Here is an 89,406-nt window from a genome sequence, read left to right on the forward strand (position 1 = left end):
GTTGCTCCTTTCAAATGTTGCAAAAGGCTCTGCTGCATCCCGATGCAACACACAGGGATGCACAATGATCATAGCACTCTAGCACGGCACAAAACTTCTCCTCGCTTGCTGTTGCAAGAGAGGTGCGTGAGCCTCCACGCTTCAATCTGCTATTGTGAAGTCTCTGCATTCCTCTCGAGAAGGCTCTATCTTTTTCCAAATTAACCATTAAGCTGTACAAACTGACCAGGTTATAGAAAGGAGGATATTGCTGAGTTTTCTCAAAAGCCGTGTCAAAATCAAGGTCTCAAAGAAATGCCTCGCAGGTAAGTAAATCAGACAAACAGATGAGTTTATTGAAAGATTGGATTTGTGACACAATCAAATCTTCTTCCTTCGGGAGAACACAGTAGGCCACCAGTGGAAGAGAGTGATACGATGAATACCGATTCGATCGTTCTGAAGAGTGATACAACCTTGTGTTTGTACCTCTTGCAACTCATCTAGCGTCTTGAAGTGGCGATTGGCGATGCGCATCGGACGATCATCGAGGTGATTTTGGACCTCTACACCCGTCGTGAACCGGCAGACCATATTACGATCTGTAACAGTCTGGAGCGCAGGAAGCAACTGGTAAATAGCGCGAATGTTGGTTCTTACACACTCTCGGTGAAGCCAGTTCGGTCAGAGAGCATGAAGAACTCTCTGGCGCAGCAACTTGAAACTGGCGCGGCCGTATCCCATCCTTTTGAGAAGCTTCAGCTTGTTCACATGACCCTCAACTAATCCATTGTTTTGGGGAAGGGTCAATCCTGCGAGTACGGCTGCTTTGTCCCGCTCAACACTCTTGACAAACCCTTGCAGTTCACGGACCTGGCTCCCTCTCGCGCTCTCAAGCCAAGCATCAAGCTGTTCTCCTCCAGTCCGCATGTGTAGCATCAGGGCAAACTGCCGAACAAAGTTGTAGGCCAGTTCGATCTCTAGATCAAGCTGTTTGAGGGTGATGAGTGTTTGTTGCTCATCGGTCGAAAGGGCTTCAGGCTGACGAAGGAAGAGGAAAGCTGCAGATCTGGAGGAGAGAGGAGCCGCAGAAAGGTTGCATGGTATTGTCGCGTTCTTCGTTCCTCCGGGAAGCAGGCGAAACACCTGATCATAGACTGACTGATATGACCCCTTGTAGCCACGCTCCAGCAATTCCCGATACACCTGCATGATGTTATGGCAACCCGCTTCCCAGCGTTCGCGTAGAAAGGAAAGGTAAGCATCAACACCAGTCTTGCGCAAAGGCGGTTGTCGTTCAGGAAACGTATCACACCTCAACCAGCGTGAGACGGTGGAGTGAGCGATCCCTATCCGATTGGCAATAGCCGTCTGCGAGAAGCCTTGTTTGCGTAAAGCCACGACTTGCTCGTATTGAGCCAAGCGCTCTTCTCGCTTTGCCTGGCTCAGCTCGGCTGCCTTTGGATGAGATCGATGATATCTCGGCGGCTGTTTCCCTTGCACATCAGAGAGAGGGGTAGCCGAGGATGTTTCTGCTTGGCCTCTGCGATGAGCAGCGAGGTGGCGGGCCAGAAGGCCCTCCAGAGCCTCGCCAAGGTTTTTGAGAACGTGAAACCTGTCTGCACACTGGATAGCTTGAGGAGCAGCAGTCTTGGCTGCTGATGCATAGTCCCCTCCTCGATCTCGACTTATCAGCTCAATTTCTGAGTGGGCTGCTATCCAGGCAGCAGCAGTTTCTGCTGACCGATCAGGCAAAATATCGATGACCTTGTGACTTTGCATATCGACAAGAATCGTACCCCATTTCCGTCCACGTTTCCAAGCGAAGTCGTCTATCCCAAGCTCTTGCACTGGCTCAACTGGCTCAAATGGCAATGCCATGATGCGGCGAAGAACCGTCATCCAGGAGGTCTTGATCCCTATCCGCTCAGCTAGACGCGCTCCAAGCATGCCACCAGTAGCAAGGCCGAGAGCTTGAACCACCTGAAACAGACGAGTCGTGACTCGTGCCAGCGGTTCCGCAAAAGGAGCCAAACGCTCGGCGAAGATTTTGCGCACACAGGTGTTGACATCACAAAAGCATTTGCGCACCAGAACCTGCAAACACACGCGCATTCCACCAGAGGGCAGATCCGTGATTCGGCGGAAGTAATGGCTATGGAACCGTTGTGCTGGTGTACCGCAGAGGGGACAGCAGGGGTATTTCCGCGTGCAATGAGCGGTAAGGGTGAAGATCTCATCATTCATCTCGATCTCTGTAATCTCCAGTTCCTCTGGCAAGGCAAGCGGTGTGAGCACTTCTCTCTTCTTCATACGATCCTTCTACAGTCTCTTTATTTATGTAGAACGATCTATTCGTGTGACAGGCGCAAATAAGCTTCACCGAGAGTGTGTAAGAACCGAATGTTCGACGGTTTTTAAGCCGAAATATGGGAAATCGGCGCGAATGTTGGAAATCACTCATTCAAAGCTGTAGCAATCCGCTTCTGAAGCGGATTGCTACACATCGTTGCTGTAAATTCGGCACGCTGATACGAGGCAAGCCCAGGCTTGACAAGTTAACGATATATCGTTAAAGTAATAATAACGATATATCGTTAACTTGTCAGAAGAGGAAAAATGATATTGGAACACCCCATTACTATTATCGGTGCGGGCCTCGGCGGCCTCACTCTCGCACGCGTCCTCCACGTCTACGGTATCCCTGCAACGATCTACGAGGCGGACCCCTCGGCGCAGGCCCGTCCGCAGGGCGGCCAACTCGACATCCACGAACACAACGGGCAACGCGCGCTCGAAGCGGCTGGCCTCACCGACGAGTTTCGCGCGATCATCCGCGAGGGCGGCGAGGCTTTGCGGATGCTTGACCAGCATGGTACGGTCCTGTATGAAGAGTTCGATGACGGAACTGGCACACGCCCCGAGGTGCTGCGAGGCGATTTGCGGCGAATTCTCCTGGCATCTCTGCCCGCTGGGACGGTCCAGTGGGGGAAGAAGCTCACCGGCGTCGTGGCTCTCGGCGCGGGTCGGCACGAACTGACCTTCGCGGACGGATCGCGTGTTCCCACCGAACTCCTCGTGGGTGCCGATGGAGCCTGGTCAAAGGTCAGGCCGCTACTGTCGGACGCGCAGCCCATGTATGTTGGCGCGACCTTCATCGAGACTTACCTGTGCAACGTCGACGAGCGTCACCCTGCAACTGCCGAAGCGGTCGGCAGCAGCGCGATGTCCGCGCTTACTCCGGGAAAAGGGATCGTCGTGCACCGCGAGGCAGGAAACGTTCTTCACACATATGTCGAACTGACCCGCCCCGCAGAGTGGATCGCCAGCATCGACTTCACCGATGTCACCGCCGCGACTCGCACTATCGCTGCCGAGTTCGATGGATGGGCACCTGCGCTTACCGCGCTGATCACTGATGCCGACACCCCACCGGTTCCGCGCATGATCTACACACTCCCGAAAAGCCATCGCTGGGACCGCGTACCAGGGGTGACGCTCCTGGGTGATGCCGCCCACCTGATGCCGCCCTCTGGCGAGGGAGCGAACCTGGCGATGTTCGATGGCTTCGAACTCGGCAAAGCAATCGCCGCGCATCCCGACAACCTCGAAGCGGCACTCACCGCCTATGAAGAAGCGCTGTTCCCCCGCAGCGAGTCGGAAGCTGCGGACGCATATGTACTCCTCGATCTTTGCCTCGGCGACCGCGCACCCTTCGGACTCATCGACTTCTTCAACGGCGCGCCCAAAGAGGAGCGCGAATCACACCGGCAGCCTTGATCCACCCCCCGACAGTCCTGATACAGTGCTCATGGTCGTCGTGTTCCTCGACCATGAGCACTGTATCGGTGAGGTATCGAGAAAGCGCTGCACTCAAGCAGCGCCTGCTGAGAGATCCCCTTGCGGACACGGCATCGGACAGCACATCCAGCTGCCGACCCTGCGATGCATTTCTTGAAAGCATTCCTGGTCCCCGGCCCAGTCGAGTAGGATGCAGAAAGTCTCAAGGAACTGGCTACTCCTAATCACACGTCATATCCTACCGTCAATTTGGCACTGAATGGCCATTTCAGCACTGTTCTGTTAGAGTGTAACCACAATTTCCAGAATGGTAATGGAAGAAGCCTGAGAAGGAGCGGTTTCTCTGGCTTCTTCCTGACCGATTCCCAAGTTTCGCGCTGATTTCCCAGGTTTCATCCTAAAAATCGTCGAACATTCACGCTAAGGGTTCTAACATCTGAACATCAAGCTCAGCAAAAGAAGAGACCGTTTGGACGCACTCTAGAGCAAAGAGGGATGCAGTTTCAAGCCTCTCATTTTGCTCCATTGGAAAAAGGGCTGGTATTCAATGCTACCGTGTCTCCTGCGCCCGAAAGCGGATCAAAAGCCCACTGAGAAAGGCGATGGCGACCCCTTCCAGCACCACAAGACCCATGCTCTCTTGGGTGGACCCTCCACCCTGGAGGAGAGCGATGAGAGGGTTGACAAGAAGGAGGCTAGAAGCCAGGGCTAGAGCGTGAAGATAGTTCCAGTTGTGGGCAGCCGTCCAATACGAGAGCCTCCAACCGATGAGGAGAATCACCGCCAACGCACTCGAGATGGGAATGAGGACGAGGGCACCGTGTGTCATAATTGGGATGACACGTCCGGGAAAGATGAGCAAGGCAAGAAAGGTAAAACTGCCTAGAGCACTGATGAGCAGCACGATCCACGGGGACGGGGCGCGGGGAGGTTCCGGCCTGGCGGCAGTCTTCGGCAGAACCAGGAGTGCCAGGACGGCAAGGACGACAACGAGACAGACGGTAGCGCCAAGTAAGATTGGAGATGCGAAGGGACCAGGTGCGATTCTAGTGTGGACGAGAGAGCCGACGATGAGCACACCGAGCATGTAGCAGATGGCGGTCGCGATCAGGCCCCCTCGTCCGAGATAGGGTTGGTTCCATTGGGTCGGAAAAAGCAACTCGGTGAGCAGAATGGGCAAGGCAATGCTCCAGATCGCGTGATAGCTGATCACGGCCAGTGCAAAGACACCATAGATGCCCAAGAGGTATCCTCCGGCTTGCGCCCCCCAACTTGCGGCCTGCACGGCGGTGGGATTGAAAATGGCTTGCACGACCAAACCTTCTTCGACCAGACCATAGGCTAGGCCAAGCAAGAGAATACTAAGCCATCCGCGCCTGTTCCGCCAGACCAGTTCTCGAACAAGCAACGCGCCTGCACCATACATCGGCAGGAAAAAGAGCAAGGAGACAACATCGGCCAGAGGGGTCGAAGCGGAAAACAGCTCTGCAACTACAGGAGCCATGACGACTAAGGTGATGACTGGTAAGGCTTGCTTCATCAAGTTTCCTCTCCTCAGAGACAGTTTCTTGCAGCCTACCATACTCCTTCTTCCATGGCAAAACGCTCATACTTGATTTCTGGTAATGTATCAAGGACGAGATGGATCTCATTTTTGGCAATTCTCGGATGTTGGATGTATTTACTAGCAACTCGAAAACGTCGGTGGGCCAAGCTATATTACCTCCCTGACCAATTACGTGCCGACCTCTGGCAATGCATCCTTCTATGGTCGGATCGTAGAACGAACCGCCATGTTGCGCCGGTTGATCCATGCAGCAGGCGTCGTCGCGGCAGAAGCCTATCAAGCTTCTGACGAGCAAGCTGGCGCGTTGGTGGAGCGGGCCGGGCAACTGATGTTTGAGGTCGGGCAGCGGGCCACGCAGCAGGGAGATGACCTGAGTATCTCAGCGGTGATGACTGCGTATATGGCGAAACTGGAAGAACTCTCTGCACATCGTGGCACCATCGTAGGGGTGCCGAGCGGGTTCACGGACCTGGACCGATTAACTGGGGGATTTCGCAAGTCGGATGTGATTGTGCTGGCGGCCAGACCGCTGTAGGAAAAACGAGTTGTGCGCTTTCCATCATCCACCAGGCAGCGATGCGCTATCAAAAACGCATTGGCATCTTTAGCCTGGAAATGAGTGCCGAGCAACTGGGAGAGCGGTTGTTGGCGATAGAAACGGGCATCAACTTGCAGCGCTTGAGCACAGGTGACATCGAAGATGATGAGTGGGAGCAGGTAATCGCTGGCCTGGGGCGGATTTCCGCGTTGCCGATCCGCTTGGATGGCACTTCGGTCATGTCCCCGATCCAAATGCGTAGCCGGGCACGCAAGTGGATGGTCGAGTATGACCTGGATATGATTGTGATCGACTATTTGCAGTTGATGCAAGAGTCCGGTGCAGGCAACCGCAAGCAGGCGAACTGCGTTCAAATCATCGATGAGATTAGCCGCAATCTGAAACTGCTCGCTCGCGAGTTGAATATTCCAATCCTGGTTCTGGCCCAGCTGTCGCGTGCTCTTGAACAGCGCATGTCTAAAGTACCGCAATTGTCTGATCTACGCGAATTGGGTGCGATAGAACAGAACGCAGATATTGTTATTTTTATTTACAGGGAGGAAGTTTACAATTCTGAGACGGAGCGTAAGGGGTTCGCCGATTTGATCGTCGCCAAGCATCGCAACGGACCCACTGGGCAGGTGGTACTCAAGTTTGATGCGCACACTACCCGCTTTCTTGACCCTGATCCGCTTATTCCATCGGTGACACCTGTCTCGCTCACCCCGGAAGGGGAGATCAATCCAGAGAATCTGGAGCCGGACGAGGAGTAAGAGCGATAAGCGAGCACGGACGATTCTGAAACTCAGCATTTTGCTGAGTTTGCAACAGAAAACAGCCAATACTCACTCATATTTTGTCAGCAAGGGCAAGGCAAATTTCTCGTAAAATTTCGGCCTTTCTTGTTCAAACCAGTGCAGAGGAGTAAGTAATGTTGGTGGGAGTCCGAAATCGAGGGCTTTTTCTACTGATGGAATGGCTTCTTCATCTTGTTCCAAAAATGCCGAGGCTATTCCTTTCCAGAAGTAGACCTCCCATCTGTCTTGTTTGATCAGAAGGGCCTTCTCCAGTTCCACAAGAGCCTCCTTAAAGTTCCTATGGAGCAAGAGAGCTACTCCCTGACATATGTGTGCTATATAATTCTGTGAATCAACAGTTGCAATTGTTTTCAATCTCTCTAATATAGGTAGAGAGGTTGCCTCTAGGCACAATCTTGTCCACTCCGCCATCAAGGCAGAGGCAATTCGGGTGGGCTCTAGCTCATAGCTTTGGGTAAAATCGGCTCGGGCTTGCTCAAGGTCTTTTAAGCAGAGATAAGCAAGGCCTCTCTGGAAATATGCCTGGCTGCCCTTTGAAGCTAGCTCAATTGCCTCATTACAATCTTGGATAGATCGTTGATACTCTTGGAGAGCCTGATAGCAACGGCTTCGGTCTGTGAAAGCATTAGGATAAGGGACTTTCAGCTCAATGCGACGATCAAACAGAGTGAGTGCTTGTGAGTACTCTTTGAGTTGATAATACGTTAGACCTAGCCCACGAATAGCCGCTGTATAAGCAGGTTTCAATTGGAGCAGATGATTAAAGGCTTCAATAGCTTGTTGATGTTCTCCAACATAGTAGTAAGCCCATCCCCGACCATTATAAGCTTCGCTCCATCTCGGATCCAGTTCAAGGATGTGATCAAAGTCAGCTAAACCTAACTGATATTCTCTTAGATGGACACGAGCGAATCCACGCTCATAATATGCGTAGATATTGCTTGGATCCAGTTCGAGTGCATAAGTACAGGCTTCAATGCAGCATTGGTAGTTTCCCAAAGCGAAGTAACAACTGCCTCGGAATGCGTAGGGGGAAGACTCTCTAGGATGTTCTTCAATATAATGGTCATTGGCAGAAAGTGCTGGTTGGTATTTTCCTGCATCATAGTAAGCTTGTCGCAAGCCGTTATAGAGCCCACCTGGATTTTGATAACTTGGAGCCAGTTCAAGAACATGCTCAAAGTCGTCAACGGCCCGTTGATACTCTTGTAGTCTCAGATACGCCCATCCCCGACCGAAATAAGCATCTGCGTCTTGTGGGTTGTCTTCAAGCGCTTGCTCATATATAGCGAGTGCTTCTCGGTAGTTTCCGCTGTAGAAATAGGCAAATCCTCGATCAAAGTAATTCTTTTCTTCAAAAAGTGTGAGTGCTTGCTGGAAATCATCGATAGCAAGCTTCTTATCGAAAAATTTATTATCCATATTATTATATGCTCTCCCGCGTTTGTAGTACATTTTCGCAAGAACTGTTGAAGGAAAAGCTGGCGCATGTATGACTTTCTTGAGCAAAGCATTACCGGCCTCTAGCCATTCGTAACTTCCGTGATCAGCGTTGATATAGCACAGCAAATATATGATGATCTCATGGGCAACGGGACTCAGAGGATAAGGAGTAGACTTTTGAGAAAGATCAGAAAGCGCTCTCACGATTTCTCGGTTTTGCTCTTTGTCCGTGTGTTCATAGCTAGCATGTAAAATACGCTCAAGAGCTTTGATGTGGCAGGCTTGGTCGGGCAACAACAGCAATTGGGAGATGACTGCTACCAATTGCTCTAACCATTCTTCCGAACGATATGCCTCTTTTCCTCTTTCCTCTTCGGTTTTCTCAAGCAGTCCCTGATAATGGATTGCCAGTGCTCCTCGAATCCCTTCGTAGTGTTTCTGGGAGCGTTGACACAGATAACGACTAAAGAGGTTACGTACCACATCGTGATAAAGATATCGTCCATCCTGCAATCTGCTTCGCACAAAGGGCTGCTTTGTGAGCCATTGGTAAAGAGAAGGTCGATCAGACTCCGACACATACGTAAAGACCTGAAGGTCGTCCTGATTAAAGGGCCTAGAGAGCAACGCTGCATCGAGAGCCAGCTGTCGTTTGGCCGACTCCTGCTGAGGAATGCCATGCAGGAAGTTAGTGACCACATCACTGGTCGGATCAACATTATCCTGAGGTCGGAAGGTCAGCAAACTTAGGAAGAGCGGTATTCCTTCAGAGGCTTGCCAGATAGCTGTCATCTGGTCAGCGTCAGTGATCCCCTTGTTGAATAAGTACATCCGGCTTTCTTCTTCCGTGAAGCTCTTGAGAGAGATCCAGTAGATCGTGCCATCGTCACAGTAAGGGAGCCAGCGCTTGGGGTCATCAAGACAGGTACGCTCAATGGGATCACGACCCGCTATAACCAGCACCACATTACTGCTCACCTGAGTTTGGAGGAAGCAATCCAGGAGCCAGGGAGTGATTTCTGAAGCTAGTTGCTCAAAGGTATCAAAGAAGAGTACGATACGCCGCTCGCGCTTAGTCTGAGCCGAGTCGAGTGGGACTCTCGCATCAGCCAAGCGATTAAGTTCAGTGACAAAAGCTTTAGTGAGATCCTCGATGGGAGTTTCTAAAGGCTCGCTCTCTTTCCAGAGCTGAGATGTATGGCTCTTTTTGAGAAGATGTACCGCTGCGACCTTGGCTCCCTCTCGTAAGAGGGGACCCGCCACTGGCACTCCTTCGACTACAGCTCCTGCCAAATCAGGAACGCTGTTGACAAACGTCTGATGGAGCGTCTCCTGTTCTGCTTGCTCCCGACGTAAAGCCTCTCTGTACTGGTTGAGCTTCTTGGCGAATGCCCCTGTCAGATGCAGTTGCTGGGACAATTTCTCCATGATGCTAATAGGAGCTACTTGGCGCTCATCAACGATGGCTGTCAGGCAATAATCATTGAAGGGAGGCTTCCGAGCTTCCTCCATAAAGCGAGTCAGCAGAGTTGATTTGCCTAGGCCTCCCTGTCCAAATATAGAGAGAATATTGTGAGTGGGAGATGAGGGAGTGAGGATATTATGAATAAAAAAGAGTAATTCACCAGTGCGACCAATGAAAAGTGAAGAAGGTTGAGTATTTTGAGCCTGATTTTTCTTGATGAAAGGCATAAATATACACTTCTTTCGACGCCTGAACCAAATGAAAATCTTTCTGCAGAAGACTCATCCACAACTATGCAATAAGCGATTTGTTATAGCGTTGGCATGAAATGATTGCTGCCGATATAAGAAATCAAACTCCTCACGATAGGTAGCTGCTCCTTGGCTGACCAGCGTTACAAGTATCAGAACGAGATGCTTGATGATGTGGCGAACACGATCATAACTAGGGGGAGGCCATCCCTGCGGCTGGGCAATAGACGTGATTTGACGGCGAATAGCGACCATCAAGCGCGGACGGGTTTGTAGGACCTGCCCCTCAATCAATTGGATCGCTGTGCCTTCCAGTTTGCGAGATTTTCCTTTATTAGCGTACGAGACGTCGTTGACCAGTCCAGAGAGACCCATCTCTTGATAGCGCTTAATCCAGAGTCGGATCCTACTGGGAGCTTTCTTGGAGGCACTCGCCACCTGTGCCTGGGAGATTCCATCTTCGAGAGCCGTACGGATAATGATAAACCGTTCTAAAGCTTTTGCTCTTTGAGCATTAGGGCGTGTTGTGAGTGGGAATAACAGTTCTGTCATGATACGTTTCTGCCCGCGCGAAAAAAGTCAACAACACTATCTTCTCTAGTAGTATATCCAATTAGCAGAATAATTGCCAACAAATCAACAACTTAATGGATCTGGCACACTCCCGGTGATTCCGCTTGTTTGCTTGATTCAACCTATCGATTGACATATGCTTCTCTGGAAAGAGCCGTGTTTCAGAGAAGGATCAGACCTGCGATGAGGGACGCCAAGCCAGTCCTGGCCCTACCCGAAGGATTCCAGTTCGTGGGATTCGAGAAACGAAATGATATGCTGACAATGACCCTTGTATCTACGCAGGTATCTCCCTGTTGTCCACTGTGTGGAAGCGCCGCTAGGCGGGTGCATAGCTGCTACACGCGTCGCGTGGCCGATCAACCCTGCGGCGGGCAATCTCTTCGTTTGCTCATCCAGGTCCGCAAATACTTTTGCGAGGAGAGTACCTGCCCACGAAAAATCTTTGCAGAGCGTCTCGTCCCGTTCGTTGACCCGTTCGCGCGTGTGATCAAGCGGCTCTGTCAGATCGTGCAAATCATTGGTCTGGCAACCGGCGGTCGGCTCGGGGTGCGTGTTACGGATCGCTTAGGCATCCAGACCAGTCGTCAGACCATTCTGCGACGCGTCATGGACCTGGCCACAAAACCAGCTGGCCAGGTCCCACGGATTGGCATTGACGACTTTTCCTTTAGGCGGGGACATACATTTGGAACGATCATTTTGAAACTCAAAACGCATAAGATGCTCGAAGTGCTGCCAGACAGAACCGCAGAAATAACTGCTGCCTGGATGGCGACGCACCCGGAAATTGAGCTGATGAGCCGGGATTGCGGGAGAGACTACACTTCTGCTGCGGCGACTGGTGCTCCCCAGGCGGTTCAGTGTGCCGATCGGTTCCATATCCTCAAGAATTTAGGGGAGGCAGTAGAAGGATGCGTCGCACGCCATCTGGCAGCGAAGCGCAAAACCCAAACCTAGGACATCTTTGAGGAACATCAACCCCTCGAATAAGCTTCCCGAGCAGTCAGACGTTCTCCTAAAGTTGAGCACCTGCAACAAGCATACTGGGAGGAGCGTCTTGCCCGGTATGAGCAGGTAATTGCGTTGCGTAAGCTTGGGATGAGCCAAGCCGCAATTGCTGAGCGTGTGGGCGTCAGTTCGAGCACAGTCAGCAACTGGCTTGCTGTTGGCGCATATTCTGAAACCACGCGCGGCTCCTATGTCAGCCGCATCGACCCCTATCTGCCGTCTCTGTTTCAGCGGTGGGAGTCGGGATGCCACGCTATGGTTCGCCTTCATCAAGAGATCGTGGCGCGAGGCTACAAGGGATCGTATGCGAGTGTGCAGGATCACCTGATTCGTCGGCTTCCCGGAGGCAAAAAGAACACATGTAAAGGAGCCAAGCTCTCCCCAGCTCCTCTTCCAGTGCGGCAGGTGATGCTTCTTTTCCTGCGCCGACCTGAAGACTTGGATCAAGAGGAGCGAGGGGCCATTCTTCAACTCCGCCAAAGCCATCCCGAATTGGACTTGGCGTATACTCTTGTGCAGGAGTTTGCCAAAATGCTGCGCACGCACACCGGAGAAAACCTTGATGCTTGGCTGGCCAAAAGCGTTGCCAGTCAGATCCCCGAATTCCAGAACTTCGTTCTGGGGATTGGACGAGATAAAGCTGCGGTGCAAGCGGGCCTGACGCGGCCCGAAAGTAATGGGATCGTCGAGGGCAAAGTCAATAAGCTGAAGCTGATCAAGCGTATGAGCTATGGCCAGGCAGGCTTCCCTACGGCTCGCACCAACGCGTCCTCCATGCCTTGTAGGAGGCCAGAAAGAATCTTCCCCACCTCATCATAGTCCGATTGGTTGAGGTGATTCCTCCCCATTGGACGCGCAACCCAACCCTTGCCTAGTCCATGTCTGTAGAAAATCAAGCATCAGGGCTGTGACTGCATCAGTTGAAGCAAGGTCGCCATGACCTCTTCAAGAGGGGCACTGGTATCGATCTCGTATCCCGCAGCGCGTCTGAGCCTTGGTTCGATGCTTTCCACCAAACTCAGCACGCGAGCGACCTCCTCGGGCCGCTTGCCGTACTGATTGGTGGTTCTGATACGCAATCGTTCTACGATGACCGAAGCTGGTGCGCTCAGCAGAACGATGAGATCGAACTGGGGAAAGAACTTCGGCATATTCTCCGCACATCCGCTGACAAACAGCACATCGGTGTCCTCCGTGGACAAGAGCTCTTGTATGCAGTCCTCTCGCCATACCCAATCCCTGTTCCCGTCCACCGGCGTGACTTCGGCAGAGGCGTCGCCTTCGACCTCCACCCACTGGGAGAACTCGTCACCATCCGCATCCACCGCCTTGTATCCACGAGCAGCAAGCACGCGAGTGACCGTGGACTTGCCGGCTCCAGACATTCCCGTCAAAAGAATTCGCTTCATGACACCATCCTCTTGCTGTAACAGTAAGGCCGACCAGCCTGATCAAACAGGGGAGCATAGGGAGTTCTATGGTTGGTGGAAATGATCATATCACAGGAAGCAAGCGAGTGGAATCACCGAGAGTGTGCCAGATCCTTATTCAAAATTTACAGTATCGGGTAGGAAGGAAAAGTGGACTCAGCGTGCAATTTTACCATAAAGTGGAACTCCACCGTTTTCAGTGATGCTGCTGACGTTAAGTACACAAAATCATTGAAGAGGGTCGAAAGAATGTTCGCTCACAAAATCCCATGATGGACGGCGTTCATAGCAGTGAATCCCTCTCGATTCTGAGAGAGCGATGGCATCACAAGCTGGCTGCGGAGCCAGACGCTCAAGGACGCGAGAGACCAGCAGATCTTCTGAGGAGAAAGTCCATGGAGGAAACTTCACAGCTCATCTTTCGGATCAGCCTTTGGCGGCCATGGTTGCTAGCCATAATACTGTTAGCACCTCTTCCAGCTTTGGGCGTGATCGTCTCCGTTGTTGCAGGCTCGCTCGCTGTAGCGGCTTCTGTCCTGCTCGGCTTTGCTGCCATTGCAGTGGCCTTGCTCCTGCTAATCGGCTTGAGCATTAGAGCGAGTCGCTGGCACGTCTCCGCAGCAGGGATTGGCGGCAGAAACAACGCGTTGGTTTACCATCATCTTTCTTGGTCGGAAATCGAGTCCGTCGAGCCGTGGTTGATTCCTGGGTATCAGTACTTGCAGGTCAACGGGAGAGACAAACGGCACGCGTTCTGGTTGCCCTTGTTTTTGACCGATATGCCCGGCTTTCGCTCCGCTGTAGCGACGTTAGCTCCGCCGAGTAACCCATTACGACGATACCTGGAAACTCACTAGAGATAGCCCGGAACTTCTGCTAACGACGCATAGCACTTTGTTAAAGGGGCATTCGACATAATGGGGAGCGGCAGAAGTTTCGGCTGTATGCAGAGCGACTCCGTGAGCGCCGCAACTATGCGATGCATTACAAGGATGCTGATGAAGATGAACTCTGGTTCACCTATGATGAAACGGGGCATCTTCTCCTGGAAGCAACCACCTATTTTAACCAGTTCGCTGAACTACTTACTGCTCTTCATACGCATCCTTAATAGATTCAATCTTTGCTCTTTGAGAGACGTCTGCTGAAATAATTCGTCAGATCGCAGTTCCCTAGAATTACTGAAGGGAGAAAGCCGTGGCACCTCCAAACTACTTATGTGTGTTTATCGCCGATCCAACAATCCAAGATGATGTACAAGATGTGGGCCTCGGCCCTGACTTCAGCCCGCCAAAGTGGACCATTTGGGAATGCCACCTAGGGATTATTTCCTGCCAAAAACAGAGGAGTGGCCTTTACTAAGGTGGCCAAAAACAAGAGGGAGAGACTATAGTGAAACTCATCTCATGGAATGTGAATGCTCGTGTGAAAGATGGACGAAAGCAAGTGAACGTTTTGAGCCAACAAAAACCGCATGTGGTGGCTTTCCAGGATGTCAGAGCGACCTCTGTAAGACAGTACGAACAAGCTTTTGCGGAAATTGGCCTGCGCTATATCCTCCATACATTCCAAGATCCCTCTGATGAAGCAACTCCTACTGGAGTTCTCATAGCGAGTTGCTTTGAGCTTGAACGGCTTCCTCACCTCCCATCATCAGCGCTTTGGCCAGAAGGGATGCTGTCACCCCATCCAGAGAAAGTGATGAAGCATTGGGCGAAGCGAATGTTGTTTGCTACGTTGCAAAGCCCCTGGGGGAAGATAGATCTCTACAACGCTTATGTCACTCCAGGTTTACATAAGGAGGGCACTTCTGCAGGTCGGAAAATATACTCGTCGATTAAACTGGATTTGCTCACTGGCATTTATCATACGCTTGCCACACCTTCTGACCGGCTTCGTATCCTGTGTGGCGACTTTAATACACCACAAAAAGAAACAATCACAGGGGAAACTATTACCTGGGGACAGAGCTACAGCAAGAGCAAGGGCTGCTACTATGTGAGAAGGAAAGAAGTAGAGCGACACAAGGCTGAATTCCGTGTCCTGCGGGGGCTTGCTGATTATGATTTGTCTGATGCTTATCGGCGAGTTCATGGGTACAGATCGGAAAAAGTATACAGTTGGAGAACGTATCGCTATGATCATATTTTTGCCTCACAAGCACTTGTTCCTCTGAGCATCTCCTACCTAAATTTGCTCCAAGAGCATCAATTGAGCGACCATGTACCTATTGAAGCGATTTTTGTTCCTAAAACGGTTCCTCAAGTGGCCGAAATTGTCTAACGGTATGTCCGAGAATCTCGCACGCAGTCGGACAAGGTGAGAGGAGGCAGGGAATTGTGAGTTGTAGAGTGCTTCGCATGTGTCTTGCTAGGAGTGCATAGATTCCTTTCAGAGCCAGACGTTCTACGAATGGTAGGAGAAGATCGTTCTACCGCCGGGCTCGCTCTCATCTCACAGGATGGGGCGTGTTCTATCAAGCCTGCAAGTTGGCGCTCTCGGGGACCAGGAGCGACATCATTCGATCTCCTCTGAATCGTGCTTTTTGAGAATTCTGTCGAATTCAATCGTGCCTCCGTTTGGGGAAGGAATGTGCCAGTAGTGCAGGCGCCAGCCAGCTCCCTTTGGCACAAGCTCTAGCCTCCAGGCCTTTGCCCCATCACGTTTTCTGATGCGTGGAGGGGAAGGAGGATCGGCTTCATAGAGGGGGTGCAGGTGACAGTTGAGATCTTTGATGGCGTTGGCCGCGATGGCAGCGGCAAAATAGATAAATTTCGTCAGGACGATCCGGTTAGTTTCGAGTCGGTGCTGCTGGATCGAGGCAAAAAAATGTGGGCCAAAGGTGAAGGAGAGCAACGTACGCTCTGACCAATATTTGCTCCCTTGCGCTGCTATGGCCTGACGTACTCCAGTTTCGCCCAACTTCCAGAGGGCAATAATGGGAAGCGGTTCCATCTCCTCGGGGGTAAAGAGCAGGGGAAAGGCTTCCCCAAAGCGCTGCTCATACAACTCCTCCCTCGGAGAGAGGAAGGAAGCCTCCCCAAAAACCTCCAGTGTTTTTGTTGGCGAGGGGAGCATCGCAGTTGCAATGGCGAGGGTGCAGGCAAGCGGGATCTGTTTGGATTTGCTGGCTGCTGCCAGAGCCAAAAGCCCGGCAAGATCCCCTTGGAGAGGAGTGGGTTCACGCGTAATCGCTTGGGAAGGGACAATGTTGTTACACGTGGCCTCGATAAGCGAACCAGCCGCAAGGATCTCTCGTTCGAGCGCCTCCTTGAGGGAACGAGAGTCCTGGAGGGAAAAGGTGGTGAACACGTGGATGATGGCGTGAATATCGATGTCCAGGTGATAGCGCCGCTGCCACAGGCGCAAGGTCTGAAGATTGGGCAGATGAGTGTAAGGGAGATGCTTGAGGATGAGCGCGGCACAATGATACCACTGGAACGGAGATGTGTCCACCTCGCGTAACCAGCGTTGCAGGTGTGAAATCCACTGCGTAATCTCTTGCTCACCAGCAGAAGGGGGAGGGACAAGAAGGATGATGGGATCAACGAGGATCGCTTTCATGCTGTTCTGCCTCCTTGCGTAACACGGCTTCTGTGATCTGTTCTTGTTGTAGGAGCGTTTCATCGAAGAAGCCCTCCGGCCAATTAAGGATGTTGTCTCGTGGCGAAATCTGCACTGGCTCAAAGGTGGTCGTCCCCTGCTCGTCCTGTGTGGCAAAGTAGATGGCACATCGGCTTTGCTTCTGTTCACTAGTTTGCACCATGTGATAGCGGAGTTGGTTGACGAGGTTTTCGCTATGCGTTTCGATCACACATTGTTTGCCGCAGTGGGCAAGGCCGAGAAAGAAATCACCCAGCCGTGACTGAATGCGTGGGTGCAGGTGCAACTCGGGCTGCTCAATGACGAGCAAACTTCCTTCAGGGGATAGCAAGCCCATCACGAGCAGAGGTAGGATCTGGCTGGTGCCGACCCCTACGTGAGGAAGGGTGCGAGGTGGCTGGCTTGCTGTCAAGTGAACCTTCCAGGGGTATTGTCAACTTGGTAATGTAGCTGAACACTCTGCTACAATAGCTGCATGAAAACAAACACTCCTCCTCCCGATTACAAAGGCTACCGCTTTCCGCCTGAAATTATCAGCCACGCAGTGTGGCTCTATTTCCGTTTCTCACTCAGCTTTCGCGATGTGGAAGAGCTTCTGGCGCAACGTCGGATCGTCGTGACCTATGAAACGGTGCGGCAATGGTGCTTCAAGTTTGGGCAAACCTACGCCAATACATTGCGCCGTCGTCGTCCTCGTTGCGGTGACAAGTGGCACCTAGATGAAATGTATCTAAAGATCAACGGGAAAACTCATTCCCTCTGGCGGGCTGTAGACCAGGATGGAAATGTGCTGGATATCCTGGTCCAAAGCCGACGGAACAAACACGCAGCCAAACGCTTTTTTCGGAAACTCCTCAAAGGACTCCAGTACATCCCACGCGTGCTCATTACTGATAAACTGAAAAGCTATGGCGCGGCCAAACGCGAGATCCTGCCTGGAGTGGAACATCGGCAGCACAAAGGACTCAACAATCGAGCAGAAAATTCACATCAACCCACGCGATTGCGAGAAAAGAAGATGCGGCGCTTCAAATCAGCCAAACATGCACAACGCTTTCTTTCGGCCTTTGGCCCCATCGCTGGACAGTTTCAACCGCGACGACACCGTTTGAGTGCTAGGGAATACCGTGCCATTTTACGGGGCCGATTTCTGGTATGGGACGAGATCACCGCAGTAAAGCTCATCGCATAACAGTCAATCCTCCCCACTATTTCACCGCCTTCAGTCTCTCTTCTCTTTATACCTCAGTAATACACTGCATTCCTACAAACAAGTTGACAATACCCTGTTTCCTCATCAGCAGGTAGGGCCGAACCCTTATCTTGATCAAGCTCAACTCCTGACCATCGTTGGGCCGGTGGGATACCAGTTGGCAAGCAACTAAACAACCTTCTCACGCATCAAGTGCCTGGGTCATAGCTTGTTCGAGTGTCATCTCGCGTCCTTCTGTCCAGGCAGCCTGGAACGTTGCCTCATCGAGATGAGCGCGGATAGTGGCGATCATGCCAGCTATTTCTGATGCATCGCTCGGGATCGGAACGGTGACAGCTCCCAGTCTCTCTAAGGCTCTTTCCGATGTGCCAAACAACTTTGTCGCGAGCTTGGGCTGGCCCAACGCACCCAATGCCCCTGCAAGAATTACCAGCGCTTTTGCCTGGTCAAGTTGATGGTTCATTGTACGAGCTACCTGCAGCCCCTGGCGTCCCAGATCTCTGGCACGTTCAGCATCCCCTTCATGCAAGGCAAGGAAGGTGAGGTTCTTGTACATCAAGCCGATCCGGCGGATTTCTCCTGTCTGCTGGCAGAGGGCGAGACATGCTTCATACGCTTGCCTGGCTTGATCGTCATCGTTATTATAACGAGCGATTTCCCCCACGATATTGAGTGCCTGGGCTATCCCCGGCGGATTCGCCAGTTCGCGGAACAGGGTCAGGCTTTCCTCAACCAGCGGCATGGCTACCGTACGATCACGAAAGAGCGTGTAGCCCAGGAAAAGGAGCGCCCAGGCCACCTGAAGCCGATCCCCTAACGCGCTCGCAACTTCAAGTACTCTTCTGAACAGGGAGGCTGCCGCATCGAGATCGTAGAGAAAGGCAAAGTGTCCGGCGCTGAGCAGGAGCTTGGGATGGTACACCAGAGGGACTTCATTAAGTCGAGTGAAGAGCTGTTGAGTCCAACGGCGGCCTTCCATGTGATGTCCATTACCGTACCAGAACAGGCACAGAGCCCCCGCTAATCGTATCCCCAACTCCACATTTCCCCCGCTTAATGACCAGGAAAGGACCGTGCGTAGGTTTTCCAGATCCTGTGTAAGCCGTCCAGACCACCGCTCGAAGCCTGCCAGTCGTAACTCGGATTCAGCACGTTCGGCCAGTTCGACGAAATAGGAGGCATGCCGTCTGCGCATAGGTTCCTCTTCACCGCTGGTTTGCAGGCGCTCACGAGCATACTCCTGGATCATTTCCAGCATGAAAAAACGCGGTTCACCGTTTGGCATCTCTTTCTGCTGCACCAGATGTTTATCCACCAGAGACGAAAGGGCGTCTATCACATCAAGAGAGAGACCTTCAGAGCAGATGCTCTCGATGGCCTTGAGTGTACTGCCGCCACGAAAGACGGTCAGACGTGCCAACAAGCGTTGCTCCTGCTCATTCAACAGAGTATAACTCCATGCCACGGAGCTATACAGAGTTTGCTGACGCGAGGGGACGTTGCGTGAACGAGCGGTGAGCAGACGCAAAGGGGAGACCTCCCTCGTCCCTTCCAGCCGTTCCAACAAGGCGTGTGGGGTGAACAATTTACAGCGTGCCGCAGCCAATTCAAGAGCCAGGGGAATCCCGTCAAGGCGCGTACAGATGCGTCCAATCACCGGAGCGGTCACCTCACTCACCTCAAAGTGGGGTGAGACCAATTGCGCGCAGCGCACAAAGAACAACCCGGCCTCCGATTGTATGAGGTTCTGGGCGGAAGGTGTCTCAACTTCTGGAAGAGAGAGTGGGGGGACGAGGTATTCCTGCTCTCCGACAAGGCGTAACGGCTCTCGACTGGTGACGAGGACTTTGAGACGCGAAGTGGTCGAGAGCAACTCGGAGACCAGTGGAGCCTCCTTGAGTACATGCTCGAAGTTATCAAGCAGTAGCAGCACCTCTCGCCGCGCCAGCGCTCGTTTCAGCGTCTCCGACAGTGCTTCTGTCGGATGTTCCATTACCCCAAGCGCGGAGGCGATGGCGTTGGCAACCAACCTCGGATCTGAGAGGGGGGCAAGATCCACGAAGCAGGCACCATCAGCGAAGGTGGGAGCCATCTCCTCAGCCACCCGCAACGCCAGCCGCGTCTTGCCCACGCCTCCGATGCCAGTCAGGGTCAACAGCCGCGAGGCATGCAGCAAGCGCTGCACTTCCGCCAGTTCACGACTGCGTCCGAGAAAGAAGCGTATCTGGACGGGAAGAGGGGGCATGGAAACGAGTGGAGGCGGTTGTGAGACCGTCCTCTGCGATGATGGGTTTCTAGCGAGCAGGCCCAGTTCCTCGGCACTTTTGCCAAAGAGGGCGCAAAGTTTCACCCGGAAATAGGCGCTGGGCTGTTGGATGCCTCGTTCCCAGCGTGTGACACTCACAATTGTAGTTCCTAGTTGCTCCGCCAGATCACGTTGCCGCCAGTTCCGCGCGATGCGCTCTTGCCGGAGTCGGTTGGTGGTATGAGACCGATCAGAGGGTGGCATCTTGCTGCTCCTTGTTCTTCATCCATAAGAGAAAAGCGAAAGGGGATAGCGTGTTCAAGAAGATAGACGGGCAAGCCGACCATTTTTAACGCCAAAAGATCACTCGCCGATTATTGACGATCTTTCCTGGCGGTACAGCTTGTGAGTACAATCAAGGCAAGGAGGTTGAGAGCCACAGAAGACTGGAATTCTCGCAAGAGTAAAAAGGCATTGGGCGTTTTTACTCCCTCCGCAACTATTGTGATTGCTAAAGAAATGAAATACCAGGAGGAACATATGGTTCAAGTAAGAAGGAAGGAAGAGACACTTTCTCAGGAACACCTGACCGGGCGGCAGATGGCATTTGATCAGAGTCATGCTTACGTTGTCGAAACACGGGCGCGGCAGGTCCGCCTTACAACTATTGAGGTTGTTGACAAGACATCATCGGCTCAAAACGCCTTTTTTGGTGTCCCTGGAACATTAACCGTCTTCATTGCCAGGAAAGGTTCTGATGCCCTTCACGAGCTTCGCCAGGCTCTCAACTCAGGCGGGAAAGATTTGTTACAGGTATATCACAAGATCGTTGAGCAGACGGTAGCGAAGATCGGAGGCTGGACCCCGGAAGAAACCGTTCAGGCTACCATCCAGCAATCCGTCTTTGCTGATCTGCGCTATGGCGAGACCACTCTGGCTCAAGGACTCAGTGTCCTGCAAGGGCTTGATATGAGGATGCTCTTCCTTCCCTACAATGGTGGACGCTTAGCGCCGGAGGGCCTCATCCTGGCTGAACGGTTCACCAAAGGTTCCGACGTTGCTTTGGAGGCACTGGTGGTACGAGTCGATCCACCGCTCACGCCAGCTGAAAAGTTTGCTCTCCAACTTGTTCCAGCAGATCTAGCTATTAACAACTCAGAACCAATTCAAACTGTTGTAGCGGCGGATGTGGCGGCAATTGCGCTCACGGTGGCAGCAGTAGCAGCTACTCCGATCGGAGTCGCAGCCGTAACTGTTGATGAGGTAGTAGTAGGACTGATAGCTCTCGTGGGGAGAACACCGTATGATCTGGAGTTCCATATTACTGAAGAGACGCTCAAACAAGTAGGGCCTACGGCATCCGTTCACAAACTGCTCGCAATGCGTCGTGACTTCCTTTCTAACCCGAGGAGAGAGGCTGGGCTATCAGGAGCAGCAACCTCTGTCAGAGAACTGCTCAACACGCGGCGGTAAATACTTTCGCTAACACGATTGAGCCTGGTACTGTTGGAATTTACAGACACCTTGAAAAGGCATGTAATCACTTACCTGGAGGAACACATGATTCAATTGAGAAGCCGTGAAGTCACTCCCTCGCAGGGAATCACCCCGGCAGAAATGGCGGCCCTCCAACTGGTTTCGGTTGATCAAGCTATGAGCAGCGTGAGCGCTAACAAAAGGGGTGATACTACCCGGGTAGCAGCAACAACTGTTTCCAACACAAAAGAAGGTCGTATAGAAGAACTAATAACAGCATGTTATTGTGCCTACATGACGATATGTGAATGCATAGAAGCTGAGCGTGTTGATATTCCTGAAGAGGCGCTCGAACAATTAGGGCCTGCGGCATCTGTACGCAAACTGCTTGCAATGCGCCATGATCTCCTTGCTAATCCGAGGAGAGAGGTCAAACCATTAGAGGCAGCAACCTCTGTCAACGAACTGCTCAAGACGCGGCGGTAAATACTTTCAACGGACTTTCTCGATAACCGAGGAACACGTTGACTCAATGCATAGGATACGTGTGGTTGCTAGCGTCGATGGTGGAGAATAAAGAGTGAAAAGGGCATTCTACGCTCATATGGTTGCCCTCTCTACTCGACGTACTCACGTGCGATTACAACACATTGGCGTATCCTATGCCCTGATCACCTTAAAATGAGGAGCTTATACATATGAGTGAGGGTTTGGTTAGCGGATTTTTCGGCATCTGGGCACTGCTTTGTGTCCTCGTCTATATCCCGAGATTCAAAAAGGCCATCCGTCAACGGGATTGGTTTAAGTTAGTCCCTGAATGGCGCTTCTTCGCACCCAGGCCAGCACAGGGAGACTTTCATCTTCTCTATCAGGACACGCTTCACGATGGAAGTTGTACGAACTGGACAGAAGCCAGGCCGATGCTTGAGCGCTCCTGGTGGAACATCGTCTGGAATCCAGGTAAAAGGGAGCGGAAAGCGTTATTCGATGTTGTGAATATGCTCAATATGCGTCTCTCTGTCTCTGACAAAGCACTGCAAGGCTCGATTGCCTACCTGATGTTACTCAATTACATCTCATCTCTTCCACGATCATTGTCGCCTGCATTCACGCGCTTTCTTCTGATGAAATCTCATGGAGCTTTTCCAGAGAAGGAGCCTGATATTCTGTTCATTTCGGGAGTTCATGAGCTATGACTCTTTTCTCTGTGATCAACCAGCAACTGGCAATCCTTCTGGTTGCAAAGTTCGCAGCGCTGGCAATTGTAGTTGCTTGCGCCGAATACTTGGTATTCCCTCACCCCTTGCAAAATGGTGGACTCATGAGCTGGGAGGTGGGGAGGCTTCGCCAGCCTCTGATGGTGAAAGGGGCAACAGGAAGAGTTCTGGACTGGCTCTTCTCCTATCCTCGCATCTCAGGTCTAATCGCCCTGCGAGCAGTGATTGCTCTGCTTATTCTCTTTGGTCCGTTGACCATCGTTCTCAATCCCTGGCTTCTTTGTGTGTTTGTTCTTGTCTCCATGTTACTCACTTTCCGTAATACTTTTGGAACGGATGGTGCTGATCAGATGGGAGACCTCTTGTTTGTTGGCTTAGCCGTGGTGGGCATTGTGACGACGCATCTTACCATGAATGTCTACCTCTGGTTTCTCACTTTTCAGGCATGCCTTGCCTATGCAATGGCAGGCTTTGCGAAGGCGGTTGCACCGGGCTGGCGTGATGGAACGTATCTGGTCGGAATCTGTGGCACCAGCACGTATGGAAATGCCAGGCTGAGAGATCTCCTTCTGGTAAGACCGACACTCTCCAAATGGCTCTCACGCGGAGTCATTATCTGGGAGTGTTTCTTTCCTCTTGTGCTTCTTCTCCCACTGCCGCTGGCGCTTGTACCGCTTATTGGTGGAATCGTCTTCCACCTGATGATGGCGTATATTATGGGCCTCAATGACTTTGTGTGGTCCTTTCTGGCGACATACCCTGCTGTCCTGTACTGTCTGCAAGTACGGGGGTGGTAGGAAAGAAGGCATGGGAACAGAGAGTTCAACATGCCAGCGGTATTGCTGGATGGTGCCACAAGGCAATGAGTGTCGAGAAATGAAACTAGCAAATAAACATGTAAGAAGGATGTTGTGAGATCATGGTTACACATCACAAATATGATGCTATCGTGATCGGTGCAGGGCCAAATGGGTTGGCGGCTGCTATTGCGCTGGCACAGGCGGGCCGCTCTGTCGTGGTTTTCGAGGCAAAGGAAACCATTGGCGGTGGTTCCCGTTCGCTGGAATTAACCCTGCCGGGCTTTGTCCATGATCTCTGTTCGGCTATTCATCCCCTCGCTTTCAACTCACCTTTTTTGCGGACATTGCCATTGGCACACTATGGTCTGGAGTGGATTCATCCACCTGTCCCTCTTGCACATCCTCTTGATGATGGCAGTGCTGTACTCCTGGAACGATCTCTTGACACAACAGGTGACACGTTGGAAAGTGATGGTGCGAACTACCATCGGTTGATGGCTCCACTTGTCGCACGCTGGTCTCTAATCGAGCAGGCGTTTCTGGGGCCATTACGTGTTTCTCCGCTCCTTCGTCATCCTTTTGCACTTGGTCGTTTTGGACTCTTGGCATTGCGGTCGGCGCAAGGTCTCGCCAGGCAACGCTTTACAGGTGAACGTGCCCGCGCACTTTTCGCCGGGATATCCGCACACTCGATGCTCTCTCTTGACCAGCCTAGCAGTGCTGCTGCTGGAATAGTGTTGGGAGTGATTGGTCATGTTGTCGGCTGGCCATTTCCTCGTGGCGGTTCACAAAAGATTGTGGATGCACTTGCGGCCTATTTTCAGGCTCTTGGGGGCGAGATTGTGACTGGTGTAGAGGTCAAAACACTTGCTTCTTTGCCCCCCGCTCGTGCATTGTTGTTTGATGTTACTCCCCGCCAGTTGCTGCGTATTGCTGGTGACCATTTGTCATATGGATACAGCCGTGCATTGCAACGCTATCGCTATGGTCCCGGGGTTTTCAAGATCGATTATGCTCTCGATAGTCCTATTCCCTGGAAGGCTGAGTCGTGCCTTCGCGCCGCTTCGGTCCACCTGGGGGGGACGCTGTCAGAGATTGCGGCTGCTGAATATCAGGTCACGCATAACCAGCATCCTGAGAAGCCTTTTGTGCTGTTGGCTCAGCAAAGTCTTTTTGATGAGACGCGTACTCCAACCGGCAAGCATACCGCCTGGGCATATTGTCATGTTCCTCATGGCTCGACCTTCGATATGACGGAGCGCATTGAAGCTCAGATCGAACGTTTCGCTCCCGGCTTTCGTAACCGTATTCTGGCGCGCCATAGCAGCGATTCGGCAGCGATGGAGCGCTACAATGCGAATTATATCGGTGGGGATATCAGTGGCGGTGTCCAGGATATCTGGCAGCTTTTTACGCGTCCAGCTATCCGTCCTGTGCCCTACACGACTTCGGCGAAACATATCTTCCTGTGTTCTTCATCGACTCCGCCAGGTGGTGGAGTGCATGGGATGTGCGGCTATTTCGCAGCTCAAACGGCCCTGCGTTCGGTTCTGCGATGACAGCCATTTCCATACCCGCAAAATCACATTTCAGGAGCCTCCTATGGCATTTCATAGCATGACTGCGTATGCGGAAGAACAAAAAAGACGTGGGCGTATAACAGACGTCCGCACAGTTGGACGTATCATACAAGCCTTCAGCCCTTACAAATTTCAGGTTGTGCTGGTCCTGATAGCGATCTTACTCACCACGCTCCTGGGGCTAGTGAATCCTCTCTTGATTCAACGCATCTTTGATGACGCCATCCAGAAAGGCAACACAACCTTACTCATCATGTACGTCATCCTTATGGCTATCACTCCTATTGTTTCAGGGATTATTGGTGTTGGGCAGACCTATCTCAACAATGTGATCGGGCAGAACATCATGCGCGACTTCCGCAACAGGTTGTATGCACACATGCAAAGCATGGCGCTACGTTTCTTTATCTCAACGCGTACAGGCGAGATCCAGTCGCGCCTCTCGAACGATGTGGGTGGCGTGCAGGGTGTCGTCACCTCCACCGCTACCACCATTGTCACCAATGTCTCAACAGTAGTGAGTACCATCATTGCGATGACGTACCTTAGTCCTCTTCTTACCCTTGTCTCGCTTGGTTTGCTGCCGCTCTTCCTCTGGATTACGAAGCAGATAGGTGATGTACGTCGTGCTACCAGCAAAGAGACGCAGAAGAGTATGGCATCTCTGACTGCGATGATGCAAGAGACGCTGTCAGTCAGTGGTATCCTTCTGATAAAGACCTTCGGGCGACAAAAATATGCCCAGGAGCAGTTTGAAACGGAAAATCAGAAGTTTACGGATCTAGAAGTACGCCAACAGATGATCGGGCGCTGGTTCGTCATGTTTATCGGCACCTTTTTTTCAGTGACACCTGCCATCGTCTATTTGATTGCAGGTTGGCAGATCATTCATACGCCGGGTGCAGGTGTGACCTTCGGTACGATTGTGGCCTTCATAACGCTCCAGAGCCGACTGTTCTTCCCAGTTGGACAATTGCTGACGATCCAAATAGAGATCCAGGGAGCGCTAGCGCTGTTCGATAGAATTTTCGAATACCTGGATCTGCCGCTTGAGATTCAGGATAAACATGGAGCACTGCGCCTCAAAGCTGAAGAGCTACGTGGCGAGGTTGCATTCAAGAACGTTTCTTTTACCTACAAGCATGACGAGAGGGTGTTGAGAGGGCTGTTCGGCACAGAGAGCAGTGGTCGTGACAAAGTGAAAGATTCAGTCTTACCAGAGCCAGTGACTTCGACTAGCGAGGATGAAACACCACATATCACGCTCAAGAATATTTCGTTTACGATTGAACCGGGGCAATTGGTTGCCCTGGTTGGTCCAAGTGGTGCGGGCAAGACGACTATAGCATATCTGGTGTCCCGGCTCTACGATGTGGACAGCGGAGTAGTAGAGATCGATGGACACGACGTCAAAGACATCGCGCTCTCTTCGCTCGGCGAGGTGATTGGTGTTGTCACGCAGGAAACATACCTCTTGCACACTTCAGTCAGGGAAAATCTGCTCTACGCACGGAGAGATGCAACTGAGGAGGAGATGATGGCAGCTGCGAAGGCAGTTGCCATCCATGATCGCATTACAGAACTCGACGAGGGCTATGATACGATTGTAGGGGAACGCGGCTATAAGCTCTCTGGTGGTGAGATGCAGCGCATTGCCCTCGCCCGTGTCATGCTCAAAAATCCACGCATCTTGATATTGGACGAGGCCACCAGCGCGCTTGATACCCATTCCGAGCGTCTGATCCGGACGGCGTTGGAGCCGCTGATGAAGGGCCGCACAACGTTGGCAATCGCACACCGTCTCTCAACCATCCGGGCGGCGGATGTCATCCTGGTAGTAGACAAGGGTGAGATAGTGGAACGTGGAACACACCACGAGCTGTTGGAATTGTGTGGGTTATACGCCCAGTTGTACAACGAGCAAATCTCGCAACTGAAAGATGAAGAAGAGACTGTAGTAGAGATGTAATCTTGACGGGTATTGTCAACCTGGTAGTGTGGTTAGATCCGGTTCCTTCGAAAATCACCTTACCCCAGGTTTCTAAGCAACTTCCTTAGGAGCAAGAATGACCCGATAGCCAAGTTGCTCGAGTTGATGGACATGGTGACGTTCTGTGCGGGCGGTATCCAACTTGGCGAAGTAGTCAGCTCCCAGGTCGTGGTAAGGTTGCTTGTTTCGCAGCACATGGTAGAGAATAACAAGCACGCTGTGGGAGACGGCCACAATGGCTTTCTGTTTCCCCCGACGTCGAGCGATGCGATGATACTGTGCCGAGAGATAATTATCCCTAGTATGAGCAATGGCCCAGGCCACCTCTCCTAAGACTGCTCGCAGATGAGCATTCCCTAGTGTCGTTGCTCCATTGTGCCGTTTGCCTCCACTCTGTTTGTTGCCTGGACACACGCCAGCCCATGAGGCAAGATGCGAGGCTGTGGGAAAGCGACTCATGTCCGTTCCTATCTCAGCTAAGATCGCAGCGGCAGCAGTTTCTTGAATGCCGATCACACTCTGTGCCAGTGTCATTGCCTCTTCAAAAGGGGCAAGTTGTTGCTCAATCTCTTTGTTCACCTGCTCAAGAGACTCTTCAAGAAAATCAATATGAGCCAGCATGCGCGTGAGCAAAAAGCGATGCTGAGGCTGGACCCGTCCATCTAAGGCTTTACGCAACTCCGGCAGCTTCGCTCGCAAACGACCTCGCGCCAATGCTGAGAGGGCCTCAGCATCCTGTACGCCATCAATCAATGCCTCCAGCATCTGCCTCCCGCTTTTACCCAACACATCAGTTGCCACCGCCGCCAACTTTACATTGGCTCCCTCCAACACTTTTTGCAGACGATTGACCTCTTGCGCCCGCTCCTGAACTAACGTTTTCCGGTAGCGAGTGAGTTCTCGTAATTCTCGGATCGGTTTGGGTGGGATAAAACTCGCCTTGAGCAGCCCATGCCGGTGCAGGTCTGCCAACCACTCACTGTCCTTGACATCGGTCTTGCGCCCGGGAACGGCCCTCATATGTTGCGGATTCACCAGCAGGATGCTGCGCCCCTCTTCCAGAATATTAAAAACCGGATGCCAATATACCCCCGTGCTTTCGAGGGCCAGATGGATCACTTGTAACCCACGGAGCCACTCATCAAGGGTCAGCAAGTCAGCGGTCATTGTTGAGAAGGTCCGGGTCAATTTCTGCACGGTTCCCTTGCTCTGAGTGATCAAGACGGTGACGACAACCGTCTTTTTATGCACATCCAGTCCAGCACAACGTTCATAGAGTACTTGCATGTGTCCCTGTCTCCTCTGCGGCTTTGGTCCTCTTTCTGGGAGAAATGAGCAGGGGGTGTGGATCAACAACAAAGTTCCTTCGCGTGCTCAGGTCTTCCGACGTGGCGACAATCATCCATTCTGGGCACACCCGGGTCAGCTTCTCTCACGGGCACAAGGCACCAAACCGATAACGACCTCTCCATGCTCACTCCTCTGCTAGTGTATCTCATTTTCATCCCCATCTGTGTCACCATGTGACATTGTGCTTCTCTCGTAAATCGCCCCAAACCAGCGAGCCATTACGCAACTTGGGGCGTCAAGGTGACGGTGTAACCCAATTGCTCGAGGCGTCGAACATGATGATGTTCTAAGCGAGGAGCCTCCAGCTGCTCGAAATAGTGCTCTCCCAGGTCTTGATAAGGCCGCTTGCTCTGCAGGATATGATAGATAATGACGATGATGCTGTGTGCTACTGCCCAGGCGGCTTTCTGCTTGCCTCGGCGACGGGCAATCCGGTGATATTGGGCATGCAAATAGGTTCCACGAGAACGGCCAATGCTCACGGCGACTTCCCCGAGAACCGCACGCAGCCATACATCCCCTTTTGTGGCCGTTCCACTGAGTCGCTTCCCTCCGCTCTGTCGGTTGCCTGGACAGTCGGGTAGCCAGCCGACGAGGTGGTTTTGCAACTCCTTTTCCGTCTGGCCCCCGCCGAACGGAGCGTGCGACTTTCACTGCACTCCGCTCTCCAGTGATGCTTTTCGTGACTGTGGTTTTCTTTCCCCTCGATGAATGCTGTCATGACAGCAGGCACAAACCACCAGCGTTTTGCGCCTTCTTTGAGCCATTTTCTGGACCCATCGAGGCTTCTCTTTCCGTCCTTTCTCTTTCAGGTCGGCGAGCTTGCGGATATGATGCACTTCTATGTTTGTCTTTGACCCACAGAGTTCGCATGTCTCCGCGAGCAGTCGTTTGACGAGGTCATTGGGTTCATGACCTCGCTTTTGAGAGAAGTCTGGGTCAAGATCGGCGAGAATTGCTCTTTCTTGTCTTCTCAGCGGAATGCCTCCGAACTGCGCTACCAGTGGTTTCTTTCCGTTTGCTCGCTCGACAACCACCTGTAGGCAAGACAATGTTCCGTAGGGCGTCTCCGTTGTCGCCCGATATTTCTCAGACATGGCTTTCAGGCTACTCCGATGTTTGCGTGCCAGCGTCCTCAACAGTGAGGCTTGCATAGCCCAATGTAGCTTGTGAAGCCAGCAGACATTGATTGCCAACAGGTAATACTCTACGAGGCCACGATATTCAGCATGATAGCGATTGATGATGGTGAATTCATCATCTTGGATCAGCTCATTACGATGTGCAGGCACTCCTTTGTGCATGTATTTGGCACACCGCGAGGTGATGACATCAGCAGGAACTCGTAATCCCATTTTGCCATTGACAGTCCGATGTCCCGATTTCGGGTGGTGTTTGTCGTTGGCGCGTTGGGCGACAATTTCATAGCCAAGGAAGCGAGCTGCGTCTGAGCTAGCATTGGTAATCAGCGTCTTTTCGATAGAGAGGGTGAGCTTGAGATTATCCCTGAGCCAATTCGCTATCTTTTCCCTGATTTCCTCGGCTTCTGCCCGGTTGCCAATGAACCCGAAAAGCGTATCATCGGCGTAACGAACGTACTTCAGACGCCGAAAGTCAGGATCTTGTGGGTCTCTTGAGGGGAGGCGCTGAACTTGTGTCCAGAGCTTTCGTGCCTCTTTTCGTTTCCCCGCACGTTTCCTGCGTTTGGCTTGTGCCCGAAGTCGCTCGTATTCTGGGTTGAAACGTCTTTCGGTTCCGCGTGTGTATTCTGGGATGAGCATTTGCTCGACATACCTATCAAACTTGTCCAGATAGATATTTGAAAGAATTGGAGAAACCACCCCACCCTGTGGGCTTCCAGAGAGGGTTCGATGAAATTTCCACTCTTCCAGATATCCGGCTTTGAGTAGGTTGGATATCAATCTCAGAAAACGATTGTCCTTGAGTTTCTCTCCCAGTATGGCGACTAACACCGTATGATCGATGGTGTCGAAATATTGGGAGATATCGCCCTCGATAAACCATTTCGTTCCGCTCCAGTCGTCTCGTATGGCCGTGAGAGCTGTATGACATCCTCGCCCAGATCGGAAGCCGTGTGAATGGGGGCTGAACTGCGGTTCGTAATATGCCTCTAGTATGAGGCGTATGACTTCCTGCAACAGTTTGTCGCTCCAGGTGGGCAAACCCAATCCGCGGAGTTTGCCGTTCTTTTTGGCGATGTAGGTTCGTCGAACTGGCGTCCAGCGATAACGTTCATGACGGAGATCGTCTATGAGTTTCTCAATTTTCGCCATCGACATCCCATCCACGGTCTCAGGGGTTGAGCCGGGGGTCATCGCACCTGTATTCGCGTACAGGCGTCCGTAGGCCATCAGGTACAGTCCTGGATTGTAGAGTTGTCGATAAATGTCTTCCAGCGGCAATCCTTGTTTCCCACGTTCATGAATGATACTGAGCACAGTTACGGCTGATCGCATCTCGCGTACCTCCCTGTTTTCACTATCGCGTATCACCTGTTCCCCTTCGCCGTGTAGCAGGCTTTCCCTACCGCTGACTACTATGGGAACTCCGTTATCATAGGTGTCTCCACCCTTAGACAATCCTGTATTCCGTCGCTTGAATACGTGCGAGCACAACGTAGGTGGTCCACTCATTCCCTTCAAGGGACTCGCTGTCTCTCATCTCGCCCCACGAAAGGTAGGGTGTCGGAATGTGATTTCACCCTATGAGGCGACATCGCTCTTAGACGCTGTAGCGGTGGGTGTGGGCATACACCGATTGGGAATTAGACTTCGAGCAGTCTAGCTCTCACCATATTGTGCGGGTCTTGCGGGACTCATCCCTAAGCGTCTTCGGTCTTCTCCCGCTTTCAGTGGCATGCTACTGTCCCCCACGATCTTTCGATGTGAGGTAAGCCATTGACCCAAGAACCTCCTTTCGAGTTCTTCCTGGCTGTACCAGGGATATTCAAGCGCGTGATACAGCGCACCACCCCAGCCCAAGACGCTAAATGCTTGGCAGAAGGAAAACGCGACATATCAATACCAATCTCAGCCACAATGACAGCCGCAGTGACGGCATTAATACATGGGATCGTCTCAAGTAAGGTCACCGCTTCTAAAAAAGGAGCCAAACAGTGCTCCACTTCCTCATATACCTTGAGAATGGCTTGATCGAGGAAGTCAATATGCGACAGGATTTGCTCAATAAGGAAACGATGATGGGCTTTGACTCGTCCTTCCAGGGCTCGTTGGAGTTCTGGGATCTTGGCACGTAATCGCCCCCGGGCCAAAGCCGCCAAGACTTCGGGATCTTCTTGCCCACTCACAAGAGCATCGAGCATGTCTCGTCCACTTTTTCCGAGAATATCCGTTGCTACGGCAGCTAACTTGAGGTTGGCCGACTCCAAGACCTTCTGGAGGCGGTTAATCTCGGAGGCTCGTTGCTGCACCAACGTCTTACGGTAACAGGTCAACTCACGCAATTCCCGAATAGGAGATGGGGGAATGAAACTGGCTTTAAGCAGACCGTGACGTAAGAGATCAGCCAACCACTCACTATCCTTCACATCTGTCTTGCGCCCCGGAACCGCCTTCATATGCTGGGCGTTGACCAGAATGATTGTCCGATGATCGTCTTCTAAGATATTGTAGATGGGATGCCAGAATACGCCTGTGCTCTCCATTGCTACATGTTGAATGCCTAAAGACTCTAGCCAATCGCGCAGCATGAGCAAATCAGCTGTCATAGTGGCGTACGTCCGGACTTCCCGCTGCACTGTTCCATCTTCCCCAGTGATCAGTACACAGGCCACCACACTCTTTTTATGGACATCCAGTCCACAACATCTCTCATAAACGATTTGCATCCTGGTCTCCTTCTTTCTGAATGAAAGGTCGAGGCGGGGGGGAAAAACGACAAGTTTCTCTCTCGTGCTCGTCCCTTTCGGGCGGCGACACTCATGGATCCTGGACTCCCCACAGGTCAGCTTGTGTTTCGGGCATCATGCTCCAACCCGTTTCCGACCTTGCTGTCACGACCATGCCTCTATCATACTCCATTTTCATCCCCTTGGATGTCGGCTGGACATCGTGCTTGTGTTGCAAAAAAGAAGGAGCTCTGGTAAGCTCTGCTTCAATTCGAGAAAAGCAGAGGAAGCTCCTTCATGAATCAGCAACATCCCTTCAAGTGGCGTCATTTTCAGGCCGAGATTATCCTCCTGTGTATCTGCTGGTATCTGCGGTATGCTTTGAGTTCTCGTGACGCGAGAAGAGATCATGATGGAGCGCGGTCTACACGTGGATCACACCACGATCTTCCGCTGGGTTCAACAGTATGCACCAGAGATGGAAAAACGCTGTCGGCCTCATCTGAGAGCCATCAACGATTCGCGGGCTGGGTCGATGCGCACCTCCATCAAGATCAAAAAAGTGTGGATGTATCTGTATCGAGTTGTTGATTCTGATGGCCAGACGTTGGAGTTTCTCCACGCGCCCAACACGCGATGCGTGATCCCACCAAACGCTTCTTTGTCAAAGCGCTCCAATCCTCAGCTTGCTCAACGGCTTCACCTGAGCTGGAGAACGAGCAAATGAGGAGGAAAGCGGAATTATCCTCGCTTAAGTCTGCCCCACGGATAAGAACGCTGCGTATCCCAAAGCGGAGGCTTTCCTCAAAACAATCGGGATCCTCCCTAAAAGCGTGGAACTGACGACCGCGTGAAATACCGGGGCAATCCAATCGAACAGGATCACCGTTTTATGAAACGCTTAACGAGGCCAGGGATGGGCTTCTTCTCCTTTGAGACCGCATGGCGGACGTTACAAGGTTTTGAGATGATGAACATGATACGGAAAGGGCAACTACAAGAGGTCGGCAAAGGTGATGTGAGAGGCCAGATGGCCTTCGTTGCCAATCTGTTTGGAGTGGCCATCTCACATGAACCAGAAGGGAACTCCATAACTCTTTTGATTTCTTCATCATTCTTGCAACACAACCTCCAGCAGTGCCCTCAAGCATGATGAGACATCTGGCACAAGCGCGAGCAGTTTGTTCGGTAGGACACACTCATCTCATGACGGAGGCGGCTTCGTTCATCATCAGAGGTGCGGTTTTGTTTGTTCTGCTTCCACTCGAAACCAACCTCCAAACGTGCCAGTGCAGCAGTGGCATCCTAAGAGGCCAGTCGGGCCAACGCCATCAAAAGGGATGGTATTTCCTGGCTACGCCCTTCTCCCTCGACTCTTTTCAGCAATGCATCTGCTATACCGACCGGTTTCTCACCTCGCCAATGTCCCAGCGTTTCAATGAGCGCCACACACGTCTCTGGCTGGTTCTCTTGCTCTAACCAGGAGAGCAACCGTGTTTGGAGTTTGCCCTGCCAGCCTTCTGGGATGGATTGTAGACGGAGTTGCCAACCGAAGGCGTGGAGCAACGCTGCATTGACGTGGCGACTCGTATGAGGCAGCACGTCAATGCAGCGTTGCCTCAAAAGCGTCTGGCGTCACACGATAAACGTTGGAGAGGATTCTCTCTCCAATGTGATGATCCTGCTCGTGCTCAGCCCACAATTGCTCAACCCGCTGCTGTATCCAGTCTGGTCTATCATGGACAATCTCGTGGAGGATCCACTCCAAATGCTGTCCTATGCATGGTGTGGAAGCGTGCAGAACCGCTTGCTGTGCCAGCTGCTCAATGGTTTCCTTTCCCAGAACTGATGCATTCTGCTTCGTACGCAAAACGCGGCGGGCCTGTTCGCATTGTTCATCATCGCTACTGAAAAGGTTCTTGACCAGCGTTCCCAACGACGCAAGCGACATGGTTTCTGGCGTGGATGAGATATCCTCTCCCTCTGTTTGTGGTTGGAGTAAAGGCCATCGTTTATTGCACGCGGCGAGAAATTGCAGAAATATGGCGGGGGGAGAACCGAGAACGTGTTCTAGATCTTGGAGAGCTTCAAGTGCTCTCTCGATGGCTTCGGTCACTTCCCCATCATGCTCCCAACGCTGGCGTGCAGACTGGAGGGATGCTCTGAGGGCGTGGATGTGGTCGAGGGCGCTGGCGAGATCGAGGTTGGGGGCGAGATCGAGGGCGCGGGCGTCGGCGAGGGTGCGGGCAAGGTCGCGGGTGTCGGTGAACATGGCAGTACATCCAAATGCAAGTGCGGCAGCAATTAGAAGCACGTTCGTGAATTGTGAACCCACCTGGGTGATGCACGCATCAATCCACTGGGTATCGCCACATACGCTCAACACAAGCGCTGCGTCTCTTGCTTCAGGTGTCATAGGTTGAAGTGTCAACGCACGTAACTCCGACTGCCACTGAATGAATGCATCCCTATCAGGGTGCTGGAGCAACAGCGTTTCTATGTGTGGTGTCAAAGGTGAGTCAAGATAGATGGAGTAGGCAAAAAGTCAGCTCCAGGAGGCAGATACAAACTACGAATGATCGTCTGCCATGTCCGACTGTTCTTGACCTGTTCGTGTGTCAGTAATTGCCGCATCGGCAACGGTGCCAGATCAAAGAGGCGTGGCTGACCTCTATCGGGCCATTGATAGAGATGGGAACCTGATTGATTCTCTTCTCTCGTGAAAAACGAGATATGGAGGCAGCTCTGCTGTTTTTCATGCAAGCTCTTGCCGTCGTTGGTCATACCCCGGAACAGGTAATAACAGACGGACATGCCTCTTACCCGCGAGCCGTGCGCGAAACACTGGGTGATCAGGTGCTCCATCGAACCAAGAAGTATCTCAACAATTGTCTGGAACAAGATCACCGGGGGATCCGCACAACGGTAGTATCCCATGCGTGGTTTTGGAAACCTTACCTCGGCTGCCCGCTTCTGCTCTGCTTTTGACGAATTGCGTAATTATCTACGTTCCCACTCGACTAAGGAAGAACTGGCCACTCCGAAGGAGTGGCGACAAGCTTTTCTTCATCGGCTTGATGCGTTGAAGGAAGCTCTGCAAATAGTCTCCTCGCGAGGGAGAAGACTCCGCAGTGGTTCTCTGGATGAGTTCTGTCTTCTCAATTCTGACACAACCCGTTTAATCCATTCTCCCACTGTTGTCTGATGGATACCGGTCTCAATGGCAATTTGTTGCTGTGTATAACAGTCTAGCCACATATCCCAGACTTTAGCTTTTTGCTCTGCTTTTTCCGCAGATTTGCGCTCCTAAATAAGTCTCGACTTTCCAATCAGATTCCAACTCATTTCCAACCTTACCTTCTCGCTTTCTGAGGTATAATCAAAGTCGGATGCATAGGTTCTGGTTCGACCTGGAAATGCTCTGTGTTGGTCTAAGGGTCGCTGTAGGGCCAGCAGATCAGCACAGCAAAGTCACTTTATCTTGCTTACCCCGCAAGCGGGTGAAACTGTTAGGCGAAGCGCTCTCGTTCGGGGTCTGCTATCTACGTTGAGTGTACCTTCATTGATGAGCAGAAATAGACATGTTACTCTTCTTACAAAGATATGGTCTGGCAAAATCATATGTTCTAGATACTCCCGGATAGGGAAGAGAGTTTTTCTAGAACTGACGAGAACGGATATTCTCTCTTCATAATAAGCGACTTGACACCTCATCTGGAGATATATGAATGGAATCATTTGTTGATTACTATGCTCTTCTACACGTTTCACTCGACGCCAGCTCTGAAGATATCACAAAGGCATTTCGTGCTGGGGCCTTGAAATTCCACCCTGATCGGAACAAAAGCCAGGATGCTAGCACCCAATTTATCAAAATCAGACAGGCATATGATGTGCTAAAAGATCCTCAAAAGCGAGAAGATTACGATAGATTATACAGGCGCCATAAGCAGAAATCGATAGGTGCAGGGAGCGACAAAGAGCCATCATTCAGGCAACCAACAGGAGCCGCCCGCAACGTGTCGCCCAGACCTACGCGCGATCCAGTCTATATCATTCTCCACTTCACGAAAGGGCAGGCTGCCCATGTTGTCCTGGGAAACACTACGTATCATCTTAGCACCGACAAAGTCGATACTCTGATGCAGGATGGAATGGTACGCGGCCATCTCTCAGAGCAGATCGAGTATCTTCTCATGTACTGCATCCACTGCCATGCCCTTTTTGCAAGCCAGCGAGACTGCACCAGAATTGGCATCCTCTACTTTCCTTATGACCTTTATCCACTCTGCCCACATTGTGATGCCCTCAACTGGTGTCCCGCCAATGAGAAACATGAAAAACGTCAGAGAGAGGCCGAAGCCAAGCGCGTGCGAGATGCACAAAAGAAGCTGGATGATTGGAAGAAGCAGCAGAGTGAGGAAGGAGAAGCGGAGAGAAGAGCAGCAACACAGAGGAGAGAAGAGAGGTACCGTCAGGTGTCAGAGCCTGGGGAATGGCAGCGACAAAGACGCAGAAGGAATTTGATTGGTTTCTGGATAGTAGTCGGCGGCATTATAGCTCTTGCTCTTGGACCCCCACTTTTCGGGGCGTTGACAAGAGCGTTGACAAACCCACCTTCGATCACAAATCTTCACACGATCACTCCTGTTCTCTCAAAGAGCGTCATTGAAATCGGTTTCGATTATCAGCCTAGCAATACGCAAGGAGATATCAAGGTACAGTTCTTCACTGCCGGTGAAATAATTGATAGCCAGACACTGGATACGAAAGAGATGACGCCGGGATCTCAGACAGTATCAACGACTGCTTTTCTCGATACTTCATATGCAGATGGCACCGTTACTCTCTATTGGTGCCCTAACTATAATTGTACGAATCAACAAGAGATGGGAACAACAGATTTTTCTCTTCCCACTGATGACAGTACTTTCCAGGTCGCTTGCAGACTTGAAATGGAACAGAGTACCGGCTAACAGCAGAAATTCCCTGTTAGCTGGTACTCTGCTTGTCTACTACTACAATTGGAGTTAGGTGGTAAAAGCTGCGAAACGACGTTTGTAAGGATGTGTCAGAACTGGGAACGTGGGTAATCACCAAGACAGCTTTGATCATCCTTGCCACGGCCTGTCTCGGTATTACATACTCAAGATCAGAGTGTTGTCGAGTACCTGATATAATAGTTCTCCCGCAGAAATAGTGCTCAGCAACAGGTTCCTATGGAGTTTCACAGGTAGTGTTGCAAAAAATTATAAGCTCATCAAAATAAACTGTATACAAAAAATATTTACTGGTAAAAGAAGTAAAAGAAGCACTCATTTTATTGTAAATACTTTTCTTTTACTTCTCTTACATGAGTCATTTTGATGAGCTTATAATTTTTTGCAACACTACCGTTCCGGCCCAGGACACATCGACGAGACAAGGGCCAACGTGCTGGTCATTGATGAGGATGGCCTCGCTGAGCTGAACCCCTTCCAATTTGGCCCCAGAGAGATTGGTATCGGATAATTGTGCTTGTGAGAGGTTGGCATTGCTTAACTGCGTCTCTGAGAGGCTGGCTCCATCTAACTGTACCCTTGAGAGGTTGGCATTGCTTAACTTCGCCCTGAAGAGGTCGGCACCGGTCAACTGTGTTCCAGCGAGGTTGGCACCAGATAAGTGCGCCCAGGAGAGATTGGCGTGTTCTAGATGTGCCTGTGAGAGGTCGGTGTGTTCTACCGCTACTTTGTTGACTCGGGAAATTGGGCCTGATTTCGGGTAGATATCCTGAGCAATGTGAGCACAAATCGTCACGAATTGATCGGTTTAAAACAAGGGAAAATCCCAAGTCAACAAAGTAGCGCTACAACGGTGTTCACAAAAATTGAGCCAGAGGCAAATGTCACAGAAATGTCCGACACTGTCCTGGCTTTCGTTCCCTATCTGCTCTAAAATGGTAGAGAAACGGAATAAATACAGTAATGAGATAGAGAAGCTTTGTGATCTTTTCATTGTTGTTCGCTCGTTTCATCCAGATATACTTTTTTTGTGTATACAAAGAGTACTGAATGATACAGAACGGCCCATCATATGAATGTATTCCCATAAATTATGGAATACACAAGTAAATGAAATGAGTGATGCTCTCTTCTTTTTAAGAAAGGATATAGTTCGTGAATGCTCATATTCAGCGCGTGCGTTCAGCATTGAAGGTTGTCGTCCCGACCTTTATGACTATTTGCCTTCTCAGCCTGGCAGCAAGCTACTTCTTTTTTCCTGTTTCTCCTGCGCGGGCAGCTCTGTCTTCCGATAAGGTGGCTAGTGCTTCCCTGATTACTCCTGCACCTGGATTCAATCATGGATGTCCAGTGGGGTACTTCTGCATCTACCCGCAGGACAAAGGCTGGAACGGTGATCGCCCCTCCCTGAAGTACTACCGCTATGGCGTTTACCAACTTCATAATCAAGTCGGTACTCACTACATCTTCAACAACCAGACGTCTCGCGCTTGGGTCTGGTTGTGCACTGACTGGAACGGCAATAACAGTGCGGGTAGGTATTCCTCCCCTGATTATGAAGTGGTTAACCTCACTCCGATCAACTCCATCAGACTTACCCCTTGAGAAGCTATCTCCTCCAAGGCTTTCATGCCCGTCGTCTATGATAGACGACGGGCATGAAAGCCTATTCCCAAGATTTGCGGCAACGATTTCTGCGAGCTATCGACGCAGGAGCCAGCCAAGGCGAGGTCGCAGAGACGTTTGCCGTTTCACGAGCAACTATCAAGCGGTACACACAACAGCCTTGCTATTTGCTAAGAAATTGGGTAACCTGCTTATTGAGGGAGACACTTAGGGCTAGCTACTCTGAGGGCAGGAGTTGAAGAACCCGGCAAGCGCTATGGAGATCGACTCTTTTGAGATAAGTGGGGAATGTGTTACGATCCTTCATGAACCTATGAGGACGCCAGTGCAGACCTTTTGTGTGTAACTGGGTAAGGCACATTCACAGCTCCCGGTCTCTCTCACCCAGCACTCACAACGTAGTGACGTTTCCCAGTTGCGTGTGGGAGGGTTCTTCAGATGGCAGGAACGAAGAAAGCACGTCCAGACCTGGCACTTATTCCGATGCTTCCTCATGAAACGCTCTACATTGGGGTCGATGTGGGCAAATTCCGGCATGTGGCAGGCTTTCTTTCACGAACCTTGCTCCAGCGGCATGAGCGTTTCGAGGGATGTCCAGCTTTTGCCTTTGAGCAGTCACGCGAAGGCTTTCGTGCCTTGGTAGACCGCATCCGAGAATACGTGCCTCTTGAACAGGCCACGGTACTGATTGAGCACACGGGGCATTATCACAAAAATCTTGAGCAGTATCTTCTGGAGTTGGATATTACCGTCTACCGCATCCATGTTCAAGAGCGCCCCAAAGGCATGACGAAGACAGATAAGCGCGATGCTCTTAACCTCGCCAACAGGCTCTACACCCAATTGGAACTGGGGGCTCAAGTTGAAGAGAAACTGCAGTTGGTTCGACGGACTGTGCCTCCAACGCAGGCAGCCATGCAATTGCGAGGTTTTATGCAACATCGAGACGCCCTCTCGCATCAGCGTACCCAACTGAGAAACAAGTTGACCGCTATTTGTGATGAACTCTTTCCTGAGTTTACCCAAATTTTTCACGATCCTAATCTGGCAGTGGCTCTTGCCTTTCGAGAAAAGTTCCCTACTCCGCACGACATTGCCACGGCCAGTCTTTCAGCGCTCCGAGAAACGCGGGTGCAATATTTCCCATCCGAAACCAACCTGCTGCGCCTCCAGCAATTGTCCAGGGAGACTATCGGTATTACCAATGTAGATCGCTTGCGCGGTATGAAGGTTGAGCAAGAGTTGTTGATCAAGGAATTGCGTCTGGTCCAGGAGCACTTAGAACGCCTCGACGCGGAAATTGCTGACATTGTGAAGACCTGTCGTGAAGGACAGATTTTGCTCTCGATGCCCCCCATTGGTCCGGTGCAGGCTGCAACCATCATTGCAACGATAGGGCATATCAACAATTTCGAGAAAGCGGCTGAACTCAAATCGTACTTTGGCTGGGCACCCAGAAGGGAGCAGACAGGTGTCTCGTTTGATCGGACGAAGCTTGCTCAAGGAGGGGTGCGTTCAGTAAAACAGATGCTGTATCTCATGGCTGTGCGGGCAACCACGCTTGACTGCGAATGGGCACGGATCTACCGCCGTTTGCTCCCTCGTATGGCAACCTACGACGACCGCATAAAAGAGTATCGTGGTCCTTCTCGTTTGCGAACTATCGAAAAGAAATCCTGAACAAGATCATAGGCCAAGCGGAGTTGGGTGCTGGTTTGGCAAAAAGCTGCTAGAGCCTCTTGCTCTCCCTCATCCAGATCCTTGGGATCGCGCACAAAAAGCCAGACGGCAGCATTGGGCGTGTATTTCAGGATGCGTTGTGGGTTGGCAGATGCCCATAGACGCTGCGAGCTGATCCGGTGTAGCCTTGCTCCTTGATTTCTCGGAAGATGGTCAGACCGTTTCTCTCCCCAGCTTCCCAGCGCGAAAGGACATACGAAGCGAATGGGTCAAAAGGACTCTCCCTCTTTCGTCGCTTTCTCGCTTCTGGAAAAGAGGCAGACGCGAGCCAGCGATGGATCGTTCGTTCTCCCATCCCCAGTTGTCGAGCAATTTCTTTCGGTTTCATCCGCAAGTTCCGCGCAACTCCACCATCTGTTGATAACGGGCATAGCGCCCGGACCGCCGCGCCAAACGGGCTCTTTGGACGTGAGTAGGCTCCTTCGGACGCCATTCTTCCACGGTGATCACCGCTTTGCTCGACGTATCCTGATGTGGCTCTGGCGTTTGACTGGCCAGCTTGATTTCCTCAAGGCTTCGCCCCAGAAGGAGCTGGAGCGCTTCGGTCAAGTTCTTGAGGATGTGAAAGCGATCTGCCACATCTGTAGCTTGAGGGGCCGCCATCGCGGCAGCTTTGGCATACTCTCCTCCACGATCTCGACTGACCACCATGATCTCAGGGTGAGGCTTTATCCAGGCTGCAGCGGTTACGGCCTGGCGGTCGGGAAGCAAGTCTACAATATGGTGCGTTTCGAGATTCACTAGAACTGTCCCAAAGCGCTGCCCACGCCGAAACGCAAAATCATCTATCCCGACATAGAGCACTGACTCCTCTGGGAGGTCAGGCAACGCCATGATTCGGCGTAAAAGCGTCTGGCGATCAGTCTGCATACCCAGGCGAACGGCTAGTCTGATCCCGCCTCGGCCACTGGTTGCCAACCCCACCGCCTGCAAGTGCTCGCTCAGCCGGATGGTCATGCGTGCCCACGGTTTCGCGAACCGTGGAAACCGCTCTGTAAACACTTTGCGTTCACAGAGCCGATTGCGGCAATAGAATCGCCGAATGGTCAGGCAAAGCTGAACCTTGCGTCCGACACAGGAGGCATCGCTGAGCCTGCGCCGATAATGACTATGGATAGAGGAAGATACTCCTCCACACAAGGGACAACAAGATGTTGGGTAGGTGGCTCTTACTGTGAGACTCAAGCTCGTTTCTGTCGCTTGAATCTCCTCAATAAGCATTCCTTCAGGGAGGGAAAGAGCCGTGTAGCATCCATGACAGCCTCACATCGCTCACCAGCAGACAAGGGGGCAGTTTTTCGAGAAAAACTGTACCATTGCCTGTCAAGTGAGCAGTGCAAGGAGAATCAGCGGTAGACACGCGAGAAGGCAGAGAGGAAAAATACCTATATGAGCCTGCCAGCCGGATGCACCAAGAGAAGCCATAGAATTTGTCAACCCCTGCTGGTCACCAATTTGCCCGACGAAGGTGTGCGCAGCGCCGGCGCTGCGCACACCTTCGTCGGGTCATACGTCTCCTGAGTTCGTAACAAGTGATACGCAACCAGAAGAATCTTGCGCATGACCGCTATCAATGCCTCCATTTTTTTCATCCCACGCTCAACCAGACGATGGTAGTATTGACCAAAGGCAGAACCCCTAAGCCGAGTGCAGCGCACGGCAGTCATATACAGGAGCCGACGGAGCCGACCGCTCCCTCTTTTGGAAAGCTTCGTTTCTCCTTTCCATTTGCCGCTCTGCCGGACCTGGAGATCGAGTCCTGCATAAGCCACCAGCCTTTTCAGCTCGCTGAAAGCGCGTGATGTCTCCCAACTCTGCTCTCAAAACGGCGACCATCTTGCGCCCGAATTCAGGGACCCCCTGTAGCTTTTTCGCCTCATCGTCGGAATCCAGAAGACGATCTAATTCTTCTTCTAACTGCGCTAGATTCGCTTGTGTGTGTTCAAGCTGATCACAGAGCACGCTCAGGCTCCGAGCACGAGCAGATGTCGCCACGCCACTACTGATGGATTGCTGGGCCACCTGGAGCAAACGTTGTGCGGTTTTCTGCCCAAAGTGTCGAGGAGCCAACTCTTGCAGAGTGGCAACAATCGCTTGGAGACCTGCTGCGGCCATGGCTTGCGCGACTTCGATAGCGCTTGAGCAGGCCCAGTGCGGTTGGGCGGCTGGGATCAGCGAACACCTGGGTAAATTCGGGGAAGAGGACGATGAGCAAGGCGTGGATCTCATTGATGTCTCGGGCGATGTCATCGCTGAGTTGGGTATGCAGCCGCACCAATTCGCGATACGTCGCAATCTGTTCGGTCGGAACATAGCCCCGACGAGCCTCTCCACTCAGGAGCACTCGTGCAATGGTATTCGCATCTAATTTGTCCGTTTTGGCTCGGAGTCCCCGTTGTTGCGCAAATTGATGGGTTTGCCGTGGATGCAATAGACACAGGTGATAGCCCTGCCGGTTGAGAAAACGATAGAGATTTTCTCGCGTTTCGCGAAGTCGCTTCAAGTCCGACGAGAATTTGCTCAGGCTTCACACCCAGCGTTTCTAATCTCTCTTGCAGAAAGGTGAATCCAGGCAGCGTATTGGGAAACTCCACTGGCTTAATGACTTGGCTCTTGTTTGGCTTCAGCACGCAATAACTACACGTTTGGCTGCTCACATCAATACCGACCACGTACTGATACACTGAAGCATCGATTGAAGAAGACGGCGTCTCTGCTTGGCTCATACCTCTCTCTCCTTGGCTACTTGATGAGTCTACAGGATATCAACAGGATCTTCATAGGCAACGGGAATTCCGGCCACCCAGGGCGAGCGTCAACTCATACTGGATCGAGAGTCTTCCTTCTTCGATCGGAAGAAGGAAGCAGATACCTTGCCCCATCGCCGCTTTTGACCCTGGTGGACGGGGAACAGTCTCTTTTGGAGGTGGTCCTGTTCGATCACTCGTTTCCTTTACTCCGTCAGCGTGTGCTCCACGCCCTGTAAAACGAAAGGGGGAGGTATGAACTCTCACCTCACGGAAAGCAAGCGGGCATCACCAAGTTTGTGCCAGACCCCGCGGAGTTCCCAAATTTACAATATGGTGATTCTCGATTATCCTGCGTCCCTCTTGCTTTTGCAGATGATCCCTGGTAGACTGGCTCGTAAGAGAAGGAAGGAAATCATCACTACCAGTATGTCTCTCGATTTTGTCATCGCGGGTACCAAATTTGCCGCGCCAACGTCTTTGCATGCCCTCGTTCATCGGCAGCGATTACATGAGGTGCTCACTCTGGGTCTTCGGTGTCCTTTGACGCTGATCTCGGCTCCTGCTGGCTATGGCAAAACCAGTCTCTTGTCTGAGTGGGTCTTGACCACGCGGGCTCACAGGTCCTGCACCTGGGTCTCGTTGGATGCCTCTGATGATGAGGTCCATCGGTTCTGGCTGTGCGTGTTCCTGGCCCTGCACCGCTGTGCTCCCGATCTGATGACCCCTCTGCTCTCCCTGCTGCAGACGCAACACATGCCTCCTGTGCAGGACCTGCTCTCCCTGCTGATCAATCGGCTGCTGGAAGCACCAGAGGCTCGCTATGTGCTGGTCATTGATGACTATCACCTGATCACGGCACCTGCCATCCATCAAAGTCTGACCTCGCTGATCGAGCGGCTCCCTCCACAGCTCTGCCTATATCTTGCGACCCGTGTGGACCCCCCATTGCCTCTGCATCGGCTGCGGGCTCGTGGGCAGCTGTTGGAAGTGCGGGCGCAGCACCTGCAATACACGCCTGCTGAAGCCAGCGCCTTTCTGCAGGAGGTGATGGAACTTGCACTGACCAACGACGAGGTCGAAGCCATCACACAGCGCACCGAGGGCTGGTTGGTCGGATTGCAACTGATCGCCCTCTCCTTACAGGGTCAGGCCCGCCTCTCTGATGTGTTAACCCGTGCCTCTGGTACGCAGCGCTCCATTCTGGACTATTTCACCGAAGAAGTGCTCAGGCAACAACCAGAACAACTCCAGACGTTTTTGCTGCTCAGTAGCCTGCTGGACCAGTTCTGTGTGCCGCTCTGTGATGCGCTGTGGGAAGAGGGCCAGAGCCAACAGATGCTGGAGCAGCTGGAACGTCTGCACCTGTTTGTGGTGGCATTGGACGCGGAAGGAACCTGGTACAGATATCATCACTTATTTGCAGAAGCCTTGCGCCGTCGCCTCCAGCAGTCCACGTCGCAAGAGCAGATCGAGGCCCTCTATGGATCAGCCAGCGCCTGGTATGCCCAGCAAGGGCTGCCGTATGAGGCCATGCACTATGCGGTGCGCAGCCGTGATTGGCACCACGTCATCGCACTGTTTGGGCGCTTTCTCCGCGACCTGCAAGGGCGACCAGGCGAGATCCGCATGATGGAGCGGTGGATCGAACAATTCCCCGCTGACCTGTTTGCTCAGGACCCTCGCCTCGGCCTGTTTGCTGCCTGGTTGTGGTACATTTGGGGGGATTTTCGGACCGCTGAGGGATGGTTGGACCGGACAGCAAGCGCGCTCGAAAAGATGCCAGAGGGGAACACCCGTGGGCAGCTCGTCGCAGAAACCCTCGCCTTCCGAGCCGTGATCAAAGGATTCTATGGGAATGTGCAGGAGTGCATTGCGCTGTCCGAACAGGCAAAGCAATGGCTTGACGATGACAATAGCTATGTTCGTGCGCTTGTGCACAATGCTCAGGCGCACGCATTGCTGGCTCGCGGCGAGGCCAGCGCGTTATGGCAAGCCCTGCAGGAGGCCATGGCTGCCTATGAGCAAGCGGGGGTGCTGGTCATCGCATCCTGTATGTCCTGTATCGCTGCGTCCTATCTGCTCATGCTGGGACAGGTGAAGCACGCTGAGCAGGAGCTCGCCCGCCTTGCCCTGGAACCCTGGGAGCATCCGCTCGCACGGGGATATCTGGCTGCCTCTCAGGCGGTGCTCTTGTACGAACAGAATCAGCTGGAACCAGCGTTTGACCAGGCACAACAAGCCCTGCACCTGCTGGAGCAAGCGGGTGCAGGGCATATTGTGGATCGAGCCTATGTGGTCCTGATGCAGATCTTCCTGGCGCGCCAGCAGTTCGATGAAGCGGAAGACGCCCTGCAGCGCTTGCTCACTCTTCCTTTCTACCGTGACAATCGCTATGCCCAGACCTGGCGCCTCGCCGGTCTGCAGGTGCGGCTCTGGCTGTCGGTGGGCCAACAGGACGTCGCCGTGCAGTGGTGGATGCGCGCTCAACAACAGGTGCCCCTCCCTTCGGTGTTTGCCCAGGAGCGAGAGGCGGTCGCAGGAGTGCGGGTCCTGCTGGCCGAACGGAAAAGCGAAGAGGCCCGCCATCTGCTTGCTCCCTGGCTGCCCCAGGCTCGTTTGACAGAGCGCCGGGAGCAGGTGTTAGAAATGTGCCTGCTGGAGGCGCTGGCCTCTCAGCAGATGCAGCAAGAACAGCAAGCGTTGCAGGCGCTGGAAGAGGCCCTCTTGATCGGGGAACCGGAAGGCTATCTGCGTCACTTTCTCGATGAAGGTCAAGAGCTGGTGCCTCTGCTCAAACGCAGCCTGGAGCAGCAGCGCAGGCCCTATGTGGATCGCTTGCTTGAAGCGTTTCTGCAAGAAGAGAAGCGCATGCATGAGAAGAGCGGCCCTTCCTCTTCCGCGAACCCGCAAGTGCTCATTGATCCGCTCACGTCTCGTGAACAAGAGGTTCTGGAACTGCTTTCGCAAGGAGCCTCCAATCAGGAGATCGCGCACGCCCTGGTGATCGCGCCAAACACCGTCAAGCGGCACGTCCAGGCCATCTTAGCCAAGTTGGGGGTACGCAATCGCACGCAGGCCCTCGCACGCGCGCAACAGCTTGATCTCCTTCCCCACAAAGCCGACTGAAGCACCGATGTTTCATGTAAGCTAAATGTGGCTCACTTCATTTGCCGAAGAGCCACATTTCACTTGAAAAAACACACCGATGCCGACTTTATCGTGGAAGCGTCCAGCACGAATAGTCCCAAAGGGTCATACTCCTCCCTGAACAAAAATGACTCCAAATGATCACGCTTTTTTGTGAAACCCGCATTATACTGTCTATTGTCGCCGACGAGGAGCGATGTTTCCTCGGCTCAAGCGAATGGAAATACAGAGACAATAATGGAGAAGCCGGTTCTTTCAGACGATGATAAACCATGATTGGAACAGCTTTATGTACCTGAAATGAAAGAGGACTATTCTTATGACAATCATGCGTGCCATACAAGTTCATGCCTATGGCGATGCTGCTCAGCTTCGCCTGGAAGAGATCTCGCAGCCCGTGCCTGGAGAGGGTGAGGTGTTGGTCCGTGTCCAGGCCTCAGGCGTCAATGCCCTCGACTGGAAAATTCGTTTGGGCTTGTTAAAGGACATCATGCCCTCCAGGTTTCCCTATGTGCCTGGCATCGAACTGGCAGGGGTGGTTGAACGCGTTGGTCCTGGTGTCACGACGCTTCAGCCTGGTCAGGCCGTCTTTGGTCATACCATGGCAGGAGGAACCTACGCAGAGTATTGTCTTGTGCCTGCACAGACGCTGGCTCCCAAACCGACAGCGCTCAGTTTTGATGAAGCGGCAACGGTTCCCATAGGCGCGGTTACTGCCTGGCAGGCGCTCTTTGATCAGGGACAGCTCCAGGCCGGACAACGGGTATTGGTCCTGGGCGGTTCCGGTGGGGTCGGCCTCTTTGCCGTGCAGTTGGCTCATCGGCAGGGCGCACAGGTGATCACCACCACCTCGACCAGCAATGTCGCCTTTGTGCGTTCACTTGGCGCAGATACGGTCATCGACTACACCCAGACTCGTGTAGAGGATGAGGTTCACCAGGTGGATCTGGTCCTCGATACCGTGGGTGAGGAGGGAACAGCGAGTGCCCTGGTCACGTTGAAACCGGGTGGGACGCTGCTGACCATCGCGGGACAACTCGACGAGAGGCAAGCACAGACCCTGGGCGTGCGGACCGCGTTCTTCAGCGCTCAATTGGGCGATACGGCTCAGCTTCTCACCGCCATCTCGCGCCTGATCGATGAGGGTCAGTTGCGCACCTCCATTGCTGCCACGTTCGACCTTCGCGAAGCCTCCAAAGCGCAGGAACTGAGCCAGAGTGGGCATGGGAGAGGTCGCATTATTCTTCATATCGCGTAGTGTCCAGGCCCGAGAACATTTTTGAGCAGATGGTTGCTCCCTAGAAGGGAGCGAAAGGAAAAACCAGATGACAGAGCAGGTGACGAATCCGATTCTTCGAGCTTTCGAGCAGGGAGAGCGAGTGTTTCTTTCTGAGACCTGGTATCAGGTGTGGAAAACGACGGGAGAGACGACCAATGGGGTCGTGGACACCTGGTTTGAAGTCGTCCCACCTGCGGCGGGACCGCCAGAACATCTGCATGCCCACTTCGATGAGTGTTTCTGGATTGTGAAAGGAACCTTTCTGATCAAAGTGGCAGGTACCACCTCGAAAGCCTCGGAGGGAGCCTGGATCTTCGTTCCTCGTGGGATCGCCCATGCCTTCCGCAATGTAGGCACAGAAAATGGCCAGCTGCTCATCCTCGCGTTGCCAGCAGGAAGAATGCGTCAGTACTTTGAGGAAGCCTCTGCGCTCTTACGGTCACAGCCTGTTGACCAACAAGCGCTTCAGCGCGTCAATGAGCGCTATGGGGTCATAGAGGTGGGACCACCTCCAGAGGGAGGATCGGTTGTGTATCACAGGCTCGATGTGACGGAGCTTGAACAGGTGCAGGAGATCATCCAGCTGGCACTGAGCCAGTTCGGACGCCTTGATGTCGTCGTGAACAATGCCGGTGTGATGCCGCTCTCACCCCTTGCGGCATTGAAGATCGATGAATGGAACCACATGATTGATGTCAATATTCGCGGCGTCCTGCATGGGATTGCCGCTGGGCTTCCCATCATGACGGAGCAAGGGTTCGGTCAATTTGTGAATATCGCTTCCACCGCAGCCTATTCTGCAAGCCCAACGACTGCGGTGTACAGCGCGACCAAATATGCGGTCAGAGCGATCAGCGAAGCATTGCGACGGGAGGTTGGGCAACAAAATATTCGCGTCACACTCGTCTCCCCAGGTGTCACGGAATCCGAACTGGCCGAGAACATTTCGGACGAGGCAACGAAACACTATGTGGTGAATGTGTATCGTCGCCAGATCATTCCGGCGTCTGCTATCGCTCGTGCCATCGCTTATGCCATCGCGCAGCCAGATGATGTGGATGTGAACGAACTCGTTATCGGGCCAACCGCTCACATCTCTTGATGTTCTTCTCCCACTCAGCCCTTTCTACCCGTTCTCAGCGTAAGCGGAAAAGGGGCTGTTCACACGCAAGTGGTCAAATGACAGCGCTTGTATGCGCAGAGATGGATCAAACCTTGCGCTGGGCACGTGTTCTGGTTGCTGAATGTTCAGCCGCATCGCTCAGATGCGCGTCATCAGGTGGTTTTGATCTTGACCCAGAGAAAAGAGACTCTCCCGCAACGCTTCTCCTGTCGGCAAACGCTGCCAAGGAGGAAGAGCAAGTCAAATACACACCATCGTCGTATGCTTGTCTCAGGAAAGGAGATGACCATGCAAGACAAACCCGTCGCCCTGGTCACCGGGGCCAACAAAGGAATCGGTCTTCAAATCGCGAAGGAGCTCGCGGCGCACGGTTTCACTGTGCTCATCGGATCGCGCAACCGCGAGTTGGGGGAGGAGGCGGCCTCGAGTGTCGGAGCGGATGCCCACGCCCTCCAGCTCGACGTCACGAAGCGGGACTCCATCACCGCCGCAGCCGAGCGTATCCGCAACGAGTTTGGCCGTCTCGACGTCCTCGTGAACAACGCGGGCATCTCGCATGCGGGAGAGCCGGGCAGGTCGCTTGAGGAGATCTCAAAGGCGAGCCGACCGAGTATCGCGTCTCTCGACGAGATGCGTGCGGTGTTCGAGACGAACGTCTTTGGCGTCATTGCCGTCACGCAAGCGATGCTGCCCCTGCTGAGCGTCGCGCCAGCAGCACGCATTGTCAACCTATCGAGCGGTTCCGGCTCGCTGACGATGAAAGCGGACCCGGCTGATCCGCATCACTCGTCGTTCGGTGTCATTTACGGCCCGTCGAAGACGGCCCTCAATGCGATCACACTCGCCTTCGCCATCGAATTGGAGTCGACACCTATCAAGGTCAATGCTGTGGACCCTGGTTTCACCGCGACGGACCTCACCAACTTCCAGGGCACGCGCACCGTCCAACAGGCTGCACGTGAGCCTGTACGCCTTGCGCTTCTCGACGCGAGCGGTCCGACGGGCACGTTCTCCAATGAGGACGGCCCGCTCCCGTGGTGATGGAGTCTCGCGCGTTCGTCGAATGCTGGCGAGGCTCGGGGGATGGGCGTCGTCCCCTGAGAAACAGGTTGTTAGCCGCCTTTTCTCGCGACACGCCAGCGGCAGAGGTCGACGCAGAGAACTTGAAAAAAGCTCTCTCGTAAAGCATCAGCTCAGAGGGAAATCGACTCAGCACCGAGATCCGCATTCAGGCGATGGACCCACAGACCCTGCGGGCTTTCACAGCGTACTGTTCGTTATCCGCCCGTTGAGTGGGGCTCAGCGTCGGGAGGTCTTGAGCGTCGTCGCGCATCGAGCAGAAACGAGGGACAGGCCGCGTTGATGTGGAGCGGCCTGTCCGTGTCCGTCATGCAGCTCCGCCTCGTTGTCGTGATGACGGTCAGGAATGCGTGAGGTCATGCCCCAGTTGCACCGTAGCTACACTTCTGGCTTGGTCGTCAGATACGCTTATCATTCACCAAAAGTGGTACTGGTGGCGAAGTCGATTTTCACGCTTGGCATTCAACGATTTCAAGCTCAAAGCGAGCGTCGTTTTTGACTTCGCCACCAGTACCCAAAGTGGTCAAGAGCCTCTGGTTCTGGCTCGCTTTTGGTGATCTGGAGAGTACAGTGCGATGTTCGGGTCTCAGGAACTCGCTTCTAGAGTGGTCGAATCTGTTCCTACCGTGCTGTTTATGAGCTTAAATCACTAAAAGCGAGCCAGAACCACTTTCCAGGGCATTTCTTCTGAAAGTCTCGAATGGATGACTTTCATTCAGGGTGGTGCATCTTGGATGCATGGGATCTTACCAGATAAATCGTAAAACATTCTCATTTCGTTGTCGTCAGAATATAGTCAAGGAGGAAAAGACATGGCATCTGACAAAGTAGAGACTACAGCACAGACAAATAAGAGCGGTATCCCAGGAATACGTGGAACAGACCATATTGGGATTAACGTGCCGGATCTCGAAGAGGCAACACGCTTCTTCGTAGACGTGCTCGGTGCCGAAGTCTACTACTCAATAGGCCCATTTAAAGATGAAGGCACCTGGATGGCAGATAATCTCGATGTACACCCAAGAGCTGAGGTACCTGAAATCCGTACTTTACGGCTCAAGAATGGTGCACACTTTGAACTCCTCTCATTCATCGCACCTGACCAGAACAAAACGATGCCCAAATTGAGCGATTATGATGGACATCACATAGCATTTTATGTTGATGACATGGACGCCGCCGTTGCCTACTTAAAGAGCAAAGGAATAAGGGTACTCGGTCCAGTCAAGGACGGCGTCGGACCGGAGTCAGGAGAAGGCTCCACATTTGTCCTCTTCAAATCCCCTTGGGGAGCGATGTTCGAACTTGTCAGCTTCCCAAACGGACGAGCCTATGAAAAAGATTACGAGCCTATGTGGGTATCCAATCAAGAATCTTAACTTCATGAAACTGCCTCAGCCTTCAACGTAGCTGGCGGCATGGGACCCATTTAGTCAAGCAGAGCATGGTAGAGAGACATGCTGCCATGCTCATTCGGAAAAAAGTGCCTCAAAGATCAGAGGAAAGGACGTGACGAGAATGCAGATCGCAAAACTTGGCTACGCTGGCTTCAACACCCCTAATGTAGAAGCTATGCTCGCATACTACACCAATGTTATTGGCTTTACGCTTGTGGAGCGTGGCGGTGATGGATCAGCTTATTTGCGTAGCGTATTGGACCATCACACACTTGCCCTCTATCCTGCGCAGGAGAATGGCCTCCGTCATATCGGCTTTCAAATAGGGGCCGGTCAAACGCTTAAAGAGGCGGCAGAACAACTGCGTGAGCAGGGCATAACTGTGGAGACTCAATCAGATGCACAGCCTGGCATAGCGGAACAGCTACAGTTCAAGGACCCTTCGGACACGACGATCCATCTCTACGAGACAATGGAACAGGTACATGATAACTTTCCAGAGGCAGGGATTGTCCCTGAGAAGCTGGGACACGTTGCGCTCGCCGTTCATGATGTCCAAAAGAGCGCTGACTTTTATCAGAATGTGCTCGGTTTCCGCGTGTCAGATTGGATCGAGGACTTCTTTGTCTTTATGCGCTGCGGCCCTGATCATCACACGATGAACTTCCTGCGCACTAAGTATCGGAAGATGCACCACATTGCCTTCCAGCTAAAAGATTGGGCGCATGTGCAACGTGCCTGCGATCACCTCTACAAACACAACATTCCGCTTGTTTGGGGACCAGGTCGCCATGGCGTTGGACACAACATCTTTACCTATCACCATGACCCTGATGGACAAACTGTCGAACTGTTCACCGAGTTGGATATCATGCTGAATGAAGACCTGGGATACTTTGAACCCCGACCATGGCACGGAGAATTTCCACAAAAACCCAAGGTGTGGAAAGCAGACCTATATGCAACCAATCACTGGGGAGCTATGCCACCACCCGAAATTTTAGAGTAAGCATATCTGGTACGGGCAGCGCCCTTGTAGTTGCCCGTACCACATTCTCTATGGCACGACAGGCCGCAGAAAAATGAACAAGACGGTCGGTATCATTGGCTTAGGGAAGATGGGCCTACCCATTGCAGCAAACCTGCTCGAACATGGCTTTACAGTGGTAGGCTATCGCCGCCATATGATCGGCGATTTCATTACAATGGGTGACACAACTGCACGTTCCAGCAAAGAGGTTGCTCAGCAATACGATGTGGTGATTACCTGTCTTCCAGAGGATAGTGCATTCCTCGATGCAGCTTCGGGTGAGAATGGACGCGTTCACGGAGCGCATCCAGGGTTAACTGTTGTCGATATTAGTATGCTTGCGATGGAGGCCAAGGAGCAATCCAGGCGCTCGCTTGAGCAAGCAGGTGGAATGGGGAAAGAGGATGTTGCAGCCATGTCCTCCTTCCTTGAGAAGACAATCAAGCAAAACGAGAGGAGAGAATCTGTATGAGTCAACATAGCGCTATAAAATATCAACTTGGAACTGCTCTTGTGGCGGGGAAACAAACCGTTGTCCTCGCTCATCAAGAGCAGTTTTTCAATTTACACACTCTCTAAGCTCGACTTTGTACAAATTTGCTAGAGAGGAAGGCAAAAGCCTACCCTTGAAGTAAGATAGAAGCTTACCAAAGCAAAATCTTCCACAAGGAGAAGCTCATGCCCCTTCCAGAAACTATTCTAACGGTTGTGGCCCCCTTTCGGCCACTGTTTACGGCTCCGACCTGGAGAAAATTGATGACCCTATTGACTGGAACGCTTTTGGCTCACGGACGACGGACGGTCTGTAGGGCTTTGCGCTTCAGCGGAGAACAGAACAACGGGCACTGGAGTCTGTACCATCAAGTGCTCAACCGTGCTCGCTGGTCTCCACTGGCAGCAAGCCAGTGTTTGCTGCTGCTCATCATAGAAACACTGCTTCCCCCGGGCGCTTGCATCCAGATCGTCATTGATGAGACCTTGGAACGACGATGGGGTCCTCAGATCAGCAAGCGAGGCAATTATCGCGATAGTGCACTCTCCAGCCGCAAGCGGGAAGTCGGGTAGCACCGGATTACGTTGGATCGTGATGGCGGTGGTCGTGACGCCTGCGTGGAGCAAGCAGCCCTGGTCGCTGCCCTTTCTGGTTGTGCTTTCCACGGCTCCCGCCTTCAGCGTACTCAAAGGCAAACGACACAAAACCATTGCCATGTGGGCCAGCCTGATGCTCAGCCTGATGCATCGCTGGCTTCCAGATCGCGACATTGTCGTGCTGGGGGATGGGGCTTACAATTGTCTGGCATTGGGCTTGCAGGCAACGAAGCGCTCCGTGACCTTGATTACACCTGGTCAGTTGGATCACGCCTTTCACGACCCGCTTCTTCCCGCTGAGCACCGTCCCAAAGGAGGCAAGCCCAGAATCGTAGGCAAACGCCAGCCCAACCTGGATCAGGTCCTAGTTGATCCAAGCACCCAGTGGCAAGAGAACGAGGTCCAATGGTATGGGCAAGGTATCCGGGTGATCCAATGGTGCAGCGGAACCGCATGGTGGCATCGTGCCAAACTCCCCCCATTGCCTATCCGCTGGGTGCTCGTCCGTGATCCCAGCGGCAAGTACGAGCCCAAAGTGCTGGTGTGTAGCAATCCCAACTGGCAGGCGCTTCTCATCATTGCCACCTACATGAAGCGCTGGAGTCTGGAAGGCACCTTTGAGGAAGCGCGTGCGCATTTGGGCATCCAAACCCAGCGACAGTGGTCTGATCTTGCCATCGAGCGCACCACTCCACTGAGGCTCGTGTACCTACAGTTTGGTGACGTTGATGGGAACCCATCTGGCTGCTCACGCGCAGATCGTCGTCGAGCAGGCCGCCTGGTATCACAAATCTGCTGCCACCTTTCATGATGTTCTTGCCAGTGTGCGACGGCTGATCTGGAAACAGCAGAGCAGTCTGACATCCCCTTGCGCACCTGATGTTGGACTCCTCTCTCCTTCTGTGCTTGATCGGCTTCTCGATGCGGCCTGTTTTTAGTTGGAAATGTACAAAGTCGAGCTTAGAGCACGCAAGGGTGAAGAATACGCTCTCCACTGAAATTCGTGAGCTATCAGACTCGCTGCTCGAACTGATAGAAGATTGGTCATACTGGAATGAGACGTTGGCGCAGGTTGTAAAGACGCTGTTTGCTCATCGCTCAGAACAAGCGTTTGCTGATGCTCTTTTGCAGCAAGAAGAGTTGCATTGGTTACCTCCATTAATGTTTCCACGGAAACTTATCTGCATTGGAACAAACTATCGTGACCACCTCGCTGAAATGGGCGTTGCCAGGCTTCCAGAGTATCCATACAGCTTTTTAAAGCCTCCGACAACGACGTTGATAGGGTCTGGCACTCCTCTTCAGTTGCCAAAACGGGCAAAACTGGTCGATTGGGAGGCAGAATTAGTGGTCGTTATTGGTCAAAGAGTACGCGATATCCAGAAAGAAGACGCGTTACAGTACGTTGCGGGCTACAGTCTTCTCAACGATGTCTCAGCCCGCGACTGGATTGCGGACGCGCCCCCTGTCGGGATCGATTGGGTCATGCAGAAGGCGTTCGATGGATTCGCGCCCATGGGTCCACTTCTCACGCCCGCCCTCTTTGTGCCAGATCCACAACAACTGCATATCACTCTTACGGTGAATGGACAGATTAAACAAGACTCGACGACCGCAAACATGGTCTTTTCTGTTCGAGAAATTATAGAGCACCTGACTTCCATTATGACTCTGGAACCAGGAGATGTGATCGCTACAGGAACTCCGGCAGGTGTTGGGCATGGGAAGAAGCCACCGGAGTACCTGCGGGCAGGAGATACGATGATTGTAGCCATTGAAGGGCTGGGTCAACTCGAAACGCCTGTGATAGCAAAGGAGAACTGAGACACTATTGAACGAATAGTGGCGTTGCTTCACGGCTCGCCTTCCTGCCTCCAAATGCAACAAGAAGGTTCGATCAAGCACCTCGGGGTGAGCAACATGAACGCCGAGCAGATCACCGAAGCACAGTCCATCGTGTCGGAAAGACCATAAATTTGCCACTTCTGACTCGGCTCTTGTCCAATTGGTAAGAGGCATGCGCCAAAGGCCACTGAGATGAACTAAATTAAAAGTCAATGAGGTGACTGTTGCTGACGGCTGAGCCTGCCCCGATTCTGTAGAGCCTCCGATGCTTTGAGTTGAGGGAGATGCAAGACGTTTTGACGTCACGTAACGTTTAACATTTTTAGTATACGAGAAAAAATGTTAAACGTCAAATGTTTTATTTTTCTCTTACAGAGTCTTCTGTTCATAGAAAACTGGACTGACGTATCCAAGCGTCGAGTGTCGCCGAATACGATTATAGTACACTTCCAGGTAGGTGAAGAGGGCCAGACGAGCTTCTTCGTGAGACGCATAAGCCGTCTCTCCTACACATTCTTCTTTAAGTGTCCCGAAAAATGACTCTATGACAGCATTATCCCAACAATTCCCTTTCCGCGACATGCTCACTACCATCCCTACTTGCTCTAAACGAGTGCGATAAGCTCGTGAAGTGTATTGACTGCCCCGATCACTGTGATGCAAGAGTCCTGCGAAGGCTTGGCGGCGAGCGAGAGCCAGATTGAGCGCGCGTTCCACCAGCTCTTCATCACAGGTGCCTGACATCGACCACCCTACTACCGTTCGTGAATAGAGGTCCAAAATGACCGCCAAATAGAGCCATCCTTGTTTCGTCGGAATATATGTGATATCACTTACCCACTTTTTATTGGGCTCGGTTGCCGTAAATTCCCGATTTAAGGTATTCGGAGCTACCGGATGAGTTGCATCTCGGCGCGTAGTCAGGACTCGACGTCGTCTGCGCTTCGCACACAGTCCTGCCTCCCGCATCAACCGAGCCACCCGCTTGCGGGAGACTTGTCGTCCTTGATCGCGCAGCTCCACCTGCAGGCGGGGGCTGCCGTAACGTCCCTGATGAGCTGCGAAGCCCTGTCGTATTTCTTCGGTCAAGTGGGCATCTTCTCGTTTTCGCTGACAGGGCAGGCGCTTGCGCCAGGCGTAAAAGCCACTCTCTGACACGTCGAGGACATGGCACATCACCACCACGGGAAATTCCTGCTTGTGCTCTTCGATAAACCGGTATTTCATTTGGACTCCCGTGAAAAGATGCCCAGCACTTTTTTTAGTACTTCCCTCTCTTGCCGAAGTATCTCGTTCTCTCGCTTGAGACGACGATTTGATCCTACCCCGATTTGATAGAGTCGCAAAAGCTGAGATATACTCTAACAAACCAGGAAAGGGATCATCATGGCAAAGGTACAAAAAACCTACACACGAGAATTCAAAGAGGAAGCAGTACGGCTCGCCCAAACCAGTGGGAAGCCGATTGCCCAGATTGCCCGTGAACTGGGGATCTCCGATTCGGCCATTCATGGATGGCGCAAGGAATTAGCAGAACATGGGAGCGATGCATTTCCAGGCAAAGGGCATCAAACCGAGCTGGAAGAAGAAAACCGCCGCCTCAAACGTGAATTGGAAAGAGTCCAGCAGGAGCGTGATATATTAAAAAAGCTGCGGGCATCTTTTCACGAGAATCCAAATGAAATATCAGTTTATTGACCAACACAAGCAAGAATTTCCCATTGTCATCATGTGTCGTGTCCTTGAGGTCTCGGAAAGTGGTTTTTACGCCTGGCGTAAGCGTCCTGCGAGTCCTCGCCAACGAGAAGATGCCCAACTTACAGAAGAGCTTCGACAGGAATTTCATGTTCATCAAGGCAGATATGGCAGCCCACGCCTGCATGCTGAATTGCGGGATCGGGGAAGAAGCATCGCTCGCAAACGTGTTGCCAGGTTGATGCGTGAGGCAGGGTTGTGTGCGAAGCGCAAACGGAGACGGGTACTCATCACCCAGCGAGATCCTTCTCATCCTGTCGCACCCAATCTCTTACATCGGGACTTTCGTGCTGAAGCACCGAACACCAAATGGGTAACAGATATCACCTATATTCCTACAACACAAGGCTGGCTCTACCTTGCCGTGATCCTGGACCTCTATTCGCGGGCAGTGGTCGGATGGTCCATGTCAACCTGTTGTGATGAAGAGTTGGTAGCAAACGCATTGAAGATGGCTGTGCTCCGACGCCGCCCCAAAGCGGGGCTGCTGCATCACAGTGATCGAGGGTGCCAATACACGAGCCGGGCCTATCGCCGACAACTTGAGCAAATGGGAATGGTAGTAAGTATGTCTCGGAAAGGCAATTGTTGGGATAACGCAGCGATGGAATCCTTCTTCGGTTCACTTAAAGAGGAATGCATGGGCAGCAGCATTTATTCGTCTCAAGAGCAAGCTAGACGCTCGCTCTTTGTGTACTTGGAAGTCTACTATAATCGGCAAAGACGACATTCCACTCTCGGCTATGTAAGTCCGCTCATATACGAGCAAATTTGAGATCAGCGTACATGACGTACTGTTTGACGTAGTATATTTACTCTGGTAGAATAGCAACGTCAACGTGACGTCACGTCAAAACGTCTTCTATCCTCTCAGCTCCAAATCGTTGGAGGCTCTACGAAAACGGGTCAAGGTCAATTCTCTTCCTCAAGCGCTGTCTGATGTCCTTTGCCTGGGAACGCTTCAGAGCCGTTCTCTGCCAATTCCTTGCGCCACTGGTGAATCGAGGTGTCGGAGATGCCCAGATCTCGGGCGACGTGGGCAATGGGCTTGCCACTGGTTGCTGCCAGGCGGACGGCTTCCTCTTTGAACTCTCGTGTGTAGACTTTTTGAACTTTTCCCATGTTTGATCCTTTCCCATGCTTGCTCTAGTATAGCTCAGCTTTTGGGACTCTTTCAAACCGGGTCAAGCTCAGACGGCTGAGCAATCCGAGATGCTTTGGCATGGATCGCTCTCATCGCCTTGGCCTCTTTGGACGCCCGTCGCCCACGGGTTGTGCAACGAGATGAGGAGGAGGGAAAAGATGGCCTGTCATGCGGTTTGAAGAGGCTTTGTCTCGTTGATGTAAATTTGTGAATTAAATGGTTCTCCACCATCTTTAGTGCAGGATGAGCTTATAAGCAACCTTTCTCCTTTTCTCTATTGGCTTTCAGAGCAGATAAAGGTTTCAAGGTTCTCTATTGATGAGCTTTTTGCACGGAAGATGACGGAGAACCAATTAAATGGCTCTCCCGCACTTTGCGTGATGAGAGACAATGGAGAGAGCCTCTCTGCTGGTTACACAGGTCGAACCATGCGCAGGAATTCATACTCTCCACCATTGGTGTGTTGCATAAACGTGTCGAGAGGAGTGAAGCCGATCTGTTCGTAGAGGTGAATAGCGCGTCGGTTAAAGGTGGCTACGCTCAAGCTCCACACGCTGACGGAAAAGTGTTCTTGACCAAAGGTCAATCCCGCGAGCAGGAACGCCCGCCCCAGGCCCTTGCCAGTCAGATCTGGTCGCAGCCCCAGTCCCACCTCGATGGTTTGACCCTCTTGCTTGAAGGTGAAAAAACCAACGAGTTCATTCGCCTCATTGAAGACGGAGTAGTAGGACACTTGCCAGCTCTGCGGATCAAGCAGTTCCGCTAAATCCTCCTGATCTTGCTCCACATCATAGAAGTCGTAAGGAGGTGGGTAGTGCCAGGATGCAATCTGATGGGCATCCTCTTGTTGCATCTTTTTCAAGGCAAATTGCATGAGAAACTCCTTTGTTAAGCTGCATGTAAGACCCGTTGCCGGAGGAGATCAAACTTGGCTCTTCCATATCCCTGCCTCTTGATCAGCTTGAGGCGAGTAATCTGGCCTTCGGTCTGACCCTGGCTCCAAGCCAAGGTCAGGCCCGCCTGCACCGCAGCCTTATCTTGATAGACCCCTTTGATAAAAGGGTGTAAAGCGGTCAGAGGACTGCTGGCGACCGTCTCCAGCCAGCCATCAAGTTGCTCTGCTCCCGTTCGATCACGCATCATGGCGACGAATTGTTGTACCAGCTCATAGGCCAAATCGACTTCTGGGTCCAGGTTGCGAAGGTGTGCAAGCGTTTGCTGCTCATCTCGCGTCAGCTTTTCTGGTCGGTGTAGAAACAACCAGGTAGCTTGGCGGGAAGAAATGGGAGTCCCGCTGTGCAGAGGAGCGTGACGATCACCTGACCGGAGGCTGATGACTAGGTTACGCACACTTTCATACGAGCCTTTGTATCCTTTCGTAGTGAGCTCTCGATAGATGCGTGCCATGTTGTGGCAGCCTTGTGCCCATCGCTCACGGATGAAAGAGAGGTAAGGATCAAGCTGACTGGCCTGTTCGCGCCGTTTGCGCTCGGGAAAGACTCCAGCCTCTATCCACCGCCGGACGGTGCTGTGGCCCACTCCTACACGCTCAGCAATGGCTTGATAGCTCAATCCTTGCTTCCTCAATGCCATCGCTTGTTCGTAGCGAGCTACCCGTTCTGCTCGATGAAGCTGCACAACCTGCTCTTGTTGTGGAGAGAGACGTGGAACGTGCTTGCCCGGCAGCACAGGAGAAGCTTCAAGAAGCTCCTTCGTCTGTTGCCTCTGATGAGCTGTCAGATGGGGAGAAAGACAGCGCTGCAATGCCTCACCAAGATTTTTGAGCAGATGCCATTTGTCTGTCACCTGCATGGCTTGTGGGGCACCTTGCTTGGCAGCTGTTGCATACGTATCACTACGATCCCGGCTAATGATTTCGATAGAAGGGTATCGTCTGAGCCAGGCGGCAGCCGAAGCAGCATCCCGATCAGGCAGCACATCGAGTCGGCGATGCCGTTCCAGGTCACAGATCAGCGTCCCGTACCGATGCCCTTTGCGCCATGCCCAATCATCAAGACTGACCACGCGAGGTGGCTCGACCGGCTCGTCAGGAAAGCGACGAAGCAAACGCAGGAGCGCATCCGGGCTAGAACACATCCCTAAGACTACGCTGAGACGAGCAGCGGCTTCTCCACCAAGAGCCAGACCAAGACGCTCCAACACCTTTTTGAGCCGGATGGTCCTTCGGGCAAAACGCTCGGCGAGAGTAGGAAGAGCTTCCGCGAAAGTTTTGCGAGCACAGCTCGCATGGGTGCAGAAGAAACGGTGCACCTGCACTACCAGCCGAACGGAATATTCGCTCCAGGGCAAATCGGCCAGTTTGCGCTGGTAGTGGCTATGGATTCGTGAAGAAAGGTGACCGCAATCGGGGCAAAGTCCACTCGTTGCTTGTGAGTGTGCCCGCACAGTAATTCTCTCATCCACGAGGGTAATCTGTTCTACGGCAAAGTCTGCAAGATCGAGTAAAAGTGGGTGTGTCATCGGTTGGTAGATTCTGATCCTTGAGGAGCAATGATTCGAGAAATGTTATTCTTGCTCTATTCTATCACTTTTGCCCGATCACGCAAAGTGCGGGAGAGCCGCAGATTGCTAAAAAATTGGATAATTAAATGAGCAAGCAGTCAGCAAGTAGGAATCAGCCAGTAGAGCCATAAGGGACGAAGTCTCTCGTGGCTCTCGTCATCTTCTATCTGCTTTTGCCTATTTTACCGCCCACATAATTATCCAAATTTCGCCACAGAGCAAAATGATTTACACACAGGCATAGAATCACCCTCTTTATCTTGTTTCTGGTAATGACGACGTGGGGACAGGATATACTTCTTCCTTGAAGCATCGCAGGAATGGCCTCTCTGCGTTCCCCATCGATAAAAGCTTTATTCAGACGCGACGAGCATTTCTTCTTTTTCTCCCTTCTCGCCCTCATATCTCTTCACTTTACGCGCACTCAGGCGCACGCTGAACGCGAACAACACCAGGGCAAGCAGAAGACAGGCAGCGCCAATCAGACCGAGTTGCGTCACCGCAACAACACGTAAGGCCAGGCCACCCAACGCGGCCCCGCCACCAACTCCCAGATAGAACGTCGAGTTATTCAGTGCGAGAATCACATTAGCATGCTCGGGCGTGAGTTGTAGCAAGCGATGCTGCTGTGGAGTGAAGAGCATTGGCACACAGAAACTCCACAGGAAAAGCATAATCAATGCCCCTGGTATCGTGTGCGTTGTCAAAGCGAGTAAAGGCTCGACAATCAGCACAGCGACCAGGAATACGTAGATCGGGCGAATAGAACCAACACGATCAACAATCGAACCAGCGATCCAGTTGCTCAGCACCTGACCCAGGCCATAGGTAAGCAGGAAGAGGCTCACATCAATGTGATCATCTGAGTGCAGCTTACGGCTTGAGGGGAGCCTCGATATCCAAGCGCGAGATACGCATGCCCTCGATGCGGTGAAGGTGCAGACCATCGCTTTGCGAGACGATCGAGCCGTCAAGCGAGCGTACCGGCTCGTCGTGCGTGTGCGTGCGGGTCCACTGCTCGGTCCAGTAGGTGCGCAGCGCCGCTTTGCCGTGCAGCCTGCCCCGTCGTCGGGCCAGTCGACGTCGTCGCTGACCAGTGCCAGCAGGGCATCAACGTCCTGGTGATTGTAAGCCGCATACGCCTGGAGGAGGAGTTCTCGGTGGTCCGCCTGCACGTCGTTGGTCGCTGTCATAGCCCAAGGACCAGGTCGCGTACGACAGCGGGCTGAGAAAGGAACGGGTGGTGGCCGGCATCGAGTTCTACGACGCGGCCTGCCCGAGCAGCGAACGTGCGTTGCCGGTCGGCGGGGGTTCCCCGATCTTTGGCACACACGAGGTACGTCGAGGCGATGTGCTGCCAGGCCGCTGACTGCACCGGCTGCTGGAGGACCGCCAGGCTCTGCCAAGCCGTCTTGTTCATGGCCGCTCGCTGGATCTCCTGATCGCAGTCCTGCAAGAACGTCTCGGCCAGGGCGTCCAGCCGGACGGTGAATGTCCCGCCCACAGGATCGATGTCGAGAAACGGGGCCGGCTCCTCACCGCTGAACGAGGACAGGCTTTGCCCAACCTCGGGCAGATAGCTGGACACGAGCAACAGATGGTGCACGGAGCCGACACTCGACGCCGCCTCGGCGGTGACGATCCCGCCGTAGCTATGCGCAACGACGACGGTCGGCTCGTCGCTCGCGGTCAAAACCTGCCGGACGGCGGCGACATCATCGGCGAGCCCAGGTCCTCCTGCGCTGGGCGCTTCACCCATCTCACCGCAACTCGGGAGGGCAGGTGCCAGGCTTTCGATGCCCCGCTCGACCAGCAGTTCAGCCGTTCGGTGCCACCACCAGGACCCGTCCTTGACGCATGCCCCATGCACGAAAACAACTCTCATCATAACCTCCTCGTTTGGTTTCAATCACGCCGGGACGAGATGTCCCGGCCAGGTTTTCGCCGTCTCCTTTGAGTCCAGCAGCAATGTGGTAGACCCAGTTCCCGGCGTGGATTTATGCGCCATATGCCTCTTCGCTCAGTGCTTTGAAGGCATCCCACTCCGCCAGGCGCTTCCCATACTCGGCATGGATCATCTCGTGCGCTCCCTTGCCAAAGAAGATGCGCAGTGGGGGTTGCTCCATCTCGACCAGCTTCAGGAGAGCCGGACCAGTCGCCTCTGGATTTCCAGCACCAAACGGGCGAGGGTTAGCAGCTCTGGCCTCTCGGAGAGGCTCGTACGCTGGCAGCGGCCTGGCAACCTTTGCCGAGGGACTCCAGTCAGTTGCGTAGCCGACGGGCTCGATCAGCGTGACCTTGATGCCAAAGGGCTGCACCTCCTGGCTAAGCGCCTGGCTGAAGCCCTCAAGCGCCCACTTGCTGGTATTATAGAGGCTCGCGTAGGGGAAGGCGTTGACGCCGCCGATACTTGAGTTCTGGACGATGTGTCCGCTGCCCTGCTCTCGGAGGTATGGCAGCACCGCCTGCGTCACCCAGATCGCCCCGAACAGATTGGTCTCCAATTGGTCGCGAGCCTCCTGCTCGCTGATCTCTTCGGCGGCGCCAAGCTGACCGTAGCCGGCATTATTGAGAACAACATCCAGGCGACCATAGGTATCGTAAGCCTGCTTCACTGCCGCAAAAATGGCGGCCCTGTCGGTGACATCCAGGGCCAGCGTCATGACATTCTCACCGTAGGTATCGTTGAGCGCTTTGAGACTCTCCAGGTTGCGCGCGGTCGCCACCACCTTATCGCCGCGCTTCAGGGCAGCCTCCGCCCAGACGCGACCAAAACCTTTTGACGTGCCGGTAATAAACCATACTTTCATGAGAAAAACTTTCCTTCCTGGAAGCTATTTATCATTCTTTTGCGATCTCTTTGTTCTGCCTACTTAGCGTACAGTTTTCAGGTTTTGATATACCGACCCCTAGATGGTGCAATACCACTGCGCTAAAGCCGCGCCAATTTGATCGGGAGCATCCTCAGGTAGCATGTGAATGCCAGCCACGGTGATCTCCGTCTGATTGGGCCAGGTTCGGCAATATTCGCGCTGGCTGCCCGTCAGGTTTCCACCTGGCTCGCCATTGATGAAGAGCTTCGGGATGGGAGTTCGTGCCAGCCATTCACTATAGGACTGGACGATGACCACGATATCGGCTGGCTCTCCATTCATGGGCAACGAGCGTAACAGGGTCAGAATGGGGCGCCGACTCTCGCCTGGTTCGCGGAAGGGAGCGCGATACGCCTCCATTTCTGCGGCGGTGAGATGGCGCAACACAGTCATATTCGGTATGACCTCCTCAATAAAAAAATTGTCGCGCAAGATCATCTGCTCTCCAGCGGGCGTTCGCACCTGCCGGAAGGCCGGGCGCGGCAGCTCCGGCCACTGCTCCCAGGTCAGCGGTTGCACCAACGCCTCCATGTAGACCAGCCCTTTGACAGCCTCGGGGTGGCGATAGGCCCAGTAGAAGCTGAGAGCCGCACCCCAGTCCATCCCCACAAAGGTGACCTTCCTCGTGACATCCAGGGCTTCAAGCAGGGCATCCAGATAGCGACTCTGCTCAAAAAAGGAATAGGCACCCGGCCCTGCTGTCGCAAGTTTCGCGGAATCGCCCATACCCAGCAGATCAGGGGCGATGCAGCGCGCCTGATGCTGGACATAGGGGAGAATGTTGCGCCAGAGATAAGCAGATGCTGCATTCCCGTGCATAAAGATGATAGGATCTCCCTGTCCCACCTCAACATACGCCATTCGCTGGCCAAGAACAGTACAATATTTTTTCGTGTACGGCATACTTGCATTGATCATTGAACAATTCCTCGTGCTGTGTTCTAGATGTTTGAAGAAAAACGCCTTTATCCCGACGATCGAGAGGTGATTTTCTTCTCTTCACTCACTTAGACAGGGGCAAAACGCTCTTGTGACAGTTCGCCCAAGGAACCCAGGAAGCCCTCTAATCCAGGGTAAAAATCTGTTTGAACGCAGGTTGGTTGATCAAGGTACGCAAGGCTCTGCTCTGATCCACAGGAACCAGAAAGGGATGCTCTCGATAGATACCAGCGGATTGCTCCGCAAGCAGATTGTGCAGGGCTTTTGTTCGCTCTGGAGCAATGGTGGAAACCTGTCCCAAATATTCACGAGTAAATTGGCGGCGTGCGGGATCAACCACGCCCAGTTCGATAAAGGAGCGTGTTTTCCGGGCGCAGCGACAGGGATTAGCTTGGTTGAGCAGGCCGCATTTATTGTTCATGTAGTTGGAGAGATCGTGGCGCGCCCGCGAGAGCAACTGGCGGAAGTTCGCGGAAGAGAGATCCATCAGTTCTGCGCCAATCTCACTGTTGACTTTAAAGATCTCGCCGAGAATATAGACCAGGCGTTGACGCCGATCCAGGCAGAGCAACATGCCCATTGTGCAGCTTAATTTGGCTTCTTCGATCAGGACAGGTGCTGGAAGGTCAGCTTCACTGGGATCGGACAGATGCTGGTCGGGAAGCTGATCAATCTGCTGGCCCAGTTCAGAAAAGGAGATTTCGCCCGGGCGCTGCTTCAAATTGAGCACGTGATTGGCCACGATGCGATAGAGCCACGTGCGGAAACGGCTCTTGCCCTGAAACGTACTCAGCCGAATAAGGACTTTGAGCAGGACTTCCTGCGTGACATCTTCTGCGTCCTCGCGTCTGCCCACCATGCGTACTGCAATATTAAAGATCCAGGCTTGATGCCGTTGAATAAGCTCTTCAAAAGCTTGCCAATCCCCATTCTGGGCTTTGGCAACCAACTCCTCATCAGGAATCTCAAGTGTTGTTGTTTCACGAAACGGATTATTCATGGCATCCTCAGTCACATAAAGAGAGTTTGAGTTGAGGCATCATATGCCTCCCAAAAAGTTAGACTCTGTGATCTGACTATTGTGACAGTTCTTGGTGAAGAAAAGCAGCGCTCTATGAACATAACATGGTTCCTTCTTTCGCGCGATGTCTTCTTCCGTGTAAAAATACACCGAAAAGCCTTCTTTTCCGCCTCCCATCTCTGTGAAAAGGGATGTCAAATAATGCCGCCGTTGACTCGGATCGTCTGCCCGTTGATCCAATGGCCAGCGGGACTGGTGAGAAAGGCAACGGTCTCAGCGATGTCGGTTGGGGTGCCTAAGCGTTCGAGTGGAACAGCATTGGCAAACCGGGCGACGGTCTCCTCGTCCTTGCCTTTCAGGAATAACTCCGTCGCGGTCGGACCCGGAGCCACTGCGTTGACGGTAATGTTGCGGCCTCTTAGTTCATGTGCCAGGATGAATGTCATCGCTTCTACCGCAGCCTTGCTGGCCGCGTAGGCGGTGTAGGTCGGGAGAACTCTGCCGATCACCGAGGACGAGAAGTTGAGGATCGACCCACCAGGGCGCAGGCGGCGGGCGGCCTGCTGGTCAACGACGAAGGTGCCTCGGATGTTGGTCCGCAGCAGATCATCAAGGACGTCCAGATCCAGCTCGACCAGCGGAGCAAGAAACATGACGCCCGCTGCGTGTACGACGACATCGACCCCGCCAAAGGTGTGCTCGGTGAGATCAAAAAGCTCCTCGATGGCGTGCTCGTCAGCGACATCTGCACGCACAGCCATCGCTTTCCCTCCCTGGTCGACCACGCTGGCAACGGCGCCGTTGGCTTCGGTGTCGTTGGATGCATAGTTGACGACGATGGAAAAACCGGAAGCCGCCAGCCGCTCGACGCAACTGCGACCGATCCCTCGTGCACCGCCGGTGATGATGGCTACCCGTGGCTTGCTCTCCTGAGTGTTTGCCATTTCTTCTCTGCCTTTCAGTTACGGGGCCGCTCTGCGGTTCCCTCAAGTCTGTTTGCAATGCAAGATCGAAAACGTGGGAAATGGAGGATGCTATCTCCACAAACCTCTTATTTTAAGCGTGCGCGTGCTCTCGATACCACTGGACGGTCGTATGGATCGCTTCATCCAGAGGAGTCGCGTGCAGGCCGAATGCCTGTTCAAATGCGCTTGAGGCCACGATTTGCGGTTCAGTATACTGGTAGAACAATTCGACATATTCGCGTGCAAAGGTCTCATCAAAGATCCCAAGCGCTTTGGCCTGTTCTATCGTAGGCACATTCAAGATCTGTGGGACACCGACCGATATGATTGTTTACAAATATTGAACCTATCTGTTGCGATAAAATCTGTAGCCAGACCACGGTTGAGGGAAACAGGTGGATTATACTCATCCTGTATATTGCATAGAGAGGATCCTCGATACTCATCAGGAGTGCATCAATATGTCAAGATTATTAGATAGATTAATCCAAGCAGGCAGGCAAGCCAAAGTAGATGCACAGCGTCTGGCTGAAAAGGAGAAGCAGAACGCTATAGAGCGCAAGTTACAAGAAGAAGCAAAGCGTGCGCAAGCTGTTGCTGCCTTCGAACAGCGGCAACGCCTTTTAGAAGTTTTGGAAGTACGGAATCGATTAGTAGATGTAGCAACTTATCGGCAGATGATAATGCCCAAAGTAAAACTAGTAGCGGACATAATTACGGCTCACTATGACGACCATCAACCTGACTCGGACCCCGCAAGCGTTTCTTACTACGTACAAGGCTTTGCGCTAAGCCCAAATAGGCTATTCGTAGACGATAACATGAGAGTTTATTTTGCAGGTTTCACGGACTTGGGATGGCAAATTCGTCTCTACTTGGTAGTTAATTCATATAAGAGGGAAAGAGGAAGGCGCTGGGATGGAAAGCAAGCTTATGGAGATTGGTATTTGGAGACATTAGGTTGGTGTATTGGTGAAGGCGAAAGAGAAATGCCTCTATCTGATATTAATGATGATAGGGCGATAGAACGCGCTAAAAATACATAGAAGATCGTTTATTTGCAGTCACTCCTAATATTATCTGATCTTTGAAGGAAGGACAAGGCACAATTTTATCGCAATGGATAGGTTCAATATTTGTAAACAATCATATCGGTTGGTGTCATCTGTGGGAACTGCCCAATCTCCTGACCAATGAGCCGTAGCATGTCGCGTGTTGTGATGATTGGTGGTACGGGTAGGTGCCACTCTCGTCCCAGTGCTTCCTCACGCTCCCCAAGCACTGCGAGGCCCCTGGCAACATCGGGCATATAGCTGTAACTATGAGGAAGATCAATGTTGCCAAGCGTCAAGGCTGGCTGACCAGAGAGGACTGCCGGAAAGACATATTGGCCCAGCGACGAATTGAGGACACGCGGCCCGAAGAAATCAGCTGCTCGTCCCAGTGCGACGCGGACCTTGCCGATGCGATGGGCTTGCAGGTAGCCCCAGGCGAGCTCGGCACGCAGACGGCCTTTGCGTGAGGTGGCCGCATAAGGTGTGGCTTCTGTCATCGGCTGTCCATGCGTTTCTCCATACAGGTAGAGCGTATCGATCACGACCAGCTTCGCTCCAGCAGCAGCTGCGCTCTCAATCATATTTTCCTGTAAGCGGGGAAGAATCTCCGGCCATTGCTCGTAAGGGGCATGGGTGGCATTGTAGATGACCGCCGCTCCTCGGCTGAGTTCCTGAGCACTGTCGAGTCTGGAGGCATCCCCAGCAACCAGCTCTGCCCCAGTGGGGATCTCTCCCTTTCCGCTTCGATTGACGAGACGGACCCATTTGCCTCGGGCAAGCAGTTCTTCAGCGAGCGAGATCCCGACCGGGCCGGTTCCGAAAATGACGTGCAGTTCTTTTGCTATGTTCATGGTATCTTCTCCTTTTCATATTGTAAATTTTGATATTAAGTGGATCTGACGACCAAGCCAGAAGTGTGGCTACGGTGCAACTAGGGCATGACCTCACGCATTCCTGACCGTCATCACGGTCACTCAGAGGAGCCGCATTACGGATACGGACAGGCCGCTACACATCAACGCGGCCTTTCCCTCGTTTCTGCTCGATGCGCGATGACGCTCAAGACCTCCCGACGAATCACCCCGCTAAACGGGCGGATGACGAACCAGTATGCTGTGAAGGCCCGCAGGGTCTGTGGATCCATCGCCTGAATGCGGGTCTCGGTACTGAGGAGATTGCCCTTGGGGGTGGATTCCAGGCGGAACTCCATCCCTACCTTGAGCCATCCCGTTCCGGTCCACTCTCGCAAACCCGCTGCGTCCAGAAGAGGCGGTGTCGATCCTCCCAGCAGGCGCCAGGCCTGACTGAGGCCTGCCGAGATGACCACATGGGGAGCCTCGCGGAACAGAACGGGAATGGGTGTGATATCGAGAAAGGTGCGCCCTGCCAAGCGTGGATGCCTTTGGCTGATGAGGGTGGCTGGCAGGAGACGCAGGCTCTCGAACACGAGTCCAAGAGGGAGTGCGGACATCGGCACCGTGTTCAACTCATCCCAGATATCGGCGAGCGGGGCAGCGATGACATGGGAGTGACACATGCGAAATTGCGGGTTCGGTATAACGGTATCGAGATTCAACACTTACTTCCTCCTGAACGAGCCTTCCGATGCGTCCCATCAGAAATCTGGACGGCCTCGGACTCCTTGGCGACGCTGACATCTTTGTGTGCTCTCTGCTCTCGTGAACACGCGCCTCTAAAGATTCATGCCGCCTGACACTTCTATTCTCTGCCCATTCACCCAACGGGTCTCCTCGGAGAGGAGAGCCGCCACAGCCCCGCCAATGTCTTCTGGCTGACCAACACGACCAAGAGCGATCTGTGAGGCCACCCATTGGTTGACTTCTTTGTTGTCACGAACGACGCCCCCTTCAAAGTCCGTGGCAATGGCACCTGGAGCCACGGTATTGACCACGATGCCGCGCTCCCCAAGCTCCACGGCCAGGTAGCGCGTCAGCACCTCTTTGGCCCCCATGGCGGCCCCATAGGCACTATTGCCCGGGTGGGAAAAGCGCGTGAGTCCGGTGGAGATATTGATGATGCGACCACCATTGACGATCAAGGGGAGCAGGGTCTGGGTGAGGAAGAACGTCCCCTTGAACTGCACGTTGACTACCTGGTCAAACTGCTCCTCGGTCGTCTGGACGAAGGGCGCGTAGATGCCAAACCCCGCATTATTGACCAGGAAGTCAAAATTGTTCCTGTTCCACTTCTGTTTGAGCGTCTGCTTGACCGCTTCTGCAAAGGCAGCAAACGACTTCGTATCGGATACGTCCAGCTGCAGTGTGACCGCTTTGCGGCCCTGTTTCTCAATCGAAGCGACCACTGCTTCTGCTTCTTCTTTTTTGCTGTTGTAGGTCAGAAGAACATCATTCCCCTTGGCGGCGATATTGATCGCCATCTCTTTCCCGAGTCCTCGGCTTCCACCAGTAATTAAGGCGATTTTTCCCTGTTGTGTGCTCATAGCATCCTTTCCTTTCTTTAGATGGACCCTCTACTTTATTATCTGAGGCTTTAACGGTCTTTTCCTTTCCAAAAAGTCCCTTATTGCGTGAAACAATTTCCACCTTCTCAGTGGCGAGGAAAATCGGTAGAATACGATAAAGACTCCCAGCAATCAAGATCGCTCAGTTGTTGCTGGATATGCTGCCGAATGATCGTGACGGCGTCGGTCCCCAGAGGAAGCCGCAAGGGAGGATGCTCCGACTCGACCACCGCAATGAGAGCCTGGGCCGCACGAGCAGGGTCGCCAGGCTGCCTCCCATTTGCCTGCTCCATGCCCGCACGTCGTTCTGTCATCACGACGTCATATGGTGCTAGCGGTGCCGCCTTGATCATAGAACGACCAGCCCACTCGGTACGAAAACCACCAGGCTCAACAATTGTCACTTTGATGCCAAATGGCGCAAGTTCCCTGGAAAGTACCTCCGACCACCCTTCCAGAGCGAACTTGCTCGCACTATAGGCAGAGTTTCCAGCGAAGCCAGCCAGCCCTCCCAGTGAACTGATTTGCACCAGATGTCCCCAGCCCTGAGCGCGCATAGACGGCAGGACTGCCCGCGTCACGTTCATGGCTCCCAACAAATTCACCTCCAGTTGCTGGCGAATTTGTGCCTCCGAGAGTTCCTCAAAAGCCCCAAAGAGTCCATAGCCAGCATTGTTCACAAGCACATCAATATGTCCAAAAGTGTCCAGCGCGGCTTTCACGATCTCCTGGGCCTGTCGCGCGTTCGTGACATCGAGTTCGAGCGCTCGCACTTGATCTGGCTGCGCACCTGCCAGAGCCTCGATCTGCTCAACATGACGGGCGGTAGCGATCAGGTGATCTCCATGTGCAATCACGGCCCGGGCAAAAGCCTGTCCAAATCCGCTTGAACACCCTGTAATCAACCAGACACGATTCGATGATGAGGAAGTCATTGATTTCTCCTTGTCCATATGCATTATTGTCTCTGTATTTCTTTCGGTTTCAGCCGAGGAAACATTGCCTCTTGTCGGCGACAATGACAGTATACTGCGGGTTCCACAAAAAAGCGTGATCATTTGGAGTCATTTTTGCTGAGGGAGGCGTATGACCCTTTGGGACTATTCGTGTTGGACTCTTCCACGATGACGGAGGCATCGGTGCTTCAGTCGGAAGCGTCAGAATTCAGAAGAAGATTTGGCTTGAGGATGGTTTATGAGGTATGCTGATGGCGAAGACCCACCTGATGAGGAGTAATTCATGAACTGTCCGCACTGTGCTTCAGCTACCACGAAGGAACAGACCAAGAAAACCGCGCTCGGGTATCGAACGTTCCGCTGCTCAGATTGTAAGCAAGCCTTTAACGAGCAGACAGGAACTCCGTTCAACTTTCTCGAATATCCCACCGATATCGTTCTCCTTGTTGTTCTGTGGCGACTACGGTATAAGTTGAGCTTGCGGGATCTCGCTGAAATGTTTCTGGAGCGTGGTTGGGTCTTCACCCATGAAGCCGTCCGCGACTGGGAAGCCCAGTTTGCTCCACTCATCGCTGAGCAGTTGCGGACCAAGCGACGAGGGCAAGCAGGAACGTCCTGGTATGTCGATGAAACGTATATCAAGGTTCATGGGAAGTGGTGTTATTTCTATCGCGCCATTGATTCGGATGGTAACCTGGTTGATTCCATGCTGAGCGAGAAGCGAGATATGGAGGCAGCCACACGGTTTTTCAAACAAGCTGTCGAGATGGTTGGCTACGCGCCTGATCAGGTGACGACCGATGGACATGACTCCTATCCGCGGGCAATCCGCGAAACGCTTGGCAGTCACGTCCTCCATCGCTGTAATCCATATCTCAACAATCGACTGGAGCAGGATCACCGAGGCATCAAACAACGCTATTATCCTATGCGAGGGTTTGGCCGCTTCTCCTCGGCTGCTCGTTTTTGTCGCACTTTTGATGAGCTACGCCAGTTCTTCCGTTTTCGCACCATTATGAACCAATCGGTACCTCTTGCCCACCAACGCGAGCTGTTTCGCCAACGATTGGCGGCCCTCCAGGCTCTGGTGCAGATATCCTAACAGAGAGAAGTTTGGACGAGAAGTGGCCAACACAATGTGTTGGTTTCCTGTGTTCTCAGTTCTGACGCATCCACTTGTTTGGCCTCCACAGAATTGGGAATCTCAGAGCTATCCATAAATCTCTGGGCCTGATAGAGGGATGCGTCAGGACTGAGAACGATGCACAAGGCAGAGATCCCTGCCTTGTGTGATAGACTCATGGTTACACACACATTGTGAGGAGATGTGCCGCATGAACTGTCCAGACTGTCTGTCTAGAGCAACCAAAGAACAGAAGAAGAAAATGGCGCTGGGTTATCGAACGTTCCGCTGTTTCGTTTGTCAGCGCTCCTTCAATGAACGCAGCGGCACCCCTTTCAACTACCTTGAATATCCTACTGAGATCATTCTGCTCGTCGTCCTCTGGCGGTTACGCTATAAGTTGAGCTTACGGGATCTGGCTGAGATGTTTTTGGAGCGAGGTTTTGTGTTCACGCACGAGGCTGTTCGTGAGTGGGAAGCCCGGTTTGCTCCGTTGTTGGCAGAGCAACTGCAGGCCAAACGTCGTGGGTATGCAGGAATCTCCTGGTATGTCGATGAGACCTACATCAAGGTCCATGGGAAATGGTGCTATCTCTATCGTGCTATTGATTCAAATGGCAATCTGGTGGATTCGCGGCTGAGTGAGAAGCGAGATATGGAGGCAGCCAGACGCTTTTTCCTGCAAGCGTGCCAGACGGTCGGCCATACCCCAGAACGGGTAACAACCGATGGACATGACTCCTACCCACGGGCCATCCGTGAGACGCTTGACAGTGATGTCATCCATCGCTGCAATCCCTACCTCAATAACCGAGTGGGACAAGATCACCGTGGCATCAAACAGCGCTACTACCCGATGCGCGGATGCGGGAAGCTTCGCGTCAGCCTCACGCTTCTGCAGGGCGTTTGATGAAGTACGCCAGTTCTTCCGATTTCGTACGACCATGAAGCAATACATTTCTCTTGCCGATCAACGTCGTCTCTTCTGCCATCGATTGCATGTCTTGAAATCCATGTTCCTAGTAGCTTAACAAGGGGTTCAGTAGATTCAACATGGCATCTGATCTTTTGTGTTCTCAATTCTGACACATCCTGTTATTCCGCTTTTTCTGGCATATCTTTCTTGATGTTTTACTGATAGATCGTTATGCGTCGTTTCTTGGTCATTCTATCAAAATAAAGCAGAAGTATGTGAGCCAAACCTCCCCCATCGCACTAACCTCTACCGTCAGAACTTCAATTCATAGGATGAAAACCATAAGGTAACATACTGAGCGGCGATGAGATGCGCGCTTCGTTTGTGAGGAAGAATTTGTACTTTTTTTCTTCCGCGCGTCTAACCTTTCCCTCGTGCCACATCCTGCACAATCTCAAGAGCGGCACGCGCACCCTCTCTAGCTGCGCCTTCCATATAGCCCTGGAATGAGACTGAGCAATGTTCACCCGCGAAGTGAATGGGTTCCTGGCACGCGCCCTCGTAGCCAGCGAAGCGGGTATACTGTCCAACACGCCAACAGGCGTAACTGCCTAGAAGAAAGGGGTCGCCGGTGGGATAGCTCAGCGCCGCCTTGCCGATATAATGGGTGCTGATGCCAGGGAAGACAGACTCCAACTGCTGGAGACAGTTCTGGGCATACTGCTGAAGGTTTGGAGTGTCATCCGTCGTGGAATAGGGTGTCGGAGGGGCATAAGCTGCTCCTCTCTTCCCGCCTGTATAATCGACAAGCAATCCCATTGTGCTGGCTTGACCAAGGGATGTGTCCCAGAGCGTCTGAATATCGAGGTCGGTGATGACAAAGCCATTGTCTGGCTGAGGCCAGGGGCCTTCCTCATACCAGTAAGGCCGATCAAACTGTAAGAGGAGCTTGGAAATCGTGCCGTAGCCCAACTCCTGGATGGCGATTTGCTTGAGCGGATCAAATCCGGCCCGCCGATAATCGACGTGACGTAAGGCGCTGAACGGGAGAGCGAGAATCACATGGTCACAGTGCACTTCAAAAGTGCCACCAGCAGCAGCAAAGGTCAAAATAAGCGAAGCATCACTCGTCCGTTCAAGGGCCAGCAGTTGGTGCCCCAAATGGATACAGCCTTGCGGCAAGCTGTGGGCAATCGCCTGGGGCAGTTGCTCGTTGCCTCCCACAATCTTGCAGCTGGCTTCTATCGGTCCAGATGTGAGCAAACCCCTCGCTACATCTGGCGAACCAAACAGGTACACGAGGTTGAGAGCACTTTGCTCACGGGTATCCAGACCGTAGAAACCGGTACAGGTGGTCTCCAACAGATGACCCATTGGTATCTCATGACCGCCCTGGACATATTGCTCAATCCACTCATACACACTAAGATGATCGAGCCTCACCCCTTCGGGGGTAAAGTGCGTATAGGTCGTTGGGAAACCCACTTCCTGGAACTGCTGTTGTAAAAGTGGTGCCAAGGCCTCAAAGTCCTCGGCCAGTTCTTTCGCAGGATAATAACGATTGTGGAAATACAAAACGCTTCGTGCCTGGTCAATTCTGCCTCCTCCCAGATCGGCGGTGCGAAGGCCAAAGCGCTTGATTAATTGATGCATGGTTTCATGATCAGTGCCAATGAATTCCCCACACCACTCGCTGACCATGCCATCCGTCCAGGTTCTGGTGTCAGAGTGCATGCGACCGCCGATGCGGTGGGATGCTTCGTAGATGGTACATGAGAGACCGGCATCCTGCAAGGTGAGAGTTGCGTTGAGTCCCGCAATACCAGCTCCAACGACAGCGATTTGGGTCATGCTTCTTCTCCTATCGAGGTCACGACAGATGAATGAACATCAGAGACGTGCGATGCTCTCTACTTTTCCGCAGGCTCGTTCTCCGACCGGGAGAGATCAAAGGCAATGTAGGTTACGTTATCCCACGCGTTATGGATGCCGATGAACAGAAGCAGCACTGTTGCAGCGCTAATGAAGAAAAGTGCCGGCACCGGATTACCTGGAAGCACCATCGCTGCGACGAAGAGGGCCGTGTAGGAGACCAGGGGAAAGATCGTATGCCAGAGCCAGTCTTCCAGGACCGGTTGGTAGTCATGCTGATGGCGCGCTCGCCGGAGCACGATAACGACATAGCTCATCCCTGCGAGACCTGCAAGGCCGAGCAGCAGGCTAACATGCCAGAGTGCCTGCCACGGCGCACTGAGCAGCGCAGCAACCAGGAGCGCAGCGCCAAAATGCACGACGTTTGGAGTGTTGAAGGCCCCAAACACCTCACCGGGCGACGACATTCGCTGCTGCACCCCTGCCATCAAGGTGATCACCACGAACATCAATCCCACCAGCACAGCAGCAGAGGAGCCAATGATGACGTAAAAGCTTTCCCAGGTGGAAAGCGGCGATGCTGCAACTTCTTGCATAATGAATACCCCTTCACACTCTGTAAACGTGAGACGACACCTACCCCAGAAGCCGAGTTTGGGTGATTGCTCTCAGAGAGCTGCATACTGCGCGAGTACAACTCAATCCGAGTTTCTGGGAAACATGTCCATTCTCTTCATACTATCACATCTCTCATCAGCAAGGGTATTGTCAACTTGGCAACCTAGCTGAACAATGTGTTAGAAGAGCTTCATGAAAATACGCACTATTGCTCCCGATTACAAAGGTCACCGCTTCCCACCGGAGATCATCAGTCACGCGGTCTGGCTCTATTTCCGTTTCTCTCTCAGCATACGCTCTGTGGAAGAACTTCTGGCACAGCGAGGGATCGTGGTGACTTATGAAACGGTTCGGCAGTGGTGCCTCAAATTCGGGCAAACGTACGCCAATGAATTACGTCGTCGTCGCCCTCGTTGTAGCGACACGTGGCATCTGGACGAGGTGTTTCTCACGATCAGTGGAAGATCCACTATCTGTGGAGAGCGGTGGATCAAGACGGCAATGTGCTTGACATCCTGGTCCAGAGTCGCCGCGAACCGCGAAAGCCGCCAAACGATTTTTCCGCAAGCTCCTCAAAGGGTAGTGTTACAAAAAATTATAAGCTCATCAAAATGGCTCATGTAAGAGAAGTAAAAGAAAAGTATTTACAATAAAATGAGTGCTTCTTTTACTTCTTTTACCGGTGAATATTTTTGTCTATAGTTTATTTTGATGAGGTTATTATTTTTTGCAACACTACCGGACATTCTTGAGGCACGCACCCAGCAGTGACGTGCAACGCGAGGCAGAAAAAGCGTTTGGCAGCCTCAGCGTCACGTGTTGGGCTCAAGAAGAACTCCAGGGTCTGGCCATCGGAATCCACGGCTCGGTAGAGGTACACCCATGTTTTCTTGATTTTGATATACGTCTCGTCCACTTTCCAGGAGTCATTGCAGGCTTTGAGATGCGGACGACAGCGCTTTTCCAGTTCGGGGGCGTAGCGTTGCACCCAGCGGTAGATGGTCGTGTGATCGACGTGTAGCCCTCGCTCAGCTATCATCTCTTCGAGATCTCTATAGCTGAGCGCATAGCGCAAGTACCAACGGATGCACAACAGAATGAGGTCGGCCTGGAAATGACGCCACTTGAAGGGATTTTGGTTCTGGGTGCCCATGGAGAAGATCTCTTTCGCTCTTTTCTCTCTACTGTAGCAGATCAGCTTCCTTTTTTGCAACACAGCCACCACGCACGCAAAGCCAACAGCTCTGCCGTTTCAGTGCCGAACCTGCGGATCTCTTTGCGCCGTCGTCCCGCCTCAACGACACTGAGGCAGACGACGAGAAAGCGCAGATGCACATCAATGCCTGCGCACCGAGGATACATCACCTGCATGATCAACTCTCCTTTCTGTTGGGGAACTTTCTCCTTTCTGTCACAGTGGCAATCCCCGGAGGGGTGTCTGTTCTTGTTCAGTATCTTCTTCGTGCTCTCACACGCGGATTGAGCGGTGAGGCCACATGGAGTGGTTCGCCCAGACACCTCAGTACAGTTTCGAAGGCACGTTCTTACACCGTATACCGCTGGTCGTCTTCTCTCCAGGACGTTGCCACTTCGATTCTACCCTTTTTCATGCGGAGTGGTGCGCTGCAGAGCGCATGACGTTTCAAAAGTGCGTCAGACCCAGTTTAAGGGGTTCACTACAAATCTAATGTGTGGAACTACTGAGGGCATAGCGTAAGTACCATCTTACTTACGCATAAGAGAATGATATCGGATTGGAAATGATGCCACTTGAAGGGGTTCTGTTCGATCATGGGGGATCCTCTTTATGCTGCTTTTCCCCAACTGTAGCAGATCAGCTTCCTTCTTGCAACACAAGCGCGATGTCAGCCCGACATCCAAGAGGATGAAAATGGCTATTTACGAGAGAACCTTATTTGGCACACAACATGTCAGTTGTGTGTTTCATGAAAAAGCAGCTCAACCGCTACCCATACAGTGAGGTTGAGCTGCCTAACTACTGCTTGATCAGTGTTCATTCATGAGTTGAAATGCCTCGTCGTATTTGCCGTCACGCTCGGCAAATCGCCATATATGTACGTCATGAACATACACCTGTTTAGCATCAGGGTTGGTTTTAAGGATGTGCATTGTCTCATTGATGAAGGCATCAAGGTTCATCCCAAAACCTCGAACAGAGCTCTCTAGAAATTCAGTATCGCTGACTGCGGGTGGCGCAATTTCAATGACCTGAACGTTTGTTGCATGTAGCTGCCAACGGAGCGATTCACTAAACGAGTGAATCGCGGCCTTAGAAGCAGAATACGTAGGTACTGAAGCAGCAGGAACATATCCAGTGCCGGAGGACATGGTTATAATGGTGCTGTCTTTTTGTTTGAGCAGATGTGGTGTAAACGCGGCAGTGACTCGTAATGTGCCGAGGTAGTTTGTGTTCATAATCTGAGCACTCGTATTTATATAGTCGGCTTTGAGTAGATCTTCGCTAGCTGCAAACCCAGCATTGTTCATCAGGACATTGAGATTGGGATAGTCACGAAATAATTGTTCCGTAACGGTTGCCACTTGATCTTGGTTGGTGACATCTAGCTCGACAGCAATCAGGCCTTCATTTTCACTGACTGCTTTATCGAGGACATCCTTACGACGTCCGCTGATAATAACCGTATTACCTTCGGTCAAGAAGGCTTGAGCGAGACCTAGGCCAATACCCGTTCCACCGCCAGTGATAAACACCGTGTTGCTAGTTAATTTCATGCTTCTTTCTCCTTCATTTTTTGGCCAATGTCCGTCAATTTCGCAGACTGTTCTTGGGGCTCAATATCTTTCAACCGAGCGATAAGTTGTGTATGGATAGCCTGATATGAGTCAGAGCCAAGGACGACACGCCGAGGCGCAGGTTTTTGCTCGGAGGCCTGAATGATAGCTGCAGCCATTTTTACCGGGTCTCCGATAGGAAGTGAGCTTGTATCGCGCATGCGCTTGCGAACAGCATCAGCAGGCGTGCCGTCGTATGCTGGAATAGGAGTTGACATCTGGGAACTTTTGAAACGGAAATTCGTTCGCGCTGAGCCGGGCTCAATGATAGTAACACCGATACCGAATGGAGCGAGTTCTTCAATGAGTGCTTCAGTGAAGCCTTCGATTCCCCATTTGCTTGCATGGTACATGGAACCTCCAGCCCATGCGCCTTGCCCGCCGAACGTTGATATCTGGACGATTCGTCCGCTTTGTTGTGCGCGCAAATGGGGAATAGATGCCCGCGTAACTTGGATGGAACCTGTGAGATTTGTCGCGAGTTCGGCCAGGATTTGTTCATCCGTGAATTCTTCAGCAGCACCAAATAGCCCATAACCGGCGTTATTGATGATGACGTCAACCCGTCTAAGTGCTGAAAACGCATGGTCTACGGTTGGTTTTATGTGAGCAAAGTCAGTTAAGTCAAGCTTCTCAACATGGAAAGTTTCAGCATATTTGCTCTGTAATTCGCTGACTACTGTCTCGTCACGGACTGTGCCAGCAACCACATCGCCTCTTTCCAATAACAATTCTGTCATGGCACGACCAAGGCCGGTGCTGACACCTGTAATCAGCCACCGTTTCTGTTTGCTCTGCGCAGTAGTTTCTCTGGACATTACTCACCCTCCGGGAAATCGGTACTCAATGTAATCGACTTATGTTCCTCTAACTCAGCAAGCCTGCCAGTTAACGCCTGCTGTATAGCCTCATATGCATCACTCCCCAATGCAAGACGGCGCGGCGCTGGGTAGTGATCTGCAACATCAATGATAGCTTTAGCGACCCGTTCAGGATCTCTGGGAGCGGTCCCTGTTAAGTTACCCATGGCTTTGATGGCTCGGTGAACACTACCAACTGGCGTATTGGCGTATTCTGCCATCGGTTCAGCAATTGTCAGCGCGGCCCCAAACTGTGTGCGAACACTGCCTGGCTCAATCATTGTGATACCAATGCCAAATGGTGCGACTTCACCAATGATTGATTCAACAAATCCTTCGAGACCCCATTTTGATGCATGATACATACTGCCACCAGGTGAGGTTATCTGCCCACCCATCGTGGAGGTTTGGATAAGCCTGCCACCACCCTGTTTGCGCAAGTGAGGCAAAACAGCACGGATAAGTTGAATAGGTGCCACCATGTTGAGCGCTATCTGCTGATGAATTGCATCGTCTGAAAGTTCTTCTGCCGCACCAACGGCACCAGAACCAGCGTTAGAGAATATCACATCGATGTTTCCAAATGCTTCAAAAGCTTGCTCGACAACGTCGCGCAACGCGGCTGTATCGGTAATGTCTACAGGACGGGCCCATAGCCGATCATCATGTTGTTCCATTAGATCTTTGATTCCATCCAAATGCCTCCCAAAGGCTGCAACTTTCGCACCGCCTTCTAATAATTGCTCTGTAACTGCTCGGCCGATGCCTGAGGTAGCACCAGTGACTAGCCATGTGCTCATGACGTGGTACTCCTTTTTTATGAAGTGGTTTAAACCATATGGTTTATTTTATTATAAGCAACTTCTTCACTAAAGTCAACCCGTTGGTTTATTTTGGTGAAGAGGCTATACAATTCCGTTGCTACCCATGGACGCATCCTTGATGCTGCATACCAGACAACATCTTGATTAAAGCCAACCCGTTGGTTTATACTAAGTAAGAGGTCATGCTATTCTGCCACTACCCGCTTCGCTAACTGCTACAAAGCATGAGGCAAAGGTATAGTAAGTAATATGTCATATGATTCCGCTGCTACCCGTCGACGCATCCTTGATGCTGCATACGTTGAGTTTGCAGATCGTGGCTTTGCAAATGCAAGAGTTAACCGCATTGCCGCCCAAGCGAAAGCGAACAAGCAAGCCATTTACTTATATTTCGAGTCAAAAGAAGGTTTATTCGACGCGGTACTGGAAAACCGATTGGGAATCCTAGCCGACATGGTATCTTTTACACCTGATAACCTCACAGGTTACATCGGTGCACTCTTTGACTACATGGTCGAACACCCAAATCTTCTGCGCCTGACTCATTGGAAGTCTTTGGAGAGGCCTGAAGCTACAAAACAAGAACGAGAATCACACCTCACGAAAGCTAGTGAGTTGGCAGAGGCAGTTGGCGTTGATCCAGCAAGGGGCATGGATATTTTTATGCTGACATTGGCAATGGCGCAGGCATGGAATACAACCGCCACATCTATACGAGAGTCTAACGGTAGCCATCAGACTCGACTGAAACAGCACCGCGAGGCACTTATTGAGGCTGTAACGGCTACAGTAAACGCTCTTACATAATCGATTGCAATATTACCGAGAAAAGTGAGGGAGGTGAGGCAATAAAGCGCTTCATAGGGAAATCACCGACTGTTACAACGTAACTGGAATCGGTCGTGTCATGAATACCTTCACTCGTGCCCGATCTACCCTACTGCAACGTTAAATAGGTGGGTTTCGCTAGAAGGGAAAAGGTGCTTTCTTAGAGGTCCAGTTGAGAAGAAGTGAATGATTTTTTAAGCTTCTCTTTGAGAACAGAAGAGGGTGAGAGGCTTCCAAAAATGCGACCTGGATTTTTCAGCGATCAAGAGTGCCGACAAGTGTAACAGGCTTACCAGCGCCCTTGATGCTCATTTGACTGCTAAACCGATGCTTCTCTAATCAATGCTAAATTTCGCTGACATACTGGTGTGGTGAACCTAGTTTATGACGCAGACTAGGAGGCTGGTGACCATTGATGTCAGTAAAGCCATAGTTAACAGCCGCTTCAGCTCCGATGACGACCTGACCAGACTTCATCATGAGTTCGGGATCACCGTATAAGGCCTCTATCACGCGCCCCGTGAACTGCGGCGTCTCGGCGGTTTCCATCAATTCATGAGCTTCATGACCTTCTGGGAGCTGTGAAACGAGGGAGATAACCATCTCCGTCGTGGTTGGGCCAGGCCAGATCGATACAACCGCAACCTTGTGTGACTTGAAATCCTGCGCCATGTCCCACGTCATCTTATCCAGGCCAGCCTTTGTCGCACCATAAGCTGGGTCCAGATGATAGGATGTGTCAGAACTGGGGATACAGGAGTTCATCAGGAGGTTAAAAATCATCCATGTGTTACCTCTCTCAGGCGACCAACAACATCATGATCAGGATATCCCATTGTTGGCGGAACAGATCACGTTGGCGTGCCAAGGAGACAAATTGCCTCATGGTGGTGCGAAAGCGAAAGAAGTGGCGAAGTTCATCAAAGGCTCTGCAAAATCGTGATGCAGAAGTAACACTTCCAAAGCCTTGCATAGGATAGTAGCGTTGCTTGATTCCACGATGATCCTATTCTATTCTATTGTTGAGATAATGGCTCCTGCGATGGAGAACTTCGCTGCCAAGAATGTCTCGGATCGCTCGGGGGTAGGAGCCATGAGCGTCTGTTATCACTTGTTTAGGAGCATGACCAACCGTTTCCAGAGCTTGTTTGAAAAACCTCTGGGCAGCATCCATATTGCGCTTCTCACTCAACATGGAGTCAACCAGGTTCCCATCATGATCAATAGCACGAGAGAGGTAACACCACTTCCCTTGCACCTTGACATAGGTTTCATCGACATGCCAGCAGGTTCCGGCTTGTCCGCGCCGCTTTCTCCGCAGGCGATCTGCAATTAGCGGGGCAAAACGAGCTTCCCAGTCGCGAACGGTCTCATGTGTCACTGCCCAACCCCGCTGCAAACAGATCTCAGCCACATCACGCAAGCTCAACTTATAGCGCAACCGCCAGAGTACGACAAGCAGGACGAGATCGGTGGGATATTCTAAATAGTTAAAAGGGGTGTTGGTGCGTTCATTGAAGCGTCGCTGGCAAGTTGAGCAGTGGAAGACTCGGTAGCCCAGCGTGGTTTTCTTCCTCTGTTCCTTGGTGGTAGGACATGTGCAATGTGGGCAGTTCATTAGGTACTCCTCTAGAGATGTTCTGGATGAGTATCAGTCTATCACAAAAAGAGAGGCTTTCTGCTTGAAGCTTTGCCTTCAGTTCTGACACATCCCAATAAACAGCTTTTCGTAGTCGTTTGCTTCTTGTTCATCATCTGTTTCAAGCACCTTTGTCTTGACGACTTTGCCTTTAGCGGCCCAAGTTTTGTGAATCGCCCGAATTTTGGCACTTGGCTCTGAAAGACAGGGAACAGCTTCTGGATAACGATAGCGATCGGCTTCTCTCTCATACTGATGGATACAATCTCCTTGTCCCTTCCCGACATAGAAGATGCGACCATCTGTTACGCCAGTGTACACACATAATATTTGGAGTAGTGCATCATCTGCTAGGTGTCTTTCTGGTCTAATGGATTTACTCACTGGAGAGAAAGACGAGCATGAGAGAAGTTCCAATAAACAACAAGGCAAGGAGTGGACTATACCAACTGGTTCCTAGCCAATTGAGATTCACGCGTACAGTAGGAACATTTAATACCGCAAAGAGCGCAAGAATTCCTCCCAGACAGATAGAGCCAACATAAGTAGCGAGAAATGCTTCAAGAGGTTTTTTCACCGTTCGTACCCCTTTCCCAAGAAGGTAACCAATAACAGAGAGGCCCAATATGGTGAGGATAAGGAGAAGGAAGTTTGTTAACCCTGCTCCATTAAAGAGGATTGGAAAGCTGATAGCTCCTGCAAGGGATAAGAGAAATAACATGACAAGGATCATGAGCGTTTTTACCGCCAGAGAGAGAAGGCTCACAGATTCCTCCTTTGAGATGAAAGATGCTACATATTACTGGAGAGGTACTAAAAGATAGTATATACTAATCTATAGTATTTTGTATCGTAGAGGTTAGCATTCCTCTGGCAAAAAGCATTTTTCTCAGTGCGCCTCACAGGTCCCTTTGCCATCGATTAGGGGATTATCTGGGCTGGAAAGAGTATCAGAAACTCGCATTTGAGAAGTTGTGGACCATCTTGTGGCATCTGTCTGATGTTGACATCTATCTCATCCTTGATAGTGATCTCTCCCCTGGAGAAGCCTGCATCTGCATCGGTATTGTCAACTTCATGGAATTTCAGAGCTATGATTGGCAAATTGAAGGCGAAAGTGGGGAACGAACCCACATCTTCTCCAGGAAAAGAGGCTGTCAAATCGCTGAAAGAAGGGTTCAGTAGGGAAAACTCATCAAGAGAAAACATGAAGTTGACAATACCGTCAGGAATGTCATCGATTGGGATTGGTCCGAGCACGACGGTTGTGTTGCAAAAATCAGAGAGAATGCAAAAGGATGAAGCTTCTCTTCTTGCTCAGCTTCGGCAGTCATTCCAAAGAGGCTTGAAGGAGACTTGCCCATTAATATCTCCTTTCCTCACACCGTTGACTTGTCCCTTGCGAATCATGTTCATGGCTTCATACCCGGGGAACGTCCTGTTTGCTGTCAGATCAGAAAAGAAGCCCATCCCAGGTTTGGTCAATCTCTTGATGAACCGATGATCTTGCTCGATGAGATTACCCCGGTACTTCCCCTGTCGTCATTCACAACCATTGGGGACAAGTTCCTCCGCTTTGATGTCACTGAACGCTTTGGGGGAAGCGGCGTTTTTGTCCACATGTATGACTCGTGGCTCCATGCTATGAGAAGCTGCGAGCGTTTTGAGAAAGAACTGCTTCGCTGCATTTCCATTCCGTGTCGAACTGAGCCAAAAATCGAGCGTGTTTCCTGTTGAATCTACGGCACGACAGAGGTACACCCACTCTTTTTTGATCTTGATGGAGGTTTCATCGACCAACCATGAGTCGGTTGTTCATTTCCAATGAGAGCGACATCGTCGTTCAAACTCAGGAGCGTAGTGCTGGACCCAATGAGAGATCGTGGCATGGTCGACCTGTAGTCCACGTTCCCGCATGATTTCTTCGAGATCGCGATAGCTCAGAGCATACCGAAGATACCAACGCACGCAGAGAAGGATGAGAGGGGAATGAAAGTGACGCCACTTGAATGGGGGCTGGTTCTGGGTGATCATGAAGGATGTCCCCTTGTTTTTCTCGAAGTAATGCAGAGCTTATCATAGTCTTCTCATTTTTGCAATACAAGCACGATGCCAGCCCGACATCCAAGTGGACGAAAATGGCGATTTACGAGAGAACCCTATTTCCTGGTCGCTGAACTCTCTTACGAGCAGATCCGCGGCTTTCTGCCGCGCTGGTATGGCATCAGCATTCCTCTGGGGAAGGGCACCGCATCAGCATCCGCCGTACGCACCCAGCAGTTGATCGACGAACTGCTGGCAGCTACTCAGAAAAATGAGGCGGTTCGTCATCTGGCTGGCACCCCTTTGTTGTTGACGCTGATGGCGATCATGCTGCAGAATGGCACGCGTCTGCCGGAGCGGCGTGTCGAACTGTATCAAGCCGTCACCAAAACGCTGTTAGAGAGTCGTAACGAGATCAAGAGCTTGCCCAGGCTCTATGAGGATGAGGCGATCCAGCGCCTGGGCAAGCTTGCCTTCACGATGCAGGGGGTTGGCAACAATCTCGCCCATCGTGCCAAGGTGGAGGCTTGCTCTTCGTACGGCTATCCTTGCTCAGCGGCAGAGAGAGCCAGGCAGGATCGCCCAGGTGGAGCAGGACGTTAGCGCCTACACTGAGGCCATTGGCATGTGCGGTGGCTTGTTCTGTTTTCAGTTCTGACTCTTCTGCTGATTGAGCATGATGCTTGATTTAGATGGTCCAAACTGATTTGTGGAGGAGGGATTGAGAGTTGCAATTGGTCTCGGAGCACGAGACTGCACCGGTTTTGGCATGGAGTTCGAGGAACGGCTTGGGATGCGTGGTGGTTGATTGAGCATGATGCTTGATTTAGATGGTCCAAACTGATTTGTGGAGGAGGGAGTGGGAGTTGCAGCTGGTCTCGGAACACGAGGTTGCGCCGGTTTTGGCAGGGGTGTCTTCTGAACAAGGTGTGATGGAGTAGGGGGTACGGGTGGATTTGAATTTGGTGCCGCTGCTGTTCGCACAGGTGGAGGGGACGAAGGAGTTACCGCTTGGCCTGCAATACTTTGCAACTTTTGCTTGACTATGAGTATATTTGCAGGGCGTTTGGCTTCGTCCAATTCCAGCATCTGTGTGAGGAGCTTTGACAACCCACGAGGTGTTGTTGGCATGAAGGACTGTAATGGCGGAAACCGAAAGGGAGAGGCAGTAGGATCGTGTCCTGAGATAAGCTGGTATAGCAGTGCACCTAGACTATAGATATCGGAACGTGGTGTTGTTTGTGCTCGACCAAATTGCTCTGGAGGTGCATAGCCCATGGTGCCATAGTACACAGTATCTTTTGTCTGCCCCGGCTTGAAGTGACGAGCAATGCCAAAATCAATCAAGTAGAGATGTCCACTAGCCGTCCGTATGACATTGGACGGTTTGAGGTCGCGAAAGATAATGGAGGGGTGCTGTGTATGTAAATAGCACAAGACCTCGCACAACTGCAGAGCGATACTGAGAGCCTCATCAAGTGGGAGGTTTCCCGTTTTTTTTCGACCGAGGTAATGAGTCAAGGTTTCACCCTCAATAAAGCTCATAACCAAGTACCAGCGGCCATTGTCTTCAAAGTGGTCAAAAATGCTGGGGAGGTGGGGATGTTGCAAGTTAGCGAGCAGAATAGCTTCTTGTTTGAAAGCATTGGCAGCCTCTTGGATTTCTTGCGGACTCAAGCCGCTCTGGCTCATCTCTTTAATAGCGACAAGGCGATTGCCCAATTGGGTATCTTCAGCTTTATAGACAGCTCCCATTCCTCCTTTGGCAATCGGTGCTATGATGCGATAATGTTGTTTGAGTAACATCGTAGTAAGTAAGTGGCCGGTGGCAGAATGATAGAGGGGTGATTGAATGCCCTGCAAGGAGTGACCACAGGCACGACAATAAAAGGCACGGGGTTGGTTTGCCGCGCCACATGTGTCACAGAAAAGCAAGGATGATGGTCCCATGGTGTTTCCCCTTTATTTGTTGTTCGTCCCTCTCTTGAGAGGGACATTGTAGCAGGGGAATCTCTCTTCACGAGATTCCTCCAAAGAATCTTCTATATATGGGCTGAGGTGAACTAGAACTATCTCTTTTTCGATCACTTTATCAATTGGTGGTTAGATTAAATTCTTGCGAAGCGAGACAGGAAGAGGCTGCATTCAATTTTCTGTGAGATGGCCTCATCCCGCTCTAGAAGTTGTTTCGTACGAAATGAGTCTACACCCTAAGATCAAAGAACCATCTCCTCATTTAGGATATCATAAAGGGAAGGAAATTGATACCTTCCTGCTTTATGCAATCTACTTGAGGCAACAGCTATGGTTTCGATGTTCATGCACTTCTTTCTTGATGAGTTAAAAAACAATGGAGACATTTTTTGCTGTTGAAGAAACCCATGCTGTAGGGGTGCAGAGCAGATGAGTGCGGAGGAGGCTCCTGGTCTCTGAGTAGATGAGGACTTTCTGGTAGTGTTGCAAAAAATGAAGCTCATCATTTTTGTGAGCTTCATTTTTTGCAACACTACCCTGGCAAGGGTTATTCGGGAATATTCCCCAACTCCTGCCCTACATTGAAGGGAGTAGAGATGTTAGGATAGACGACCATCATATCCATGCCCTGCGCGGCATGACTCAGGTTATGACAGTGATCCATCCAGAGGCCCGGGTTGTTCGCACGGAACCCGATTTCATAGCTATCGCCATCGTGCAGGTTGATGGTATCAAGGTAGACCGGGCTACCGGTGAGCGGCTTGCCATTATGGGTGAGAACCGCAAACGTATGGCCGTGCAGATGAATCGGATGTGTTGTGCTGGTTTCATTGACAATGCGAATTTTGACAAGCTGGCCCTCTTTCACCACAATTGGCGGAATATCGGGAAAAGCTTTTCCATTAATGGTATAGACCGAGCCAAATGAACCGTTGAAGAAGCCAGGATAGGAACCAAGCGTCATCGTATTCTCGTTATCGAAATGTGCATTGGATGTGATGGCGTTGGATCGCGGCTGTCCATAATCAGTGAAATCGAATTGGGCAGGATGGGGCGTAGAGAGCGCATTGGGAGCCGCACCATCACCAATCAGAGCCGATAAGCCACTGCTTATTTCGCCAGTTTTTCCTGTCTCGACCAGACGCACGGCTCCCTGTGCGGGCATGCGAAAACGGAGATCATAGCGCTGACCGGAACCGATGGGAAGAAGCACCTCATGCAAGGATTGTGGCCCGTTGAGATTGTGTCCATCGAGAGCAGAAATGGTAAAAGGTGCGCCGATCAACGTTGCTTGATGCTGATCGTTGTCCGTATTGAGCAGGCGCAAGCGGACCCAATCGCCAGGTCTGGCCTTGATCACGGTTGGATGATCATTTCGCGCCTGCCCCCAATCGTGGAAGACGAGGCCAGCATCAACATCATCGTGCTGAGAGGGCTGTTTTGGATCGACGATCAGCATACCAAAGAGGCCGCGTTTGACCTGCTCATTGCTCTGCTGATGAGAATGATACCAGTAGGTGCCAGGGTCGTTGGCAATAAAGCGATAGGTATAGGTCTCGCCTTGTTTCACGGCATTCTGAGTCACGCCAGCCACCCCATCGGCAATGTTAGGAACGGCCACGCCATGCCAGTGAATGGTCACGCCTTCCGGCAAAGTGTTCGTCAGCTTGACCTCTACACTATCGCCCTGTCGCACCCGCAACGTCGGGCCAGGAGCGGTGCCATTATATGTCCAGGCCTCAATCATCTTTCCGCCGATATTCAGTTTGACCGCTCGGGCAGTCAAACGAAAGTGTCGGATGTGAGCAGCGGTTTGTGGAGCCTGCAAACTGGCAATGGGGGTCGCCCTACCTGATGGCATATGTGCATGATCCATCGTCATATTGCCCGCCGTTCCCATGTTCATGCTTGCGGGAAGCCGGGTACTCGATACCCCCCATGCTATGTAACCACCTCCGACAAGCAGGAGAACCAGCACTGTGAGGAGGCAGCCCGCAACAAATTTCCGAGATCTCCACCCTTTTTTTCTCTTCTGTGCAGTATTTTTCCCTAACATACCAGATTCCTCTCTTTCATAAATTTACTGTTGTATAAGGGGTTGCGTGGAGGCCAAACGCTGGATGACGACCTCTTGAGACGGCCTGTTCTCTCGGTACTGACCACGACGTATGCGGATGGTGAGCAGTATATTCATACATCCTGAACCCAGGTTGATAAGACCACATGCGATCCCATTGATGACCGTCCAGCTTTGCATCTCACCTCCCGCCACCATAATAGTCGCAGGCACACACAAGACGCTGACTATGGGGAGAACACAGAGCAGAGCGCCCACGAGAGCGTAATGGGGGATCCGCAGGATCGGGGCGAGGGCGAGCATGAAGAGACCGACGCTCACGATGGTTACCGGCAACGCGAGGTTCGCGCGTCCCCACAGCGTGAGGAGGGCAGGCCCAACGACACTGGCGACGATCTGCACGACGGTCGCGATGTTGATGTACCGGTCTGCCTGCTTCATCGCCCCTTGATCACCGTCGGGGGTGAACAGGCGTGCCGTTGTGAAGAGACGGATACAGGCCACTGCCATGCCCAGTGCCAGGAGAGTCTGGGCCGCGAAAAGCGGGAGCGCCACCTGGGCCGGTGCGTGCGACGCGTTGATCCCCTGAACAACCCAGAGGGTTCCAAAGATGGTGGCCGCAGCGGCTCCGATGGTGAGTGTACGAGCAACGTAGAGGGAGTCAAGTGATTTTGGAAACATGATGGTATGTCCTTTCGGTCCAACTCATTTGGAATGTCCTGCTTTGCTTTTCTGCTCTCTCTGCGGAAGAAAGAGCATGCCGTCTGCTCCTGATGGTGCC

General features: G+C 52.3%; 76 protein-coding genes and 13 pseudogenes. 38 read left to right on the forward strand and 51 right to left on the reverse strand.

Going from position 1 to position 89,406, the window contains the following annotated elements:
- Positions 1-495: 495 nt before the first annotated feature.
- Entirely contained in the window at positions 496-765 is a 270-nt protein-coding gene (locus K3T83_RS58145; protein WP_220208059.1) for a DnaB-like helicase N-terminal domain-containing protein, read from the forward strand.
- Here K3T83_RS58145 and K3T83_RS37775 read toward each other — a convergent pair.
- Positions 664-2,292 (reverse strand): ISL3 family transposase, encoded by a 1,629-nt coding sequence (locus K3T83_RS37775; protein ID WP_220207339.1) that lies wholly within the window; start codon positions 2,290-2,292, stop codon positions 664-666. The two genes, K3T83_RS58145 and K3T83_RS37775, sit on opposite strands and share 102 nt — an antisense overlap.
- 312 nt (positions 2,293-2,604) lie before the next feature.
- Between K3T83_RS37775 and K3T83_RS37780 the strand changes: the two genes are divergently transcribed.
- A complete protein-coding gene (locus K3T83_RS37780) occupies positions 2,605-3,759 on the forward strand; it encodes an FAD-dependent oxidoreductase (RefSeq protein WP_373324643.1) in 1,155 nt (384 codons plus the stop codon).
- 571 nt (positions 3,760-4,330) lie between these two features.
- Here K3T83_RS37780 and K3T83_RS37785 read toward each other — a convergent pair.
- Positions 4,331-5,320: an AF_0692 family protein gene (locus K3T83_RS37785; RefSeq protein WP_220208061.1), complete on the reverse strand. Its 990-nt coding sequence runs from the start codon at positions 5,318-5,320 to the stop codon at positions 4,331-4,333.
- 427 nt (positions 5,321-5,747) lie between these two features.
- Between K3T83_RS37785 and K3T83_RS37795 the strand changes: the two are divergent.
- Positions 5,748-6,658: pseudogene (locus K3T83_RS37795) on the forward strand (replicative DNA helicase).
- A gap of 72 nt (positions 6,659-6,730) precedes the next feature.
- Here K3T83_RS37795 and K3T83_RS37800 read toward each other — a convergent pair.
- Positions 6,731-8,977, reverse strand: a complete 2,247-nt coding sequence (locus K3T83_RS37800; protein ID WP_236065081.1) for a tetratricopeptide repeat protein — start codon at positions 8,975-8,977, stop codon at positions 6,731-6,733.
- Positions 8,978-9,892: 915 nt separating this feature from the next.
- A complete protein-coding gene (locus K3T83_RS37805) occupies positions 9,893-10,414 on the reverse strand; it encodes a helix-turn-helix domain-containing protein (RefSeq protein WP_220208064.1) in 522 nt (173 codons plus the stop codon).
- A 204-nt stretch (positions 10,415-10,618) separates the two neighbouring features.
- Here K3T83_RS37805 and K3T83_RS56595 point away from each other — a divergent pair, with 204 nt between their 5' ends.
- Together K3T83_RS56595 and K3T83_RS56600 are read left to right on the forward strand one after the other, a co-directional pair.
- A complete protein-coding gene (locus K3T83_RS56595; protein WP_236065082.1) occupies positions 10,619-11,395 on the forward strand; it encodes an ISL3 family transposase in 777 nt (258 codons plus the stop codon).
- A 126-nt stretch (positions 11,396-11,521) separates the two neighbouring features.
- Positions 11,522-12,265: a transposase gene (locus tag K3T83_RS56600; protein ID WP_236065083.1), complete on the forward strand. Its 744-nt coding sequence runs from the start codon at positions 11,522-11,524 to the stop codon at positions 12,263-12,265.
- An 80-nt stretch (positions 12,266-12,345) separates the two neighbouring features.
- On the opposite strand, the gene K3T83_RS37815 is transcribed toward K3T83_RS56600, so the two are convergent.
- Positions 12,346-12,855: an AAA family ATPase gene (locus tag K3T83_RS37815; protein ID WP_220208065.1), complete on the reverse strand. Its 510-nt coding sequence runs from the start codon at positions 12,853-12,855 to the stop codon at positions 12,346-12,348.
- A gap of 416 nt (positions 12,856-13,271) precedes the next feature.
- Here K3T83_RS37815 and K3T83_RS37820 point away from each other — a divergent pair, with 416 nt between their 5' ends.
- The 3 genes from K3T83_RS37820 to K3T83_RS37825 all read left to right on the forward strand — a co-directional run bounded on the left by K3T83_RS37820 (position 13,272) and on the right by K3T83_RS37825 (position 15,159).
- Complete coding sequence (locus K3T83_RS37820) at positions 13,272-13,733, forward strand: hypothetical protein (protein WP_220208066.1); 462 nt, start codon at positions 13,272-13,274, stop codon at positions 13,731-13,733.
- A gap of 122 nt (positions 13,734-13,855) precedes the next feature.
- The gene (locus K3T83_RS57400; RefSeq protein WP_268963506.1) at positions 13,856-13,987 is read left to right on the forward strand and encodes a hypothetical protein; all 132 of its coding nucleotides are present in this window, start codon (positions 13,856-13,858) and stop codon (positions 13,985-13,987) included.
- 302 nt (positions 13,988-14,289) lie between these two features.
- Positions 14,290-15,159 (forward strand): endonuclease/exonuclease/phosphatase family protein, encoded by an 870-nt coding sequence (locus tag K3T83_RS37825; protein ID WP_373324563.1) that lies wholly within the window; start codon positions 14,290-14,292, stop codon positions 15,157-15,159.
- 234 nt (positions 15,160-15,393) lie between these two features.
- Here K3T83_RS37825 and K3T83_RS37830 read toward each other — a convergent pair whose 3' ends face one another.
- Positions 15,394-16,440: a hypothetical protein gene (locus K3T83_RS37830; protein WP_220208068.1), complete on the reverse strand. Its 1,047-nt coding sequence runs from the start codon at positions 16,438-16,440 to the stop codon at positions 15,394-15,396.
- Positions 16,421-16,891 (reverse strand): AAA family ATPase, encoded by a 471-nt coding sequence (locus K3T83_RS37835; protein ID WP_220208069.1) that lies wholly within the window; start codon positions 16,889-16,891, stop codon positions 16,421-16,423. Before K3T83_RS37835 ends, K3T83_RS37830 begins: the two co-directional genes overlap by 20 nt.
- A gap of 63 nt (positions 16,892-16,954) precedes the next feature.
- On the opposite strand from K3T83_RS37835, the gene K3T83_RS37840 reads away from it, so the two are divergent.
- Positions 16,955-17,671 carry an IS6 family transposase gene (locus K3T83_RS37840; RefSeq protein ID WP_220208070.1) on the forward strand — a complete coding sequence of 239 codons (717 nt, stop codon included), beginning with the start codon at positions 16,955-16,957 and terminating at the stop codon, positions 17,669-17,671.
- 202 nt (positions 17,672-17,873) lie between these two features.
- On the opposite strand, the gene K3T83_RS37845 is transcribed toward K3T83_RS37840, so the two are convergent.
- Positions 17,874-20,201: an ATP-binding protein gene (locus K3T83_RS37845; RefSeq protein ID WP_220208071.1), complete on the reverse strand. Its 2,328-nt coding sequence runs from the start codon at positions 20,199-20,201 to the stop codon at positions 17,874-17,876.
- A gap of 276 nt (positions 20,202-20,477) precedes the next feature.
- On the opposite strand from K3T83_RS37845, the gene K3T83_RS37850 reads away from it, so the two are divergent.
- From K3T83_RS37850 to K3T83_RS37875, 6 genes are all read left to right on the forward strand, one after another.
- On the forward strand, positions 20,478-21,410 hold the full coding sequence (locus K3T83_RS37850; protein ID WP_220208072.1) for a hypothetical protein: 933 nt from the start codon (positions 20,478-20,480) through the stop codon (positions 21,408-21,410).
- 87 nt (positions 21,411-21,497) lie between these two features.
- On the forward strand, positions 21,498-21,899 hold the full coding sequence (locus tag K3T83_RS37855) for a hypothetical protein (protein WP_220208073.1): 402 nt from the start codon (positions 21,498-21,500) through the stop codon (positions 21,897-21,899).
- Positions 21,900-22,111: 212 nt separating this feature from the next.
- Positions 22,112-22,609, forward strand: a complete 498-nt coding sequence (locus K3T83_RS37860) for a hypothetical protein (RefSeq protein WP_220208074.1) — start codon at positions 22,112-22,114, stop codon at positions 22,607-22,609.
- Positions 22,606-23,427, forward strand: a complete 822-nt coding sequence (locus K3T83_RS37865) for an HTTM domain-containing protein (RefSeq protein ID WP_220208075.1) — start codon at positions 22,606-22,608, stop codon at positions 23,425-23,427. The genes K3T83_RS37860 and K3T83_RS37865 overlap by 4 nt, the downstream gene beginning before the upstream one ends.
- 122 nt (positions 23,428-23,549) lie before the next feature.
- The gene (locus tag K3T83_RS37870) at positions 23,550-24,989 is read left to right on the forward strand and encodes a phytoene desaturase family protein (RefSeq protein WP_220208076.1); all 1,440 of its coding nucleotides are present in this window, start codon (positions 23,550-23,552) and stop codon (positions 24,987-24,989) included.
- A 43-nt stretch (positions 24,990-25,032) separates the two neighbouring features.
- Positions 25,033-26,979: an ABC transporter ATP-binding protein gene (locus K3T83_RS37875; RefSeq protein WP_220208077.1), complete on the forward strand. Its 1,947-nt coding sequence runs from the start codon at positions 25,033-25,035 to the stop codon at positions 26,977-26,979.
- A gap of 72 nt (positions 26,980-27,051) precedes the next feature.
- On the opposite strand, the gene K3T83_RS37880 is transcribed toward K3T83_RS37875, so the two are convergent.
- The 4 genes from K3T83_RS37880 to K3T83_RS37895 all read right to left on the reverse strand — a co-directional run bounded on the left by K3T83_RS37880 (position 27,052) and on the right by K3T83_RS37895 (position 32,218).
- Positions 27,052-28,287, reverse strand: coding sequence for an IS110 family RNA-guided transposase (locus K3T83_RS37880; protein ID WP_220208078.1), 1,236 nt, complete (start codon positions 28,285-28,287; stop codon positions 27,052-27,054).
- 281 nt (positions 28,288-28,568) lie between these two features.
- Positions 28,569-28,958, reverse strand: a complete 390-nt coding sequence (locus tag K3T83_RS37885) for a transposase (protein WP_220208079.1) — start codon at positions 28,956-28,958, stop codon at positions 28,569-28,571.
- Between the two features lie 42 nt (positions 28,959-29,000).
- Positions 29,001-30,827, reverse strand: a complete 1,827-nt coding sequence (locus K3T83_RS37890; protein ID WP_220208132.1) for a reverse transcriptase/maturase family protein — start codon at positions 30,825-30,827, stop codon at positions 29,001-29,003.
- Between the two features lie 392 nt (positions 30,828-31,219).
- On the reverse strand, positions 31,220-32,218 hold the full coding sequence (locus tag K3T83_RS37895) for an IS110 family RNA-guided transposase (protein WP_220208080.1): 999 nt from the start codon (positions 32,216-32,218) through the stop codon (positions 31,220-31,222).
- A 297-nt stretch (positions 32,219-32,515) separates the two neighbouring features.
- On the opposite strand from K3T83_RS37895, the pseudogene K3T83_RS58150 reads away from it, so the two are divergent.
- Positions 32,516-33,284: pseudogene (locus tag K3T83_RS58150) on the forward strand (IS6 family transposase); the annotation flags it as partial.
- 239 nt (positions 33,285-33,523) lie between these two features.
- Here the strand turns inward: K3T83_RS58150 and K3T83_RS37905 are convergent.
- Positions 33,524-33,820, reverse strand: coding sequence for a hypothetical protein (locus K3T83_RS37905; protein WP_220208081.1), 297 nt, complete (start codon positions 33,818-33,820; stop codon positions 33,524-33,526).
- 1 nt (position 33,821) lies between these two features.
- Positions 33,822-34,649 carry a hypothetical protein gene (locus tag K3T83_RS37910; RefSeq protein WP_220208082.1) on the reverse strand — a complete coding sequence of 276 codons (828 nt, stop codon included), beginning with the start codon at positions 34,647-34,649 and terminating at the stop codon, positions 33,822-33,824.
- Positions 34,650-34,887: 238 nt separating this feature from the next.
- Between K3T83_RS37910 and K3T83_RS37915 the strand changes: the two are divergent.
- Both K3T83_RS37915 and K3T83_RS37920 read left to right on the forward strand, forming a co-directional pair.
- Positions 34,888-35,327 (forward strand): annotated as a pseudogene (locus K3T83_RS37915) (DDE-type integrase/transposase/recombinase); the annotation flags it as partial.
- A gap of 619 nt (positions 35,328-35,946) precedes the next feature.
- A complete protein-coding gene (locus K3T83_RS37920; RefSeq protein WP_220208083.1) occupies positions 35,947-37,194 on the forward strand; it encodes a DnaJ domain-containing protein in 1,248 nt (415 codons plus the stop codon).
- A 382-nt stretch (positions 37,195-37,576) separates the two neighbouring features.
- Here K3T83_RS37920 and K3T83_RS37925 read toward each other — a convergent pair whose 3' ends face one another.
- On the reverse strand, positions 37,577-38,014 hold the full coding sequence (locus K3T83_RS37925) for a pentapeptide repeat-containing protein (protein WP_220208084.1): 438 nt from the start codon (positions 38,012-38,014) through the stop codon (positions 37,577-37,579).
- Positions 38,015-38,373: 359 nt separating this feature from the next.
- Between K3T83_RS37925 and K3T83_RS37930 the strand changes: the two genes are divergently transcribed.
- The 3 genes from K3T83_RS37930 (at position 38,374) to K3T83_RS37940 (ending at position 40,524) form a co-directional block, all read left to right on the forward strand.
- A complete protein-coding gene (locus K3T83_RS37930; protein ID WP_220208085.1) occupies positions 38,374-38,823 on the forward strand; it encodes a hypothetical protein in 450 nt (149 codons plus the stop codon).
- A 53-nt stretch (positions 38,824-38,876) separates the two neighbouring features.
- On the forward strand, positions 38,877-39,083 hold the full coding sequence (locus tag K3T83_RS58155; RefSeq protein WP_220208086.1) for an IS630 transposase-related protein: 207 nt from the start codon (positions 38,877-38,879) through the stop codon (positions 39,081-39,083).
- A gap of 199 nt (positions 39,084-39,282) precedes the next feature.
- A complete protein-coding gene (locus tag K3T83_RS37940) occupies positions 39,283-40,524 on the forward strand; it encodes an IS110 family RNA-guided transposase (protein WP_220208087.1) in 1,242 nt (413 codons plus the stop codon).
- A gap of 127 nt (positions 40,525-40,651) precedes the next feature.
- On the opposite strand, the gene K3T83_RS37945 is transcribed toward K3T83_RS37940, so the two are convergent.
- The 5 genes and pseudogenes from K3T83_RS37945 to K3T83_RS56625 form a co-directional block, all read right to left on the reverse strand.
- A complete protein-coding gene (locus tag K3T83_RS37945; RefSeq protein WP_220208088.1) occupies positions 40,652-40,912 on the reverse strand; it encodes a helix-turn-helix domain-containing protein in 261 nt (86 codons plus the stop codon).
- On the reverse strand, positions 40,909-41,769 hold the full coding sequence (locus K3T83_RS37950; RefSeq protein ID WP_220208089.1) for an ISL3 family transposase: 861 nt from the start codon (positions 41,767-41,769) through the stop codon (positions 40,909-40,911). The genes K3T83_RS37945 and K3T83_RS37950 overlap by 4 nt, the downstream gene beginning before the upstream one ends.
- 248 nt (positions 41,770-42,017) lie before the next feature.
- Positions 42,018-42,380: pseudogene (locus K3T83_RS56615) on the reverse strand (transposase); the annotation flags it as partial.
- Positions 42,381-42,583: 203 nt separating this feature from the next.
- The gene (locus K3T83_RS56620; RefSeq protein WP_308441703.1) at positions 42,584-43,087 is read right to left on the reverse strand and encodes an IS110 family transposase; all 504 of its coding nucleotides are present in this window, start codon (positions 43,085-43,087) and stop codon (positions 42,584-42,586) included.
- A pseudogene (locus tag K3T83_RS56625) lies at positions 43,080-43,310 on the reverse strand (IS110 family RNA-guided transposase); the annotation flags it as partial. The gene K3T83_RS56620 and the pseudogene K3T83_RS56625, both read right to left, overlap by 8 nt.
- A gap of 276 nt (positions 43,311-43,586) precedes the next feature.
- On the opposite strand from K3T83_RS56625, the gene K3T83_RS37960 reads away from it, so the two are divergent.
- The 4 genes from K3T83_RS37960 to K3T83_RS37975 all read left to right on the forward strand — a co-directional run bounded on the left by K3T83_RS37960 (position 43,587) and on the right by K3T83_RS37975 (position 49,924).
- Positions 43,587-46,460 carry a winged helix-turn-helix domain-containing protein gene (locus K3T83_RS37960; protein ID WP_220208090.1) on the forward strand — a complete coding sequence of 958 codons (2,874 nt, stop codon included), beginning with the start codon at positions 43,587-43,589 and terminating at the stop codon, positions 46,458-46,460.
- A gap of 340 nt (positions 46,461-46,800) precedes the next feature.
- The gene (locus tag K3T83_RS37965) at positions 46,801-47,739 is read left to right on the forward strand and encodes an NADP-dependent oxidoreductase (protein WP_220208091.1); all 939 of its coding nucleotides are present in this window, start codon (positions 46,801-46,803) and stop codon (positions 47,737-47,739) included.
- 67 nt (positions 47,740-47,806) lie between these two features.
- A complete protein-coding gene (locus K3T83_RS37970; protein ID WP_220208092.1) occupies positions 47,807-48,862 on the forward strand; it encodes an SDR family NAD(P)-dependent oxidoreductase in 1,056 nt (351 codons plus the stop codon).
- Between the two features lie 309 nt (positions 48,863-49,171).
- Positions 49,172-49,924, forward strand: coding sequence for an SDR family oxidoreductase (locus K3T83_RS37975; protein ID WP_236065086.1), 753 nt, complete (start codon positions 49,172-49,174; stop codon positions 49,922-49,924).
- Positions 49,925-50,182: 258 nt separating this feature from the next.
- On the opposite strand, the gene K3T83_RS37980 is transcribed toward K3T83_RS37975, so the two are convergent.
- Positions 50,183-50,323, reverse strand: coding sequence for a hypothetical protein (locus tag K3T83_RS37980; protein WP_220208093.1), 141 nt, complete (start codon positions 50,321-50,323; stop codon positions 50,183-50,185).
- 452 nt (positions 50,324-50,775) lie between these two features.
- Here K3T83_RS37980 and K3T83_RS37985 point away from each other — a divergent pair, with 452 nt between their 5' ends.
- The 6 genes from K3T83_RS37985 to K3T83_RS38010 all read left to right on the forward strand — a co-directional run bounded on the left by K3T83_RS37985 (position 50,776) and on the right by K3T83_RS38010 (position 55,303).
- Positions 50,776-51,342, forward strand: coding sequence for a VOC family protein (locus tag K3T83_RS37985; protein WP_220208094.1), 567 nt, complete (start codon positions 50,776-50,778; stop codon positions 51,340-51,342).
- 139 nt (positions 51,343-51,481) lie between these two features.
- A complete protein-coding gene (locus K3T83_RS37990) occupies positions 51,482-52,369 on the forward strand; it encodes a VOC family protein (protein ID WP_220208095.1) in 888 nt (295 codons plus the stop codon).
- A 43-nt stretch (positions 52,370-52,412) separates the two neighbouring features.
- The gene (locus K3T83_RS37995) at positions 52,413-52,862 is read left to right on the forward strand and encodes an NAD(P)-binding domain-containing protein (RefSeq protein ID WP_308441716.1); all 450 of its coding nucleotides are present in this window, start codon (positions 52,413-52,415) and stop codon (positions 52,860-52,862) included.
- Positions 52,863-53,068: 206 nt separating this feature from the next.
- Positions 53,069-53,455 (forward strand): transposase, encoded by a 387-nt coding sequence (locus K3T83_RS57405; RefSeq protein WP_220208097.1) that lies wholly within the window; start codon positions 53,069-53,071, stop codon positions 53,453-53,455.
- The gene (locus tag K3T83_RS38005; RefSeq protein WP_220208098.1) at positions 53,421-54,290 is read left to right on the forward strand and encodes a transposase; all 870 of its coding nucleotides are present in this window, start codon (positions 53,421-53,423) and stop codon (positions 54,288-54,290) included. The genes K3T83_RS57405 and K3T83_RS38005 overlap by 35 nt, the downstream gene beginning before the upstream one ends.
- A 164-nt stretch (positions 54,291-54,454) precedes the next feature.
- Positions 54,455-55,303 (forward strand): fumarylacetoacetate hydrolase family protein, encoded by an 849-nt coding sequence (locus K3T83_RS38010; RefSeq protein WP_220208099.1) that lies wholly within the window; start codon positions 54,455-54,457, stop codon positions 55,301-55,303.
- Between the two features lie 390 nt (positions 55,304-55,693).
- On the opposite strand, the pseudogene K3T83_RS38015 reads toward K3T83_RS38010, so the two are convergent.
- Positions 55,694-56,640: pseudogene (locus tag K3T83_RS38015) on the reverse strand (IS3 family transposase); the annotation flags it as partial.
- Positions 56,641-56,710: 70 nt separating this feature from the next.
- Between K3T83_RS38015 and K3T83_RS38020 the strand changes: the two are divergent.
- A protein-coding gene (locus K3T83_RS38020) for an IS3 family transposase (protein WP_236065087.1) occupies positions 56,711-57,854 on the forward strand; the annotation gives its coding sequence in 2 pieces (ribosomal slippage) (positions 56,711-56,974 and positions 56,976-57,854; 1,143 coding nt in all).
- A gap of 140 nt (positions 57,855-57,994) precedes the next feature.
- Here the strand turns inward: K3T83_RS38020 and K3T83_RS38025 are convergent.
- From K3T83_RS38025 to K3T83_RS38070, 10 genes and pseudogenes are all read right to left on the reverse strand, one after another.
- Positions 57,995-58,201, reverse strand: a pseudogene (locus K3T83_RS38025) (transposase); the annotation flags it as partial.
- A 434-nt stretch (positions 58,202-58,635) separates the two neighbouring features.
- A complete protein-coding gene (locus K3T83_RS38030) occupies positions 58,636-59,097 on the reverse strand; it encodes a GNAT family N-acetyltransferase (RefSeq protein WP_220208103.1) in 462 nt (153 codons plus the stop codon).
- A 14-nt stretch (positions 59,098-59,111) separates the two neighbouring features.
- Complete coding sequence (locus K3T83_RS38035; protein ID WP_220208104.1) at positions 59,112-60,704, reverse strand: ISL3 family transposase; 1,593 nt, start codon at positions 60,702-60,704, stop codon at positions 59,112-59,114.
- Between the two features lie 395 nt (positions 60,705-61,099).
- Positions 61,100-61,939: an MFS transporter gene (locus K3T83_RS38040; RefSeq protein WP_220208105.1), complete on the reverse strand. Its 840-nt coding sequence runs from the start codon at positions 61,937-61,939 to the stop codon at positions 61,100-61,102.
- Entirely contained in the window at positions 61,936-62,631 is a 696-nt protein-coding gene (locus K3T83_RS38045; protein WP_373324644.1) for an alpha/beta hydrolase, read from the reverse strand. The genes K3T83_RS38040 and K3T83_RS38045 overlap by 4 nt, the downstream gene beginning before the upstream one ends.
- A gap of 112 nt (positions 62,632-62,743) precedes the next feature.
- Entirely contained in the window at positions 62,744-63,556 is an 813-nt protein-coding gene (locus K3T83_RS38050; protein ID WP_220208107.1) for an SDR family NAD(P)-dependent oxidoreductase, read from the reverse strand.
- 99 nt (positions 63,557-63,655) lie between these two features.
- Complete coding sequence (locus tag K3T83_RS38055; protein WP_220208108.1) at positions 63,656-64,537, reverse strand: haloalkane dehalogenase; 882 nt, start codon at positions 64,535-64,537, stop codon at positions 63,656-63,658.
- Between the two features lie 145 nt (positions 64,538-64,682).
- Entirely contained in the window at positions 64,683-65,558 is an 876-nt protein-coding gene (locus tag K3T83_RS38060) for an RNA polymerase sigma factor (RefSeq protein WP_220208109.1), read from the reverse strand.
- 215 nt (positions 65,559-65,773) lie between these two features.
- Entirely contained in the window at positions 65,774-66,523 is a 750-nt protein-coding gene (locus K3T83_RS38065; RefSeq protein WP_220208110.1) for an SDR family oxidoreductase, read from the reverse strand.
- A 112-nt stretch (positions 66,524-66,635) separates the two neighbouring features.
- Positions 66,636-66,839: a hypothetical protein gene (locus tag K3T83_RS38070; RefSeq protein ID WP_220208111.1), complete on the reverse strand. Its 204-nt coding sequence runs from the start codon at positions 66,837-66,839 to the stop codon at positions 66,636-66,638.
- A 166-nt stretch (positions 66,840-67,005) separates the two neighbouring features.
- Here K3T83_RS38070 and K3T83_RS38075 point away from each other — a divergent pair, with 166 nt between their 5' ends.
- Positions 67,006-67,590 (forward strand): hypothetical protein, encoded by a 585-nt coding sequence (locus K3T83_RS38075; RefSeq protein ID WP_220208112.1) that lies wholly within the window; start codon positions 67,006-67,008, stop codon positions 67,588-67,590.
- 83 nt (positions 67,591-67,673) lie between these two features.
- Here the strand turns inward: K3T83_RS38075 and K3T83_RS38080 are convergent, their stop codons facing one another.
- The 4 genes from K3T83_RS38080 to K3T83_RS38095 form a co-directional block, all read right to left on the reverse strand.
- Complete coding sequence (locus tag K3T83_RS38080) at positions 67,674-68,450, reverse strand: NAD-dependent epimerase/dehydratase family protein (protein ID WP_220208113.1); 777 nt, start codon at positions 68,448-68,450, stop codon at positions 67,674-67,676.
- A 164-nt stretch (positions 68,451-68,614) separates the two neighbouring features.
- Positions 68,615-69,178: a hypothetical protein gene (locus K3T83_RS38085; RefSeq protein WP_220208114.1), complete on the reverse strand. Its 564-nt coding sequence runs from the start codon at positions 69,176-69,178 to the stop codon at positions 68,615-68,617.
- A 114-nt stretch (positions 69,179-69,292) separates the two neighbouring features.
- The gene (locus tag K3T83_RS38090; RefSeq protein ID WP_220208115.1) at positions 69,293-70,060 is read right to left on the reverse strand and encodes an SDR family NAD(P)-dependent oxidoreductase; all 768 of its coding nucleotides are present in this window, start codon (positions 70,058-70,060) and stop codon (positions 69,293-69,295) included.
- Positions 70,061-70,167: 107 nt separating this feature from the next.
- Complete coding sequence (locus tag K3T83_RS38095) at positions 70,168-71,016, reverse strand: oxidoreductase (RefSeq protein ID WP_236065088.1); 849 nt, start codon at positions 71,014-71,016, stop codon at positions 70,168-70,170.
- 304 nt (positions 71,017-71,320) lie between these two features.
- Between K3T83_RS38095 and K3T83_RS38100 the strand changes: the two genes are divergently transcribed.
- Together K3T83_RS38100 and K3T83_RS38105 are read left to right on the forward strand one after the other, a co-directional pair.
- Positions 71,321-72,139: an IS6 family transposase gene (locus tag K3T83_RS38100; protein ID WP_220208117.1), complete on the forward strand. Its 819-nt coding sequence runs from the start codon at positions 71,321-71,323 to the stop codon at positions 72,137-72,139.
- A gap of 232 nt (positions 72,140-72,371) precedes the next feature.
- Positions 72,372-73,191: pseudogene (locus K3T83_RS38105) on the forward strand (IS6 family transposase).
- A gap of 305 nt (positions 73,192-73,496) precedes the next feature.
- Here K3T83_RS38105 and K3T83_RS38110 read toward each other — a convergent pair.
- Entirely contained in the window at positions 73,497-74,927 is a 1,431-nt protein-coding gene (locus K3T83_RS38110) for a flavin monoamine oxidase family protein (RefSeq protein WP_220208118.1), read from the reverse strand.
- Between the two features lie 59 nt (positions 74,928-74,986).
- Positions 74,987-75,544, reverse strand: a complete 558-nt coding sequence (locus K3T83_RS38115) for a hypothetical protein (protein WP_220208119.1) — start codon at positions 75,542-75,544, stop codon at positions 74,987-74,989.
- Between the two features lie 214 nt (positions 75,545-75,758).
- Between K3T83_RS38115 and K3T83_RS38120 the strand changes: the two are divergent.
- Positions 75,759-76,143: pseudogene (locus K3T83_RS38120) on the forward strand (IS6 family transposase); the annotation flags it as partial.
- Positions 76,144-76,341: 198 nt separating this feature from the next.
- Here the strand turns inward: K3T83_RS38120 and K3T83_RS38125 are convergent.
- The 6 genes and pseudogenes from K3T83_RS38125 to K3T83_RS38145 all read right to left on the reverse strand — a co-directional run.
- Positions 76,342-76,719, reverse strand: a pseudogene (locus tag K3T83_RS38125) (IS6 family transposase); the annotation flags it as partial.
- Between the two features lie 41 nt (positions 76,720-76,760).
- A complete protein-coding gene (locus tag K3T83_RS38130) occupies positions 76,761-76,937 on the reverse strand; it encodes a hypothetical protein (protein WP_220208120.1) in 177 nt (58 codons plus the stop codon).
- A 328-nt stretch (positions 76,938-77,265) separates the two neighbouring features.
- A pseudogene (locus K3T83_RS58670) lies at positions 77,266-77,359 on the reverse strand (IS6 family transposase); the annotation flags it as partial.
- 214 nt (positions 77,360-77,573) lie between these two features.
- Positions 77,574-78,320, reverse strand: a complete 747-nt coding sequence (locus tag K3T83_RS38135) for an SDR family oxidoreductase (RefSeq protein ID WP_220208121.1) — start codon at positions 78,318-78,320, stop codon at positions 77,574-77,576.
- Positions 78,317-79,198: an SDR family oxidoreductase gene (locus K3T83_RS38140; protein WP_220208122.1), complete on the reverse strand. Its 882-nt coding sequence runs from the start codon at positions 79,196-79,198 to the stop codon at positions 78,317-78,319. The genes K3T83_RS38135 and K3T83_RS38140 overlap by 4 nt, the downstream gene beginning before the upstream one ends.
- Entirely contained in the window at positions 79,198-80,040 is an 843-nt protein-coding gene (locus tag K3T83_RS38145) for an SDR family oxidoreductase (RefSeq protein WP_220208123.1), read from the reverse strand. The genes K3T83_RS38140 and K3T83_RS38145 overlap by 1 nt, the downstream gene beginning before the upstream one ends.
- Positions 80,041-80,313: 273 nt before the next feature.
- Here K3T83_RS38145 and K3T83_RS38150 point away from each other — a divergent pair, with 273 nt between their 5' ends.
- Positions 80,314-80,871: a TetR/AcrR family transcriptional regulator gene (locus K3T83_RS38150; protein WP_220208124.1), complete on the forward strand. Its 558-nt coding sequence runs from the start codon at positions 80,314-80,316 to the stop codon at positions 80,869-80,871.
- A 366-nt stretch (positions 80,872-81,237) separates the two neighbouring features.
- Here the strand turns inward: K3T83_RS38150 and K3T83_RS38155 are convergent, their stop codons facing one another.
- The 4 genes and pseudogenes from K3T83_RS38155 to K3T83_RS38170 all read right to left on the reverse strand — a co-directional run bounded on the left by K3T83_RS38155 (position 81,238) and on the right by K3T83_RS38170 (position 84,565).
- Positions 81,238-81,675, reverse strand: a complete 438-nt coding sequence (locus K3T83_RS38155) for an SDR family NAD(P)-dependent oxidoreductase (protein WP_220208125.1) — start codon at positions 81,673-81,675, stop codon at positions 81,238-81,240.
- 16 nt (positions 81,676-81,691) lie between these two features.
- Positions 81,692-82,510: pseudogene (locus K3T83_RS38160) on the reverse strand (IS6 family transposase).
- 397 nt (positions 82,511-82,907) lie between these two features.
- Entirely contained in the window at positions 82,908-83,297 is a 390-nt protein-coding gene (locus tag K3T83_RS38165; protein WP_220208126.1) for a hypothetical protein, read from the reverse strand.
- Positions 83,298-83,848: 551 nt separating this feature from the next.
- Positions 83,849-84,565: pseudogene (locus tag K3T83_RS38170) on the reverse strand (IS6 family transposase).
- A gap of 75 nt (positions 84,566-84,640) precedes the next feature.
- Between K3T83_RS38170 and K3T83_RS38175 the strand changes: the two are divergent.
- A complete protein-coding gene (locus K3T83_RS38175; protein ID WP_220208127.1) occupies positions 84,641-85,177 on the forward strand; it encodes an NACHT domain-containing protein in 537 nt (178 codons plus the stop codon).
- Positions 85,178-85,222: 45 nt separating this feature from the next.
- Here K3T83_RS38175 and K3T83_RS38180 read toward each other — a convergent pair whose 3' ends face one another.
- The 3 genes from K3T83_RS38180 to K3T83_RS38190 form a co-directional block, all read right to left on the reverse strand.
- Positions 85,223-86,524, reverse strand: a complete 1,302-nt coding sequence (locus K3T83_RS38180) for a serine/threonine protein kinase (RefSeq protein WP_220208128.1) — start codon at positions 86,522-86,524, stop codon at positions 85,223-85,225.
- A gap of 571 nt (positions 86,525-87,095) precedes the next feature.
- Positions 87,096-88,604 (reverse strand): multicopper oxidase family protein, encoded by a 1,509-nt coding sequence (locus tag K3T83_RS38185; RefSeq protein ID WP_220208129.1) that lies wholly within the window; start codon positions 88,602-88,604, stop codon positions 87,096-87,098.
- A 24-nt stretch (positions 88,605-88,628) separates the two neighbouring features.
- The gene (locus K3T83_RS38190; RefSeq protein ID WP_220208130.1) at positions 88,629-89,306 is read right to left on the reverse strand and encodes a hypothetical protein; all 678 of its coding nucleotides are present in this window, start codon (positions 89,304-89,306) and stop codon (positions 88,629-88,631) included.
- Positions 89,307-89,406: the final 100 nt, after the last annotated feature.

It is taken from the genome of Reticulibacter mediterranei (genome assembly GCF_016587455.1).

Excerpts from the sequence above, each read along its gene's own strand:
- K3T83_RS37870 (WP_220208076.1), top strand. The coding sequence starts at position 23,550 with ATGGTTACACATCACAAATATGATGCTATCGTGATCGGTGCAGGGCCA.
- K3T83_RS37990 (WP_220208095.1), top strand. The coding sequence starts at position 51,482 with ATGCAGATCGCAAAACTTGGCTACGCTGGCTTCAACACCCCTAATGTA.
- K3T83_RS38065 (WP_220208110.1), bottom strand. The coding sequence starts at position 66,523 with ATGGCAAACACTCAGGAGAGCAAGCCACGGGTAGCCATCATCACCGGC.
- K3T83_RS37775 (WP_220207339.1), bottom strand. The coding sequence starts at position 2,292 with ATGAAGAAGAGAGAAGTGCTCACACCGCTTGCCTTGCCAGAGGAACTG.
- K3T83_RS37845 (WP_220208071.1), bottom strand. The coding sequence starts at position 20,201 with ATGCCACCCTCTGATCGGTCTCATACCACCAACCGACTCCGGCAAGAG.
- K3T83_RS38185 (WP_220208129.1), bottom strand. The coding sequence starts at position 88,604 with ATGTTAGGGAAAAATACTGCACAGAAGAGAAAAAAAGGGTGGAGATCT.
- K3T83_RS37820 (WP_220208066.1), top strand. The coding sequence starts at position 13,272 with ATGGAGGAAACTTCACAGCTCATCTTTCGGATCAGCCTTTGGCGGCCA.
- K3T83_RS38080 (WP_220208113.1), bottom strand. The coding sequence starts at position 68,450 with ATGAACATAGCAAAAGAACTGCACGTCATTTTCGGAACCGGCCCGGTC.
- K3T83_RS58155 (WP_220208086.1), top strand. The coding sequence starts at position 38,877 with ATGAAAGCCTATTCCCAAGATTTGCGGCAACGATTTCTGCGAGCTATC.
- K3T83_RS37865 (WP_220208075.1), top strand. The coding sequence starts at position 22,606 with ATGACTCTTTTCTCTGTGATCAACCAGCAACTGGCAATCCTTCTGGTT.
- K3T83_RS38110 (WP_220208118.1), bottom strand. The coding sequence starts at position 74,927 with ATGACCCAAATCGCTGTCGTTGGAGCTGGTATTGCGGGACTCAACGCA.
- K3T83_RS57400 (WP_268963506.1), top strand. The coding sequence starts at position 13,856 with ATGCATTACAAGGATGCTGATGAAGATGAACTCTGGTTCACCTATGAT.
- K3T83_RS38145 (WP_220208123.1), bottom strand. The coding sequence starts at position 80,040 with ATGAGCACATGGCTAGTCACTGGTGCTACCTCAGGCATCGGCCGAGCA.
- K3T83_RS38045 (WP_373324644.1), bottom strand. The coding sequence starts at position 62,631 with ATGAGAGTTGTTTTCGTGCATGGGGCATGCGTCAAGGACGGGTCCTGG.
- K3T83_RS38175 (WP_220208127.1), top strand. The coding sequence starts at position 84,641 with ATGCCAGCCCGACATCCAAGTGGACGAAAATGGCGATTTACGAGAGAA.
- K3T83_RS37840 (WP_220208070.1), top strand. The coding sequence starts at position 16,955 with ATGAAAACAAACACTCCTCCTCCCGATTACAAAGGCTACCGCTTTCCG.
- K3T83_RS38030 (WP_220208103.1), bottom strand. The coding sequence starts at position 59,097 with ATGCAATTTGCCTTGAAAAAGATGCAACAAGAGGATGCCCATCAGATT.
- K3T83_RS38130 (WP_220208120.1), bottom strand. The coding sequence starts at position 76,937 with ATGCAGGTGATGTATCCTCGGTGCGCAGGCATTGATGTGCATCTGCGC.
- K3T83_RS37960 (WP_220208090.1), top strand. The coding sequence starts at position 43,587 with ATGAACTCTCACCTCACGGAAAGCAAGCGGGCATCACCAAGTTTGTGC.
- K3T83_RS37980 (WP_220208093.1), bottom strand. The coding sequence starts at position 50,323 with ATGACCTCACGCATTCCTGACCGTCATCACGACAACGAGGCGGAGCTG.
- K3T83_RS37895 (WP_220208080.1), bottom strand. The coding sequence starts at position 32,218 with ATGCAAATCGTTTATGAGAGATGTTGTGGACTGGATGTCCATAAAAAG.
- K3T83_RS38100 (WP_220208117.1), top strand. The coding sequence starts at position 71,321 with ATGAACTGTCCGCACTGTGCTTCAGCTACCACGAAGGAACAGACCAAG.
- K3T83_RS37920 (WP_220208083.1), top strand. The coding sequence starts at position 35,947 with ATGGAATCATTTGTTGATTACTATGCTCTTCTACACGTTTCACTCGAC.
- K3T83_RS37800 (WP_236065081.1), bottom strand. The coding sequence starts at position 8,977 with ATGTACTTATTCAACAAGGGGATCACTGACGCTGACCAGATGACAGCT.
- K3T83_RS38075 (WP_220208112.1), top strand. The coding sequence starts at position 67,006 with ATGTCAAGATTATTAGATAGATTAATCCAAGCAGGCAGGCAAGCCAAA.
- K3T83_RS38150 (WP_220208124.1), top strand. The coding sequence starts at position 80,314 with ATGTCATATGATTCCGCTGCTACCCGTCGACGCATCCTTGATGCTGCA.
- K3T83_RS37880 (WP_220208078.1), bottom strand. The coding sequence starts at position 28,287 with ATGCAAGTACTCTATGAACGTTGTGCTGGACTGGATGTGCATAAAAAG.
- K3T83_RS37890 (WP_220208132.1), bottom strand. The coding sequence starts at position 30,827 with ATGCGATCAGCCGTAACTGTGCTCAGTATCATTCATGAACGTGGGAAA.
- K3T83_RS38190 (WP_220208130.1), bottom strand. The coding sequence starts at position 89,306 with ATGTTTCCAAAATCACTTGACTCCCTCTACGTTGCTCGTACACTCACC.
- K3T83_RS38095 (WP_236065088.1), bottom strand. The coding sequence starts at position 71,016 with ATGACTTCCTCATCATCGAATCGTGTCTGGTTGATTACAGGGTGTTCA.
- K3T83_RS37860 (WP_220208074.1), top strand. The coding sequence starts at position 22,112 with ATGAGTGAGGGTTTGGTTAGCGGATTTTTCGGCATCTGGGCACTGCTT.
- K3T83_RS38060 (WP_220208109.1), bottom strand. The coding sequence starts at position 65,558 with ATGAATAATCCGTTTCGTGAAACAACAACACTTGAGATTCCTGATGAG.
- K3T83_RS37830 (WP_220208068.1), bottom strand. The coding sequence starts at position 16,440 with ATGAAAGCGATCCTCGTTGATCCCATCATCCTTCTTGTCCCTCCCCCT.
- K3T83_RS37805 (WP_220208064.1), bottom strand. The coding sequence starts at position 10,414 with ATGACAGAACTGTTATTCCCACTCACAACACGCCCTAATGCTCAAAGA.
- K3T83_RS38035 (WP_220208104.1), bottom strand. The coding sequence starts at position 60,704 with ATGACACACCCACTTTTACTCGATCTTGCAGACTTTGCCGTAGAACAG.
- K3T83_RS37940 (WP_220208087.1), top strand. The coding sequence starts at position 39,283 with ATGGCAGGAACGAAGAAAGCACGTCCAGACCTGGCACTTATTCCGATG.
- K3T83_RS37785 (WP_220208061.1), bottom strand. The coding sequence starts at position 5,320 with ATGAAGCAAGCCTTACCAGTCATCACCTTAGTCGTCATGGCTCCTGTA.
- K3T83_RS37975 (WP_236065086.1), top strand. The coding sequence starts at position 49,172 with ATGCAAGACAAACCCGTCGCCCTGGTCACCGGGGCCAACAAAGGAATC.
- K3T83_RS38180 (WP_220208128.1), bottom strand. The coding sequence starts at position 86,524 with ATGGGACCATCATCCTTGCTTTTCTGTGACACATGTGGCGCGGCAAAC.
- K3T83_RS38155 (WP_220208125.1), bottom strand. The coding sequence starts at position 81,675 with ATGATTTTTAACCTCCTGATGAACTCCTGTATCCCCAGTTCTGACACA.
- K3T83_RS37815 (WP_220208065.1), bottom strand. The coding sequence starts at position 12,855 with ATGAAGCGAATTCTTTTGACGGGAATGTCTGGAGCCGGCAAGTCCACG.
- K3T83_RS38050 (WP_220208107.1), bottom strand. The coding sequence starts at position 63,556 with ATGAAAGTATGGTTTATTACCGGCACGTCAAAAGGTTTTGGTCGCGTC.
- K3T83_RS38115 (WP_220208119.1), bottom strand. The coding sequence starts at position 75,544 with ATGCAAGAAGTTGCAGCATCGCCGCTTTCCACCTGGGAAAGCTTTTAC.
- K3T83_RS37985 (WP_220208094.1), top strand. The coding sequence starts at position 50,776 with ATGGCATCTGACAAAGTAGAGACTACAGCACAGACAAATAAGAGCGGT.
- K3T83_RS37875 (WP_220208077.1), top strand. The coding sequence starts at position 25,033 with ATGGCATTTCATAGCATGACTGCGTATGCGGAAGAACAAAAAAGACGT.
- K3T83_RS38140 (WP_220208122.1), bottom strand. The coding sequence starts at position 79,198 with ATGTCCAGAGAAACTACTGCGCAGAGCAAACAGAAACGGTGGCTGATT.
- K3T83_RS37965 (WP_220208091.1), top strand. The coding sequence starts at position 46,801 with ATGACAATCATGCGTGCCATACAAGTTCATGCCTATGGCGATGCTGCT.
- K3T83_RS37970 (WP_220208092.1), top strand. The coding sequence starts at position 47,807 with ATGACAGAGCAGGTGACGAATCCGATTCTTCGAGCTTTCGAGCAGGGA.
- K3T83_RS37850 (WP_220208072.1), top strand. The coding sequence starts at position 20,478 with ATGGTTCAAGTAAGAAGGAAGGAAGAGACACTTTCTCAGGAACACCTG.
- K3T83_RS38135 (WP_220208121.1), bottom strand. The coding sequence starts at position 78,320 with ATGAAATTAACTAGCAACACGGTGTTTATCACTGGCGGTGGAACGGGT.
- K3T83_RS38055 (WP_220208108.1), bottom strand. The coding sequence starts at position 64,537 with ATGATCAATGCAAGTATGCCGTACACGAAAAAATATTGTACTGTTCTT.
- K3T83_RS37855 (WP_220208073.1), top strand. The coding sequence starts at position 21,498 with ATGATTCAATTGAGAAGCCGTGAAGTCACTCCCTCGCAGGGAATCACC.
- K3T83_RS38090 (WP_220208115.1), bottom strand. The coding sequence starts at position 70,060 with ATGAGCACACAACAGGGAAAAATCGCCTTAATTACTGGTGGAAGCCGA.
- K3T83_RS57405 (WP_220208097.1), top strand. The coding sequence starts at position 53,069 with ATGCCCCTTCCAGAAACTATTCTAACGGTTGTGGCCCCCTTTCGGCCA.
- K3T83_RS37945 (WP_220208088.1), bottom strand. The coding sequence starts at position 40,912 with ATGAAACCGAAAGAAATTGCTCGACAACTGGGGATGGGAGAACGAACG.
- K3T83_RS38040 (WP_220208105.1), bottom strand. The coding sequence starts at position 61,939 with ATGACAGCGACCAACGACGTGCAGGCGGACCACCGAGAACTCCTCCTC.
- K3T83_RS56595 (WP_236065082.1), top strand. The coding sequence starts at position 10,619 with ATGAGGGACGCCAAGCCAGTCCTGGCCCTACCCGAAGGATTCCAGTTC.